At 71.3% G+C, this 114,396-nt stretch carries 102 protein-coding genes (1 of these 102 cut by a window edge); 39 read left to right on the top strand and 63 right to left on the bottom strand.

The annotated features are described in order from the left end of the window. Positions 1-109 precede the first annotated feature (109 nt). The 5 genes from AB0D18_RS10330 to AB0D18_RS10310 form a co-directional block, all read right to left on the bottom strand. Positions 110-1,525 (bottom strand): SidA/IucD/PvdA family monooxygenase, encoded by a 1,416-nt coding sequence (locus tag AB0D18_RS10330; protein WP_362415016.1) that lies wholly within the window; start codon positions 1,523-1,525, stop codon positions 110-112. A gap of 114 nt (positions 1,526-1,639) precedes the next feature. Further along, positions 1,640-3,559, bottom strand: coding sequence for an aminotransferase class V-fold PLP-dependent enzyme (locus AB0D18_RS10325; protein WP_362415014.1), 1,920 nt, complete (start codon positions 3,557-3,559; stop codon positions 1,640-1,642). Positions 3,560-3,872: 313 nt separating this feature from the next. Next, a complete protein-coding gene (gene pepN / locus AB0D18_RS10320; RefSeq protein WP_362415012.1) occupies positions 3,873-6,797 on the bottom strand; it encodes an aminopeptidase N in 2,925 nt (974 codons plus the stop codon). A 283-nt stretch (positions 6,798-7,080) separates the two neighbouring features. Then, a complete protein-coding gene (locus AB0D18_RS10315) occupies positions 7,081-7,464 on the bottom strand; it encodes a chorismate mutase (RefSeq protein WP_362415319.1) in 384 nt (127 codons plus the stop codon). A 20-nt stretch (positions 7,465-7,484) separates the two neighbouring features. Beyond that, the gene (locus AB0D18_RS10310; protein WP_362415010.1) at positions 7,485-8,363 is read right to left on the bottom strand and encodes an AraC family transcriptional regulator; all 879 of its coding nucleotides are present in this window, start codon (positions 8,361-8,363) and stop codon (positions 7,485-7,487) included. A gap of 248 nt (positions 8,364-8,611) precedes the next feature. Here AB0D18_RS10310 and AB0D18_RS10305 point away from each other — a divergent pair, with 248 nt between their 5' ends. Next, positions 8,612-10,402 (top strand): beta-galactosidase family protein, encoded by a 1,791-nt coding sequence (locus tag AB0D18_RS10305; protein WP_362415008.1) that lies wholly within the window; start codon positions 8,612-8,614, stop codon positions 10,400-10,402. 341 nt (positions 10,403-10,743) lie between these two features. Here the strand turns inward: AB0D18_RS10305 and AB0D18_RS10300 are convergent, their stop codons facing one another. Continuing rightward, positions 10,744-11,526 carry a serine protease gene (locus tag AB0D18_RS10300; protein ID WP_362415006.1) on the bottom strand — a complete coding sequence of 261 codons (783 nt, stop codon included), beginning with the start codon at positions 11,524-11,526 and terminating at the stop codon, positions 10,744-10,746. Between the two features lie 233 nt (positions 11,527-11,759). On the opposite strand from AB0D18_RS10300, the gene AB0D18_RS10295 reads away from it, so the two are divergent. Both AB0D18_RS10295 and AB0D18_RS10290 read left to right on the top strand, forming a co-directional pair. Continuing rightward, a complete protein-coding gene (locus AB0D18_RS10295; RefSeq protein WP_362415004.1) occupies positions 11,760-12,656 on the top strand; it encodes a hypothetical protein in 897 nt (298 codons plus the stop codon). Between the two features lie 113 nt (positions 12,657-12,769). After that, entirely contained in the window at positions 12,770-14,467 is a 1,698-nt protein-coding gene (locus tag AB0D18_RS10290) for an ankyrin repeat domain-containing protein (protein ID WP_362415003.1), read from the top strand. Positions 14,468-14,551: 84 nt separating this feature from the next. Here AB0D18_RS10290 and AB0D18_RS10285 read toward each other — a convergent pair whose 3' ends face one another. Then, entirely contained in the window at positions 14,552-14,989 is a 438-nt protein-coding gene (locus AB0D18_RS10285; protein WP_362415001.1) for a ribonuclease domain-containing protein, read from the bottom strand. A gap of 163 nt (positions 14,990-15,152) precedes the next feature. Next, positions 15,153-16,169, bottom strand: a complete 1,017-nt coding sequence (locus tag AB0D18_RS10280; RefSeq protein WP_362414999.1) for an aminoglycoside phosphotransferase family protein — start codon at positions 16,167-16,169, stop codon at positions 15,153-15,155. Between the two features lie 145 nt (positions 16,170-16,314). On the opposite strand from AB0D18_RS10280, the gene AB0D18_RS10275 reads away from it, so the two are divergent. Then, entirely contained in the window at positions 16,315-17,016 is a 702-nt protein-coding gene (locus tag AB0D18_RS10275) for a DUF6585 family protein (RefSeq protein WP_362414997.1), read from the top strand. 38 nt (positions 17,017-17,054) lie between these two features. Here AB0D18_RS10275 and AB0D18_RS10270 read toward each other — a convergent pair whose 3' ends face one another. Next, positions 17,055-17,258 carry a DUF397 domain-containing protein gene (locus AB0D18_RS10270; protein ID WP_362414995.1) on the bottom strand — a complete coding sequence of 68 codons (204 nt, stop codon included), beginning with the start codon at positions 17,256-17,258 and terminating at the stop codon, positions 17,055-17,057. Then, positions 17,255-18,082: a helix-turn-helix transcriptional regulator gene (locus AB0D18_RS10265; RefSeq protein ID WP_362414993.1), complete on the bottom strand. Its 828-nt coding sequence runs from the start codon at positions 18,080-18,082 to the stop codon at positions 17,255-17,257. Before AB0D18_RS10265 ends, AB0D18_RS10270 begins: the two co-directional genes overlap by 4 nt. Before the next feature lie 109 nt (positions 18,083-18,191). Here AB0D18_RS10265 and AB0D18_RS10260 point away from each other — a divergent pair, with 109 nt between their 5' ends. From AB0D18_RS10260 to AB0D18_RS10245, 4 genes are all read left to right on the top strand, one after another. Next, a complete protein-coding gene (locus tag AB0D18_RS10260; protein WP_362414991.1) occupies positions 18,192-18,395 on the top strand; it encodes a hypothetical protein in 204 nt (67 codons plus the stop codon). Further along, positions 18,395-18,679, top strand: coding sequence for a hypothetical protein (locus tag AB0D18_RS10255; RefSeq protein ID WP_362414989.1), 285 nt, complete (start codon positions 18,395-18,397; stop codon positions 18,677-18,679). The genes AB0D18_RS10260 and AB0D18_RS10255 overlap by 1 nt, the downstream gene beginning before the upstream one ends. A gap of 122 nt (positions 18,680-18,801) precedes the next feature. Then, positions 18,802-20,139 (top strand): serine hydrolase domain-containing protein, encoded by a 1,338-nt coding sequence (locus AB0D18_RS10250; RefSeq protein WP_362414988.1) that lies wholly within the window; start codon positions 18,802-18,804, stop codon positions 20,137-20,139. A 158-nt stretch (positions 20,140-20,297) separates the two neighbouring features. Then, positions 20,298-21,272 (top strand): SDR family NAD(P)-dependent oxidoreductase, encoded by a 975-nt coding sequence (locus tag AB0D18_RS10245; RefSeq protein WP_362414986.1) that lies wholly within the window; start codon positions 20,298-20,300, stop codon positions 21,270-21,272. 157 nt (positions 21,273-21,429) lie between these two features. Here the strand turns inward: AB0D18_RS10245 and AB0D18_RS10240 are convergent, their stop codons facing one another. Both AB0D18_RS10240 and AB0D18_RS10235 read right to left on the bottom strand, forming a co-directional pair. Next, complete coding sequence (locus AB0D18_RS10240) at positions 21,430-22,338, bottom strand: SDR family oxidoreductase (protein ID WP_362414984.1); 909 nt, start codon at positions 22,336-22,338, stop codon at positions 21,430-21,432. Between the two features lies 1 nt (position 22,339). Continuing rightward, positions 22,340-23,113, bottom strand: a complete 774-nt coding sequence (locus tag AB0D18_RS10235; protein WP_362414982.1) for an SDR family oxidoreductase — start codon at positions 23,111-23,113, stop codon at positions 22,340-22,342. 67 nt (positions 23,114-23,180) lie between these two features. On the opposite strand from AB0D18_RS10235, the gene AB0D18_RS10230 reads away from it, so the two are divergent. The 5 genes from AB0D18_RS10230 (at position 23,181) to AB0D18_RS10210 (ending at position 27,761) form a co-directional block, all read left to right on the top strand. Further along, positions 23,181-24,017, top strand: coding sequence for an enoyl-CoA hydratase family protein (locus AB0D18_RS10230; RefSeq protein ID WP_362414980.1), 837 nt, complete (start codon positions 23,181-23,183; stop codon positions 24,015-24,017). Then, entirely contained in the window at positions 24,014-24,868 is an 855-nt protein-coding gene (locus AB0D18_RS10225) for a CoA-transferase (RefSeq protein ID WP_362414978.1), read from the top strand. Before AB0D18_RS10230 ends, AB0D18_RS10225 begins: the two co-directional genes overlap by 4 nt. A 137-nt stretch (positions 24,869-25,005) precedes the next feature. Beyond that, on the top strand, positions 25,006-25,710 hold the full coding sequence (locus AB0D18_RS10220) for a CoA-transferase (RefSeq protein ID WP_362415317.1): 705 nt from the start codon (positions 25,006-25,008) through the stop codon (positions 25,708-25,710). Between the two features lie 20 nt (positions 25,711-25,730). Continuing rightward, positions 25,731-26,798: a nitronate monooxygenase gene (locus AB0D18_RS10215; protein ID WP_362415315.1), complete on the top strand. Its 1,068-nt coding sequence runs from the start codon at positions 25,731-25,733 to the stop codon at positions 26,796-26,798. Between the two features lie 30 nt (positions 26,799-26,828). Next, complete coding sequence (locus tag AB0D18_RS10210; RefSeq protein ID WP_362414977.1) at positions 26,829-27,761, top strand: tyrosine-protein phosphatase; 933 nt, start codon at positions 26,829-26,831, stop codon at positions 27,759-27,761. A 28-nt stretch (positions 27,762-27,789) separates the two neighbouring features. On the opposite strand, the gene AB0D18_RS10205 is transcribed toward AB0D18_RS10210, so the two are convergent. The 6 genes from AB0D18_RS10205 to AB0D18_RS10180 form a co-directional block, all read right to left on the bottom strand. Then, entirely contained in the window at positions 27,790-29,502 is a 1,713-nt protein-coding gene (locus AB0D18_RS10205) for a DEAD/DEAH box helicase (protein ID WP_362414975.1), read from the bottom strand. A 143-nt stretch (positions 29,503-29,645) separates the two neighbouring features. Further along, on the bottom strand, positions 29,646-29,849 hold the full coding sequence (locus AB0D18_RS10200; protein WP_003969786.1) for a cold-shock protein: 204 nt from the start codon (positions 29,847-29,849) through the stop codon (positions 29,646-29,648). A 242-nt stretch (positions 29,850-30,091) separates the two neighbouring features. After that, complete coding sequence (locus AB0D18_RS10195; RefSeq protein WP_362414973.1) at positions 30,092-31,249, bottom strand: acetyl-CoA C-acetyltransferase; 1,158 nt, start codon at positions 31,247-31,249, stop codon at positions 30,092-30,094. 33 nt (positions 31,250-31,282) lie between these two features. Beyond that, positions 31,283-31,903, bottom strand: coding sequence for a TetR/AcrR family transcriptional regulator (locus AB0D18_RS10190; protein ID WP_362414971.1), 621 nt, complete (start codon positions 31,901-31,903; stop codon positions 31,283-31,285). Between the two features lie 21 nt (positions 31,904-31,924). Then, a complete protein-coding gene (locus AB0D18_RS10185) occupies positions 31,925-32,710 on the bottom strand; it encodes an SDR family oxidoreductase (protein WP_362414969.1) in 786 nt (261 codons plus the stop codon). Next, entirely contained in the window at positions 32,707-33,846 is a 1,140-nt protein-coding gene (locus AB0D18_RS10180; RefSeq protein WP_362414967.1) for an acyl-CoA dehydrogenase family protein, read from the bottom strand. Before AB0D18_RS10180 ends, AB0D18_RS10185 begins: the two co-directional genes overlap by 4 nt. A 49-nt stretch (positions 33,847-33,895) precedes the next feature. Between AB0D18_RS10180 and AB0D18_RS10175 the strand changes: the two genes are divergently transcribed. The 5 genes from AB0D18_RS10175 to AB0D18_RS10155 all read left to right on the top strand — a co-directional run bounded on the left by AB0D18_RS10175 (position 33,896) and on the right by AB0D18_RS10155 (position 37,686). Further along, on the top strand, positions 33,896-34,807 hold the full coding sequence (locus AB0D18_RS10175) for an enoyl-CoA hydratase (RefSeq protein ID WP_362414965.1): 912 nt from the start codon (positions 33,896-33,898) through the stop codon (positions 34,805-34,807). Positions 34,808-34,812: 5 nt separating this feature from the next. Further along, positions 34,813-35,967: an acyl-CoA dehydrogenase family protein gene (locus AB0D18_RS10170; RefSeq protein WP_362414963.1), complete on the top strand. Its 1,155-nt coding sequence runs from the start codon at positions 34,813-34,815 to the stop codon at positions 35,965-35,967. Beyond that, a complete protein-coding gene (locus tag AB0D18_RS10165) occupies positions 35,967-36,911 on the top strand; it encodes an acyl-CoA dehydrogenase family protein (protein ID WP_362414961.1) in 945 nt (314 codons plus the stop codon). Before AB0D18_RS10170 ends, AB0D18_RS10165 begins: the two co-directional genes overlap by 1 nt. Before the next feature lie 70 nt (positions 36,912-36,981). Further along, a complete protein-coding gene (locus AB0D18_RS10160; RefSeq protein ID WP_362414959.1) occupies positions 36,982-37,356 on the top strand; it encodes a VOC family protein in 375 nt (124 codons plus the stop codon). Between the two features lie 99 nt (positions 37,357-37,455). Further along, positions 37,456-37,686 carry a hypothetical protein gene (locus AB0D18_RS10155; RefSeq protein ID WP_362414957.1) on the top strand — a complete coding sequence of 77 codons (231 nt, stop codon included), beginning with the start codon at positions 37,456-37,458 and terminating at the stop codon, positions 37,684-37,686. Between the two features lie 65 nt (positions 37,687-37,751). On the opposite strand, the gene AB0D18_RS10150 is transcribed toward AB0D18_RS10155, so the two are convergent. The 3 genes from AB0D18_RS10150 to AB0D18_RS10140 are packed head-to-tail and all read right to left on the bottom strand — an operon-like array spanning position 37,752 to position 40,210. After that, positions 37,752-38,342: a HutD family protein gene (locus AB0D18_RS10150; protein WP_362414955.1), complete on the bottom strand. Its 591-nt coding sequence runs from the start codon at positions 38,340-38,342 to the stop codon at positions 37,752-37,754. Beyond that, positions 38,339-39,055, bottom strand: coding sequence for a VWA domain-containing protein (locus AB0D18_RS10145; protein ID WP_362414953.1), 717 nt, complete (start codon positions 39,053-39,055; stop codon positions 38,339-38,341). The genes AB0D18_RS10150 and AB0D18_RS10145 overlap by 4 nt, the downstream gene beginning before the upstream one ends. Positions 39,056-39,097: 42 nt before the next feature. Next, complete coding sequence (locus tag AB0D18_RS10140) at positions 39,098-40,210, bottom strand: acyl-CoA dehydrogenase family protein (RefSeq protein WP_362414951.1); 1,113 nt, start codon at positions 40,208-40,210, stop codon at positions 39,098-39,100. A 537-nt stretch (positions 40,211-40,747) separates the two neighbouring features. Here AB0D18_RS10140 and AB0D18_RS10135 point away from each other — a divergent pair. Beyond that, positions 40,748-41,470: a glucose 1-dehydrogenase gene (locus tag AB0D18_RS10135; protein ID WP_362415313.1), complete on the top strand. Its 723-nt coding sequence runs from the start codon at positions 40,748-40,750 to the stop codon at positions 41,468-41,470. Positions 41,471-41,573: 103 nt separating this feature from the next. Here AB0D18_RS10135 and AB0D18_RS10130 read toward each other — a convergent pair whose 3' ends face one another. The 4 genes from AB0D18_RS10130 to AB0D18_RS10115 form a co-directional block, all read right to left on the bottom strand. Beyond that, on the bottom strand, positions 41,574-42,035 hold the full coding sequence (locus AB0D18_RS10130; protein WP_362414949.1) for a GNAT family N-acetyltransferase: 462 nt from the start codon (positions 42,033-42,035) through the stop codon (positions 41,574-41,576). A gap of 147 nt (positions 42,036-42,182) precedes the next feature. Beyond that, a complete protein-coding gene (locus tag AB0D18_RS10125; RefSeq protein WP_362414948.1) occupies positions 42,183-43,292 on the bottom strand; it encodes a hypothetical protein in 1,110 nt (369 codons plus the stop codon). A 17-nt stretch (positions 43,293-43,309) separates the two neighbouring features. After that, positions 43,310-43,549 carry a hypothetical protein gene (locus tag AB0D18_RS10120; protein ID WP_362414946.1) on the bottom strand — a complete coding sequence of 80 codons (240 nt, stop codon included), beginning with the start codon at positions 43,547-43,549 and terminating at the stop codon, positions 43,310-43,312. A 300-nt stretch (positions 43,550-43,849) separates the two neighbouring features. After that, on the bottom strand, positions 43,850-49,954 hold the full coding sequence (locus tag AB0D18_RS10115) for a TIR domain-containing protein (RefSeq protein WP_362414944.1): 6,105 nt from the start codon (positions 49,952-49,954) through the stop codon (positions 43,850-43,852). 156 nt (positions 49,955-50,110) lie between these two features. Between AB0D18_RS10115 and AB0D18_RS10110 the strand changes: the two genes are divergently transcribed. Beyond that, positions 50,111-51,274, top strand: coding sequence for an SLC13 family permease (locus AB0D18_RS10110; RefSeq protein WP_362415311.1), 1,164 nt, complete (start codon positions 50,111-50,113; stop codon positions 51,272-51,274). Between the two features lie 85 nt (positions 51,275-51,359). Here AB0D18_RS10110 and AB0D18_RS10105 read toward each other — a convergent pair whose 3' ends face one another. From AB0D18_RS10105 to AB0D18_RS10090, 4 genes are all read right to left on the bottom strand, one after another. Continuing rightward, positions 51,360-52,214, bottom strand: a complete 855-nt coding sequence (locus AB0D18_RS10105) for an inositol monophosphatase family protein (RefSeq protein WP_362414942.1) — start codon at positions 52,212-52,214, stop codon at positions 51,360-51,362. Further along, positions 52,204-52,866: a hypothetical protein gene (locus AB0D18_RS10100; RefSeq protein WP_362414940.1), complete on the bottom strand. Its 663-nt coding sequence runs from the start codon at positions 52,864-52,866 to the stop codon at positions 52,204-52,206. Before AB0D18_RS10100 ends, AB0D18_RS10105 begins: the two co-directional genes overlap by 11 nt. A gap of 25 nt (positions 52,867-52,891) precedes the next feature. Continuing rightward, entirely contained in the window at positions 52,892-53,842 is a 951-nt protein-coding gene (locus AB0D18_RS10095) for a hypothetical protein (protein ID WP_362414938.1), read from the bottom strand. Between the two features lie 164 nt (positions 53,843-54,006). Then, on the bottom strand, positions 54,007-54,537 hold the full coding sequence (locus tag AB0D18_RS10090; protein ID WP_362414936.1) for an N-acetyltransferase: 531 nt from the start codon (positions 54,535-54,537) through the stop codon (positions 54,007-54,009). Positions 54,538-54,766: 229 nt separating this feature from the next. On the opposite strand from AB0D18_RS10090, the gene AB0D18_RS10085 reads away from it, so the two are divergent. From AB0D18_RS10085 to AB0D18_RS10060, 6 genes are read left to right on the top strand one after another with little or no spacing between them, the layout of a single operon-like run. Next, a complete protein-coding gene (locus tag AB0D18_RS10085) occupies positions 54,767-55,699 on the top strand; it encodes an SCO2525 family SAM-dependent methyltransferase (protein ID WP_362414934.1) in 933 nt (310 codons plus the stop codon). Positions 55,700-55,736: 37 nt separating this feature from the next. Next, on the top strand, positions 55,737-57,584 hold the full coding sequence (locus tag AB0D18_RS10080) for an SCO2524 family protein (protein ID WP_362414932.1): 1,848 nt from the start codon (positions 55,737-55,739) through the stop codon (positions 57,582-57,584). 3 nt (positions 57,585-57,587) lie between these two features. After that, positions 57,588-58,505: an SCO2523 family variant P-loop protein gene (locus AB0D18_RS10075; RefSeq protein ID WP_362414930.1), complete on the top strand. Its 918-nt coding sequence runs from the start codon at positions 57,588-57,590 to the stop codon at positions 58,503-58,505. Next, positions 58,502-59,473, top strand: coding sequence for an SCO2522 family protein (locus AB0D18_RS10070; RefSeq protein ID WP_362415309.1), 972 nt, complete (start codon positions 58,502-58,504; stop codon positions 59,471-59,473). The genes AB0D18_RS10075 and AB0D18_RS10070 overlap by 4 nt, the downstream gene beginning before the upstream one ends. Next, positions 59,470-60,501, top strand: a complete 1,032-nt coding sequence (locus AB0D18_RS10065) for an SCO2521 family protein (protein WP_362414928.1) — start codon at positions 59,470-59,472, stop codon at positions 60,499-60,501. The genes AB0D18_RS10070 and AB0D18_RS10065 overlap by 4 nt, the downstream gene beginning before the upstream one ends. Before the next feature lie 10 nt (positions 60,502-60,511). Beyond that, the gene (locus AB0D18_RS10060) at positions 60,512-61,438 is read left to right on the top strand and encodes a hypothetical protein (RefSeq protein WP_362414926.1); all 927 of its coding nucleotides are present in this window, start codon (positions 60,512-60,514) and stop codon (positions 61,436-61,438) included. A gap of 214 nt (positions 61,439-61,652) precedes the next feature. Here the strand turns inward: AB0D18_RS10060 and AB0D18_RS10055 are convergent, their stop codons facing one another. The 3 genes from AB0D18_RS10055 to AB0D18_RS10045 form a co-directional block, all read right to left on the bottom strand. Then, on the bottom strand, positions 61,653-63,113 hold the full coding sequence (locus AB0D18_RS10055) for a glutamate synthase subunit beta (RefSeq protein ID WP_362414924.1): 1,461 nt from the start codon (positions 63,111-63,113) through the stop codon (positions 61,653-61,655). Then, positions 63,106-67,689 carry a glutamate synthase large subunit gene (gene gltB, locus AB0D18_RS10050; RefSeq protein ID WP_362414922.1) on the bottom strand — a complete coding sequence of 1,528 codons (4,584 nt, stop codon included), beginning with the start codon at positions 67,687-67,689 and terminating at the stop codon, positions 63,106-63,108. The genes AB0D18_RS10055 and gltB overlap by 8 nt, the downstream gene beginning before the upstream one ends. Positions 67,690-68,164: 475 nt before the next feature. Then, positions 68,165-68,893: a VIT1/CCC1 transporter family protein gene (locus AB0D18_RS10045; protein ID WP_362414920.1), complete on the bottom strand. Its 729-nt coding sequence runs from the start codon at positions 68,891-68,893 to the stop codon at positions 68,165-68,167. Between the two features lie 339 nt (positions 68,894-69,232). Between AB0D18_RS10045 and rbsK the strand changes: the two genes are divergently transcribed. Further along, complete coding sequence (rbsK, locus tag AB0D18_RS10040; protein WP_362414918.1) at positions 69,233-70,132, top strand: ribokinase; 900 nt, start codon at positions 69,233-69,235, stop codon at positions 70,130-70,132. 123 nt (positions 70,133-70,255) lie between these two features. Beyond that, on the top strand, positions 70,256-71,095 hold the full coding sequence (locus tag AB0D18_RS10035) for a CoA ester lyase (RefSeq protein WP_362414916.1): 840 nt from the start codon (positions 70,256-70,258) through the stop codon (positions 71,093-71,095). Positions 71,096-71,165: 70 nt separating this feature from the next. On the opposite strand, the gene lgt is transcribed toward AB0D18_RS10035, so the two are convergent. The 10 genes from lgt to hisI form a co-directional block, all read right to left on the bottom strand. Further along, positions 71,166-72,125, bottom strand: coding sequence for a prolipoprotein diacylglyceryl transferase (lgt, locus tag AB0D18_RS10030; protein WP_362414914.1), 960 nt, complete (start codon positions 72,123-72,125; stop codon positions 71,166-71,168). 246 nt (positions 72,126-72,371) lie between these two features. After that, entirely contained in the window at positions 72,372-73,187 is an 816-nt protein-coding gene (locus AB0D18_RS10025; protein ID WP_362414912.1) for a thioredoxin domain-containing protein, read from the bottom strand. Positions 73,188-73,330: 143 nt separating this feature from the next. After that, positions 73,331-74,152, bottom strand: a complete 822-nt coding sequence (gene trpA / locus AB0D18_RS10020; RefSeq protein WP_362414910.1) for a tryptophan synthase subunit alpha — start codon at positions 74,150-74,152, stop codon at positions 73,331-73,333. Then, positions 74,149-75,444, bottom strand: coding sequence for a tryptophan synthase subunit beta (trpB, locus tag AB0D18_RS10015; protein ID WP_362414908.1), 1,296 nt, complete (start codon positions 75,442-75,444; stop codon positions 74,149-74,151). The genes trpA and trpB overlap by 4 nt, the downstream gene beginning before the upstream one ends. Before the next feature lie 230 nt (positions 75,445-75,674). Beyond that, a complete protein-coding gene (gene trpC, locus AB0D18_RS10010; protein WP_362414907.1) occupies positions 75,675-76,484 on the bottom strand; it encodes an indole-3-glycerol phosphate synthase TrpC in 810 nt (269 codons plus the stop codon). A 116-nt stretch (positions 76,485-76,600) separates the two neighbouring features. Continuing rightward, entirely contained in the window at positions 76,601-77,071 is a 471-nt protein-coding gene (locus tag AB0D18_RS10005) for a DUF2752 domain-containing protein (protein ID WP_362414905.1), read from the bottom strand. Positions 77,072-77,421: 350 nt separating this feature from the next. Further along, positions 77,422-77,670, bottom strand: a complete 249-nt coding sequence (locus tag AB0D18_RS10000) for an HGxxPAAW family protein (RefSeq protein ID WP_362414903.1) — start codon at positions 77,668-77,670, stop codon at positions 77,422-77,424. Between the two features lie 88 nt (positions 77,671-77,758). Next, positions 77,759-78,415, bottom strand: a complete 657-nt coding sequence (locus tag AB0D18_RS09995) for a TIGR02234 family membrane protein (protein WP_362414902.1) — start codon at positions 78,413-78,415, stop codon at positions 77,759-77,761. A 7-nt stretch (positions 78,416-78,422) separates the two neighbouring features. After that, positions 78,423-79,925, bottom strand: coding sequence for an anthranilate synthase component I (locus AB0D18_RS09990; RefSeq protein ID WP_362414900.1), 1,503 nt, complete (start codon positions 79,923-79,925; stop codon positions 78,423-78,425). 11 nt (positions 79,926-79,936) lie between these two features. Then, positions 79,937-80,317, bottom strand: a complete 381-nt coding sequence (gene hisI / locus AB0D18_RS09985; protein WP_362414898.1) for a phosphoribosyl-AMP cyclohydrolase — start codon at positions 80,315-80,317, stop codon at positions 79,937-79,939. Between the two features lie 83 nt (positions 80,318-80,400). On the opposite strand from hisI, the gene AB0D18_RS09980 reads away from it, so the two are divergent. Next, the gene (locus tag AB0D18_RS09980; RefSeq protein ID WP_362414896.1) at positions 80,401-81,033 is read left to right on the top strand and encodes a TIGR03085 family metal-binding protein; all 633 of its coding nucleotides are present in this window, start codon (positions 80,401-80,403) and stop codon (positions 81,031-81,033) included. A gap of 237 nt (positions 81,034-81,270) precedes the next feature. Here AB0D18_RS09980 and AB0D18_RS09975 read toward each other — a convergent pair whose 3' ends face one another. The 11 genes from AB0D18_RS09975 to hisD all read right to left on the bottom strand — a co-directional run bounded on the left by AB0D18_RS09975 (position 81,271) and on the right by hisD (position 90,216). Beyond that, complete coding sequence (locus AB0D18_RS09975; RefSeq protein WP_362414894.1) at positions 81,271-82,584, bottom strand: MFS transporter; 1,314 nt, start codon at positions 82,582-82,584, stop codon at positions 81,271-81,273. Between the two features lie 14 nt (positions 82,585-82,598). After that, the gene (locus AB0D18_RS09970; protein ID WP_362414892.1) at positions 82,599-83,084 is read right to left on the bottom strand and encodes a helix-turn-helix domain-containing protein; all 486 of its coding nucleotides are present in this window, start codon (positions 83,082-83,084) and stop codon (positions 82,599-82,601) included. 108 nt (positions 83,085-83,192) lie between these two features. Further along, on the bottom strand, positions 83,193-84,404 hold the full coding sequence (locus tag AB0D18_RS09965) for a cytochrome P450 (protein WP_362414890.1): 1,212 nt from the start codon (positions 84,402-84,404) through the stop codon (positions 83,193-83,195). Positions 84,405-84,503: 99 nt separating this feature from the next. Then, positions 84,504-85,259, bottom strand: a complete 756-nt coding sequence (gene hisF, locus AB0D18_RS09960; RefSeq protein ID WP_362414889.1) for an imidazole glycerol phosphate synthase subunit HisF — start codon at positions 85,257-85,259, stop codon at positions 84,504-84,506. Beyond that, positions 85,256-85,654: a RidA family protein gene (locus AB0D18_RS09955; RefSeq protein ID WP_362414887.1), complete on the bottom strand. Its 399-nt coding sequence runs from the start codon at positions 85,652-85,654 to the stop codon at positions 85,256-85,258. Before AB0D18_RS09955 ends, hisF begins: the two co-directional genes overlap by 4 nt. Beyond that, positions 85,651-86,376, bottom strand: coding sequence for a bifunctional 1-(5-phosphoribosyl)-5-((5-phosphoribosylamino)methylideneamino)imidazole-4-carboxamide isomerase/phosphoribosylanthranilate isomerase PriA (gene priA, locus AB0D18_RS09950; RefSeq protein ID WP_362414885.1), 726 nt, complete (start codon positions 86,374-86,376; stop codon positions 85,651-85,653). The genes AB0D18_RS09955 and priA overlap by 4 nt, the downstream gene beginning before the upstream one ends. Next, positions 86,376-87,023 (bottom strand): imidazole glycerol phosphate synthase subunit HisH, encoded by a 648-nt coding sequence (gene hisH, locus AB0D18_RS09945; RefSeq protein WP_362415307.1) that lies wholly within the window; start codon positions 87,021-87,023, stop codon positions 86,376-86,378. Before hisH ends, priA begins: the two co-directional genes overlap by 1 nt. Beyond that, complete coding sequence (locus tag AB0D18_RS09940; RefSeq protein WP_362414883.1) at positions 87,014-87,181, bottom strand: hypothetical protein; 168 nt, start codon at positions 87,179-87,181, stop codon at positions 87,014-87,016. The genes hisH and AB0D18_RS09940 overlap by 10 nt, the downstream gene beginning before the upstream one ends. A 4-nt stretch (positions 87,182-87,185) precedes the next feature. After that, positions 87,186-87,779: an imidazoleglycerol-phosphate dehydratase HisB gene (gene hisB / locus AB0D18_RS09935; protein WP_362414881.1), complete on the bottom strand. Its 594-nt coding sequence runs from the start codon at positions 87,777-87,779 to the stop codon at positions 87,186-87,188. Next, a complete protein-coding gene (locus tag AB0D18_RS09930) occupies positions 87,776-88,897 on the bottom strand; it encodes a histidinol-phosphate transaminase (RefSeq protein WP_362414879.1) in 1,122 nt (373 codons plus the stop codon). Before AB0D18_RS09930 ends, hisB begins: the two co-directional genes overlap by 4 nt. Continuing rightward, positions 88,894-90,216 carry a histidinol dehydrogenase gene (hisD, locus tag AB0D18_RS09925; protein WP_362414877.1) on the bottom strand — a complete coding sequence of 441 codons (1,323 nt, stop codon included), beginning with the start codon at positions 90,214-90,216 and terminating at the stop codon, positions 88,894-88,896. Before hisD ends, AB0D18_RS09930 begins: the two co-directional genes overlap by 4 nt. A gap of 140 nt (positions 90,217-90,356) precedes the next feature. On the opposite strand from hisD, the gene AB0D18_RS09920 reads away from it, so the two are divergent. The 4 genes from AB0D18_RS09920 (at position 90,357) to ybaK (ending at position 94,662) form a co-directional block, all read left to right on the top strand. Further along, complete coding sequence (locus AB0D18_RS09920; protein WP_362414875.1) at positions 90,357-91,964, top strand: oxidoreductase; 1,608 nt, start codon at positions 90,357-90,359, stop codon at positions 91,962-91,964. A gap of 303 nt (positions 91,965-92,267) precedes the next feature. Next, positions 92,268-93,362 carry a hypothetical protein gene (locus AB0D18_RS09915; RefSeq protein WP_362414873.1) on the top strand — a complete coding sequence of 365 codons (1,095 nt, stop codon included), beginning with the start codon at positions 92,268-92,270 and terminating at the stop codon, positions 93,360-93,362. Positions 93,363-93,367: 5 nt separating this feature from the next. Beyond that, entirely contained in the window at positions 93,368-94,144 is a 777-nt protein-coding gene (locus AB0D18_RS09910) for an LON peptidase substrate-binding domain-containing protein (RefSeq protein ID WP_362414871.1), read from the top strand. A 17-nt stretch (positions 94,145-94,161) separates the two neighbouring features. Continuing rightward, positions 94,162-94,662 carry a Cys-tRNA(Pro) deacylase gene (gene ybaK / locus AB0D18_RS09905; RefSeq protein WP_362414869.1) on the top strand — a complete coding sequence of 167 codons (501 nt, stop codon included), beginning with the start codon at positions 94,162-94,164 and terminating at the stop codon, positions 94,660-94,662. A gap of 276 nt (positions 94,663-94,938) precedes the next feature. Here ybaK and AB0D18_RS09900 read toward each other — a convergent pair whose 3' ends face one another. The 4 genes from AB0D18_RS09900 to AB0D18_RS09885 form a co-directional block, all read right to left on the bottom strand. Next, a complete protein-coding gene (locus AB0D18_RS09900; protein ID WP_362414867.1) occupies positions 94,939-95,622 on the bottom strand; it encodes an ABC transporter permease in 684 nt (227 codons plus the stop codon). A gap of 117 nt (positions 95,623-95,739) precedes the next feature. Next, positions 95,740-96,546, bottom strand: coding sequence for an ABC transporter permease (locus tag AB0D18_RS09895; protein ID WP_362415305.1), 807 nt, complete (start codon positions 96,544-96,546; stop codon positions 95,740-95,742). Between the two features lie 20 nt (positions 96,547-96,566). Beyond that, positions 96,567-97,604 (bottom strand): ABC transporter ATP-binding protein, encoded by a 1,038-nt coding sequence (locus AB0D18_RS09890; protein ID WP_362415303.1) that lies wholly within the window; start codon positions 97,602-97,604, stop codon positions 96,567-96,569. A gap of 183 nt (positions 97,605-97,787) precedes the next feature. Beyond that, positions 97,788-99,098, bottom strand: a complete 1,311-nt coding sequence (locus AB0D18_RS09885; RefSeq protein WP_362414865.1) for an NYN domain-containing protein — start codon at positions 99,096-99,098, stop codon at positions 97,788-97,790. A 318-nt stretch (positions 99,099-99,416) separates the two neighbouring features. Here AB0D18_RS09885 and AB0D18_RS09880 point away from each other — a divergent pair, with 318 nt between their 5' ends. Next, complete coding sequence (locus tag AB0D18_RS09880) at positions 99,417-99,578, top strand: hypothetical protein (protein WP_362414863.1); 162 nt, start codon at positions 99,417-99,419, stop codon at positions 99,576-99,578. Positions 99,579-99,736: 158 nt separating this feature from the next. On the opposite strand, the gene dnaE is transcribed toward AB0D18_RS09880, so the two are convergent. Further along, entirely contained in the window at positions 99,737-103,273 is a 3,537-nt protein-coding gene (gene dnaE / locus AB0D18_RS09875; protein ID WP_362414861.1) for a DNA polymerase III subunit alpha, read from the bottom strand. A gap of 247 nt (positions 103,274-103,520) precedes the next feature. Here dnaE and AB0D18_RS09870 point away from each other — a divergent pair, with 247 nt between their 5' ends. The 4 genes from AB0D18_RS09870 (at position 103,521) to AB0D18_RS09855 (ending at position 108,284) form a co-directional block, all read left to right on the top strand. Beyond that, on the top strand, positions 103,521-104,846 hold the full coding sequence (locus tag AB0D18_RS09870) for a DUF2252 domain-containing protein (RefSeq protein ID WP_362414860.1): 1,326 nt from the start codon (positions 103,521-103,523) through the stop codon (positions 104,844-104,846). Positions 104,847-104,901: 55 nt separating this feature from the next. Beyond that, positions 104,902-105,594 carry a hypothetical protein gene (locus AB0D18_RS09865; protein WP_362414859.1) on the top strand — a complete coding sequence of 231 codons (693 nt, stop codon included), beginning with the start codon at positions 104,902-104,904 and terminating at the stop codon, positions 105,592-105,594. A 102-nt stretch (positions 105,595-105,696) separates the two neighbouring features. Further along, positions 105,697-106,509 (top strand): thioredoxin domain-containing protein, encoded by an 813-nt coding sequence (locus AB0D18_RS09860; protein ID WP_362414857.1) that lies wholly within the window; start codon positions 105,697-105,699, stop codon positions 106,507-106,509. A gap of 98 nt (positions 106,510-106,607) precedes the next feature. Next, positions 106,608-108,284 (top strand): alkaline phosphatase D family protein, encoded by a 1,677-nt coding sequence (locus AB0D18_RS09855; RefSeq protein WP_362414855.1) that lies wholly within the window; start codon positions 106,608-106,610, stop codon positions 108,282-108,284. Positions 108,285-108,352: 68 nt separating this feature from the next. Here the strand turns inward: AB0D18_RS09855 and AB0D18_RS09850 are convergent, their stop codons facing one another. Further along, positions 108,353-108,922, bottom strand: a complete 570-nt coding sequence (locus tag AB0D18_RS09850; protein WP_362414853.1) for a dienelactone hydrolase family protein — start codon at positions 108,920-108,922, stop codon at positions 108,353-108,355. Positions 108,923-108,960: 38 nt separating this feature from the next. Between AB0D18_RS09850 and AB0D18_RS09845 the strand changes: the two genes are divergently transcribed. Beyond that, a complete protein-coding gene (locus tag AB0D18_RS09845) occupies positions 108,961-110,118 on the top strand; it encodes a mechanosensitive ion channel domain-containing protein (protein ID WP_362414851.1) in 1,158 nt (385 codons plus the stop codon). Between the two features lie 296 nt (positions 110,119-110,414). On the opposite strand, the gene AB0D18_RS09840 is transcribed toward AB0D18_RS09845, so the two are convergent. From AB0D18_RS09840 to AB0D18_RS09825, 4 genes are all read right to left on the bottom strand, one after another. Continuing rightward, positions 110,415-111,638, bottom strand: coding sequence for a DUF418 domain-containing protein (locus tag AB0D18_RS09840; protein WP_362414849.1), 1,224 nt, complete (start codon positions 111,636-111,638; stop codon positions 110,415-110,417). 172 nt (positions 111,639-111,810) lie between these two features. Beyond that, complete coding sequence (locus AB0D18_RS09835) at positions 111,811-113,397, bottom strand: Na+/H+ antiporter (protein WP_362414847.1); 1,587 nt, start codon at positions 113,395-113,397, stop codon at positions 111,811-111,813. 286 nt (positions 113,398-113,683) lie between these two features. Next, positions 113,684-114,154 (bottom strand): GNAT family N-acetyltransferase, encoded by a 471-nt coding sequence (locus AB0D18_RS09830; protein ID WP_362414845.1) that lies wholly within the window; start codon positions 114,152-114,154, stop codon positions 113,684-113,686. Continuing rightward, on the bottom strand, positions 114,151-114,396 hold the 3' end of the coding sequence (locus tag AB0D18_RS09825) for an RluA family pseudouridine synthase (protein ID WP_362414843.1). The gene runs 696 nt beyond the window's last position; the window shows 246 of its 942 coding nt (coding positions 697-942); its start codon lies off the right edge, out of view; its stop codon occupies positions 114,151-114,153. The genes AB0D18_RS09830 and AB0D18_RS09825 overlap by 4 nt, the downstream gene beginning before the upstream one ends.

The following is a 114,396-nucleotide window of genomic DNA, read 5'->3' as shown; positions in this document are numbered from 1 at the left end:
CGTGGAGGGGGTGCGGCCCGTCGTCGTGTCGGCGGGTGCGGCCCGTTGCCGTGTCCGTACGTGCGGCCCGTCGTCGTGTGGGCAGGTGCGGCCCGTCGTCGGGTCCGTATCAGGCCTTCAGCTGGACGAGGCCTTCGCGCTGGTTGGGGAGTGTGGAGCGGGGCGGGGTGTGGAGGCCGAAGGTGGTGAAGGCGGTGCGGGCGGGGAGGGGGTAGGCGTCGGTGCCGGTGATGGAGTTGAGGATGACGGCGCTGCGCCAGGCGGCGAGGCCGAGGTCGGGGGCGCCGACGCCGTGGGTGTGGCGTTCGGCGTTCTGGACGTAGACGGAGCCCTGGACGACGGGGTCGAGGAGGAGGCGTTGCTGTTCGTCGATGCGGGGGCGCTGGGAGGAGTCGCGCTTCATGTACGGGTCGAGGGCGGCGAGGATGCGGTCGACGGAGCGTTCGCGGTAGCCGGTGGCGAGGACGACGGCGTCGGTGGTGAGGCGGGAGCGGGTGCCCTGCTGGGTGTGTTCGAGGTGGAGTTCGACCTTGGTGTTGGCGACGCGTCCTGCGGTGCGGACGTGGACTCCGGGGGTGATGGTGACGTCGGGCCAGCTGCCGTCGAGGGTGCGGCGGTAGAGCTCGTCGTGGATGGCGGCGATGGTGTCGGCGTCGATGCCTTTGTGCAACTGCCATTGGCGGGGCAGGAGTTCGTCGCGTACGCCTTCGGGGAGGGCGTGGAAGTAGCGGGTGTAGTCGGGGGTGAAGTGTTCCAGGCCGAGCTTGGAGTACTCCATGGGGGCGATGGCTTCGGTACGGGCGAGCCAGGTGAGCTTTTCGCGGCCGACGGGGCGAGCGCGCAGCAGGTCGAGGAAGACTTCGGCGCCGGACTGGCCGGATCCGATGACGGTGACGTGTTCGGCGGTGGTGAGGCTTGTGCGGTGGGTGAGGTAGTCGGCGGAGTGGAGGACGGGGACGGTGGGGGCTTCGGCGAGGGGTTTGAGGGGTTCGGGGATGTGGGGGGCGGTGCCGACGCCGAGGACGAGGTTGCGGGTGTAGGTGCGGCCGAGGGCTTCGGCTTCGCCGTCGGTGTCGAGTTGGGTGAAGTCGACTTCGAAGGCGATGCGTTCGGGGTTCCAGCGGACGGCGTCGACCTGGTGGCCGAAGTGGAGTCCGGTGAGGCGGTCGCTGACCCAGCGGCAGTACGCGTCGTACTCGGCGCGTTGGATGTGGAAGCGCTCGGCGAAGTAGAAGGGGAAGAGGCGTTCGCGGTCGCGGAGGTGGTTGAGGAAGGTCCAGGGGCTGGAGGGGTCGGCGAGGGTGACGAGGTCGGCGAGGAAGGGGACTTGGAGGGTGGCGCCTTCGATGAGGAGGCCGGGGTGCCAGTGGAAGGTGGGGCGCTGTTCGTAGAAGGCGGTCTTGAGGCCGCCGTGGATGCCGTCGGCGAGGGCGGCGAGGGAGAGGTTGAAGGGGCCGATGCCGATGCCGACGAGGTCGTGGGGGTCGGTGGGGGCGGGGGGCTGGGGTGGGTGGTCGGCGGTCATCGGCGAGGTGCCCTTCGGGGGGTGGGGTGGGTTGTTGCCGTTTCCCGGGCTGCGCCCGGACCCGGCACGGCTGGCGCCGGTGGGGGCTGGTGGTCGGGCTGCGCCCGCGCTTCCTCAATCGCCGGACGGGGTGATGAGTTGGTCCAGCAGGGCTTTGAGGTCGGCCGGGGTGGTGTGAGGGTTGAGGAGGGTCGCTTTCCACCAGAGGTGGCCTGATGCGTGGGTACGGCCGAGGACGGCGCGGCCTTCGGCGAGGAGGCGGCGGCGGGCCTCCGCGGTCTCGTGGTCGCTGGCGCCGGTGCGGCGAAAGAGCACGGTGCTGAGCGTGGGACGGTCGTAAAGCTCCAGGTCGGGGTGGGTTTCGACGAGGTCGGCCAGCTGCTGGGCGGCGGCCAGCGTGCGGTCGATCAGGTCGGCGAGTCCGTCGCGGCCCAGGGACTTGAGGGTGACGGCGATCTTCAGGACGTCGGGGCGGCGGCTGGTGCGCAAGGAGCGGCCGAGGAGGTCGGGGAGGCCTGCGTCGGTGTCGTCGTCGGCGTTGAGGTAGTCGGCCTGGTGGGCGAGGGGGGCGAGGGCGGTGGCGTCGCGGACGGCGAGGAGCCCGGCTGCGACGGGCTGCCAGCCGAGTTTGTGCAGATCGAGGGTGACCGTGTGGGCGCGGTCGAGGCCGTGCAGGAGGTGGCGGTGGGTGCGGCTGAAGAGGAGGGGTCCGCCGTAGGCGGCGTCGATGTGGAGGTCGGCGCCGTGCTGGTCGCAGAGGTCGGCGATCTCGGGGATCGGGTCGATCTGCCCGGTGTCGGTGGTGCCGGCGGTGGCGGCGACGAGGGTGGCGCGGGGCCGAGAGCCCGGGGAAGGGGGGCGGAGGCGGGTGAGGGCTTCGTCGAGTGCGGCGAGGTCGAGGGTGCCGGCGGGGGCGGGTACGACGACGGGTTCGGGGAGCCCGAGGAGCCAGGCGGCGCGGCTGAGTGAGTGGTGGGCATTGGCACCGACGACGAGCTGCAGGGGACCGCGGCCGGCGTGCTTCTCGCGGGCGAGGAGGAGGGCGAGCTGGTTGGACTCGGTGCCGCCGGTGGTGATGAGGGCGTCGGGGTGGGGGGCGTGGGGGTGGGTCTCGGCGGGTTCGGCCGCGCCCGGGGGGACGTCGGTAGCAAGGCGTGCAGGGCTCGGGTGGGCCTCGGTGGCGGGGTCGGCCGCGCCTGGATGGCCTCCGGCGGCGGAGTGTGTCGGGTCCCCCTGGACCTCGGCGGCAAGGCACGCGGTGCCCGGGTAGACCTCGGCGGCGATGGTGCGGGTGAGGGTCTCTTCGAGGGCGGAGGCGGCGGGGGCCTGGTCCCAGGAGTCCATGGAGGGGTTGAGCGCGGACGCGGCAAGGTCGGCCGCTACGGCGACGGCGAGGGGCGGGCAGTGCAGGTGGGCTGCGCAGTGGGGGTGAGCGGGGTCCGCGGCGCCTGCGGCGAGGGCGTGCACGAGGGTGCGGAGGGCTTCGTGGGGGCCTGTGCCGGTGGTGGGGAGGAGTGGACCGGCGGCGCCACGGAGGTGTTCGGCGGTGGCACGGGGCCCGCCGGCGGGGAGAGGCCCGGAGCGGGCGGCGGCGCCGGTGGTGAGGGCCGTGAGGACGGTGCTCAGGAGGGGCCGAAGAGCCTCAGGGCCGGCTTCGCCGCCGGAGAGGGGTGGGAGGGGGTGGTGAGTGGGGGTGCTCGGGGTGGAGCTTGCGCCGGGGATGTGGGCGGGGCTTGGGGCGGGCCCCGCAGCGGTGTACGAAGCGGGGCCCGCGCCGGTGCCGTGGGCGGGCCCCGTGCCGGTCACGTCGGCGAGCTCCGCCCCATGGACCTGCGCAGGCCTCGCGCCAAGGGCGACCCCAGCGGCATCCTCCGGCGCAGTGGGAGCGTCGGAGGACTCGGATTCTGCCGCCTGTGCCGGGGGGAGGGCGGAGCCCGCGTCGAGGGTGGGTTCCGTACCCGGGGCCGTGCGGGAGTGGGCATCGGGGTGGGGTGCGCCGGGGCCGGTTCTGGTGGCGGGCTGCGGCGTGCTCATGCGGGGTCCTTCGGTGTGTGTGCTTGAGGCAGACACACCAGCCTGTACGGGGATCGGGTCGAGTGTCCGGAGAGGACAACGATCTCAACTCGAAAGTGGTACTGCCGTACGGGGAAGGAGAGTTGAACTGGTATATGCGGAGGGGCGGGGGCGGGTCCCGTTGCGCGAGTCCGGGTCCGGGGCCGGGTTGGGGATTTTCGGACCCGTGCAGCGGGTCCCGCCCTCAGTCGGGAAGGGGCGGGCGGGCGGGGGCTGTGCCGCCGGCGGTCCGGGTGTCGAGCGCGCTCCGTCGGCCGTCAGCCGAGGAGGGGGCTCACGCTCCGCCCCGTACCGTCAATGCCCTCCGCAGGTCGTCCAGCTGATCGACCAGCTTTCGGCGCAGTGCCGGGGTGAGGTCCGTGTCGTGGAGGTGGGTCTCGCCCAGGGCGAGGGCTTCCGGTGACACGGCGTGGACGGGGAAGGCGTAGCGTCCGGCTGCTTCGGCGATGGCCGGGCCGCGGCGGGTGGCGAGGGCGGTCGCTGCCGGGTAGTACTCGGCGACGTACTCCTTGAGAAGGTCGGCCTGTTCGGGCTGCCAGAAGCCCTGGGCGGTGGCGGCGAACAGGTAGTTGGAGAGGTCGTCGGAGGAGAAGAGCTGCGCCCAGGCGGCGGCTTTGGCCTCGGTCGTGGGGAGGGCGGCGCGGCAGCGGGCGGCGCCTTCCTGGCCGGTGGCGCTCGGGTCTTTGCCGAGTGCGGCGGCGATGGCTGCTTCGTCGGTGGCGCCGAGTACGGCGAGGCGGTGCAGGATGCTCCAGCGGAGTTCGGGGTCGAGGAGGGGGCCGCCGGGGACGCTGTCGGAGTCGTACCAGTCCTGGATGCTGTCGGGCTGGGTGGCGGCGTTGATGAAGTGGCGTACGGCGGTGAGGCGCAGGCCGGGGTTGTTGCCGTCCTCGGTGCGGCGGATCAGGTCGCGGCAGAGGCTGGTGAGGGTGGCGAGGGCGGTGGGGCGTTCGGTGAGGGTGAGGTAGCGGTCGGCGATCTGGCCTGCGGCGAAGGCGAGGACGCCCTGGACGACGGTGAGGTCGGTTTCGTACGGGAGGTGGGCGCGGGCGGCGTCGAGGTAGGCGGTGGGCGGGAGTTGGCCGTCGCGGACCATGTCGCGGGCGGCGTTCCAGATCACGGCGCGGGTGAGGGGGTCGGGGATGCCGGAGAGGGCGCGCAGGGCGGTGTCCCAGGAGACGGGGTCGAGGCGGACCTTGGCGTAGGTCTGGTCGCCGTCGTTGAGGACGAGGAGGGCGGGGCGGCGGCCGGGGCGGGTGATCCTGCTGGGGGCCGTGCCGGGGGCTGCGTCGGGGGCCGTGCCAGGAGCGGTGCCGGGGGCCGTGCCGGGAGCTGCGTCGGGGGCCGTGCCAGGAGCGGTGCCGGGGGCCGTGCCGGAGGCTGTGCCGGGAGCTGCGTCGGGGGCCGTGCCAGGAGCGGTGCCGGGAGACGTGCCGGGAGACGTGCCGGAGGCCGTGCCGGGAGACGTGCCGGAGGCCGTGCCGGGAGACGTGCCGGAGGCCGTGCCGGGAGACGTGCCGGAGGCCGTGCCGGGAGCTGCGTCGGGGGCCGGGCCGGAGGCTGCGTCGGGGGCCGGGCCGGAGGCTGCGTCGGGAGCCGTGCCAGGGGCTGTGCCGGGAGCCGTGCCAAGGGCTGTGCCGGGAGCCGTGCCGAGGGCCGTGCCAGGGGCTGTGCCGAGGGCCGGGCCGGGAGCCCTGTCCGCTGCCGGTACGTCCGCTTCGAAGCGTTCCCTGAGCACCAGCGCGTCCGGGTCGACCAGGTCCTGGTCGTATGCGCCGACCGTGATGCGGTGCGGGCGGGTGCCGGTGCGGGTGATGTCGAGGGTCCAGCCGGCGTCCGTGTCGGTGAGCGTCGGGGTGAGGGTGTCGACGCCTGTCGTGCGGAGCCAGGACTGGGCCCATGCGTGGACGTCGCGGTCGGTGGCCGAGGCGAGGTTGTCGATGAAGTCGGCGAGGGTCGCGTTGGCGAACTTGTGGCGGGCGAAGTGGGTGTTGATGCCGGCCAGGAAGTCCTTCTCGCCCATCCAGGCGACGAGTTGGCGCAGCGCGGAGGCGCCCTTGGCGTAGGAGATGCCGTCGAAGTTGAGGAGGGCGGATGCGGTGTCGGGGACGGCTTCGGGGTCGGGGGCGACGGGGTGTGTGGAGGGGCGCTGGTCTGCGTCGTAGCCCCAGCCCTTGCGGGAGACGGCGAAGCCGGTCCAGGTGTCGGTGAAGCGGGTGGCTTCGGCCAGGGTCTGGTAGCCCATGTATTCGGCGAAGGACTCGTTCAGCCAGATGTCGTCCCACCACTGGAGGGTGACGAGGTCGCCGAACCACATGTGCGCCATCTCGTGCGCGATCGTCACGCCGCGCGACTGGCGCTCGGTGTCGGTGACGGCGGATCGGAAGACGTACTCGTCGCGGAGGGTGACGAGGCCGGGGTTCTCCATGGCGCCCGCGTTGAACTCGGGGACGAAGGCCTGGTCGTACGAGTCGAACGGGTAGGGCTCGTCGAACTTCTCGTGGTAGCGGTCGAAGCAGGCCTTGGTGATGCCGAGGAGTTCGTCGGCGTCCGCGTCGAGGTGGGGGGCCAGGGAGCGGCGGCAGTGGATGCCGAAGGGCAGGCTTGCGTGGTGTGTGGTGACGGAGTGCCAGGGTCCTGCGGCGACGGCGACGAGGTTGGTGGAGATCCGGGGAGTCGGGGCGAGGGTCCACTTTCCGGCGCCCTGGTGGGTGGCGATGCTGTTGCCGAGGACGGTCCAGCCGGCGGGGGCGGTGACGGTCATCTCGACGACGGCTTTGAGGTCGGGCTGGTCGAAGGTGGCGAAGACGCGCTGGGTGTCGTCGAGGAAGAGCTGGGTGTAGAGGTACGTTTCGCCGTCGGCGGGGTCGGTGAAGCGGTGCATGCCTTCGCCGGTGCGCGAGTAGTGCATGGCGGCGTCGATACGGAGCTCGTGCTCGCCCGGGGTGAGGCCGCTGAGGGGGAACCGGTTCTCGGTGAGGGCGGCCGGGTCGAGGGGATGTCCGTCGAGGGTGACGGAGCGCAGGGTGGCGGGCTTGAGTTCGAGGAAGGTGTCGCCTGCCGTGTGCGCCGTGAAGCGGATGACGGTACGGGAGTCGAAGGTGTCGTCGCCGCGGTCCAGGTCGAGGTCGATCGTGTAGTGCTGTACGTCGATGAGTCGGGCTCGGGTCTGCGCTTCGTCGCGCGTCAGTACGGACATGGGGACATGCTGCCTGAGCGGCGGGGCAGACGCGGGGGCGGGGCCGGGGCGGGGCCGTGCGGTCGCGGAGGGGTTGCGCTCCGCGGAGGAGCCGCCCCCTTGCCCACCCTTCCCCAAGCTCTCGGCTTCGCTCGAGCAGGGGAGACCCCACTGCCCCCGGGGGCGGCCCCGCTGCCCAAGAGGGCTAGGGGGTGAGGGGCAGGCTTTTAGGGGCGCGGGGCTGTATTGATTTGCGGCTCCGCCGCGTGGGCGCGATCAGCCACGACGCACCCGCACGATGTCCTCAGCCGCGCCCGTCGGGTCGGTCCGGCTCTGCCGCCGGCTGGTCCGCGATCTTTTCATGGTGGCGGATGACTTCCGCGATGATGAAGGTGAGGAGCTTTTCCGCGAAGGCCGGGTCCAGTTTGGCGCTTGACGCGAGGGCGCGGAGTCGTTCGATCTGGCGGGATTCGCGGGCCGGGTCGGCGGGTGGCAGCTGGTGTTCGGCCTTGAGGTGGCCCACTTGCATGGTGCATTTGAAGCGTTCGGCGAGCATGTGGACGACTGCTGCGTCGATGTTGTCGATGCTGTCGCGGAGCCGGCCGAGTTCGGCACGTACGGCCGGGTCCACGTCAGTGGGTGCGGCGGGGGTGGCGGGGTCGTTGGGGCCCGTGGAGCTGGTGGTCATGGTCAGCGAGCTTACGACGGTCACGTGGGGATCGTCGGCGGGTGTTCGGGATCCGGGATCTGGTTGCTCCAGCCGCCGGGGACGGTGCGTCCCTGTTGCTCGCGGAAGCGGACGGGGGCCGTCCCGACGCGGCGGGTGAAGAGGCGGGAGAAGTAGGCGGGGTCGTCGTAGCCGACGCGGCGGGCGACGGCGGCGACGGGGAGTTCGGTGGCGGCGAGGAGTTCCTTGGCGCGGCCGAGGCGGATGCCGAGGAGGTAGTCCTTGGGGCTGCAGCCGGCTCCGCGGCGTACGGCGGTGCGCAGTTCGGCGGGGGTCATGCCGTGCCGGGAGGCGTGTTCGGCGACGGACAGCGGCTGGAACGCGTCGCGGGCGAGGGCCTGGAGGACGGGGTCGCCGTCGGCGCCGAGGTCGGCGCGGGCGCGGCGCAGGGCGACGAGGAGTTCGTGGACGGCGGCGCCGGTCTCCACTTCGAGGAGGGGGTTGCCGCGGCGTGCGGCGCGCGCGATGCGGCCGACGGCCGCGCGGGCGCCGGCGGTGTCGGCGAGGGGGACGACGGGGCGGTCCGGTTCTATGTAGCCGAGTTCGGTGTAGGTGGTGGTGGCGGGGCCTGTGAAGTCGACGAAGCTTTCGTCCCAGCCGGTTTCCGGGTCGGGTCCGTAGTGGTGCGGGACGCCGGGGGTGACCCAGAGGAGGGCGGGTGCGGTGACGGTGGTGCGGCGGCCGTCGGCGCCCCGGTACCAGCCGGAGCCCGAGTGGATGACGATGGCGACGTGGTGGTCGAGGGTGCGGGGGCCGACGGTGGGCAGTGCGCCGTGCTGGAGGCCGACTCCGAGGCAGACCAGGCCCAATTTGTGGTGGGTGGGGCTGGGGGTGAAGTAGCGCATCCAGGTGTGGTACATCCGCTTGCCTCGTCATCCGTTCGTCCCGCACGGCCGCCGTACGGGCGTTCCGTACGGGAGTACCGCACGGCGTTCCGTGTGGGCGTACCGCACGGGGTCCGTACGGGCGTACCGCACGGTGTTCCGTACGGGCGCACCGCACGGTCGTGCCCAACCGTCCAACTTCCGTTGATCTTTGTCCATGGACCGGTCCGCCCGCCAGGGGCGAGGGTGAGCCACTGTTGACGTACCGAGGATGGGCGGGGACCGTGGCTGACTTCACGGTGGGTGGGACGGACTTTCTGCTGGACGGGCGGCCGGTGCGGCTGCTGTCCGGTGCGCTGCACTACTTCCGGGTGCACGAGGAGCAGTGGGGGCACCGGCTGTCGATGCTGCGGGCGATGGGTCTCAACTGTGTGGAGACGTACGTCCCGTGGAACCTCCACGAGCCGGCGCCGGGGCGGTTCGACGACGTGGAGGCGCTGGGCCGGTTTCTGGACGCGGCGCAGGAGGCCGGGCTGTGGGCGATCGTCCGGCCGGGCCCGTACATCTGCGCCGAGTGGGAGAACGGTGGGCTGCCGCACTGGCTGACCGGCCCGCTGGGCACGCGCGTGCGCACGCGCGACGGTGCGTATCTGGGGCAGGTGGAGCGGTGGTTCCGGCGGCTGTTGCCGCAGGTGGTGCAGCGGCAGGTGACACGGGGCGGGCCCGTGCTGATGGTGCAGGTGGAGAACGAGTACGGGAGTTACGGCTCCGACCAGGTCTATCTGAGCCGTCTGGCGGGTTTCCTGCGTGAGGTGGGCGTGAACGTGCCGCTCTTCACGTCGGACGGGCCCGAGGACCACATGCTGACGGGCGGTTCGGTGCCGGGGGTGCTGGCGACGGTGAACTTCGGTTCCGGTGCGCGGGCGGCCTTCGACGTGCTGCGGGCGCACCAGCCGTCGGGGCCGTTGATGTGCATGGAGTTCTGGTGCGGGTGGTTCGACCACTGGGGTGCCGAGAAGGTCGTACGGGATGCGCGGGACGCGGCGGCGGCGCTGGCCGAGATCCTGGAGTCCGGGGGGTCGGTGAACCTCTACATGGCGCACGGCGGTACGAACTTCGCGGGCTGGGCGGGTGCGAACCGGGCCGGTGAGCTGCACGGCGGTGAGCTGCAGCCGACGGTGACTTCGTACGACTACGGCGCGCCGGTGGACGAGTTCGGACGGCCGACGGAGAAGTTCTGGCGCTTCCGGGAGGTTCTTGAGCAGTACGCGGAGGGTCCGCTTCCGGAGGTGCCGGAGCCTCCGGCGGCGCTCGCTTCTCCTGTACGGGTGGACTTCACGGGGTGGGCGCCGCTGGGCGAGGTGGTCGACGCGCTCGGCGGGGAGGAGACGGAGCGTGGGATTCCGGCGACGTTCGAGGAGCTGGGGGTGGGCCGTGGGCTGGTCCGCTACCGGGTGGACGTACCGGGGCCGCGCAGGCCGTACCCGCTGGGCGTGCGCGGGCTGCGGGACCGGGCGGTGGTGTACGTCGACGGGGCGCGGGCGGGAGTGCTGACGGCCGAGGACGCGTACCTGGCGGAGCCGGTGGCGGGGCCCGCTGCGGTGGAGCTGTGGGTGGAGTCGCTGGGCCGGGTCAACTACGGGCCGCGGGTCGGAGAGTCGAAGGGGCTGACCGGGGGCGTCCTGCACGAGCGGCAGTACCTGCACGGGGTGCGTTCGCGGGGCCTCGGCCTGGAGGCGTTCGACGACGCGGGGGCGGTACGGAAGGTGCCGGTGCGGGCGGCGGTGGGGGGTGCGGCGGGGCTGTACACGGGCGAGTTCGCCGTCCCCGCCTCGGGCGCAGGTGACGCGGAGCTCGAACTCCCGGGCTGGACGAGGGGGTTCGTGTGGATCAACGGCTTCTGCCTGGGCCGGTACTGGCCGGGGGCGGGACCGCAGGGGGCGCTGTATGTGCCGGGGGCGGTGCTCAGGGAGGGGGCCAACGAGGTGTGGGTGTTGGAGGTGGAGGGAAGCGCGGAGGACTTGACGGGCAGGCTCGGCCCGTCCGGGGGCATCTTCAGCCCGTCCGGCGTCTGAGGACGCGCGGCGCAGCCGTGCACCGGGCCGCACGGGGCGCGGTGGCGGAGCGCGTGCGGTCGCGAGGGGGCGTGCTCTGCGTGGGGCCGCCCCCTTGCCCACCCTTCCCCAAGCTCTCGGCTTCGCTCGAGCAGGGGAGACCCCACTGCCCCCGGGGGGCGGCCCCGCTGCCCAAGGAGACGGCGGTATCGCGCAAGGAGGGCTAACGGGGTAAGGGGCAGGCTTTTAGGGGCGCGGGGAACTGCGCGACCAGCCACGACGCACCCGCACAATGCCCCCAGCCCGCGGACGCGCACACGCACACGCCCGCGAGCCCTCCCCGCCCCTAACCCCCGGCAGGGCTAAATTCCCGCCGCCGCCTTCTCAATGTCCGCCGCAAAGGTGGACACCTCGGTGTAGACACCGGGGAAGTTCGGACGCGCACACCCGCTGCCCCAGCTCACGACGCCGACCTGGACCCACGCACCCGCGTTGTCCTTGCGGAACATCGGGCCGCCCGAGTCGCCCTGGCAGGTGTCTGTGCCACCCGCCGGGAGCCCCGCGCAGAGTTCTTCGCCCGCGATGAGGTCGCCGTACGCCTTGGTGCAGGTGGCGTCGTCGACGAACGGCACGTTGGCCTTGAGGAGATAGCGCTGCTGGCTGCCGCCCTCCTTGTCGGCGCCCCAGCCGGCGATGGTGAAGTCGCCGGAGTTGAGGCTCGCGTCGGTGGCGAGCTTCAGGGTGGGCTGGTCGATGGGCTTGGCGAGCTTGATGAGCGCCCAGTCCTTGCCGCGGCCGTTGTAGCCGGGGGCCTGGAGGACCTTGGTCGAGTTGACCTTGATCGCGTCGGGGCTCTCCAGGTCGACCACTCCGCCGGTGGCGGTGATCGAGGTGTTGTCGCCCGAGCCGTCCACACAGTGGGCGGCGGTGAGGACTATGTCCTTGGCGAGGAGGGATCCGCCGCAGCCCATGGAGAGACGGACCATGAACGGGAACTCGCCCTGGGCGGCGCGCGTTCCTCCTACGACGGGCTGAGTGCCGGCGGCGGTGCTCGCGGAGGCCCCGGCGGGCTGGAGGCTGACGGCGGCGAGTGCGACGGCGCCGACAACTGCACATCTTTTGACGGCACTGAGTACGTTGTTCACGGGTGTGCCTTTCGTGGGGGGTTGCAACGACGCGCGTTGATGAATCGCTGTGGGGTGGGCGCGGGCACTGACGCACTCTGTGCGACGGTGGCATGCGCCGGTCAACGCGCTGTTGGATTATGTGGAGTTGATCGACCGGCCGACAAGGGTTGCCTTTCGGCCACTGGCCGAGGGGGTACGAGAAGCCGTGAGAGAGCCCAAAAAGGTATGAGAGAACACGAGAGGGCAGACACGTGGGCATCGGCAGCGAAGTCGAGCACGGCTTTCCCCACCTGGGCACGGTGCGCTCGGCACTGACCGCGCTGTACCGGCGGATCGGCGAGGACGGGGTGCGGTCGTACGCACCGAGCGTCTTCCCGGTCGACGTGGCGTTCTCGGACGACGAGGATCCGCATCTGGGCGCGCAGTACGTGGCCCGCGCCCTCGTCTCCCATCTGCATCTGCCCAACGCCCGGATGATCGTCAGTTACCGGGAGATGGAGCACGCGGCGGGCGTCGAACTGGCTGCGGGACCCGAGTACTTCATCGAGCTGAACGAGCGGTTCCGTAGCCACCGCAAGGACATCGGCGCCGCCCTGGCACACGAGATCACCCATGTCCTGCTGCACCGTCTCGACCTCTCCTTCCCGGGCACCGGCGACAACGAGATCCTCACCGACACGGTGACGACGTACCTCGGTGCGGGCTGGCTGCTGCTCGACGCGTACCGGCAGGACGGGGCGTCGAGCCAGAAGCTGGGCTACCTCACGCCGGAGGAGTTCGGGTACGTGCTGGCCAAGCGGGCGATGGCGTTCGACGAGGACCCCGCCCCCTGGTTCACCAGTGCCGAGGCGTACACGGCGTACACGAAGGGCATGGCGCAGGCCCGCCGGGACGCCCAGCAGCCCCCGCTCGCGGCGGCGGGCCGGCTCGCCAGGCACCGCTATGTGAAGGACCGGCGGCAGGCCCAGGACCACGGCGCGACCGGGAAGCCGGGACCTCTCGCCCCGTACGCCTTCGAGGGCGAACCGGGCGCGCTGCGCGTCTCGTTCCCGTGCCCGACGTGCCACCAGCGCCTGCGGGTGCCGGTGCGCGGCGAGCTGCGGGCACGCTGCGGGCTGTGCCGCACCGTGCTGGACTGCGACACCTGAGCGCCCGGCCGGTCGCACCCGGCCCCGGCAGGTCTCGTACGCCTCACCCGCCCGCCTGGCCCGCGTAGCCCCTGACCTGCGGCAATGGTGGGTGGGGCGCGTAGGGTCGAAGGATGGAAGACAAGCCGACAGCGGGCCTGCGGGACCTGTTCGAGGCTGTGCACGGTGACGAGGACGACGCTGTTGTACGGCTGCTCCGGGCGGGTGCCCCGGCCGAGGCCACCGACGAGGACGGGACGACCGTCCTCTATGAGGCGGCGGTGAACGACCGCCGCGGCATGGTGCGGCTGCTGCTCGCCGCGGGTGCGGACCCGGACCGGCCGAGCGGCCCTTCGGGCGGGGACCTGCCGCTGTGCGCGGCGGCGGTGGGCGGTCACGCCGAGGTCGTAGGGGCCCTGCTCGCGGCGGGGGCGCGGCCGGACCTGCGCGAGGACTTCGGGTTCACGGCGCTGGCGTGGGCGGCGGGCCGCGGTCACGCCGCGACCGCCGAGGTGCTGCTGGCGCACGGCGCCGATCCGGACCTGCCGGGTCCGCGCGGTGAGCCGCCGCTGGTACTGGCGGCGCGGCGCGGTTCGCCCGCGACGGTACGGGTGCTGCTGCGGCACCGTGCGGCGGCGCGGGAGGCCGCCCTGGAGGAGGCGCGGTGGTGGCTTGAAAACGACGTGGAGCACACGCTGCGCGAGGGGCTGAAACAGACGTACGGAGCGCGGGACGGGGACGAGTTCGTGACCCGTGAGGTGGAGGAGGAGGGCGGTACGACAGTGGTGGTCGAGCTGCTGCGGGGCGGCCGACCGGTGGCGGGTGATGAGCAGCAGACGGGGCATGCGGCCGTGGTCACGCGCCTGGAGTGCGTACTCGGCATCGAAACGCCTCTTGAGGTGCTCGCGGAACGGGCGGTGCGGTCGGGGTCGCCGGAGGGCAACGACTGGCGCGAGTCGGTGGCCGCGCTGTGGCAGCGGGCGGACACGGGGACGCTGCGGGCGGTGTCACGGTGGTGCGCGGAAACCTCTTCGTCCCTGCACCAAACCTTCGCAGCGGATGTCCTGGCCAGGGCGGTACCGGCGGCGCAGGCGGTGCCGTTGCTGCGGGAGTTGGCGGCGCGGCCGGGCCCCTCTCACCTGACGCGGGCAGCGATACGGGCGCTGGGCCGTCATGCGGACCCGTCGGGGCTGCCGGAGGTGCTGCGGCACGTGACGCATGGGGATGCGGGGGTGCGGGAGCGGGTGGCGCGGGTGCTGGGACAGCTGGGGCTCTACGGGGAGCCGTCCGTGGCGGCGTTGATCGAGCTGGCCCGGGACGCGGAGCTCGGGGTCCGGCGGGAGGCGGTGGTCGCGTTGGCACGCGCGGGGGTCGATACGGCAGAGGTCCGGGAAACGCTGGCCGAGCAGGTCGGAGCGGGGTCGCCTGGGAGCGAGGGGGATCGCCCCGCTGCCCAAGGTGACGGCGGTATCGCGCACGAGAGCTCGGAGGCTCACGAGGGCTCGGGGGCTCACGAAGGCTCGGGGGCCGAGGGGCAGGCATTTAGGGGCGCGGGGAACTGCGCGACCAGCCACCACACACCCGCACCATGCCCCACCCCCTCCGCTCCCTCCGCCCTCCCCGCCCTCTCCCCCACCGACCCCGCCTACGCCGAGGCCGCCCGCGGCCTGGCCGTACGCCAGGACCCCCGGGCCGCCGCAGCACTACTGCGGGTCCTCGCCGACGGCGGCCCGGACAGCGCCGGCCGCGCCACAGCCGTAGCCTCACTCGACTACGTACGCGACGAAGCGGTCAGGCGTCGCCTGGAGTGGACGTCACCGCGGATCCGGTGAAGTCCAACCCTCCCAAAACCCCCGAATCCCGCGCCCGGCTGGGACCGGGGCGGGGACGGGCGGGGACGGGCGGGGACGGGCTGGTCAGCAGCCGTACTTGACCAGGTCGAACGACTCGTAGTGGTCGGCGGTGTAGTAGTCCTCCTGCGCCTTGTCACCCGTCACGATGCGCTTGGCACCGCGGGTGGGCGAGCCCGGCGTGATGACGGTGTACTCGTGGTAGTACCCGCTGGTCCGGCTCGGCAGGACCGCTTCGCGGTTCTGGAAGACGGTCCCGTCCTGCTTGTACGGGAAGGGGCCGCCCTTCTCGATGAGCGTCAGGGTGTCGTGCGCCTGGGACGGCAGCTTGGAGTAGCAGATGTCCCCGACTGCGTTGATGCCGAAGGGAGTTGAGGCGACGGGCGCCGAGATGGCCACGCCGACCGGAGCCGGGGCGGCCGCGGTGGCGACGCCACCTGCGAGGAGAGCGGACGTGAGGGCAAAGGCACCGCCGATTACGGCGATTCGTGGGGGGATTCGCATGCCTTCATTGATGCGCGTAGAACGTGCCGGGGTCAACGCCAACTGCCTGGAATTCCCCGGACGTTCACTTCGTGCGCGCCGGGCGGGGATCAGTCGTAGGAGATCTCCACGCGCGCACTCGGCTCCACGCTCCCGGCCCCGCGTCCTGTCACGCCCGTCGGCGCTACAGCGGCGGTTCCGCGAACAGCTCGCGCAGCCAGCGCGCCGCGTCCGTCCCCTCGCCCGGCCCCGTGCCCGCCCCGGGGAACAGCCGTCCCCACGAACCCGCCCGCGATACGGCACCGAGCCGGCAGGCCAGGCTCACCGCGCGCCGGAGTTCGGCGGCGCTGTGTCCTTCGCCGGTCCACGGCTCCAGGTAGGCGTCCCGAAGCCGGGGCAGCAGGTCAGGACCGTAACGGCGGCGAGCGGCGCGGGCGTTGACGAGGAGGCTGGAGAAGGGGTGCCCGACCACGGCGTCGCCCCAGTCGAAGAAGGCGTAGCGGCCAGGGTGGGCGGCGCCGGGAGCGAAGATCTGCGCCTCGTGGAGGTCGGAGTGGTCGAGGGAGTCGGGCATGCCGAAGCTCTCCAACTCCGCGCACCAGTCGGCGACTTGTCCCGTTCTGGCGAGCAGCGCGGCCCGTTCCTGCGCGTCCAGGGCGGTGCACCGGGTCACCATCCGCTCGTACGTCTTCGCCAGTACGGCGGACCGCACGCTCGGCACGCCGATGGCCTCGGCCTTGTCGGCGTACGGGATCAGGGCCCGCTGCATGGTCGCGTACTGGCGCAGGGGCTCCTCCCAGGCGTGGGGATCGGGGGCGCCCGGGGCATTGAGGACGTCGGCGAAGACGGTGCCGCCGTCGGGCCAGAGGGACCAGCCGCGCTCGGCGTCGACGGCGTACGGGTGCAGGACGTGCTCGGGCACCCAGCGGGCGAGGGCGTCTCCAAGGGCCGCCTCGAAGGCGGAGGCGGGCGGATTCGCCTTGAACCAGGCCCCGGCTCCGTCCTCCAGCGGGAACCGGACCAGGACGGACCAGGGCCGGACCCGTACGGTTCTGCCCTGGTCCTTCGCCTCCCGGAGCCCGGCGTTCCGGAGGGCCTGTGCGGCCCAGCCGAGGGCCCGCAGCCGCCAGTCGGGGTCGTCCCACGGGGTGCGGGTCCCGGCGTAATCGCCCAGGTCAAGGGCGGGAGAGAGGTCGTTCATGGGGCCATCTCACCACCGGGGCGGGGCCGGCATCCAGTCGATATCCGCCGAATCAACACCAACCCCACGGGAGCTGAATTATCTTGCCGTGTACATGAGCTGGAGGCACACCTGGACCTCCACCGCCCCAGGGGGAACCGACCACATGGCAAAGAGGCCCGATCTCACCGAACCGCCGACCGCTTCCGTCGCCGCCCTCGCCGCGCAGGGGGGTCTGGGGCAGTGGTCGGGCTGGACGTACGTCCCGTACGGGGGCCTGAGGTACAGGAAGTGGAAGGACTGCCGCCTCTACCTCTACGCGGGCGGGGTCGTCATCAGCGACACCCGGGCCGGCTTCGAGATCACGCGCGGGTGGGCGGACACCCGCGTCCTGGTGTACCGCCGCTCGCTGAACGGCGGCCTGACGCATTCCTGTCACACCCTCATCGACCCGGCGGGCGTGGGGGTCAGCATAGGCCCAGGCGACCGCACCTTCCGCGGGGGCGACAAACAGATGCACGGCATCACCGAGGCGCTGAACGGGCCCCCGTTCCTCTACCCGGGCGACTGGGGCGATTACATCCAGGAAGGCATCACGAAGACGCAGCTCCCGTCCGTCCTGGCGCGGATCGAACGTGGCGAGAGCGTGCGGTTCGGGGCGTACTCGGTGGACCGGCACGGCGTGACGGGCAGGAAGCGCACAGCCGCCTGGACGGAGATCGCCCACTACGAGACGGACGAGGCCAGGCTTCATCTCAACAACGCGAGGAATCGCTCGGTCGGCGACGCCGCGAACACGTACGACATCACCAACCTCAACGTCTTCCTTAACGTGGTGCAGCGGCTCAAGCGCGGGCTCGCGCAGTAGACCGCCGCCCTCGCGGGTGCGGGGCGGCGGTCTGGTGCTCAACGAGCTTGGAAGTCGCCCGACTTGATGCCGGTGATGAAGGTGGAGAAGGCGTGGGTGGTCAGGCCCAGGGTCGGGCCGTCGAGGGCCTTGGAGTCGCGGACCGGAACCACGCCGTGCGAGGCGGCGAGGTTGGCGGCGACCTCGATGCAGGCACCCCCGTTGCTGCTGTAGGAGGACTTGAAGAACTGCGGTTCGGTCACGGTGCGCCCTTTCGGAATTTTTGGATCATGGCCACGGATTCCGCTTGGGAAAGCGCTTCAGCCTGAAGCTGATGGTAGGCCGTGAGCATGGGCACCACGAACGTACTTTCCCTTTCGAGATGGCCCCGTTGGGCGGATTCGGTGTAGAGGATCGTCTTGCGGTCCGCGAGCGTGACGAGGTGGACCGGCAGGTCAAAGGCCCGCCGCTCACCCAAGGCGTACGGGGCCACTTGCAGCACGGTGGTGGGCAGTTCGGCAAAGGCGAGAAGCCGTTCCAACTGGGCGGCCATGACTCGCGGTCCGCCCACCGGGCGCCAGAAGCAACTCTCGTCCAGTACTGCGTGAATGAAGGGCGGGGGCGTCCGTTCCAGGGACGCCTGCCGCTCGGCGAGCAGGGTCAGCCGCTCGTCCGCCTGCTGTTCCGTGATCGCTCCCCGCCGTACCGCGCCGCTGGTGATGGCTGCCGCGTAGTCCGGGGTCTGGAGCAGGCCGGGCATGATGCCCAGCTCGAAGAGCCTGATCTCCGCCGCCTTCACCTCCAGCACGACGTACTCGGGAAACCCCTCCAACAGTGAGGTGTTCCGTACGGACTGCCCTCGACGCTCGAACTGGTCGCCCGTACCCAGCGCCCTGTCGGCACTACGCGAAAAGCGGGGAGTTGGGGATCGTCGCCCAGTTTCCACGGCCGAGATGTGCGTCCCCGAGTAGCCCATGTGCGCACCGAGCTCGTCCTGCGTCCAGCCCCGTTCGTCCCGCAAGATGCGCAAACGTTCGCCATAGGCTGCGATTGGCGAGCTTCCCGGTTCCAACTCTTTACGGTTCAACGGCGTTCACCCAACTCCCCGTGCAGGATGTGCAAGTTGAAGACGCGTCAAGCCTAAGTCACGCTGACTCCCCTTGGTAGTGGAATCGCTACGGAGAGGAGTTACCTGCATGAGCAGTACCGCACGAGCATGGCTCGCAGCGTTGACGGCGGAGTTCGGCGCGGAAGGGACCCTGCACGTCCCCCACGAGACCGTCACCTCCGGCCCGGACCCCGCCCCTGGCGACGACGGCGAACAGACAAGCCCAATCGACGAGTTGCGCGCCCGCGTCACCGAGTACAACGCACGCCGCCGCATGTTCGAGGACCTCTGATGGCCGGGCGCAGCGTGATGCGGTTCGTCCCGTACGGAATCCTCCAAGACCCCTTGGCCGAGCCTGAGTACGAAGCCGAGTGCGTGTCGGGCGACGAGGCCGACTGCAGTGCGCGCTCCGGCCGGTATCCGGAGCCGGAGCCGGTCGAGACCTGGCAGCTGGACCACACCCGCGCGACCGGCCACCGACGATTCCGCCGCGCGTTCCACGACTACGCACTGACATCCCCGCCCGACGGCTCGGCGTGCTCCGTGGTCCCGTCGGCCTTGCGCGGGACAGGCTGAAACCTGACAAACGTCATCTCTTCCTGTGCACAAGGTCGTTCCGAGGGCGTACGGCCGGCCGGTGTGGTGCGCAGAGGATGGAGGCATCCACCACGCACACCTGACGAGACGGGGATCCGCCCATGTCCCACACCCATTCGAACCCTCGCCGCGACCGCCGGAGAGCGCGCCTGGCCGTCGTGGCATCGGCGGCACTGTTGTCGCTCGCGGTCGGTGCGCTTCCGGCCAGGGCCGTCGCCCCGTTATCGGCCTCCGCCGCCGCATCTGCCGCATCCGCCACGTCCGCCACCTCCCGCCTCGACCGGAAGGCGCTGCGCGCTTCCCTTGAGGCGTTCCACCGGGCGGGGATGTACGGGGCGTACTCGTCCGTCAGGGACGGCTCCGAACGGTGGCGCGGCGCGGCCGGCGTCGCCGACATCGGCACCGGACGGCCGATGAGCCCGGACTACGAGCACCGGATCGGCAGCATCACCAAGACCTTCACCTCGGTGGCCGTCCTCCAACAGGTCGCCAAGGGGCGAGTCGACCTGGACGCCCCGATCGGCGACTACCTTCCGGAGCTGGTGCCGGACGAGCGGGGCCGGAAGGTGACGGTGCGGATGCTGCTCAACCACACGAGCGGCATCGCGGACTACATCCTGCCCGCCTTTCCCAAGCTGGTGACGAACCCTCAGCAAGCCTTGGACGAGGGGCGGTTCCGCAAGCTGGCCCCCGAGGAGCTGGTCGGTCTCGGGCTGGCCGCCAAGCCGCCCGTGCCGCGCGGCACGTACTCGTACTCCAACACCAACTACCTCATCGCCGGGCTGCTGTTGAAGAAGGTCACGGGCCAGGACCCGGAGGAGTACATCACCCGGAACGTCATCCGGAAGGCCGGACTGCGGCATACGTACTTCCCGCGCTCCGCCCGCATTTCGGGGCCGCACGCCAAGATGTACGAGTCGTTCTACGGAGCCGTCGAACCGGCGCGCGACTACAGCGTCTACGACATGTCCTGGGCCGGGACCGCCGGTGCTCTGGTCTCCACCATGAACGACCTCAACGACTTCTACCGCCGGCTCCTGGGCGGGAAGCTGCTCGGCGCGGCGGAGCTGCGGGAGATGAAGACGACGGTTCCCGCGCACGAGCCGGATCCGGGGCAGGAGGTGGGCCTGCGGTACGGCCTCGGTCTGTTCACCCTGAAGATGCCCAGCGGCGGCTGGTTCTGGGGCCACAACGGCGCCGTGTTCGGGGCGGAGACCTGGGCGTTGTCCACGGAGGACGGGCGCCGCCAGGTCGCGCTCGGCTTCAACCTGACGAAGTACGAGAGGTTCGGCGAGGACGGCAAACCGCTGCCGGACCCGATCGGCGCCGCACTGATCGGACACCTGGACGGAGCCCTGAGCGGCACCCCCGCCGAGCGGGCCCCCGGCGCACCTCCTGTGCCTCAGCGTCTGCTCGCCCCCGAGCAGCTGCGGCGCTAGGGGCCGCGCGGTCCTTGCAGGATGCGGCTGTCCGGCGGGGTTGTCGGTGATCCGTGGGCGATGTGTCGGTGCGTACTGCGACCGTGGGCGTCGAGCCACCCTGCGGAGCAACCATCTCGCCGAGCAGTCGCCTTCCAGCGCAAGGGAACCCCGCCGCCATGCCGTCCGCCACGTCCTCCGCCCCCTCCCCCTCCTCCCCCTGGGACGTCCAGCGCCTGCCTCGTGCCGACGGCCGGGTCTTCCTCGTCACCGGCGGCAACGCGGGCATCGGGTACTTCGTCGCCGAGCAGCTGTCGGCTACCGGGGCCACTGTCGTACTGGGCAGCAGAAGTCCCGCGAAGGCGGCAGCCGCCGAGTCCTCGATCCGCTCACGCGTACCCGGTGCGCGGGTGCGGACCGTACGGCTGGACCTCGCCGACCTCTCCTCGCTCGGAGCATCGGTGGACTCCCTGAAAGTGGAGCTGCGGGTGGAGCTGGGGGTGGAGTGCCTCGACGCGGTGGTCCTCAACGCCGGCGTCGCGCTCGACGACCCGCCGCGCGAGGAGACCGGGGACGGTCACGAGCTCATGTTCGGCACGAACCACCTCGGGCACTTCGTACTGACCCAGCGGCTGATGCCTCTGCTGTCGGCCGCACCGGCGGCCCGCGTCGTGACCATGGGCAGCTTCGCGGCGAAATCCGAACGGCTCGACCTGGACGATCTCCAGTCCCGGCAGGACTACCGGCCCAAGCGCACCTACGGCCGCTCCAAGCTGGCCCAGATGTACTTCGGTCTCGAACTCGACCGCCGTCTGCGCGCCGCCGACAGCACGGTGTCGAGCGTGGTGGCCCATCCAGGCGGCGCCCTGGACTCGCTCACTCCGTCACGGCCGCCGGTCCATGTACGTACCGCCGGCGCACGGCTCCGCGGGGCACCGGCCGCCGTCCTCGTCCAGGGCAAGCACGCCGGCGCGTGGCCCGCGGTGCGGGCAGTGCTCGATCCGGACGTACGCGGAGGGCAGCTGTGGGGCCCCCGAGCCTTCGGCCTGCGCGGCAAGCCCCACCCCGAACCGATCTGGCCCCACCTCGCCGACACCGATGTCGCGAAGCGACTGTGGGCCGCAAGCTGCGCACTCAGCCCTTCCGGCGTGTGAGGACGCGCGGCGGACGCAGTCCGTGCACGGGGCACAGCCCCGAACCCCAGCCCCCACCGGCATCAGCCGTACCCGCCCCAGCCGAGGCCCCGGGTCCGGGTCCGAACCCGGATCGGGGCCGGGCCCGGGGCGGGCCCCGATAAGCGCCCCGCCCCACCTACCCCGCCCCGTAAACCGCCCCCGGCACCCCCGCCTCCCCCAGCAACTTCCCCACCACCTCCCCCACCTCCCCCGGCGTCCACCGCGCCCCCTTGTCCGCCGTCGGGCCCGGTCGCCAGCCCTCCATCACCGTGATCCGTCCCGCCTCCGCCTCGAAGACCCGCCCGGTCACCCCGGCCGAATCCTCCGAGCCCAGCCACACCACCAGCGGTGACACGTTCTCGGGGGCCATCGCGTCCCACGCGCCCTCCCCCGGCGCCGCCATAGTCTCCGCGAACGTCTCCTCCGTCATACGGGTCCGCGCAGCCGGGGCGAGCGCGTTGACCTGGACCCCGTAGCGCCCCATCTCCGCCGCCGCGACCAGCGTCAGCCCGACGATTCCCGCCTTCGCCGCCGCATAGTTCCCCTGCCCCACGCTCCCCAACAGCCCTGCTCCGGAGCTGGTGTTGACGACCCGCGCCACCGCCCGCCGCCCCGCCTTGGCCTCCGCCCGCCACCACTGCGCCGCATGCTTCAGCGGCAGGAAGTGGCCCTTGAGGTGGACGCGCACGACGGCGTCCCAGTCGTCCTCGTCCAGGTTGACCAGCATCCGGTCGCGCAGGAATCCGGCGTTGTTGACCAAGGTGTCGATCCGGCCGAAGGAGTCCACGGCTGCCGCCACCAGCGACGCCGCCCCCGCACTCGTCGCGATGTCGCCGCCGTGCGCGACGGCTTCCCCGCCCCGCGCACGTATCTCCGCCACGACCTCCTCGGCGGGCCCGCTCGACCCGCCCGCCCCGTCGGCCCGGACCCCCAGGTCGTTCACGACCAGCCGCGCGCCCTCCGCCGCGAAGGCCAGCGCGTGCGCACGCCCCAGCCCCCGCCCGGCGCCCGTCACGACCACCACACGACCGTCAGCGATACCCATGTCAGTTCTCCTCGGAAGACTTGTTGACCGTTGCCGCGTCCAGAAAGGCGGGGCGCTCGCCGCCCCCGTGCACCAGCAGCGACGCGCCGTTCACGTACGCCGCCCGCTCCGAGGCGAGGAAGACCGCCGCGTTCCCGACGTCCGACGGCTCGGCCAGCCGGCCCGCCGGAACCGTCCGGGCGACCGCCGCGAGCCCCTCCTCGTCGCCGTAGTGCAGGTGCGACAGCTCGGTCCGCACCATCCCCAGGACCAGCGTGTTCACCCGCACCTCGGGCGCCCACTCCACCGCCATCGACCGCGCGAGGTTCTCCAGTCCGGCCTTCGCCGCCCCGTACGCGGCCGTGCCGGGCGACGGGCGCGTGCCGCTCACGCTGCCGATCATCACGACCGACCCGCGCACCGCCCGCAGGTACTCGTACGCGGCAATCGAAGCCGTCATCGGGGCGATCAGATTCAGCTCGACGATCCGCGCGTGCCGCTGCGTCCCGCCCTCCCCCAGCAACCGGTACGGCGTCCCGCCCGCGTTGTTGACCAGCACATCCAGCCGGCCGTACGTCTCCACCACACCCGCGAAGAAGTCCGCGACCTCATGCGCCGACCGCAGGTCCAACGGCCTGAACTCGGCCCGCCTGCCCGCCACTTCGACCGGCTTCTCCGGCGGTCTGCGCGCGCAGACCACGACCTCCGCCCCCGCCTCCAGGAAGGCCCGCGCGATGCCCGCGCCGACCCCCCGGGTGCCACCTGTGACGACGGCAACCCTCCCGTCCAGTTCCATTCGCTGCTACCTTCCTGACTCAACACGCACCTAACAAATGTTTGGTGGAAAGGTAGCTGATCCACTCATGGGTGTCTCCACCTCCCGCCCCGGCCCGTCCGGTTCCGACCGGGGCATCGTCGTCGTCACCGTCGACTTCCCGCCGGTCAACGCGCTGCCGGTGCAGGGCTGGTACGACCTGGCCGACGCGGTCCGCGCCGCCGGACGCGACCCGGACGTACGCTGCGTCGTCCTCGCCGCCCCGCCCGGAAGCCGCGGCTTCAACGCGGGCGTCGACATCAAGGAGATGCAGCGCGAGCACGCGAACGGCGGCGGTCACCAGGCCCTGATCGGTGCCAACAGCGGCTGCGCGGAGGCCTTCGCCGCCGTGTACGAGTGCGAGGTCCCGGTCGTCGCGGCCGTCGAGGGTTTCTGCCTCGGGGGCGGCATCGGTCTCGTCGGCAACGCCGACGCCATCGTTGCCTCCGACGACGCCACCTTCGGCCTGCCCGAGCTGGACCGGGGTGCGCTCGGCGCCGCCACCCACCTCTCCCGGCTGGTGCCGCAGCACCTTATGCGCGCCCTGTACTACACCTCGCGCACCGCCACCGCGCAGGAACTGCACCACCACGGCTCGGTCTGGAAGGTCGTCCCGCGGCATCAACTCCGGGACGAGGCACTCGGGTTGGCAGGTGAGATAGCCCTCAAGGACGGCTATCTGATCCGCCTCGCGAAGGCGGCCATCAACGGCATCGACCCCGTGGACGTACGCCGCAGCTACCGCTTCGAGCAGGGCTTCACCTTCGAGGCCAACCTCAGCGGCACCGCCGACCGCGTCCGCGACTCCTTCGGCAAAGGCAGCACCGCCGGCGACGACAGCAAGGACAGCAAGGACAGCAAGGACAGCAAGGAGACCCAGAAGTGACCGACAAGACGATGACCCCCGAAGGGGTCGTCTCCCGTCTGCGCAGCGGCATGACCCTCGGCATCGGCGGCTGGGGTTCGCGCCGCAAGCCGATGGCCCTGGTGCGCGCCATCCTGCGCAGCGACCTCACCGACCTCACCGTCGTCTCGTACGGCGGCCCCGACGTCGGCCTCCTCGCCGCGTCGGGGAGGATCCGCAAGCTGGTCACCGCCTTCGTGACGCTCGACACCATCGCCCTGGAGCCGCACTTCCGCACCGCCCGCCAGGAGGGCGCGTTCGAGCTGACCGAGGTCGACGAGGCGATGTTCATGTGGGGGCTGCACGCCGCCGCGAACCGGCTGCCGTTCCTGCCCGTGCGGGCCGGCATCGGCTCCGACGTCATGCGGGTCAACCCCGCGCTGCGTACGGTCACTTCACCGTACGAGGACGGCGAGACCTTCGTCGCCATGCCCGCCCTGCGGCTCGACGCCGCCCTGGTCCACATGAACCGCGCGGACCGCCTCGGCAACGGCCAGTACCTCGGCCCCGACCCGTACTTCGACGACCTCTTCTGCGAGGCCGCCGACGAGGCGTACGTCTCCTGCGAACGGATCGTGGACACCGCCGAGTTGACGAAGGAGGCACCCGTGCAGTCCCTCCTCCTCAAACGGACCTCCGTCACCGGCGTCGTCGAGACCCCCAACGGGGCGCACTTCACCACCTGCACCCCCGACTACGGGCGCGACGAGGCCTTCCAGAAGGCGTACGCGGCCACCCCCTGGCCCGAGTTCTCGGCCCGCTTCCTCGAAGGCGGCGACGAGTCGGCGTACCAGAGAGCAGTCCAGACCTGGCACGAGGAGCAGCAGAAGTGAGCGCCACGAACGGCACCCCCGCAACCACCCCGAACGGCACCCCCGCGACCACCGCGGCCGGCACCCCCGTAACCACCACGACCGGCACCCCCGCACCCCGGCAGCAGACGTCCGCCTCCCGCGCCGAGTACTGCGTCATCGCCTGCGCCGAGGCCTGGCGCGGCAACGGCGAGATCCTGGCCAGCCCCATGGGTCTGATCCCCGGCATCGGCGCCCGCCTCGCCAAGCGCACCTTCTCCCCCGACCTGCTCCTCACCGACGGCGAGGCCCTGATCGTCGGCCTCGACGGGACGCCCGAGGGCTGGCTGCCGTACCGCCTGCACCTCACGTTGGCGACAGGCGGGAAGCGGCACGTGATGATGGGCGCCAGCCAGATCGACCGGTTCGGCAACCAGAACATCTCCTGCATCGGCGACTGGCAGCAGCCCGCCCGCCAGCTCCTCGGCGTGCGCGGCGCGCCCGTCAACTCCCTGAACCATCCGACGAGTTACTGGATTCCGAAGCACTCGACCCGGGTCTTCGTCGACAAGGTCGACATGATCTGCGGCGTCGGTTACGACAGTGCGCGGGCGGCCGGTCCTGCCGCGACGCGCTACCACCGACTGCCCCGCGTGGTCAGCGACCTCGGCGTCTTCGACTTCGAGACGCCAGGCCACTCGATGCGGCTGGCGTCGCTGCACCCCGGCGTCACCGTGGACGAGGTCCGCGCTGCCACCGGCTTCGCGCTGACGGTTCCCCCCGAAGTCCCCTGCACCCGCGAGCCGACCGCCGAGGAACTGCGCCTGATCCGCGAGGTCATCGATCCGAAGAACACCCGCGACCGCGAGGTGAGGCCGGCATGACCGAACAACCGGCGCCCGTCCTGGAGACCGCGCTCACTCGCCTCGTCGGCGTCCGCCACCCCCTCGTCCAGACCGGCATGGGCTGGGTGGCGGGGCCCCGCCTCGTCTCCGCGACGGCCAACGCGGGCGCGCTCGGCATCCTCGCCTCCGCGACGATGACCGTCGAGCAGCTGCGGCAGGCCGTCCGCGAGGTCAAGTCCCGTACGGGGGCGCCCTTCGGCGTGAACCTGCGGGCGGATGCGGGGGACGCCCGCGACCGCGTACGGATCATCATCGACGAGGGTGTGAAGGTGGCCTCGTTCGCGCTCGCGCCGTCCCGCGAGCTGATCGCCGAACTGAAGGACGCGGGTGTCGTCGTCGTCCCTTCCGTCGGCGCCCGCAGGCACGCGGAGAAGGTCGCCGCGTGGGGTGCGGACGCGGTGATCGTGCAGGGCGGCGAGGGCGGCGGCCACACCGGCGACGTGGCAACCACCGTGCTGCTTCCGCAAGTGGTGGACGCGGTCGACATCCCCGTCGTCGCGGCGGGCGGCTTCCACGACGGGCGTGGTCTGGTCGCCGCGCTCGCCCACGGCGCGGCGGGCATCGCCATGGGCACCCGTTTCCTGCTCACCTCCGACTCGACGGTGCCCGACGCCGTCAAGGCGAAGTACCTGGCGGCGACGGTCAAGGACATCACCGTCACCACCGCCGTCGACGGCCTCCCGCACCGGATGCTCCGCTCGGAACTGGTCGAGGCCCTGGAGCGGTCCGGCCGTACGAGAGCGCTGGCGCAGGCGGTCGTCAGGGCGGCCGGGTTCAAGAAGATCTCCGGACTGACTTGGTCGCAAATGGTCCGCGACGGGCTCGCCATGAAGCACGGCAAGAGTTTGTCCTGGAGTCAGGTGCTGTTGGCCGCCAACACCCCCATGTTGCTGAAGGCTTCGATGGTCGACGGCCGCACCGATCTCGGCGTCATGGCATCGGGGCAGGTCGCAGGGGTGATCGACGACCTGCCGAGCTGTGCGGATCTAGTGGCACGTGTCATGGCCGAAGCAGACACCACCCTCACCCAGCTGCACGCGCTCCACGCCCTGCCGACACCAGGGTGATCTCCCTCTCCCCTCACAGGAGTTGACCGGATGAGCCGCAACCGAGTACGGCTGGCCACAGGCGCGGTCGTGTCCGCGCTCGCCCTGGGCACACTGCCCGCGACGGCCCTCGCCCAGACCCCCGCACCCAGCACCTCGCACTCCCACCACCACCGCAGCAGCACCAGCCCCCTCCGCCAGATACCCCTCCAGGGCGCGGTCAACGTCCGCGACGTCGGCGGCTACCGCACCTACGGCGGCGACACCGTCCGCCACGGACTCGTCTACCGCGCGGACGCCCTCGGCAGGCTCACCGACCCGGACCTGCTGACCCTCGCGGGCCTGCGGCTGGGCAAGGTGATCGACTACCGGGTGCCGATCGAGATCCAGTACGACGGCCAGGACCGCCTCCCGCCCGGCCTCACCGCCACCGCGCGCCCCGTCAACGACAGTGGTCTGTACGGGCAGATGATGGCGGCGATCGCCACCAGGGACCCGGTGAAGCAGGAGGAGGCGCTCGGCGGCAGCAAGGGCTCGGACCTGATGAAGCGGGTCTACCGGACGCTGATCTCCGACCCGGCGAACACCGCGCAGTTCGCCGCCACCTTCCGCGACATCGCGAACAGCTCGTCCAGGAGCGCGGTCCTCTTCCACTGCACGTCGGGCAAGGACCGTGCGGGCTGGACGACTTACGTGCTGCTGCGCGCGCTCGGCGTCCCGGAGGCGACGGCCCGCCGCGACTACCTCGCCTCGAACGCCATCCGGGCGGCGGCCGACCAGAAGGTCCGCGACGGCCTCAAGCAGGCGGGCCTGATGCAGAACCCGGACCTGCTGATCCCCCTCCAGGAAGTCCGCGACGCCTACCTGGACACCGCTCTCGCGGAGGTCGAGGCGCGCTACGGCAGCCTGTACGGGTACTTGCAAAAGGGACTGGGCCTGGACCTCCGCACGTTGGCGAAGCTCCAGACCCAGCTGGTCGGCTGACGAACCGTCAGCCCACTGGTTCATACCTTCAGGCGGCGCGGCGGCCGCCCTGGCCGCCGCCCTGCCGCCGCTGCGACTGGCCCTGTCCTGCACCGGCGCGGGACTGCCCGCCGCCCGTACGGGACTGGCCGCCACCGGTTCGGGCCTGGCCCGTACCGCGCGACTGGCCCTGACCGCCACCGGCGCCGGCGCCGGATCCGGCACGTGCCGGACGGGACGGACGCCCGCCCGTCGCCGCAGCGCCACCGGCCGGAGCGCCGCCGCCGCTGCCGCCACGACGGCCGCGGGTGCGGCTGCGCCCGTCCGAGGAGGACGAGGAGGAGGACGGACGGCGCTTCGCGGGCTGCTGCTGCACCGGCACCGGCACCTCGACGACCACGGCGACACCGGACGGCTCGCGCGCACCCGTGATGCTCGCCAGCTCCTCGTCGGTGGACTTGATCCGGGCGGTGCGCGGCGCGATGCCCGCGTCGCTCATCAGCCGGGTCATCTCGCGCTTCTCCTCGGGGAGGACGAGCGTGACGACGGAACCGGACTCACCGGCACGGGCGGTACGGCCGCCGCGGTGCAGGTAGTCCTTGTGGTCGGTCGGCGGGTCGACGTTCACGACGAGGTCGAGGTCGTCGACGTGGATGCCTCGGGCCGCCACGTTGGTCGCCACGAGCGCGGTGACCTTGCCGTTCTTGAACTGCTCAAGGGTCCGGTTGCGCTGCGGCTGGGAACGCCCGCCGTGCAGCGCGGCCGCGTACACACCGGCGGCCAGGAGCCGCTTCGCGAAGCGGTCGGCAGCGCGCTTGGTGTCCACGAACATGATCACGCGGCCCTCGCGGGCGGCGATCCGTGCGGCGACGGCCTTCTTCTCGGTCTCGTCCATGACGTAGAGCACGTGGTGCTCCATCGTCGTGACGGCGCCGGCGGACGGGTCCACCGAGTGCACGACCGGGTCGGTCAGGAACATCTTGACGAGCTTGTCGATGTTCTTGTCCAGCGTCGCCGAGAACAGCATCCGCTGCCCGTCCGGCTCGACCTGCTTGAGCAGCGCGACGACCTGCGGCATGAAGCCCATGTCGGCCATCTGGTCGGCCTCGTCGAGCACCGTGATCGCGACCTGGTCGAGGCGGGCGTCGCCGCGCTCGATGAGGTCCTTCAGGCGTCCCGGCGTGGCGACGAGTACTTCCGCACCCCGGCGCAGTGCGTTGGCCTGCTTGCTGAGCGACATGCCGCCGACGACCGTGGTCAGCCGCAGGTTGACGGCGGTCGCGTACGGCGTCAGCGCGTCCGTGACCTGCTGCGCCAGTTCACGCGTCGGTACGAGGACGAGAGCGAGCGGTGCGTGCGGCTCGGAGCGTCGTCCTGCCGTACGGGCCAGCAGCGCCAGGCCGAAGGCCAGCGTCTTGCCGGAGCCCGTACGACCGCGGCCCAGGATGTCCCGGCCCGCGAGAGAGTTCGGCAGCGTCGCGCCCTGGATCGGGAACGGCTCCGTCACCCCCTGCGAGGCGAGGGTCTTCAGGAGTGCGGCAGGCATGTCCAGCGCTTCGAAAGCCTCGACCGACGGCAGCGCGGGGGTGAGGGACTCCGGCAGTGCGAATTCACCCTGGAGCGGCGTGGACCGGCGGGCAGGGCCCTTTCCGGAGTTCTTCGTCGAAGCCTTGCCGCGGCCCCTGGACGGGGCGGCACTCGACGGTCGGTTGCGCGCCGGACGGCCGGTGCGCTCGGAGGAGGATCGTTCGAAACGGGTCATGCAGGAATTGCCTTCTTTCTGGGGACAGCCTGGAACGGCCGCGGTGCGGCCCGCGCACGGGGCGGGTCCTTGCGAACACAACAACAAGCCGGGACCCGCACCTTCACGGTGCGGGCCCCGGCTAGAGGTTCGCGTCCGGGCGATTAGGCCGGGACGATGTTCTCCGCCTGCGGGCCCTTCTGGCCCTGCGTGACGTCGAAGGAAACCTTCTGGCCCTCCTGGAGCTCGCGGAAGCCCGAGGTGGCGATGTTGGAGTAGTGGGCGAAGACGTCGGCGCCGCCGCCGTCCTGCTCAATGAAGCCGAAGCCCTTTTCCGAGTTGAACCACTTCACGGTGCCAGTAGCCATTTTAAATCTCCTAAAACAGGGGCAGAGCCGGAAATTCGCACTTTACGAATTCCTCGTCGCCGCAATGACCCCATCCGGAGAGCCGGAAACCGGCAATGACCGGAAAAACAAATGTGCACCTGTCGAAGCGTTCTCGTCAGGCGCACATAAAGTTCATGGGTACCAAAACTGCAACTCGCCTACCGTAGCACGCCCCCGCGGGAGGCGCGCGGGGGAACTTGCCAAGTCAGGCGCCACTTGGGTTACACCCGCTCGATGATCGTCACGTTGGCCTGTCCGCCGCCTTCGCACATCGTCTGGAGGCCGTACCGCCCGCCCGTGCGCTCCAGCTCGTGCAGCAGCGTCGTCATCAGTCTGACGCCGGTCGCGCCCAGCGGGTGGCCGAGGGCGATCGCCCCTCCGTTCACATTCACCCGTTCCGGGTCCGCGCCCGTCTCCTTCAGCCACGCCAGGGCCACCGGTGCGAACGCCTCGTTGATCTCGACCAGGTCGATGTCCCGGATCGACATCCCGGTCTTCTTCAGCGCGTACGCCGTCGCGGGGATCGGCGCCGACAGCATGCGGATGGGGTCCTCGCCCCGTACCGACAGGTGGTGGATGCGGGCGCGCGGGGTCAGCCCGTGCTCCCGTACGGCCCGCTCGGAGGCGATCAGCATCGCCGCCGCGCCGTCGGAGACCTGCGAGGAGCACGCGGCGGTGATCGTGCCGCCCTCCATCACCGGCTCCAGTTGCGCCATCTTCTCCAGCGAGGTGTCCCGGCGCGGGCCCTCGTCGACCGTGACGTCCCCGTAGGCCACCGTCTCCCGCGCGAAGCGGCCCTCGTCGATCGCCCGCAGCGCCCGCCGGTGCGAGCGGAGTGCGAACTCCTCCATGTCTCGGCGCGAGATCCCCCACTTCTCGGCGATGAGCTGCGCGCCGTGGAACTGGTTGACCGGCGCGTCGCCGTACCGGGCGCGCCAGCCCTCCGAGCCCGCGTACGGGCCGGCCGTGAGCCCCAGCGGTTCCGCCGCCTGCCGCGAGGCGAAGGCGATCGGTATCTGCGTCATGTTCTGGGTGCCGCCCGCGACGACCAGGTCCTGGGTGCCGGAGAGGACTCCCTGCGCGGCGAAGTGGACCGCCTGCTGCGAGGAGCCGCACTGGCGGTCGATGGTCACGCCGGGCACCTCCTCCGGGAGGCCGGCCGCCAGCCAGGACGTGCGCGCGATGTCACCGGCCTGCGGGCCGACCGTGTCCAGGCAGCCGAAGACGACGTCCTCGACGGCGGAGGGGTCGACGCCTGAGCGCTCCACCAGGGCCTTCAGGACGTGCGCGCCGAGGTCGGCGGGGTGGACGGCGCCGAGAGCGCCCTTCCGCCGGCCGACCGGGGTGCGTACCGCTTCGACGATGTAGGCCTCGGCCATGACGACTCCATTCGCAAGGGACTCAAGTGGGGTTCACTCGGTGCGTACGGCGATTCCGTCCAGCACCATCGACAGGTACTGGCGGGCGATCTCCTCGGGGCTGTGCTGACCGCCGGGCCGGTACCAGGACGCCGCCACCCACACCGTGTCGCGCACGAAGCGGTACGTGAGGCGGATGTCGAGCTCGTCCCGGAAGATTCCGTCGGCCACGCCGCGCTCCAGCGTTCCCAGCCAGGCCTTCTCGAACTTGGTCTGCGAGTCGGCGAGGTAGTGGAAGCGGGGCTGCGCGGACAGGTGCCTGGACTCCTTCTGGTAGATGGCGACGGCGGCGCGGTGCCGGTCGATCTCCCGGAAGGACTCGGTGACGAGGGCCTCGATGGTCTCCCTGGGGCCGAGCGAGGAGGCGAGCACGGTGTCGTACCCCTCCCAGAGCTCGGTCAGGAAGGTCGAGAGGATCTCGTCGAGCATCGATTCCTTGGAATCGAAGTGGTAGTAGAGGCTGCCGGCGAGCATCCCCGCCGCGTCGGCGATCTTGCGGACGGTGGTCGCGTTGTAACCCTGCGCGGCGAACACCTCGGCTGCGGTGTCGAGGAGTTCGCGGCGGCGCTGGGGGGACGCGGTCACCTGGGGCTTCTTCTGCGAATGGGTAGGCACCCGCTCATTGTGGTCGAGTGCTCACGCATGCTGGCTGCTGACCGAGACCGTCTCCCCCGTCATGTAGGAGGAGTAGCCGCTGGCCAGGAAGACGATGACGTTGGCGACCTCCCACGGCTCGGCGTACCGGCCGAAGGCCTCCTTCCCGGTGAGCTCGCGGAGCAGCTCGGGCGTCGTCACCTTCACCAGGTGCGGGTGCATGGCCAGGCTGGGGGCCACGGCGTTGATACGTACGCCGAACCCGGCCGCCTCGATCGCCGCGCACCGGGTGAGCGCCATGACGCCCGCCTTCGCGGCGGCGTAGTGGGCCTGTCCTGCCTGGGCGCGCCAGCCGACGACGGAGGCGTTGTTGACGATTACGCCGCCTCCGCCGGCCTCCTTCATGGCGCGCAGGGCGGCCCTGGTGCACCGGAACGTGCCGTTCAGGGTGACGTCCAGGACTTTCGACCACTGGTCGTCGGTCATGTCGACGAGGTCGGCGGTGCCGCCGAGCCCGGCGTTGTTGACGACGAGGTCGAGGCCGCCGTGGATCTCGGCGGCCCGCGCGAAGAGCGCTTGGACCTGGGTCTCGTCGGTGACGTCGCACGGCAGGGAGGTGACCCGGTCGGCCCCGAACTCCTCGGCGAGTGCCTGCTCCGACTCCTTCAGCCGCCGTGCGTGCGCGTCGCCGATGACGATCCGGGCGCCCTCCTCCAGGAAGCGGCGCGCGGTGGCTCCGCCGATCCCGGCCCCGGCTGCGGCCGTGATGACGGCGCTGCGGCCGTCGAGGAGCCCGTGGCCCTTCACGTATGCGGGTGCTGTGCTCACGCCCGTACCTCCTTGGGAAGTCCGAGCACGCGCTCGGCGATGATGTTGCGCTGGATCTCGTCCGAGCCGGCGTAGATGGTGTCGGCGCGGGAGAAGAGGAACAGCCGCTGCCAGTCGTCGAGTTCGTACGGCGCCGATGCGGCGAGCAGCGAGGCCGCGCCGCGTATCTCCATGGCGAGCTCGCCGAGGCCGCGGTGCCAGGTCGCCCAGTACGTCTTGGCCACCGAGGGCTCGACGTCGCCGCGCCGGAAGTGGGCGTGCATCGCCGCGAGTCCCGTCCAGGCCCGTACGAGGCCGTCCCGTACGCCGGTTTCAGCGAGGGCGCCGTTGTGCCGGGCCACCTCCACCAGTGACTCCCACTCGCGCCGGAAGCCGACCTGCTGGCCGAGCGTGGACACGCCGCGCTCGAAGCCCAGCGTCGCCATCGCGATGCGCCAGCCGTCCCCTGCCTCCCCCACGACGTGACAGGCGGCGGTGCGGGCGTCGTCGAAGAAGACCTCGTTGAATTCGGACGTCCCGGTCAGCTGGACGATCGGCCGGACCTCGACGCCCGGCTGGTCCATGGGGACCAGGAGGTAGGAGAGTCCCGCGTGCCGGCGCGAACCAGGTTCGCTGCGGGCGACGACGAAGCACCACTGCGACTCGTGGGCGAGGGAGGTCCAGATCTTCTGTCCGTTGACGGTCCACTCGCCGTCCGTCAGTGCGGCGCGGGTACGGACGCCCGCGAGGTCCGAGCCCGCGTCCGGTTCGCTGTAGCCCTGGCACCACAGCTCCTCGACCGCCACGATCGGTGGCAGGAAGCGGGCCTTCTGTTCCTCGGTGCCGTACGCGATGAGGGTCGGGCCGAGGAGCTGTTCGCCGATGTGGTTGACGCGGGCGGGGGCGTCCGCGAGGGCGTACTCCTCGTGGAAGGCGATCTGCTCCGCCACGCTCGCGCCCCGGCCGCCGTACTCCTTGGGCCAGCCGATGCAGGTCCAGCCGTGTGCGGCCATGTGCCGCTCCCAGGCGAGGCGCTCGGCGAATGCCTCGTGCTCCCGGCCGGGGCCGCCCCGGCCCTTCAACCCGGCGAATTCGCCGCCGAGTTGATCCCGTAGCCAGTTCCGGATCCCGGTGCGGAACTCCTCGACGCTGCTCATGGCCGTACGTTAACCTACCAAACACTTGTTAGGGAAGGATGGTTCCACCATGACAGCCGAGACGCCCGAGACGCCCGGCACACCCGGCACGTCCGACACCTCCAGCTCCTCCCCTGCGCCCGCCGCCGAACCCGTTCTGTACGAACGCCGGGGCCCGGTCGCGTACGTCACCCTCAACCGGCCCCGCTACCGCAACGCCCAGAACTCCGCGATGACGTACGCCCTCGACGCCGCCTTCTACCGGGCGTCGGAGGACAACGAGGTCAAGGTGGTCGTCCTGGCCGGTGCGGGCGAGCACTTCTGCGCCGGGCACGACATCGGCACCCCCGAGCGCGACGCCCACCTGCCCTTCGCCCGCAGGGCGGGCCTGTGGTGGGACCACTCGGACAAGGCGGGGGCGGAGAGCAGGTTCGCCCGCGAGTCCGAGGTGTACCTGGGGATGTGCAGGCGCTGGCGCGAACTGCCGAAGCCGGTCGTGGCGTCCGTCCAGGGGGCGTGCGTGGCGGGCGGGCTGATGCTGGCGTGGGTCTGCGATCTGATCGTGGCGTCCGACGACGCGTTCTTCGCCGATCCCGTCGTACGGATGGGGATCCCGGGCGTCGAGTACTTCGCGCACCCGTGGGTGATGCCGCCGCGCATCGCGAAGGAGTTCCTGTTCACCGGCGACCGGATGACCGCGCGCCGGGCGTACGAGGTCGGCATGGTCAACAGGGTCGTGGAGCGGGCCGAACTGGCTGACCGGACACATGAGTTGGCGGAGCGGATCGCCGAGATGCCCCGCCTCGGTCTGGCCCTCACCAAGCGCGCCGTCAACCAGGCCGAGGACCTCCAGGGTCTGCACACCGGCATGGACTCCGTCTTCGGCCTGCACCACCTCGCGCACGCGCACAACGCGGAGACGGCGAAGGACCCACTGGGCGGCATGGACGTGGCGGCCATGAAGAAGAAGGCGGGCAACTGACCACCATGGACCTGGACTTCAGCGACCGGCAGGACGCCTTCCGCGCCGAGGCACGGGAGTGGCTCGCGGGCCACGTCCCGGCCGCGGCGCTCCCCTCCCTGGAAACCGAGGAGGGTTTCGCCGCCCACCGCGAGTGGGAGGCCCGCCTCGCCGCCGACCGCTGGTCGGTCGTGTCGTGGCCCGAGGAGTACGGCGGCCGGGGCGCGGACATCTTCGAGTGGCTGATCTTCGAGGAGGAGTACTTCGCGGCGGGCGCACCCGGCCGGGTCTCGCAGAACGGCATCAACCTCCTCGCCCCGACCCTCTTCGACCACGCGACGGCCGAGCAGCGGGCGCGGGTGCTGCCGTCGATGGCCACGGGCGAGGTCGTCTGGGCGCAGGCGTGGTCCGAGCCCGAGTCGGGTTCCGACCTCGCGTCGCTGCGCTCGACCGCCGTACGTACGGAAGGGGGTTGGCTGCTCTCGGGCCAGAAGACGTGGTCGTCGCGGGCCGCCTTCGCCGACCGGGCCTTCGGGATCTTCCGCAGCGACCCGGACGCGGACAGGCCGCACCGGGGGCTGACGTATCTGATGTTCGACCTGCGTGCGCCCGGGGTCACCGTCCGTCCCATCGGGCGGCTCGACGGCAAGCCGGCCTTCGCGGAGCTGTTCCTCGACGAGGTCTTCGTGCCCGACGAGGACGTCATCGGCGAGGTCGGCCAGGGCTGGCGGATCGCCATGTCGACCACCGGCAACGAGCGGGGGCTGATGCTCCGCTCCCCCGGCCGTTTCCTGGCCGCCGCCGACCGGCTGGCCGCCGACTGGCGCACGCACGCGCGCCCCGATGACATGACAGACACGGCGATGCGCGACCGGGTCGCGGACGCGCTGATCGGGGCGCGCGCCTACCAGCTCTTCACCTGGGGAGCCGCCTCGCGTTTCGCCGCCGGGGAGACCATCGGCGCCGAGTCCAGCCTGAACAAGGTCTTCTGGTCCGAGTACGACATCGCCCTGCACGAGACGGCTCTCGAACTCCTCGGCGCCGACGGCGAGTTGGCGGACAGTGAGTGGGCGCAGGGGTATGTCTTCTCGCTCGCGGGGCCGATCTACGCCGGTACGAACGAGATCCAGCGCGACATCATCGCCGAGCGCCTGCTCGACCTCCCGAAGGGCCGCCGCTGATGCGCTTCCTGCAGAGCCGCGAGCAGCAGGACTTCGCCCGCTCGCTCGACGCGATGCTGACCGCGGCCGACACCCCGGCGGCCGTACGGGCCTGGGAGGCCGGCGACCACGGCCCGGGCCGCGAGCTGTGGGCGCGGATCGCCCAGGCGGGCGTCTTCGCCCTGGCCGTCCCGGAGCCGTACGAAGGGATGGGCGTGCTCCCGGTCGAACTCGCGCTGGCCTTCCGGGAGTTGGGGAAGCATGCCGTGCCAGGACCGTACGTGGAGACGGCTGCGGCGGCGGTGCTGCTCGCGGGTTGTGGGGCCCTTGCCAAGGAGTGGCTGCCGCGGATCGCGGCGGGCGAGGCGATGGTGACGCTGGCGGAGGGCGGTGGGTACGCGCTGGACGCGGACGCCGCCGACGCCGTGTTCGTACTGTCGCCGGAGCCCGCTCTCGCCCCGCCGGGCGGGGAGTTGCACGTCTCGGCGGACACGGCGCGGCGGCTGTACCGTCCGGCGGCCGGCCGGCCGGCCTCCGTGACGCCCGAAGCGAGAGCCGCCGCACGGGACTTCGCCTGCTTCCTGACCGCCGCGCAGGCGCTCGGCGTCGGTGACGCGCTGCTTGCGCAGACGGTCTCGTACGTGAAGCAGCGCACCCAGTTCGGGATGCCGATCGGCGCCTTCCAGGCGGTGAAGCACCGGCTGGCGGACACCCTGGTCGGGCTCGAATTCGCCCGGCCGCTGCTGTACGGGGCGGCGCTGAGCATGGCCCCTGCCGACATCGCGGCGGCGAAGGTGAGCGCGGGCGAGGCGGCATACGCGGCGGCCCGCACCGCGCTCCAGCTGCACGGGGCGGTCGGCTACACCCAGGAGCTGGACCTCTCGCTGTGGCTGCGCAAGGCACGGCCACTGCGGGACGCGTGGGGGACACCGGCGCGGTGCAGGGGGCGGGTGCTGGAGGGGTAGCGGCCCGCGCTGCGCGAACCAGCGGCCCGCACTTCGCGAACCCCTGTCCTCGGCACCCTATCCTCGGCGCATGATCGCCAGACTGCAGTGCACCGTTCTCGACTGCCCCAACCCACTCGAACTCGCGCATTTCTACGCGGCGTTGACGGGCGGGGCGGTCAACCGTCCGGACCCGCAGTGGTCCGTGGACGACGACTGGTCGACCGTCCACACCCCGGACGGCCAGGTCCTCGCCTTCCAGCGCGCCACGGACTTCCGTCCGCCGCACTGGCCGGACCCACAGTCCCCGCAGCAGTTCCACCTGGACCTGGCGGTCCCGGATCTGGCCGCCGCGCACGCGGAGGTGGTGGCGCTGGGGGCGGAGGTTCTGGACCATGCGCCCGGCCGTGGGTTCCATGTGTACGCGGATCCGGCGGGACACTCGTTCTGCCTGGTCGGGCACTAGGACCTGTCCTAGTCGGGCACCCGCAGGACACTGGTTCGGGCACGGAGGGCGTGACCGTTCGGGCCGTCGCGCGTTGGGCAGGGTATGAAGAAACGAAGCATGGCTGCTGTCGCCTCTCTCGCCGCCGGTTTTGTCGCCGCCCTGGTCTCCCCCGCCCCGGGTGCGCACGCTGCCGAGCCCACCGACCGGCTCGCCTCGCTGCCGGTCTCGGGCGAGCTGCTCGAAGAGGTGGCGGGCTCCTCGGCGCAGACCGTCACCCAGACCGCCGCGAGTGCGGCACGGACCGCGGCGGGCGCCGCACAGACGGGGACGGCCGCGGCCGGGAAGTAGTCCGTATCTGCCACTGCGCCCCCGCACCCAGGACCTCGGGTGCGGGGGCGCAGCCATGTGCGGGCTCAGCCGTGCCGCACCGTGATGACCGCCGCGCGGCCGTCCGTGTGCCCGCCCGTGTGCCCGCCCGTGTGCAGGGCACCCGGGTCCTCGGTGCACACCACCGCGTCGTACGGGCCGAGGGTGAGGCCCGCTCCGGGCAGCGCCACCGGGGCGTCCAGCGCCACGACGACCACCGTGGAACCGTGCGGAGGGACCGTCACCGGCCCGAACCGCCCGTGTACGACCTCCACGTGCGCCGTGGTGTCCGTGCCCCTGCGGTACATGACGTTGAGGTTGGCCACCGGGCCTTCGAGGAGGCGGCAGTCGGTGGGGACGTCGCCGGGGAAGTGCTGGGGGACGTGGCGCGCGTCGACGAGGCGGGGTGCGGTGCCGTTCAGGGTGAGGGCCATCCCCTTGCCCTCGACCATCGTCAGGATGCGGTCGACGCCGGGGAACTCGGAGAACGGGCCGTTGGTGGCGACCTCGGCGAGGCTGATGCGCCACTCGAAGCCGGCTGCCGACGCACCCGCGGGGAAGCCGGTGATCTCGCGGGTGATGCCGCCGCCGTTCTTCCAGGGGACGGCGGTGCGGTCGGCGGCGCGCAGGACCCTCATCCGAGTACTCCCTGCGCGCGGGCCTCCGTCAGCCAGGCCGGGAACTCTCCTACGAGCTGGTCGTAGAGGTCCGCGTCGGGCATGCCGGACGGGTTCTCGCCCGCGTGGAAGTAGCCCGCGTTGTCGACCAACCTCTTTGCGGGAACGGCGAGTTCGTCGAGTCTGCGGAGGAAGTCGAACTGGCTGCTGCGGGTGTTGCCGAAGCCCACGAACTGCCAGAAGAGCGGGAGCCCGGCGGCCTTGCAGACGTACCGTTCGGCGGCGAGCTTGTTGATCGGCCCGCCGTCCGTCTGGAAGATCACCAGGGCGGGGTCGGTGGAGCCGCTGTCCAGGTAGTGGTCGATGACCGCGTCCATGGCCAGGTGGTAGCTGGTCTTCCCCATGTGGCCGAGGCCCGCGGCGATCTCCTCGACGCGGCCCCGGTGGTTGGCCAGGCCGATGTCGGTGACCGCGTCGACCTCCGTGGAGAAGAAGACGACCGGGACGGTGCCGTCGTCGTCGAAGTGGGCCGCCAGGCCGAGCACGCGGTCGGCGAGAGCCTGCACACTGCCGTCCTTGTAGTACGGCTTCATCGAGCCCGAGTAGTCGACGACGAGGTAGACCGCCGCGCGCTGCCCGTCCAGCCGGTGCTTGCGCAGGCTGACTCCGGCGCTCTTGTAGAGGCTGACGAGCGCGGGGGCGGTCTCCTCCACCTTGCGGAGGTCGATGGGCATGCGCGGACCCGCTTTCCGTACGTACGTTTCGGGCTGCCGAGGTTACGCGATCACGGTGGGGCGGTGCGCGGCGTCGAAGCCCAGGAGCTTGGCCAGGCGGCGGCGGTGGGTGGTGGGCGAGCCGAGGAAGTGGGCGGTGCCGTGGGCCCGTTTGAAGTAGTCGTGGGCCGGGTGTTCCCAGGTGATGCCGATGCCGCCGTGCAGCTGGATCATCTCGCCCGCGACCTTTTCGTATGCCTCGGAGCACGCGGCTTTGGCGGCGGCGGCCGGTTCGGCGGCGGCTCCCGCGTCGGCGGCGGCGAGGGCGAGGGAGCGGGCCTCCTCGACGAGGACGTACAGGTCGGCGAGGCGGTGCTTGACCGCCTGGAAGGAACCGATGGGGCGGCCGAACTGGACGCGGTCCTTGGCGTACTGGACGGTGATCTCCAGCGCGCGGGCCGCCGCACCGACCTGCTCGGCGGCGAGCGCGGTGCAGGCCAGGTCGCGGACCCGGGCGAGGATGCGGGCACCCTCGGTGGACAGGAGGCGGGCGGGGGCCCGGTCCAGGGTGATACGGGAGAGCGGGCGGGTGCGGTCCATGGCGGGGAGCGGGGTGAACTCCCCCGCGCCCGGCCGGAGTTCGAAGAGCGCGAGACCGGCTGCGGTGCGGGCGAACGCGAGAAGGACATCCGGGGGCTCCGCCGCGGGGACGTACTCCTTGGTGCCCGTCAGCAGCCAGTCGTCGCTGGTCCCGGGCTCCTCCGCGCTGGTGGTGAGGTCGGCGGCCTCCCAGCCTCCGCGGCCGCCGTCGCCCTCCCCGGACGCTTCCGCCCAGGCGAGGGCGGCGACGGAGGTGCCGTCGGCGAGGGGCGGCAGGAGGCGGGCGCAGGCTTCTTCGTTGTCACAGGCGAGGAGTGCTTCCGTGGCGAGGACCGCCGAGCCCAGGTAGGGGACGGGGCTCAGGACGCGGCCCAGTTCCTCCATGACGACGTGGACCTCGGTGCGGCCGGGGCAGCCCAGGCCGCCGTACTCCTCGGGGACCGTGAGGGCGGCGATGCCGATGTCGCGGGTGAGGGGGGCCCAGGCGGCGGGGCCCTCGTGCCGGGCGAGGACGGACCGGACGGCCGCCCGCAGCTCTTCCTGCTCGGCGCTGGGGTTCAGGGTGTGCGCGTTCATGCGATCGGGAGCCCTCCTGCGTGCCTGCTTGACGGGTGAGCGTGGCCGGTCTCCCCTCACAGGTGTTCACCATGGCCACCTCAACGCCCACCCTTGCCGACCCGCACCGCACAGTCGAGGGGCTCGACATGCGGACCGCGAGGAGTGCCTTCTGCACGGGGTAGCCGTCGTCACCGCGCCGGCGCTCGAACCGGCCGGCCGGTCGGCATGGCCGTTGGTGTACCTTCGGCGGGCTTATGGGCGGGTCGTGCGGTGACCCTTGCCCGGGGGACGTGCGGGTTGAGTGTGGCTGGTCGCGCAGTTCCCCGCGCCCCTAGGGCCTGTCCGGCGGACCGACCCATAGGGGTGAGCCCTGCCGGGGGTCGGGTGAGAATGTGCGGGTGGTGTGGCTGGTCGCGCCCGCGCGGCGGAGCCGCATAGTCAACACAGCCTCGCGGTCCAGAGGGGCACGGAACCGCAGCAGGCGTGCAGGGAGACCATCCGGCAGTGGGGCGAGACCGTGCATCCCCACTTCAAGGCTGTGGAGGGCAAGTGAGCATCACGCTGGAGGGGAAAGTCGTCGTCGTCACCGGGGCCGGTCGCGGCCAGGGCGCCGCCGAGGCCCGGCTGTTCGCCGAGGCCGGAGCGCGGGTGGTCGTCACGGACATCAGGGAGGAGGAGGGCCGCGAGGTCGTCAAGTCCCTTGACGGGAAGGGGCTGTTCGTACGGCACGACGTGGCGGACGCGGCGAGCTGGGCGGAGGTGACGGCGGCCGCGCGGGAGGCATTCGGCCGGATCGACGCCCTGGTCAACAATGCCGCCCTGTGGCGGACCGCGTCCGTCGAGGAGGAGACGCAGGAGAACTTCGAGGCCCTGATCCGGGTCAATCTCCTCGGCCCCTTCCTCGGCATCCAGGCGGTACTGCCCGCACTCAAAGAGGCGGGCGGCGGGTCGATCGTCAACGTGTCGTCGACGGCGGGGCTGGTCGGCATCCCCGGCCACGCGGCGTACGGATCGACGAAGTTCGGCCTGCGCGGGCTGACCCGCTCGTCCGCGCTGGACCTGGCGAAGTACGGGGTCAGGGTCAACTCCGTACATCCGGGCGCGATCGACACCCCGATGATCGCGGCCACGGCCGGCCGGGACTGGTCACATCTGCCGCTGGGGCGGATGGGGCGCCCGGAGGAGGTCGGCGAGCTGGTGCGGTTCCTGGTGTCGGACGCGTCGTCGTACATCACGGGCACGGAGTTCACCGTCGACGGCGGATCCACGGCCGGATGACGCGGATCCACGGCCGGGACGCGGGCCGCGACGGCCGGGACGCGGACCGACGGCCGGGCGGCGGGGGCCCATCGGCCTGACGGCGGCATCCGGCCCGCTCGCCTCACCTCATCGGGTACCGGCTGATCGACCGGCACAGCACCAGCCGGTGCCCGCCGGGGCCCGAGTAGTCCGCCACGTCGGCCTCCACGACGAAGTCGAGGGAGCGGAAGAGCCCGACAGCCGCACGGTTGCCGGGCTCCACACTCCCCCGGATCTCGCTCACACCGCTCCGCTCGGCCAGCCGTACCGCCTCGGACAGCAGCCTGCGGCCGTGGCCGCACCCCTGGAAACGCTTGCCGACTACCAGACTGAGGAGCCAACTCTCCCAGGAGCGGGCCGCGTTGGCGATCAGTACGTATCCGGCGAGGCCATCGCTCTCGTCGCCGCCTTCGAGCACCAGCAGTCCGCCGCCGTGCACGTCGAGGAGCTGGCGCAGTACGGGATACCCGTAAGCCTCGCTGCCGTAGGCCGCGCAGTCCAGCGCGACCAGCCGCGGGAGGTCACACTCCGTAGCGGCACGCACTTCGGCCGATTCGGTGTACTCCGGTAAAAAACACTCCCTCTGAGGCCACATTCCGTCCTCGATCCCCTCGTCCCCCGGCGACTGCGCACGAACCTTGTCACTGGGTGTACTCGTCGAGGGGTGTTCTGTCCAGCACCGGCGTCGGGGTCAGGGCGCCGACTGCTCCTGGAACGCGGGGAGTTCGAAGATGCGCTGCTTCGCCTCGTCGTTCATCAACTCGACCAGTGGCAGCACCAGTTCCCACAGGTCGTGCCGGCCGACCTCGCGGGCGAGCGCGTCGAGTTCCGGGGCCGCGAGGGCGCCCGCCGCGTCGGCGACCACCTTGCGGGAGTCGTCGGGGAGCACCTCCACCAGGGGCAGGAACTCGCCCCACAGGCCGGTCGCGACCACGGCGCGCACGACCTGGGCGAGGACTTCGGGCGAGCGCAGCGAGGGCAGGCCCGCGACGGCCCGGCGTTCCTTCTCGTCGAGGAGGGCGACCAGCGGCAGCAGGGACTCCCAGAGGTCCTTCTCGGCGGTGGCCCGCACCAGGGAGTCCAGGGCCTCGGGCGGCTGGGCGGCGGCCAACTGGGCTATACGGGTGCGCTGTTCACCGGTGACCATGCCCGCGACGGTGAGGGCTTCGGGCCACAGGCCGCTCGCCGAGGCGGAGGCGATGACCTTGGCGAGGCGCTCCTCGCCCATCAACTCGATGATCTGGCCGAGGCGTTCGGGGCGGTCGACGACGACTCCGGTACGCAGGACCAGGCTGTCGGAGATCTGCGGCAGGATGCGTTCCAGGGCGGAGTCGCGGATGTCGCCGACGAAGCGGCCCATGGTGAGGTGGTCGCCTCGTTCGGCGAGGGCGACGGCGATACGGACGAGGAGGTTCTCGTCGAGGCTGTCGACGATGCCGGCGATGCGGCGCGGGTCCAGGTGCGGGCAGGACTCGGCGGTGAAGGGGACCGGCAGCTTCTCGATGATGTCGGCGGCCCGGTGGGGTTCGAGGCGGCCCGCGACGGCGGCGGCCAGGCGGGGGCCGAGCGCCTTCTGGGAGAGGGCGGCGGCGACGCCGGCGGGGACGAGCTTGGTGGCCTTGGCGATGCGGTCGAGCATCTCGGGCTGGCCGTCGAAGAGGGCGGCCGCGGTCTGCTCGCGCAGCTTTCGTACGTCGGCGGAGGGCAGGGCGTACAGGAAGGCGAGGCGGTCGGGATCCTCGCCCAGGCCCAGGAGGGCGGCGATCTTCTGGGCCTCGGCCCGGTTGCGGAGCTTGTCCATGGCGTCGGAACTCCGTCCTATGCGAAGAGGATGCGGCGCACCGGGCCGCGGGCGAGGGCGGGGACGAGCCCCAGGGCTTCTTCGGCGGCTTCACCGAGGCCGGAGGCGCGGTGTGCGTGTTCGGCCTTCAACGCGTCGGCGAGGAAGGAGAGTTGAGCTTCCGTCAGTGCTGTGGTGATGCCTTCCGGCGGCGGGCTGCCGAGTTCGGACGTGAGACGGGCGAGGGCTTCTTTCGCTCCGTTGGCTTCGTTGCTCAAGGCGGACCTCCCATTGGCTACGGCTCAGTAGCGAGCGTGGGACGGTATTGACTTTTAGTCAATAGTTCGTGCGCCACGTCAACGATCCGCCCGGCAGCGGGGCTTGACCCCAAGTCCGCTTCAGGTCGGAGGGTGGCGTTCATGAAGCCGATACGCGTCAACCGCCCCGCACTCACCCTGCTGATCGTGCTGCTCGGTGGATGCTCCGCCCCGTACCCGAGCCGCTCGACACCGAACCGCTCAACACCGAACCGCTCAACACCGAACCGCTCAACACCGAACCGCTGAGCACCGAGCCCCTCACCGCCCCTGCTGCAGCTCCTCTCCCAGCGGCAGCCGGTGCACCCCCGGCAGGAACTCGTCGAGCTCTCCGGGGGTGAACCGGGTCATGCCGACCGCGTGCCAGAACTCGCCGTCCACGTCTCCTTCGCTCTTGTACCCGCCGCCCGGAGTGAGCGCCGCCCACGCGTCCGGCACGCCGACCAGGATGGCCCGCAGGGTGACGGAGCCGTCGGGCCGCAGGTTCCACAGCCGGACCGTGCCGTCCTCGCCGCCGCTGGCCATCGTCGTACCGTCCGGGGAGAACTCGACCGACAGCACGCGGCCGGTGTGCCCGGCCAGGTCGGCGAGGAGCTCCCCGGTGCCGGCGTCCCAGAGCAGGATGCGGCGGTCGTCGCCGGCCGCCGCGACGAGGGGGCGGGTGGGGTGGGCGGCCACCGTCCAGAACCGGCCGCCGAGCCCTTCGAGCCGGTGGACGACTGCCCCGTCCCGCCAGATCAGGGCGGTGCCGTCCCAGCCCGCGCTGACCAGCCATTCGCCCCGGTCCCCCGACCCGAAGGCGACCCCGTACACCCGGTCCGTGTGCCCGGCCAGGTCGGCGAGGAGCTCGCCGGTGGTGCCGTCGCAGATCCGTACGTGGCTGTCGTCGCAGCCGGTGGCGAGGAGGGAGCTGCCGGGGCGGAAGGCGATGGAGCGGACCCGGCCCCGGTGCTGGTCGAGGTGGGAGACGTGGGCGCCGGTGGAGCGGTACCAGAGGCGTACGGAGTCGTCGTCGTTGGCAGTGGCCAGCAGGACGCCGTCGCTGCTGAAGGCGACCGCCCAGATGTGTTCGGTCTCCGCGTCGAACTCGCGGAGGTACTCGCCGCCCGCCGGGTTCCACAGGTAGATGTCGCCGTCGTTGCTCGCGGTGGCGAGCACGGCTTCGGCGGGGCTGAACGCGGCGGACACCAACCGGTCGCCGCGGCCGGTGAGTTCGTGGCTGCGCTGCCCGGTGCGGGTGTCCCACAGCCGTACGACGCCGTCGTTGCCGGTGGCGGCGAGCTGGCCGCCGTCCGCGCTGAAGGCGACCCCGGCGACCCGGCGGCCGTGCCCGCGCAGGATGCGTTTGCCCTGTCCCGTCGCGGCGTCCCAGATGCGGGCGCCGCCGTCGTTGCCGACGGTGAGGAGCTGGCTGTCGCCGGGGCGGAACGCGCACGCCCAGGCGGCGCCCCGGTGCTCGGCGGGCTGGCGGGGGCGCAGGGTGACGGTGTGGCCGCCGCTGCGGCGGTCGGTGACCGTCCACACGCGGACGGCGCCGTCGCTGTCGCAGGCGGCGAGGAGTTTGCCGTCGTCGCCGAAGAGGACCTGGTAGACGGCGCCGGTGAAGCTTTCCAGGGTTCCGGCGGGGGTGCCGACGACGGGGTCCCACAGGCGAATGCGGCCCTCGGTGTCGCCGCTGGCGAGGAGGGTTCCCGAGGGGTGGAAGTCGAGGGTGTAGACGCGTCCGGCGTGGCCGGTGAGTTCGTGCAGGAGGCGGACGTCGCAGGAGGACCAGATGCGGACCGTGCCATGGCCGCCCGCGTCCTCGGCGCCCATGTCGGCGGTGGCGAAGATGCTGCCGTCCGGGCTGAACCGGGCCCGGTAGACGGCCCCGTGGTGTCCCGGGGCCTCGTGGAGGCAGCGGCCGGTGGACAGGTCCCAGACGCGGACGCGGGCGCCCGCGTCGCCGGTGACCAGGAGCCGGCCGTCCGGGCTGAAGACGGTGGTGTAGACGGGTGCGGTGTGCCCCGGCAGCCGGTGCACGGGCTGCCCGGTGGCGGTGTCCCAGACGGTGACCAGGCCCTCCCGGTCGCCGGTGGCGAGGCGGCCGCCCTCCGTGTCGAGGGAGACGGGCCACACCCCGTCGGGGTGGACTTCGAGGCGGTGCCTGCAGCGCCCGGAGACGGGGTCCCACAGGCGTACGGTGCCGTCGGCGCCGCCCGTCGCGATGGTGTCGGGGCGGAACTTCACCGCGTACACCCGGCCGACGTGTCCCTGGAGGGTGCGCAGGGCGAGGCCGTTGTCGGTGCCGCACAGCAGGACGCCGCCGTCCTCGCTGCCGACGGCGAGGAGTTCGCCGTCGGGGCTGTACGCGATGGGCTCGGGGAGTCTGCTCGTGCGCATGTCGAAGCCGTACGGGACGCCCACCGCTGACGGCCGGAAGCCGGCCTCCACCGGCATGCCGGGGGCGACGGCGGCGCGCCGCAGTTCGGGGGCGGTGCGCACGGCGTCGTCCATCCGGACGTCGATGAGGGCGGCGCGCGGCCAGCTGCTGCCGGTCAGCCGGGCGCCTTCGAGGCGGGCCCTGGTGAGGCGGGCGCGGGAGAGGTCGGCGCGGGTGAGGTTGGCTTCCGTGAGGTCGGCGCGGTCGAGGCGGGCGCCGACGAGGGTCGCGTCGGTGAGGTCGGCGTGGGAGAGGTTGGCGCCGACGAGGGTGGCGTCGGTGAGGTCGGCGCCACTCAGGTCGACGCCGGAGAAGTCGCGGTGCGAGAGGTCCTCACCGGCGAGGCGGGCGCCGCGCAGGTCGGCGTGCGAGGGCACCTTGAGGCGGTTGCTGATGCGTACGGCGTTGGCGCGGGCGGCGTCGGAGCCGCCGTGGCCCGGGGTGTTGAGGACGTTGCGGACCCAGCCGACGCACTTCTCGTGGTCGGCGAGGTCGCAGAGGAACTCCACGGACAGCTGGCTGAGCAGTCCTGCGGAGAGCAGCCCGTACTGTCCGCGGCCGAGCTGGGCGGCGGCCTCGCGGGCGACGAGCCACTCCACGACGGAGCCGTGGATGAACTGGAACACCCCGTCGTCGGAACGTACGAGCAGGGTGCCCGCGCCGACGGCCTGGGCCGACTCCTGGACGGTCATCGGGGACGCGGTGAGCCCGGTGAGGGTATGGGCGGACAGGTCGGTGAGTTCGTCGAGCCGCAGGGCGGTGCGCCCGGACTCCCAGAGCCGCAGCGCGAGTGCGGTGACGGCCTTCCACAGGGCGTCGATGTTCAGTCCGGGCGGGGCGCCGGGGCCGCCCTGGCCGCGTACTTCCTCGTAGCTCAGCCAGGCCGTGAACACGTCCTCGTAGAGCCGGGCGGGGCTGAGGGCGCGGCCCGCTCCGGCGACGGTGCGCAGCTGGTCGGCGGAGAGGTCGGCGACGAAGGACAGCAGGCGGGGGTTGCGGCACAGGGCGAGGAGGTCGGGGATGCCCTGGAGGAGGTGGAAGCGCTGCTCGGCGACGTGGGCGTCGGCGTAGGTGTGGGTCAGGTAGGCGTGGATCTGCTGCGGGGTGAACCCCTCGACGGACAGCACTTTGCGCTGCGGGAGGAGGCCGACCTGCTCGCCGAGTGCGGTGAGGACCTGCTGCTGGTTCTTGAAGTGCTGGGTGCGGCTGCTCACCACGATCTTGGTGTTGCCCACGCAGGCATCGATGAGGACCTTGAGGTGGTCGGCGGCGCTGTCGTAGCTGACCCGGTTGACGAGTTCGTCGAAGCCGTCGAACAGGAGGACCACGCGGCCCTGGGCGAGCATGTAGCGCAGGGCGCGCAGGTCGATGGTGTCGACGTGGTGGCTCGCCAGGTGGGCGGCGACCAGGCCTTCCAGGGACTGGGCCCGGTCGAGGGTGTTGAGCGGGATCAACAGCGGGATCAGGTGCGGGAGTTGCTCGGGGATGCGGCGGGCGAGCTCGCGCAGGGCGAAGGTCTTGCCGTGGCCGAAGTCGCCGAGGAGGAGCACGAAGCGGCCGTGGTCGTCGTCGAGGAGTTCCAGGAGGGCTTCGAGGAGTCCGTCGCGTTCGGCGGCGCCCTGGCCGTCGCGGCGGGAGGTGTCGCGGTAGCGCTGCGGGAGGTACAGGTCGGGGGCGTACTGCCCGGCGGCGTGCAGGGCGGCGGTCTGGGCGGCGACGTGTCCGCGCAGGTCGAGCAGCCCCTGGAACTGGAGGAAGCTGCGCACCCGCACGCGCACCCCGTGCCGGGCGGCCCGCTCGCGCAGCCCCCGGTCGGGGGCGTCGCCCGCGTAGACGATGACCGCTTCGGCGTCCGTGTCGGTGGAGTGCACCTGCGCGGCGAACCGGTCGAGGTCCTCCTCGGTGGGTGTGCCGGGGTGCACGGCAATGCGCTGCTGGCGTACGACGCCGTCCTCCTGCCAGGTGGCCAGTATCTGCGCCATGTCGTCGGGCGAGCGGCGGACGGCGTCGCGCAGGCTGACGCCCTCGCGGCGGACCCGGCAGATCTCCTTGACACGCTCCGCGAGGGAGTCGGCGGGATCGGCGGGGGGATCGGGCTGCGGAGGTACGTCGGCGAAGGCGAGGTCCGGCAGGTCGGGGACGGGGAAGACGCGGGAGGTGCGGTGCCAGTCGGCCCGGTACTGCTCGGGGTCGGCGGCGGGGCGGTCCGTCCAGCGTTCGGCGCCGTCCGCGGTGACGCGCAGCAGTTGGAAGCGGGCGGGTGCGGCGGCGCCGAAGAGCTGGAGGGCGCCGGGGCCCTGGTGTCCGGCGGGATCCTTGCGGGGGGAGAACCCCGGGCGGGGGCGGCCGTCGGCGGAGCGGGCATCGGCCGGGGAGGCGGAGCCGGGGCGCGGGGGCGGAGCCGTCCCGAGGGACGCCTCCCCCAGGCACGCATCCCCCGGGCGCACCGCACTCGCGCGGCCTGATTCCGAGCGGCCTGACTCGGAGCAACCTGATGCGGAGCGCCCTGATGCGGAGCGACCTGATCCCGGGCGGCCCGCTTCGGAGCGGCCCGCCGACTCCAGCTGCGCGTGGCTCGGCCGTCCGATGTCCGTGCGCGGCCCGCCCGTCGGCCCGTGCAGCAGCAGGTTCAGGCGGGGTGCGGCGAGCCGGGCGAAGGTGTCCGCGTCGCGCAGGGCGCCCGGTCCGCCCGGCGCGTCGCCGGGCCGGTGCGCGGGGGTGAGCGGATGCCGCAGCGCGCCGATGCGGAGCCAGCCCTCCTCCTCGTACCGACGCAGGGACTCGGCGAACCAGGCGGCCTGGTCGCGGCCGATCAGCCCGTACTGCTCCTCCGGGCGGTGGCTGAAAGCGATCGACGAGTTGAACCCGGCGACGACGGTGTGCAGTTCCGGCACCGGGAACAGGGTCCACGGCTGGTCGCTGTCGAAGACGGTGTCCAGGCCTTGGTAGAAGCTGCGGAACAGCCGGGTGTAGTGCCGCCACTTCGGCCAGTACGGGGGCTGCGGGGCGACCTCGTCGGCCTCGCAGGTGTGGAAGTAGCCCAGGCAGGCGGCCTGGCTGACGTCCTGCCCGCCGGGCACGATCACGACGCGCTGCGGCGGCAGTTCCAGCTGGGAGCGGAGCGCGGTGAGGAAGCTCAGCGCCTGGTCGCACTCGCGGGGGCTGCCCGATGCGGTGAGGTCGCCGGTGACCACGAGGAGGTCGGGGTCGGGGGCGCCCGCGTCGCGGAGTTCGATGAGGTCGCCGCGGATCTCCCGGGCGAGGGTGTCCGGTTCGCGGCCCCGCCCGAAGTCGGGCCCGGCCAGGTGCAGGACGCTGACCTCGCCCTGGCCGCCGCTGCCGCCGCCGGACAGGGGGTACGCGGGTGCCCGGACCGGACGGCGCCGGCCCGCCCAGCCGGGGCCGCCGAGCCTGCCGGGTCCGGCGGGCCCGGGGGCGTCGGGCAGGGCGGAGGGCCGGTGCGCGCCGCCGGGGAAGCCGGGCCTGCGCAGTGGCCTGGCGTTGCCCTCCAGGGCCTGTTCGATACGGGTGAGGAGCAGGGAGCGGGCGGTCTGCGGGTCGGCGACACCCACCAGGTCGACGTAGGTGAGCGTGGCGAGCAGCCCCTCGATGGGGGTGTCCTCCACGCGTACGGTCAGCAGCCTGCGTTCCGGCGCCTGCGGCGAGGCGCGCAGGGCGGCCTGCCACTCCATGCGACCGTAGGTGGAGCGGGCGTAGTGGCGGGACAGGACGGCGATGACGGCGGCGGACTCGCTGACGCCCCGGTCCATGAAGTCGATGAAGTTCGTGCCCGCGACGAAGTCCCAGGCCTGCACGACCGTCCGGTACCCGGCGTCCTCCAGCGTCCACGCTATCCAGGACGCCCACTGTTCGTCGGCCGGTGAGTAACTGATGAAGAAGTCCAACTCGCTTGACCCGTTGCCGAGTTCACCGTTGGTCGCCATGTGCCTCATGGTAAAGCGCCGTACCAAGGAACGCCCCCTGGTAAAGCGCCGTACCACGGAAGGCGTCATGGTGAAGCACCGCACAAAGGAATTAATGTGTCGCGCGTGCCCCTCCTCAGCCGTCCCCTCCACAGCCTCCTCGGGCGCCTTCACCCGCTGGACTGGGTGGCCTTCGGACTGCTCGCGCTCGGGCTGCTCGCGGTGGCGACGGGGCTGCTGCCGACCGGTCCCGCCGGGGACGTCCTGGCACGCATCGGGCCGCTCCTCGCGTTCCTCGCAACGGTGATCGTGCTCGGGGAACTGACCGGGAAGGCGGGCGTCTTCGACGTCGTCGCGTCGTGGGTGGCCCGCACGGCACGGGGCAACTACCCGGCCCTCTTCGGTCTGTGCGTCGCCTTCGCGTCCGTCACCACCATCGCCCTGAACCTCGACACCACGGCGGTCCTGCTGACCCCGGTGATGCTGGCCCTCTCCGCCCGGGTGGGCATCGCTGCGCTGCCGATGGCGATGACGACGGTGTGGCTCGCGAACACCGCCAGCCTCCTGCTCCCCGCCAGCAACCTCACCAATCTCCTGGCCGCCGACCGCATCGCGCTCTCCGCCTCCGGTCTGGCCGCCGCCCTGTGGGCCGCGCAGCTCGCGTCGATCGCCGTGACGATGGCCTGCCTGTGGGGCTTCTACTGGCGGCGCGGCAGACGCGGCGCGGACCGGTACACGCCGCCGACGACTCCGGTCCCGGCGGACCCGGTGCTGTTCCGGGTGAGCGCGGCGGCCTGCGGCGGGTTCCTGCTGGCCATCCTGGTGGCGGACGTGCCGCTGTGGGCGGCGTCGGGCGCCGCCGCACTGGTCGTCGTCGTGGTGTTCGCGGTCCGCCGCCGGGCCGAGCTGAAGTGGTCACTGGTCCCGTGGCGGCTGCTGGTGCTCGTCCCCGGCATGTTCCTGGTCGTGGAGACCGTGAACAGCAATGGTCTGCACACCCTGCTCGCCTCCGCCCTCGGCTCCGACGACGGCCTCCTCGGCATGCTGCGCTCGGCGGGCGTCGGAGCGGGCGTCTCGAACGTACTGAACAACCTTCCCGCGTACGTGGCGGGCGAGGCGGCCGTCCCGGACGGCAACCACCACCAGCTCCTGGCCCTCCTCGTGGGCGTCAACGTCGGCCCGGTGGTCACCCCCTGGGCATCCCTCGCCACCCTGCTGTGGTTCGAACGGTGCCGCTGGCACGGTACGAAGATCGCGATCGGCCGCTTCCTCGGCACGGGTCTTGTGCTCGCGGTGTCGGGCACCCTCGCCGCGACGCTGGCGCTGGCGGCGACCACCTGATCACCACCAGAACCTGATCACCGCCACGGCCTGATCCCCGCCGCGGCCTGATCCCCGCCATGGCCCGATCACCGCCACGGCCCGCTCACCCGGTGGCCCTCGCCACTTCCTCCAGTACGTACTCCAGGGTCCGGCCCCGCCCCGCCACGAAGCTCCGCCCGCTGCCGGGACCGCTGAACCCGGGCCGGAACGGCCCCCCTTCGAGCGTCCGCAGCTCGGCGCCCGCCTCGGCGGCGAGCAGTGCCCCGGCGGGCAGGTCGACACCCTCGGCCCGGTAGCCGACGAACGCATCGATGGCCCCCCTGGCGAGCAGGCTCCACCCCACGAGCGGCGCCCACAGCTGCAGGACCCGGCGGCAGCGCTGCTCCAGGGTGGCGCGCAGGGCGGCGGCGACGGGGTCGGCGCGCGGCACTTCGTACCCCTGGGTCCAGGCGACGACGGGTCCGGCGGCGGGCGGTACGGGGGCGGGTCCCGGCAACGGTCCGCCGGGGCCGTGCGCGCCCTGCCCGGCGACGGCGTACCAGGTCTGGCGGCTGACCGGCTCGTGGACGACGCCGACGACGGGGCGTTCGCCGAGGCAGAGGCCGACGCCGACGACGTACACGCAGAGCCCGATCGCGACGTTGTTGCTGCCGTCCAAGGGGTCGACCAGCCAGGTCCGCCGACCCTCCCCGGTCAGCTCCCCCGCCTCCTCGGACAGGATCCGGTCGCCGGGGAAGTGCTGCCGCAGCCGCCCGAGCACGATCTCCTCGGACGCCAGGTCGAGGTCGGTCACGACGTCCCCCGCCGCGCCTTTCCCGGTGACGGTGCGCACCTGCCCGTACCGGTCGCGCAGCAGGTCACCGGCCTCCTCGACGGCTGCGGCTGCCACCTTCCGCTCGTACGAGAAGGCAAGCCGGCCGTCCCGCGTGTCCTGGTCGCACAAGGCTTCATCGTGCATGGTCCATCCTCCCGAGCGCCGCGCTGACGTTCCGGACGGTCTGCCGCGTGCTGCACAGCCGGCGCGCCGTGCGGCCGGCCCTGCCGTCCAGCGGGCCGAGCGACAGGTCGGTGCACCCCGGCCGGGCGAGGCCGAGGACCAGGGTGGCCGCGGGGCGGGCGGGCAGCACCTCGGTGGCGTGGAACTCCCCGGCGGGCAGGGTGTAGCTCTCGCCGCCCGAACTGACGCTGCGGGGGCCGGGTTCGCTGCGCACGAGCACGGGGGTGGGGCGGATCTCGTCGGTCCCGTCGGGTGCGCTGTGCACCTCGAAGACGCGGTGGGTGGGGCGGCCCGCACCGTACTCCGTGCGGACGAGGAGGTTGGCGACCTGCCCGTACAGGACGTGGCTGCGCAGGTCCCAGCTGTGGGCGTGCATCTGCGGCGTGCCGGGCTCGGGGGCGACGCCCGGCTCGAAGAGGTGGACGCAGACGCCGCGGGCGCCGTCCCGTACCAGTGGCAGGCAGAGAAAGCCGAGCGGATGCCGGATGGCGGCCAACTCCCTTTCCCCCGAGGCTATTTCGGCGAGCGAGGCACGCGCCCGGTCGTGCAGGAGGGTGGGATGCGCCCGGTCCAGTGCCTCTTCGAGTTCGTCGTAGTCCAAGACGTGGTCCATGGGTACGCGCCCCGAGGGGGGCACCTCACCTCCGGTAGGGGTCCTCCGCGTGCAGGGCCTTGACGATGATCTCGCCGATGTCGCTGTCGGTGAACGCGCGCGGCAGCGGCAGCCGCACCTGTTCGAAGAGCTCGCGTACTTCGTCGACGGTGGGCTCGGGGCCCACCGGGGGGGCGAGCCGCAGATCGAGCTCCCTGGCCTGCTCGCGGCTCTGGTGGAGCTCGGTGACGTAGTAGTCGTAGAGCGGCTGCCCGCGTCTGATCAGCAGGTTCGTCCGCGAGGTGTCGTCCTGTGTGATCACCAGGCAGGTCTCGGACAGATCGAAGCGCAGGGTGGAGACGACCGAGGACAGATGGACGGCGATCTCCAGGGTGGCGAGCTGCTGGCGGTAGCAGCACGCGGCGAGGACTGTGGCGTACGCCTCCTTGCGCACCCGGTCCTTGGTCCACAGGGCGGCGACGGCGGTGTCGCGCTGCCCGGCGAACATCTGCCGGAAGCGGGCGTAGGCGGTGCAGGCCTGTTCGTCGTCCGGATTGACGATGTCGATCTTGATGGTGAGCTGGGAGCGCTGCACCTTGGCGGCGGCGACGCACTGGGGAAGGGTGACCGCGCGCAGATACGTACCCGTGCCGCCCTTGAAGTACCAGAGGTGGGTGTGGAGACGGGCGTCCCGCAGGGCGTCGCCGACCTGGCTGCCGATCAGCGAACTCACCATGGCCTGGTCCTCCAGGGCACGGCGTGTACCGGCCAGCGCCTCCTGGATGGAGGCGGGTTGACGGACCCGCTCGACAATGGAGCCGATGGCGAGGGCGCCGAGAACGAGGAGGGTCGCACCGGAGACGACATCGCCGGTGAGGACGTCGCCGAAGATGTCGAGCAGACCGATGGTGAGCGCGATGGCGGCCGCGACGACGACATCGACGTTCCTCATGACCCAGGTGACGGCCCGTTCGAGCCGTCCTGCGGGCGCTGTCATGCAGACCCCTCCCCGTTCCCCCGTGGCTACTTGATCGTAGGGAAGGGGGCGGGTGGCCGCCAGGGTGCACGCACGGCATTCGGGGGCACGGCCGCGGCCGGGGGACGGCTCCTCGGTGGAGAGCCCCCGTCCGGCTCAGCGGGGGGGGCGGGGCGCGGTCCGGCTCAGCGGGGGCGGGGTTCCGCGTGCCGGACCGTGCCCAGTGGGCACCGCATGAGGAGCCGGTGCTCTCCCGGCCCCAGGTAGTCCGCGTGGAACTCGCCGGGGGCGAAGCCGAGGGAGCGGTAGAGGGCGATGGCCGCGCGGTTGCCCGGTTCGACGCTCAGCCAGACCTCCGCGACGCCGTCCTCGGCAGCCATCCGCAGCGCCTCGGCGAGCAGGGCCCGACCCACGCCGCGGCTGCGGTGCCCGGCCGAGACACCGAGGCCGAACACCCAACTCGTCTTGCTGTCGTACGTGTTGACCGTCAGCGAGTAACCGGCGAGCCGGCCATCCCCCGCGTCCTGGGCGTCGACCACCAGCAGCCTCCCCTGGTGGGCGTCAAAGAGCTGACGCAGCATGAAGTACGGGTACGCGTGCCTCCCGAAGACCTCCTGGTCCAGCGCGAAGAGCCCCGGCAGGTCGTCTTCCGTGACCGCGCGGACGTCGGTGGATTCCCCGTACTTCGCGAAATTCCCTTCCGGGTGATCTCGCATTTCGCCCCCCGTTTCCTGGAACTGCCCTCAAGTGCACGGAAGATTGCGCAATCTCTCTATGGGTGTACCGATCGCGTCTCGATCTGTCCAGTGACAACCGTCCGATGATCGGACCCTCCGCATGCGTACCGAACTGCCTGCCGAACTGCGTGCCGAACAACGATCATCCGTGCCCTTCGGGAAACGCAGATGGGCTGACGCGAGACCTCACGAACGCTACGATGGATAGATGGCTGACACATCCGCGCGAACCGCGGGGAGCGAAGTGATCCCTTCCGGATTTTCTGATTCCCGAGTCAAGGTCTCCGGCAGAAATGAGGAGGCCCCATGGAATCGCTTTGATCCGGATTGTTATGCAGCCATGCACTATGCGGAACTCTACGAGGGCGACCGGCAGATCCTGGAGATCGTCCGGAAGTTCTTCGCGCTGTATCTGACGCCGGACACCTCACTCCGTGGAATCGACGTCGGCACCGGAGCCAATCTGTACCCGGCACTCACCCAGCTCCCCTGGTGCCGCAGCATCACCCTCTACGAACACTCCACCAGCAACACCGTCTGGCTCGGCGAGCAGGTCCAGAAGCACGCGCCCATGTGGGACCGGTTCTGGGAGGTCCTCTCGGACGGACCGGACGGAAAGCCCTACCGCGACGCGAAGAACACCGAGGACCGGACCCGGCTGCGGGACACCGCCACGGTCCTGCCGGGCAACCTGTTCGACCTGCCGGACCTCCCGCCGGAGTCCAAGTGGGACCTGGGCACCATGATGTTCGTCGCCGAGTCGCTCTCCTCCGAGTACCGGGAGTTCGACAACGCCGTCGGCGCGTTCACCGGCGCGCTGCACCCGGGCTCCCCGTTCGCCGTGGCGCTGATGCGCCACTCCACGGGTTACCGGGTCGGCAAGCAGCACTTCCCCGCCTACTCGGTCGGCGAGGGCGAGGTGTACAAGGCCTTCGAGCATCGCGTCGACCCCGGCACCTTCCGCATGCACTCGATCTGTCTCCCGAAGCCCGCGACGGACGAGGGCGGTGCGGACGGCGGCGCGGCGGACAGCGACGTGACCCTCCCTGTCAGTGCGGCGGACGGCGGTGCGGCCCTCGAGGGCGACGGCTCCGAGGACGTGTTCAAGGGCATGATCCTGGTCTGCGGACACACCCGGTAGCCACAGCCACGTCATCGGAAATCAGGGGGCACGGGGGATGCGGATCGAACCGCGGCAGCAGCTTCTGGAAATCTGGCAGGCACTTGCCCGCAGCTCATTCCCCAAAGGCACCTGGGAATGGGGCCAGTGGGGTACGAAGAGCAGCGTCGCGGATGCCGAGCGACTGTTGTGCCTGCTGTATCCGGCGACCGAGATCCCCGCATTCCGGCTCGACACTCCCGACGAGACGGCCGACGACGTACTGGACGTACTGAAATCCCTCGGCGGGCGGCTCGACATTCCGCAGCGACTCCTTTCCATCCTCGCCGAATTCACCCGCGTTCATACGGCGGAGGACGGCACTCCGAAATTCTCGGGCGGCTACTACTTCAACCCCGTCGACTCCGACACCAAACTGACCGACGAACAGCGCGAATTGGGTGTGGTCGACTCCTATTCGATGGCCGTGACACTTTCCCTGGCGACCCTCGGATTCCTCAAGGTGTTCCTCAGGTCGCCTCGTCGCCAGGAAATCATGGACCTGGCGAAGGAATTGGAGACGAAGACGCAGAAGCGCCTCACCGCCGCCATGATCAGCCTGCTGCGCAGCTTCAGCGTCAACACCTTCGACATCGAGTCCCCGCGCGGCCAGAACCTGCTCGCCCTGGTCAACCAGGACCACGCCCCCACCCGGGTGGTGGTCCAGAACCTCCAGCGACGGCTGAAGCCGCTGCGGTCCTCGATCGGCGACTCCTTCGTCCTGGGGGTCGACGTACGGAAGGAACTGGCCAACGAGAACCTGATGTTCGAGTGCGGCTGGTCCTGGGGGCTGGTCGACGGGGCCCCCGAGGTCCCCACCAGGGCGACGGCCGGGAAGCAGTACGAAGGGGTCGCCGCCGACGTTCCGTATCTCTACTTCACAGTGGTCGCCCTCGACGGCATCGCCGACCTGTTCTCCGAGCGCACGCTCACGCTGGGCCTGCTGGACGAGGAGCAGCAGCGGCTCTCCGAGGCGCTCCGGATGCGCTGGGAGATCACCCAGCAGTACTGGTCGACGATCGCCAGGTTCGGGGAGGGCGGGAGCTGGCCGCTGGAGGACATCCCGTGGCCCGCGACGGGCCCGCAGACCGAGTCCGAGTACTACTCGCTCTCGGTGGCCGCCATCCTCGTCCAGGATCTGGTGCGCCGCCGCGCCACCGACGACGACCTGACCCGGACCGTGGCGGTCATGGAGGAGCTGGCGGTACGGGGCAGGATCACCCGGCGGATGACGCCCGGCGACCCGGCGGTGGCCCTGCACAACCCGGGGGTGCGGCTGCCGCTGCTGGGGACGGAAAAACTGGGGCCGCCCCTCGAATGGCGAATGTCGGACTTCTCCGCGCAGCTTTTCAAACGAACCGTTCAGCTTGCGACATTCTCGAAGAACATCGATGCCTACGACCGGCTGATCCGGCTCGCGGAAAGCCTTCTCGAACACCTGTGGCGGCGCCGGGTCTCCGGCGGCCGCGGCACCCGGCTCTGGGACAACATCCGGGCGGTCTATCCGCACTCCCCCGACACCTCCGCACAACCGGTGTCCTGGAGCATGACGGAACGGATGGCGGAGAGCATGGTCGCCGCCACTCACCTCTATGAGCAACCACCCATCAGAAGCCGGGAGTTGAGCAATTTCGCCACGGCTCTGCTCATCGAGGCGGGGCATCTGTTCGGCGCGGAGCTGATGCATGCAAAAGGCGAGGAGGACTCCAGACGGGAACTCGCCCTGAAAGCCGTGGACATCTCCCTGCGACGCGCCAGAAGAGTGGTCGCCGAGCAGCCGGGCACCGCCTGCGCACTGGCGATGGAAGCCCTGGGCGCCCTCGACTCGCTGACGCGCGCACGCGACGCCGGCGCCAAGGGGGGCTGAGCCGTGCTCGTCTTCGCCGCGTCCGACAAGGGCGGCACCGGCCGCTCCGTCACCAGCGCCAACCTGGCCTACCGGCGGGCCCTGCGCGGGGACGACGTCTGCTATCTGGACTTCGACTTCGGCTCCCCGACCGCCGCCGCCGTCTTCGACGTCCCCGACGTCCTGCGCGGCGCCGCGTCCGGCGGTCTGCACAGCTATCTGCGGGGCGCGGTCGCGGAGCCGCTGCGCATCGACGTGTGGGACCGCTCCGAGCACGACTCGCTGCGCTACGCCCCGGCCGGTGCGGGCCGCCTGGTGCTGGTGCCCGGCGACCTGAGCGGCGGCGAGTTCGTCACCGGCAAGGAGGCCGTGAACCGGTGCACGAAGCTCTTCGCCCGGCTCGACGAGGAGTTCGACCTGGTCCTGGTGGATCTCAGCGCGGGCCGGTCCTTCGCGCTGGACATGGCGCTGGAGAGCACGGTCCGCCCCGAACTGCGCGGCACGCCCTGCCGCTGGCTGGTCTTCCACCGGTGGACCCGGCAGCACATCCTCGCCGCCGCCGGGCTGGTGTACGGCGCACGCGGGGTGCTCGCCAACGGGGCCGCGCTGGGACACGACCCCGACCGGCTGCGCGCCGCGCTGCGCTTCGTACGGGCGGTGGTCCCGGACCCCGACTCCCCCGCCGTCAAGTACGCCCGCCCGCCCCAGTCGGTGTGGATGCACGCGGTCAACCGCCGGCTGAACACGCTCGCCGCGGAGAACCAGCTCGGTCACGGCAGGGTGCTGGGGAGCATCCCCGAGGAGCCCGTCCTGAAGCTCCAGGAGCAGTTGATCACCGACGAGGACGTACTGGAGACCCAGGTGGCGAACCCGGAGACCCGCAACGCCCTGGAGCAGCTGGCCCGTCGGCTGGTCGACGACGCGGCCTGGGAGGAGTTCTGATGGAGTCCGTGTTCCGCGAGGAGACCGCGGACCCCCGTACCGAGTCCCTGCCGCTGTCCCATCTCTCCCTGGAACTGGGCCACTTGTACATGGAGGACTTCGCGGCGGGCCCGGAAAGGCTGCGCGCGCACTTCGAGGAGGTACGGCCGTGGGCGGAGGCGGCCCGCGCCGCCGCGGTCCGCACCCACGGCCGCCGGGCCCGGGTCTCCACCTGTTTCCTCGTCGACGACTACTTCAGCCGCCATGCCTCCCCCGAGCGGCTGCTGCCGATGCTGTGCGAGCAGGCCGAAGCCGCGGGCGTACGGATCGACTACCTGGTCCGCGAATCGGGCTGCGCGCGGGCCGGGGAGCGGGAACCGGCCCGCGCCGTGGAGGGGCGGCTCGTGGAGTCGCCGCCGCCCGGCAGCGACGGGTCCCGCCCGCCCGCCCGTGAGGTCGGCTGGCTGAGCAACGGCCAGCGCGGCCCCTCGGGGCACGACGGCGAAGCGGCCGAGGCGATGCGCGGCGCGCTGCCCGCCTGGGCGCCGCCCTCGGAGACCGGGGCCCGGCAGCACTCGGTGTTCCTGGACGTGGAGCTGTGGAGCGAGGAGGAGAAGGGCGAGAGGCTGTGGTCCTGTCCGTTCCTGGCCGGGGTGTGGCAGTTGCTGCGGCTGGGGATGCTGCGGCACGACGGGGCGGCGGTGCTGCGCGCCGAGGACTTCGGCGGCTCCTTCCCCGCCGACTGGGAGGCGCTCCCCCCGCTGCTGCGGCTCACCCCCCGGGCCCACCCCTTCGCCGCGTACCGCACCTTCTCCGTACTGCCCACCCGCTTCCTGCCCGTCGAGCACGCGGTACGGGTGCTGCTGGGCCAGGTGCACATCGAGGCGCAGGTCCGCGCACAGGTGGAGAAGCGAGCCGGGGGCGAGGGCCTGGTCCTGCCGCCGGAACTGCCCGACCGGGCGCACTACGCGTTCACCCTGGAGCCGTGACAGACGTGACGCGCACCGAAGAGGAGAAGGAAACGAGCGCCGAGGAGGTCGTCTTCTGCGGTGAGGTGCGCACCGCCCTTCTCCAGACGTCGCTGCCGCTGTCCCCGGACGCGTCCGCCCGCCTGCTGGGTCTGCGCCCCGACGAACCGGTGCGGGTGTCCGAGCGGCCCAACGCGTACGCCGTCTCCCCGGACCTGCTGACCGGCGTGGACTGCCAACTGCCCGCCTCGTCCGGCTCCCGGGTGCGCGGCGTGGGTACGGTCCGGGCCCACGCCGCACTCACCGGCGGGCGCGTCATCCAGGCCAACGCCCGTTTCCAGTACGTCACTTCGTCGTCCGGGCGGCTGCCCTGGAGCCACTACCTGGTGCGCCCCGGCGTGGTGGAGCGGCTGGGCCGCGCGACGGCCGAGGACCTCACCGCCGGATTCCTGACCGCCCCCGCCGGGGAGCCCGGCGTGCTGGACCCGGGCGCCATGGCGGAGCGCCTGCTGGAACGCGTACGGGAGCATCCGCTGCTGGACGGACAGCTGCCACTGAAGTCGCGGCGGACCCGGCTGCGCTGGGCGGTGCGCCAGGCGCCGCCGGGGGCCGCCCCGTCGGTGCACTTCACGATCGCCGACCAGGAGACGCGGACCCTGCTCTTGCTGCTGCCCGACCCGCCGGACCCCGAAGCGGTGGCCACCGTACCGGTCTTCTGTGAGGAACTCGCCCTGCACGACTGGCTGTTGACCACGGTGATACGGGTGGTGGAGCGCAGCGTGCTCGGCTCGCTGCCGGGTCCGGCGTCGGCGGAGCGGCTCGGTCCCGCCGTCAGCCAGCTGCTGCACCTGTGGATGCCGGGGGCCCGCAGCGGACGGGAACTGCCGGAGCTCTGGAACGGTCTGGAACGACAACCGGGCTTCACTCGCCAGTGGCAGACCCTCGTCCAGCGCATCCGCGACCAACTGGCCCTCCAGGCACTGTCGTTGCCGGGTGCCGCACCGCCGCTACCGCGCACCGTATCGTCCGCACGCCGCGCACCCACATAGGGGAGCTGAAATGAACGACGGAATACCACCCCTCCTGCAGAAGGCCATCGTCACCGTACTGGCCGGCGGCATCGCCTACGGGCTGACCTCCCTGGTCGGCGGCAAAGGCCCGGACAACGACCTGTGGAAGCTGACCCTGTCGGTGTTCATCGGCGGGGCGACCTTCATGCTCCAGTACCTGCACCAGGTGGAGAAGCAGCTGCGGAGTGCGGAGAAGCGCTTCGACAAGCACGCCCTGGAGGTCAAGGACACCGTCGGGCGGGGCATCGAGCGGGTCAACGACTCGGCCAGGCTGCTGCAGATGCTGGAGGACTCCTCGCTGCCGACGGACCAGGTCAAGGAGCTGGTGACGCAGGCGGCGCAGTTCCTCACCAGCACCCCGGAGATCGTGCACGCCTTCGCCCAGTCCGAGGTCACCCGGCTCGCCAAGCTGGTGCACGACCTGCGGTCCGGGGTGGCCAGGTATCCCGGCGAGGACCACGACTGGCTGCTGACCCTGACCCGCAGCGCCACCAGGACCATCGACGCCACCAGCACCTCGATCGACCAGGCGTTCTGGGGCACGGAGCTGGGCAAGAGCTATCTGCGCGCCCAGCAGGAGGCCATCAACGTGCCACGTCGCGTGGTGGTGCGGCGGCTGTTCATCGTGGGCGACGACCAGAGCCCCGACGACCCGGTCGTCATCGGGTTGCGCACCCATCAGAGCGCGCTGGGGATCGACGTACGGGTGGTGTCGATGACGGACCTGGACCCCAAGACCAAGCTGGAGCCCAAGTACAACTTCATCGTCTTCGACGACGCGGTGAGCTACGAGATGTCCCTGGCGGTGGGCGAGCAGCCCGAGCCGGAGATCGAGACGACGCTGATCACGCTGCTCCCCGAGGAGGTCCGCCAGCGCAAGCAGCGCTTCGAGACGCTCTGGAACCAGGGGACCTGAGCAATCCGGTCCTTCGCTCCCTGCGCTCCCGATCCAGGTCCCGGACGCGCCGCCCGGACGCGCCGCGGCGCCCGCCCCTTGTCCGGTCGGGGACGAGGTGGGGCGGGCGCCGCGTTCAGTTCCGCACGACGCTGGGCGGGACGAATGTGGGGTTTGTGCTCAGGACACCGTACGCCAGGTCGTACCGGCGGCGCACGGTCGGGGCATCACCGGATCAGACGGTCAGCGCACGGTCCGTCGGCTTCACCGGGGCCGGCAGCGCGCTGACCCCGGTGAGGTAGCGGTCGACGCCCCGGGCCGCCGAGCGGCCCTCGGCGATCGCCCAGACGATCAGGGACTGGCCGCGGCCCGCGTCGCCCGCCACGAAGACGCCGTCGACGTTGGTCGCGTAGTCGCCGTCGCGGGCGATGTTGCCGCGCTCGTCCAGGTCCAGGCCGAACTGCTGGACGAGGCCGTTGGCCTGGTCGGTGCCCGTGAAGCCCATGGCGAGGGTGACCAGCTGGGCGGGGATGACGCGCTCGGTGCCGGCCTTCTGCTCCAGCTTGCCGTCCTTGAACTCCACCTCGATGAGGTGCAGCGACTGGACGTTGCCTTCCTCGTCGCCCTCGAAGTGGGTGGTGGAGACGGAGTAGACCCGCTCGCCGCCCTCCTCGTGCGCGGAGGTGACCTTGTACAGCATGGGGAAGGTCGGCCAGGGCTGGCCCGGGTTACGGTCCTCGCCCGGCTTGGGCATGATCTCCAGCTGGGTGACGGAGGCCGCGCCCTGGCGGTGGGCGGTGCCCACGCAGTCCGCTCCGGTGTCGCCGCCGCCGATGACCACGACGTGCTTGCCCTCGGCGGTGATGGGGGCCACCGTCAGGTCGCCCTCCTGCACCTTGTTGGCGAGGGGCAGGTACTCCATCGCGAAGTGGATGCCGTTCAGCGAGCGGCCCGGGACCGGGAGGTCGCGGGAGACGGTCGCGCCCGCTGCCACGACCACCGCGTCGTACCGGCGGCGCAGCTTCGCGGCGTCGACGTCGCGCCCGATCTCCACCTCCGTACGGAACTTGGTGCCCTCGGCCCGCATCTGCTCGATGCGCCGGTTGATGTGCGACTTCTCCATCTTGAACTCGGGGATGCCGTAGCGCAGCAGCCCGCCGATGCGGTCGGCGCGCTCGTACACGGCGACCGTGTGGCCGGCCCGGGTGAGCTGCTGGGCGGCGGCCAGTCCTGCCGGGCCCGAGCCGATGACGGCCACGGTCTTGCCTGACAGGCGCTCGGGCGGCTGCGGGGTGACGTCGCCGCTGTCCCAGGCCTTGTCGATGATGGTGACTTCGACGTTCTTGATGGTGACGGCGGGCTGGTTGATGCCCAGCACGCACGCCGACTCGCAGGGAGCCGGGCAGAGGCGGCCGGTGAACTCGGGGAAGTTGTTCGTGGCGTGCAGGCGCTCGGAGGCGGCCCGCCAGTCCTCGCGGTACGCGTAGTCGTTCCACTCGGGGATCAGGTTCCCCAGCGGGCAGCCGTTGTGGCAGAACGGGATGCCGCAGTCCATGCAGCGGCCGGCCTGCTTGCTGATGATCGGGAGGAGGGACTTGGGAACGTAGACCTCGTTCCAGTCCTTCACACGGTCCTCGACCGGGCGGGTCTTCGCGACTTCGCGTCCGGTGGTCAGAAAGCCCTTGGGGTCAGCCATTGGTCGCCGCCTCCATCATCTTCTCGGTGGTCTCCTGCTCGGAGAGCCCGGCTGTCTCAGCGGCGGCCTTGGCGGCGAGCACTGCCTTGTAGGTGGACGGGATGATCTTGCTGAAGCGGGCGGCGGCGGCGGGCCAGTCGGCCAACAGCTTCGCCGCGACGGTCGATCCGGTCTCCTCCTGGTGGCGGCGCACGACGTCGTGCAGCCACTGCTGGTCGGAGGTGGACGGCGTCTCGATCGCGTCCAGGTTGCCGGCGTTGACGCATGTCCGGTCGAGGTCGATGACGTACGCGACGCCACCGGACATGCCGGCCGCGAAGTTGCGTCCCGTCTCGCCGAGGACGACGGCGTGGCCGCCGGTCATGTACTCGCAGCCGTGGTCGCCCACGCCTTCGGAGACGACAGTGGCGCCGGAGTTGCGGACGCAGAAGCGTTCGCCGGTGCGGCCGCGGAGGTACAGCTCGCCGCCGGTGGCGCCGTAGCCGATGGTGTTGCCCGCGATCGTGGAGTACTCGGCGAGGTGGTCGGCGCCCCGGTCGGGGCGGACGATCACGCGGCCGCCGGAGAGGCCCTTGCCGACGTAGTCGTTGGCGTCGCCCTCCAGGCGCAGGGTGACACCGCTCGGGACGAACGCGCCGAAGGACTGGCCCGCGGAGCCGGTGAAGGTGATGTCGATGGTGTCGTCGGGCAGTCCTGCGCCGCCGAACTTCTTCGTCACCTCGTGGCCGAGCATCGTACCGACGGTGCGGTTGATGTTGCGGATGGCGATCTGCGCGCGGACCGGCTGGGCGGCTTCGGCGCTGTCCGCGCCCAGGGCGTCGGCGGCCAGCTTGATCAGCTGGTTGTCGAGCGCCTTCTCCAGGGCGTGGTCCTGGACCGTGACCTGGTGGCGGACCGCGCCCTCGGGCAGCTCGGGCACGTGGAAGAGGGGCGCCAGGTTCAGGCCCTGGGCCTTCCAGTGGGTGACCGCCCGCTCGGTGTCGAGGAGTTCGGCGTGGCCGACGGCCTCTTCGAGAGTACGGAAGCCCAGCTCGGCCAGGATCTCCCGGACTTCCTCCGCGATGAACTGGAAGAAGTTGACGATGTGCTCGGCCTTGCCGGAGAACCGGTCCCGCAACACCGGGTTCTGGGTGGCGATGCCGACCGGGCAGGTGTCCAGGTGGCAGACGCGCATCATGACGCAGCCGGAGACGACGAGCGGCGCAGTCGCGAAACCGAACTCCTCGGCGCCCAGCAGCGCGGCGATGACGACGTCGCGGCCGGTCTTCAGCTGGCCGTCGGTCTGCACGACGATGCGGTCGCGCAGGCCGTTGAGCAGCAGGGTCTGCTGGGTCTCGGCGAGGCCGAGCTCCCAGGGGCCGCCCGCGTGCTTCAGCGACGTGAGGGGCGAAGCACCCGTACCGCCGTCGTGGCCCGAGATCAGGACGACGTCCGCGTGTGCCTTGGAGACACCTGCGGCGACCGTACCGACGCCGACCTCGGAGACCAGCTTCACGTGGATGCGGGCCGCCGGGTTGGCGTTCTTGAGGTCGTGGATCAGCTGAGCCAGGTCCTCGATGGAGTAGATGTCGTGGTGCGGCGGCGGGGAGATGAGGCCCACGCCCGGCGTCGAGTGACGCGTCTTGGCGACCCACGGGTACACCTTGTGGCCTGGCAGCTGCCCGCCCTCGCCGGGCTTCGCGCCCTGCGCCATCTTGATCTGGATGTCGTCCGCGTTGACCAGGTATTCGCTGGTCACACCGAAGCGGCCGGAGGCGACCTGCTTGATGGAGGAGCGGCGCGCCGGGTCGTACAGCCGGTCGGAGTCCTCGCCGCCCTCACCGGTGTTGGACTTGCCGCCCAGCTGGTTCATGGCGATGGCGAGGGTTTCGTGCGCCTCCTGGGAGATGGAGCCGTACGACATGGCGCCGGTGGAGAAGCGCTTGACGATCTCGGACGCGGGCTCGACCTCGTCGATCGGGATCGTCTGGCGGCCACTGCTGAAGCCGAAGAGGCCGCGCAGTGTCATCAGCCGCTCGGACTGCTCGTTCACGCGGGCCGTGTACTTCTTGAAGATGTCGTAGCGGCGGCTCCGCGTAGCGTGCTGGAGGCGGAAGACCGTCTCCGGGTCGAACAGGTGCGGCTCGCCCTCACGGCGCCACTGGTACTCGCCGCCGATCTCCAGACGGCGGTGCGAGGCGGCGATGCCGGAGGCCGGGTAGGCCTTGGCGTGCCGGGCGGCGACCTCCTTGGCGACGACGTCGAGTCCCGCGCCGCCGATCTTGGTCGCCGTACCGTTGAAGTACGTGGCGACGAAGGCCTCGTCGAGGCCGACGGCCTCGAAGACCTGGGCGCCGCGGTACGAGGCGACGGTGGAGATGCCCATCTTCGACATGACCTTCAGGACGCCCTTGCCGAGGGCGTAGATCAGGTTCCTGATGGCCTGCTCGGCGTCGTCCGTCTCCATGAAGGTCCCGGCGCGGACCAGGTCCTCGACCGATTCCATCGCGAGGTACGGGTTGACGGCCGCGGCTCCGTAACCGATGAGCAGCGCGACGTGGTGCACCTCGCGGACGTCACCGGCCTCGACCAGCAGGCCCACCTGGGTGCGCTGCTTGGTGCGGATGAGGTGGTGGTGCACGGCGGAGGTGAGCAGCAGCGAGGGGATCGGCGCGTGCTCGGCGTCGGAGTGCCGGTCGGAGAGCACGATCAGGCGGGCGCCGGCCTCTATGGCGGCGTCGACCTCGGTGCAGATCTCCTCGATACGGGCGGCCAGGGCCTCGCCGCCCCCGCCGACCCGGTAGAGACCGGACAGCGTCGCGGCCTTCATTCCGGGCATGTCGCCGTCGGCGTTGATGTGGATGAGCTTGGCCAGCTCGTCGTTGTCGATCACCGGGAAGGGCAGTGTGACGCTCCGGCACGACGCGGCGGTCGGCTCCAGGAGGTTGCCCTGCGGGCCGAGCGAGGAGCGCAGGGAGGTGACCAGCTCCTCCCTGATCGCGTCCAGCGGCGGGTTCGTGACCTGCGCGAACAGCTGGGTGAAGTAGTCGAAGAGCAGCCGGGGGCGCTCGGAGAGCGCCGCGATCGGCGAGTCCGTGCCCATGGAACCGAGCGGCTCGCCACCGGTGCGCGCCATCGGCGCGAGGATGACGCGCAGCTCTTCCTCGGTGTAGCCGAAGGTCTGCTGGCGACGGGTGACGGAGGCGTGCGTGTGCACGATGTGCTCGCGCTCGGGGAGATCCTCCAGCTCGATCTCGCCGGTCTCCAGCCACTGCTCGTACGGGTTCTCGGCGGCGAGCGAGGCCTTGATCTCGTCGTCCTCGACGATACGGCGCTCGGCGGTGTCGACGAGGAACATCTTGCCGGGCTGCAGGCGGCCCTTGCGGACGACCTTCGCGGGGTCGATGTCCAGGACGCCGACCTCGGAGGAGAGGACCACGAGGCCGTCGTCGGTGACCCAGTAGCGGCCGGGGCGCAGACCGTTGCGGTCGAGTACGGCGCCGACCTGGGTGCCGTCCGTGAAGGTGACGCAGGCCGGGCCGTCCCAGGGCTCCATCTGGGTGGCATGGTACTGGTAGAAGGCCCGTCGGGCCGGGTCCATGGATTCGTGGTTCTCCCACGCCTCCGGGACCATCATCAGCACGGAGTGCGGCAGCGAGCGGCCGCCCAGGTGCAGGAGTTCGAGCACCTCGTCGAAGGACGCCGAGTCGGAGGCGTCCGGCGTACAGACGGGGAAGATCCGGTCCAGCTTCTCGGCGCCGAAGAGCTCGCTGGCGAGCTGCGACTCGCGCGCCTTCATCCAGTTCCGGTTGCCCTTGACCGTGTTGATCTCGCCGTTGTGCGCGACGAAACGGTACGGGTGGGCCAGCGGCCAGGACGGGAAGGTGTTGGTCGAGAACCGGGAGTGGACAAGCGCGACGGTCGTGGCGCAGCGGCGGTCCGAGAGATCCGGGAAGAACGGCTCCAGCTGCCCGGTGGTCAGCATGCCCTTGTAGACGAGGGTGCGCGCGGAGAGCGACGGGAAGTAGACACCGGCCTCACGCTCGGCACGCTTGCGCAGGACGAAGGCCTTGCGGTCCAGTGCGATGCCTTCGTTCTCACCGTCCTCAAGGCTGTGCTTGCCTGAAACGAAAAGCTGCCGGAAGGTCGGCATGGTGGCGCGCGCACCGTTGCCCAACAGGGCGGGAGTGACGGGGACTTCACGCCATCCGAGGACGGTGAGCCCCTCTTCGCCCGCGATCGTCTCAATGTCCGAGACGGCCTCGGCGGCTGCCGCGTCGTCGGCGGGCAGGAAGGCGATGCCGACCGCGTACGCACCGGCTGCCGGGAGCTCGAAGTCCGTGACCTCGCGGAGGAAGGCGTCCGGGACCTGGAGCAGGATTCCGGCGCCGTCGCCGGAGTCGGGCTCGGAGCCGGTGGCACCGCGGTGTTCGAGGTTCCGCAGCACGGTCAGCGCCTGCTCGACCAGCTCATGGGAGGCCACACCGGTGAGCGTGGCTACAAAGCCGACGCCGCATGCGTCGTGCTCATTGCGGGGGTCGTACAGCCCCTGCGGGGCAGGGCGACCGTCCATGGGCGACCAGGCGTGGGTACGCATCGGCACTCCCGTCGTCGTCGTGGCATAGGCAAATACCGAGGGACGACACTGGCCCTCCGCGAAATTTCGTGCAGGTTACATGATGGCTGGCTTCTCGCGAAGTGGATAGCTCATTCCATCATGCGGACATCGCGCGCAGTGATTGAACACGGCGCGGTGGATGTGGTGCCGAGGTGGGCAGACCGCCACCTGCGGGACCGTAGCGAAGCAAGCATCATTGCCTGCGGCGCTTACGGCTCATGCCCGGTGGTCAACTGGACGAAACCGATGAGTAACGGCTACTTATGCGCCACCTTGCATATAGCCACATCCTAAGCGGAGTGTCCCTGATCCGCGCCGGGGCGTACGTCACACTCCCGACACGTCCGCGTCGACTCGCAGAAACCCCTGGCGGGACCGCTTTCGCGACCCACCAGGGGTTCCTCACGTACAAACCTCACAAATGGCGTGTTCGGTACACACCGGACGAACGAAGCTAGACCGCCGCCCCGAAGAGCGCCCCGAGCCCGTACGTCACCGCGGCCGCGGCCCCGCCGAGTCCGAGCTGCCGCAGCCCGCTGAACCACCACGAGCGCGCGGTCACCCGGGACACGACCGCTCCGCACGCGAAGAGCCCGAAGAGTGCGAGCAGTACGGCGGGCAGCAGCGAGGTCGCACCCAGCAGGTACGGCAGCACGGGCAGCAGCGCCCCGAGCGCGAACGCGCCGAACGACGAGACGGCGGCGACGAGCGGCGAGGGAAGGTCGTCGGGATCGATCCCCAGCTCCTCCCGCGCGTGGATCTCCAGCGCCTGCTCGGGATCGCGCGACAGCTGCTCGGCGACCTGTCGCGCGAGGTGCGCCTCCACCCCGCGCGACTCGTACAGCGCCGCCAGTTCTTCCATCTCGTCTTGTGGGTGCTTCCTCAACTCCCGCCGCTCGATGTCGAGTTCGGCCTGCACGAGCTCACGCTGCGAGGCCACGGAGGTGTACTCCCCTGCCGCCATCGAGAACGCACCGGCGGCCAGTCCCGCCAATCCCGTGATCACGATGGTCTGCTGCGAGACCGCCCCGCCCGCGACACCGGTCATCAGCGCCAGGTTGGACACCAGCCCGTCCATCGCCCCGAAAACGGCCGGACGCAGCCAACCGCCGTTCACATCACGGTGGGTGTGGTTGTCGCGGTGCGCCACGTGCAGTGTGGCTTCGGTCTCGATGATGGCCATGCCGGATTCCCCGTACCCCTCTGTGCATCCTGCGGCCGGGGAACGCCCCGACGAGATCGAAACTACGCACGATTCGAAGCTGGCGCTAGCAAGGAAGGCCGTACTTACCTGGTACGGAGGGGTGTTGACCCGAAGCTTCAAAGGCAAGCCTTTCCTCACTTGACGGCGGGCCCGGCCATGGCGAGCGGCGTTCCGCCACGACCGGTTGCCGCGCCCGCGGCAGTCGACCGGGTGACACGTGGAGCGTGGCCGAGCCGCTACCGGGCGCGGGTGTGCGGAGATTTCCCCATGGATCCGATGACACGACCGGCGGCTGCCCACCGAGAGGCCCTGAGACAGATGACACCCACACCCAGCATCGTCGTCCTCGGCAGCACCAACATGGATCTCGTCGCGTACGTCGCCAAGGCCCCGGCCGGCGGCGAGACCGTCACCGGCCGGGAGTTCCGTACCGTGCCCGGCGGCAAGGGCGCCAACCAGGCCGTGGCAGCCGTACGCGCCGGGGGCGAGGTGACGATGATCGGCGCGGTGGGCAACGACGACTTCGGCACCCGCATCCGCAGCGCCCTCGAACACTCCGGCATCGACACCGACTCCCTGCGCACCGCCGAAGGCCCCTCCGGCACCGCTCACATCGTCGTGGACGACAACGGCGGCAACTCCATCGTCGTCATCCCCGGCGCCAACGGCCTCGTCACCGAGCTCGCCCCCGGCGACGAGGCCGTCATCACGAGCGCGTACGCCCTCCTCCTCCAGCTCGAACTCCCCCTGTCCGCCGTCACCGCCGCCGCTCAAGCGGCCCGCCGGCACGGCGTACGTACGATCCTGACCCCCGCCCCGGCAGCGGCCATGCCGCCCGGACTCCTCGCCGCCACCGACCTGTTGGTGCCCAACGAGCACGAGGCCGCCGCCCTCACCGGGCTCCACGACCCGCTGCTCGCCGCCCGCGCCCTCCTCGACGACGTACCGGAGGTGGTGGTCACGCTGGGCGCGGCGGGCAGCGCGTACGTCAGCCGGGGCGCCCCCGATCCGGTCTTCGTACCGGCCGTCCCCGCCGAGCCGGTCCTCGACACGACCGGCGCAGGGGACACCTTCGTGGGCGCGCTCGCCGTCGCGCTCGGCGAGGGGAAGCCGATGCCGGAGGCCATGCGGTGGGCGTCGGCCGCCGCGGCCCTGTCCGTCCAGCGCCACGGCGCATCGACCTCGATGCCGTACCGCCAGGAGATCGACGCCCTGTGACCCCACCGGCGACGTGACGGCCGAACCCCCGTACGCCGCCCTCGACACCCTCCCCGAGGTCCCCGAACTCGGCCGCTCCCCCGCCGAGATCACCTCCCTGCGCGAGACCGGAGCCACCCGCTGATGACCACGCCCACCCCGTACGCCCCCGTCGCTCCCCTCACCTGGCTGTACGTTCCCGGAGACCGACCGGAGCGAGTCGCGGGTGCCCTCGTCTCCGGGGCCGACGTCGTCATCATCGATCTGGAGGACTCGGTCGCCCCCGACCGCAAGGAGTACGCCCGCGCCGCCACCGCGGACTTCCTCTCCGACGTGCCGCCGGTCCCCGTGCACGTACGCCTCAACCCCCTCGCCTCGCCCCTCTCCCATGCCGACCTGCACGCCCTCGCTCCCTGCCCCGGCCTCTCCGGGCTCCGTCTCCCCAAGGTCTCCGACTCGGCCGAGGTCCGCCGGATCGCCAACCAGACACCCCAGACCCCCCTCTACGCCCTCCTGGAATCCGCCCTCGCCATCGAGCACGCCCACCACATCGCCACCGCCCACCCCTGCCTCGCGGGGATCGCGCTCGGCGAGGTCGACCTCCAGGCCGACCTGGGCGTACGGGACGAGGCAGGGCTGGCGTGGGCGCGCAGCCGGGTGGTGGTCGCGGCGCGGGCGGCGGGCCTCGCGCCGCCCGCCCAGTCCGTGCACACCGACGTCACCGACCTCGAAGGGCTCGCCGCGTCCTGCGCCCTCGGCCGCACCCTCGGCTTCTTCGGACGTACGGCGCTCCACCCGCGCCAGCTCCCGGTCATCCAGCGGATGTACCTCCCCACTGCCGAGGAGATCGAGGAGGCCGAACAGATCCTGAAGACCGCCGCCGACCACGAGGGCGCGCACACCCTCCCCGACGGGCGGTTCGTGGACGCGGCGGTGGTGGCGGCGGCACAGCGGACGCTGGAGGTCGCCAGGCGGGACTTCTGACCCCGGACACGACAGGGCCGCCGGAGCCGTACTGGCCCCGGCGGCCCTGTCACCGCTTGCTTCTTGCCGCCTACTTGTCCTTCGCGTCCTCGGGCTTGGCTCCTTCGAGCTTCGCGTCCTTCTTGGCCTTGGTCAGGAGCGCACCGCCCTCGGCCTTGTCCGCCTCACCGGAGGCATCCGCATCCGCATCCGCGACGGCCTCCGCCGCGGTCTGCGCACCTTCGCGGTCCGGCTCCACGATCTCCTCGCGGCCGGGACGCAGTCGCGCCGACAGCACGAGGTAGACCACGGCCAGGATGAAGCCGAAGATCGCCGTCCACACGTTGAGCCGCAGACCCAGGATGTGGTGGGCGTCGTCGACGCGCAGGTACTCGACCCAGCCGCGGCCGACGCAGTACAGGGCGACGTACAGCCCGAAGACCCGGCCGTGACCGAGCTTGAAGCGACGGTCGGCCCACACGATGACGGCGGCGACGCCGAGGCACCACAGCGACTCGTAGAGGAAGGTCGGGTGGTAGAGACCCGACTCCTCCCCCTTCGTGATCTTGAGCGCCCAGGGGAGGTCGGTGGCCCGGCCGTACAGCTCCTGGTTGAACCAGTTGCCCCAGCGGCCGATGGCCTGCGCGATGACGAGGGCGGGGGCCATGGCGTCGGCCCAGGCCGGGAGCGGGATGCCGCGACGGCGGCAGCCGATCCAGGCGCCGACCGCGCCGAGGGCGACGGCGCCCCAGATGCCGAGGCCGCCTTCCCAGATCTTGAAGGCGTCGACCCAGTTCTTGCCTTCGGAGAAGTAGAGCTGGTAGTCGGTGATGACGTGGTAGAGCCGTCCGCCGACGAGGCCGAACGGCACTGCCCAGACGGCGATGTCCGCGACCGTTCCCGGCTTGCCGCCGCGGGCGATCCAGCGCTTGTTGCCGTACCAGACGGCCACGAAGACGCCGATGATGATGCAGAGCGCGTAGCCGCGCAGCGGGAGGGGTCCGAGATGGATCTCACCGGCCGCCGGGCTGGGAATATAGGCAAGGTTCATGGCGGAGTCGACGCTACCTTGCCGGGCAGGCGGCACGGCAACCCACCCTGCAACGTATCCGTAACGGGGGGCGAGGGGGTGGGGGCGGGCGAGGGGGCGGGGGCGGGGGCGGGGGCGGGTACATCGTGCGGGTGCGTCGTGGCTGGTCGCGCCCGCGCGGCGGAGCCGCATATCAACACAGCCCCGCGCCCCTAAATGCCTGCCCCTTACCCCCCTAGCCTCCTTGGGCAGCGGGGCCGTCCCCCCTCACCCCTTCGTCCCCGCCCGCTTCCCCTTGTTCGCCGCATCCACCCACTTCACCAAATTCGCCGGCGAGATCTGCTCACTCCCCTTCTGCGGGAAGATCGATTCTCCGTTCAGCAGCACCGTCGGCGTCGCCTTGTACTTCGACTTGTCGAAGTCCTCCTGCACCTTGGTGACCCACCCCGCATGCGTCCCCTTCTCCACGCACGCGTCGAACGGCGCACCCCGCAGCCCCGGCACCTTGCCCGCCAGTTCCAGCAGGCGGCTCTTCTTGCCGAAGGCGTCGTCCGTCTCCTGCGGCTGGTTGCGGAAGAGCACGTCGTGGTAGGCGTGGAACTTCCCCGCGTCCTGCGCGCAGCCCAGCGCGTTCGCCGCGTACTTCGAGCCGTTGCCCTGCATGCCGTTGTCGATGAACGACACCAGGTGGTACTCGGCGCGGACCTTGCCTTCCTTCTCCAGCTTGTTGACCGTGTCACGCATGCTGTTCTCGAACATGCCGCAGGCCGGACAGCGCAGGTCCTCGTACACGGTGAGGACCGACGGCGCGTCCTTCATGCCGACCGGAATGACCACGTTCCCCTTACCGGTCGTCCCTGCCGGGTCCTTGACCGGGCCGCCGGCGCTGGAGGCCTTGTCGCCCTTGCCGTCGCCGCTGTTCGCAGCGACCACACCGGCGATGGCGGCCAGGCCGAGGACACCGACCACCGCCGATGCGACGATCAGCACCCGCCGTCGTTTGTCGCGCGACTTCTGTGCTTCGCGCTCCTGGATGAGCCGCTCGCGGGCGGTTCGCTTGCTTTCACTGTTCTTGTCACTCACACCCGCAGCAACGAACCGGGGCGGCACCGATGTGCCGCCCCGACCCCGAATCCACTCAAATGGACTACGGAACCTTAAAGTTACGCGTCCGACAGACGGACGTCAGTCACCGCACACGGACGCCAGTTCCGCGCACGCGGACGTCAGTTCCGCCGCACGCCCGCCGCCAGCTCCGCCGCCAGCTCGCGCACCGCACGCAGCCCGGCCGCTGTGTCCCCGGCGTTCTCGGCGTCCAGCATCCGCTGGACGAACGCCGACCCGACGATGACCCCGTCCGCGAAGACCGCAACTTCCTTGGCCTGTACGGCGTTCGAGACGCCCAGCCCGACGCACACCGGCAGCTCGGTCGTCGCCTTCGTCCGCCGTACGAGATCCGCCGCCTGCTCGCCGACCGCCTCGCGCGTCCCCGTCACACCCATCAGCGAAGCCGCGTAGACGAAGCCCGAACCTGCGGCCGTGATGGTCGCCAGACGCTCGTCCTTGCTGCTCGGCGCGACCACGAACACCGTGGCCAGGCCGTGCTTCTCGGCGTGCTCGCGCCACAGCGCGGACTCCTGGACCGGAAGGTCGGGAAGGATGCAGCCCGCACCGCCCGCCGCCGCCAGCTCTGCGGTGAACCGCTCGACGCCGTACCGGTCGATGGGGTTCCAGTACGTCATGACCAGCACCGGCACCCCGGTCGCCGCGTGCGCCTCGCGCACCGTGCGCATCACATCGGCGATCTTGACGCCACCGCGCAGTGCGATGTCGTCGGCGGTCTGGATGACCGGGCCGTCCAACACCGGGTCGCTGTGCGGCAGTCCGACCTCGACGACGTCCGCGCCGCCCGCGACGACGGCCTTGACCGCCTCGATGCCCCCGTCCACGGTCGGGAACCCGGCCGGGAGGTAGGCGATCAGCGCGGCCCGGTCCTCGGCCTTCGCGGCGGCGAGGGTGTCGCTCAACAGCTGTACGTTCCCGCTCACTTGGCGTCCCCCGTGATCTCCGCGACCGCTGCCGCACCCTGAAGGCCCGTCGCCGCGACGGCGGCGTCCGTGCCGTACAGCCCGAAGTAACGGGCTGCCGTGTCCATGTCCTTGTCGCCGCGCCCGGACAGGTTGACCAGGATCAGAGCGTCCTTGCCCAGCTCCTTGCCGAGTTCCAGCGCGCCCGCGAGCGCGTGCGCGCTCTCGATGGCCGGAATGATGCCCTCCGTACGCGACAGGAGGCGCAGTGCCTGCATCGCCGCGTCGTCCGTCACCGCCCGGTACTCACCGCGGCCGATGTCCTTGAGGTACGAGTGCTCCGGGCCGATGCCCGGGTAGTCGAGGCCCGCCGAGATCGAGTACGGCTCGGTGATCTGGCCTTCCTCGTCCTGGAGGACGTACGAGCGCGAACCGTGCAGGATGCCCGGCTCGCCCGCGCTCAGCGTCGCCGCGTGCTCGCCGGTCTCGATGCCGTGCCCGGCGGGCTCGCAGCCCACCAGGCGTACACCGGCGTCCGGGATGAAGGCGTGGAAAAGGCCGATGGCGTTGGAGCCGCCGCCGACGCAGGCCACGGCCGCGTCCGGGAGGCGTCCGGTGCGCTCCAGGATCTGCCGGCGCGCCTCCACGCCGATCACCCGGTGGAAGTCGCGGACCATGGCGGGGAAGGGGTGCGGGCCTGCGACCGTACCGAAGAGGTAGTGGGTGCGGTCGACATTGGCGACCCAGTCGCGGAACGCCTCGTTGATGGCGTCCTTGAGGGTGCGGGAGCCCGACTTCACGGCGATGACCTCGGCGCCGAGCATCCGCATCCGGGCAACGTTCAGCGCCTGGCGCTCGGTGTCGATCTCGCCCATGTAGATGGTGCAGTCGAGGCCGAAGAGCGCGCAGGCGGTGGCGGTGGCGACGCCGTGCTGGCCGGCGCCGGTCTCGGCGATGACCCGGGTCTTGCCCATGCGCTTGGTGAGCAGGGCCTGGCCGAGCACGTTGTTGATCTTGTGCGAGCCGGTGTGGTTGAGGTCCTCGCGCTTGAGGAACATCCGGGCGCCGCCCGCGTGTTCGGCGAAGCGCGGCACCTCGGTGAGGGAGCTGGGGCGGCCCGTGTAGTTGACCATCAGGTCGTCGAGCTCGGCGGCGAAGGCGGGGTCGGCCTTGGCCTTGTCGTACTCGACGGCGACCTCGTCCACCGCGGCGACCAGCGCCTCGGGGATGAACTTGCCGCCGAACTCACCGAAGTATCCCTCGGTGGTGGGGACTTGACCCTGGGGGTCGGGAAAGAAGAACTCGCTGGGCATGCGGAAACTCCTCGTAGAGCCACGTACCTACGTGTGGCGAGGGGGAAAGGTGTCACTGGTGAAACGCCGGAATCCGACGTTCAGCGACGCCATCGCATGCCGTTGATCTGGCCGGGCTCCGAACCGATGTGGTACCGCACCCGCCGGCCCCGCACCCGTCGCGCAGGCGCACGGCAGCCGCGAGGGCGGCAGCCGCGGGCGAGACGGGCGTGAGGGCTCATGGCGGAGGGTCAGCCCCGTCCGTGGCGCAGTGCCGGGTGGGCGCCCGCGGCGACCAGGTCCGAGACGGCGGACTTCGGGTCGCGGCCGGTCACCAGGGACTCGCCGACCAGGACCGCGTCGGCGCCCGCGTTGGCGTACGCGATCAGGTCGTGCGGGCCGCGCACACCGGACTCGGCGATCTTGACGATGTGGTCCGGGATCTCCGGGGCGACGCGCTCGAAGACACCGCGGTCGACCTTGAGGGTCTTCAGGTCGCGGGCGTTCACACCGATGATCTTCGCTCCGGCGGCGACGGCCCGGTCCACCTCGTCCTCGTCGTGCACCTCGACCAGCGGGGTGAGACCGATGGACTCGGCGCGTTCGATGAGGGAGACCAGCGCGTCCTGCTCCAGGGCCGCGACGATCAGGAGCACCAGGTCGGCGCCGTACGCACGGGCCTCCCAGAGCTGGTAGGCGGTGACGATGAAATCCTTGCGCAGCACCGGGATGTCGACCTTGGCCCGAACGGCTTCCAGGTCGGCCAGCGAACCGCCGAAGCGGCGCTCCTCGGTGAGCACGGAGATGACGGCTGCGCCGCCCGCCTCGTAGTCGGCGGCGAGGGCCGCCGGGTCGGCGATGGCCGCGAGCGCGCCCTTGGAGGGGCTGGAGCGCTTGACCTCGCAGATGACCTTGACGCTGTCGCCGCGCAGGGCTGCGACACCGTCCTTGGCGGCGGGCGCCTTGGCAGCCCGCTCCTTGAGCTCCTCCAGGCTGACACGTGCCTGCCGCTCCGCGAGGTCGGCGCGGACGCCTTCGATGATCTCGTCGAGCACACTCACGCGAGCTGCCCCCTTCCGGGACGGTGGTGGAGGGCCAGGTTCGGCCACTGGTGATGTTATCCGTACCGGGCCGAAGAGGCCGCATCCGGTGGGCGTCTGTCCCACTACCTGGGCATTTACGGAGCGAGCGCGGATCCGAACGGGAGGTTGCGGACCACGCTGAAGACGGCGAGAAGTCCTCCCAGGGCCCACCACTGGGCGGTGCTCAGCGCGAACCTCATGGGCCTTCCCCGTACCGCCCGGGTGATCCACACCACCATCAGCACGGCGAAGGCGGCGTACCCGAGGACGGCCATCGCATTGGCACCGAGCGCGGTCGGCAGGTCGCCGTGCGCGACCGCGTGCGCGCTGCGCAGGCCGCCGCAGCCAGGACAGAGGATGCCGGTCATGGCGAGGAGCGGGCAGAGGGGGTAGTGGCCTGGCTGGTTGGGATCGACCGAGCCGACGTACGCGAAGGCGGCCACGACGGCGGCGAGGGTGCCCACGGGCGCCGCCAGGCGGCGCACCAGGGACCGCTGCGGCGGCCCTGGGGGCCCGATGACGTGCTGCGAGGGGGCTGGCGAAGGGGCCGGCGAGGAGGCGTCCACGCGCCGATTGTCCCCGCTGGGGGCGCGGAGTGCACGCCCCGGCATGCGAGAGGGCGCAGCCCGTGCCGGGCTGCGCCTCGCGTCGCACCGTCGGGTGCGGGTTCCTGCGGGTCCTGCTGAAGCGGCGGGTGTACTAGGGCCTGTCCGGCGGATCTTGCCGCGGTCGCGTGCCCTGGCACGCACGCCCCCAAGGTCTTAAGGACCAGGGGGGACCCCCTCTGCGTTGTCGTCAATCGACGACGCTCCGCGTCGCCTCAATCCTCCGCCTTGCAGCTGCACGCACCATGCCCCGCTCAGCGGTAGTGAAAGGGCAAGGTCACTCCCATGCGGCCTGATCCGCCGGACAGGCCCTAGAGCTGCGCGCGGGCCGCCGCGACACGGGCCTCGGTGAGGGCCGGGGACTCCTTCGGCATGCCCATGCCGGCGATGCGCATGGCCAGGCCGATGATGCCGCCGACCAGCGCGATGCCGATGCCGATCCAGAAGCCGACCGAGTTGGCCATCACCATGTACGCACTGGAGATGCAGATACCGATGAAGGCGATCACGACGCCGGTCCAGGCGGCCGGGGTGTGTCCGTGGTGTCCGCGGCTGGGCATGGAGTGCTCCTAGGTGACTTTGTGCTCTTCAGCTTCCGAGATGCTCGGGCCCATTGTTCCCCACCGTGGCACCGGGCGTGACTTCGGGTCACCCTTCGCGGGTGGGGTCCTCGCCGCGGTCCAGGGCCTTCCACAGTTCCTCGGGGCGCTCCGGGTCCACCGCCCTGCGGGCCTGCGCGCGGGTGCGCGGCCCGCCCTCGCGCTCGTACCGCCCGCCCATGCCCGGCCACTTGCCGCCGAACCGCAGGGCGAGGAGCCCGGCGACGAGGATCAGCAGGGCGCCCGAAGCGGTGACGTAGGGCCAGGCCGTTCGAGTGAGTCCGGTGACCGTGGCGGCGACGTCGCCGGAGAGTTTCGCGGCCTGCGCGTCGAGCGCGGCGTGGTCGCCCGCCCCGAACAGGGACGCCGCGACGGCTCCCGCGCCGCTCAGGGCGAGCAGTGCGGAGACCAGGACACGGCCGGCCCTGCGGACGGCGAAGACCGCGACCAGGGCGGCCAGGGCGACGATCGCGAGGGCGGCGGGGGCGCCGGTGATGGCCTGCCCGTCCGCGTCGAGGGTCTTCGTGCCGATGCCCGCGACCGTGGCCACGCCCGACGTCCAGATCTGCCCGGAGGAGATCAGGACGACGGTGGCGCCGACGGCGCCGAGCAGCAGGGCGGCGGCGAGGCTGCGCCTGCCGCCGCCACCTGCTGCGGTCGGGGCGGGCTCGTCGGGGGTCTGGGGTGTGGGGGGTACGGCGCTCACACCCCCACTATCCCTCACGCCCTCCGGCGCCCCCCAGGCGGTTGGCGGTGTGTACGGCGCGCAGTACCGCGGCGGCCTTGTTGCGGCACTCGGTGTCCTCGGCGACGGGGTCCGAGTCGGCGACGACACCCGCTCCGGCCTGCACGTACGCCGTGCCGTCCCGCAGCAGCGCGGTACGGATGGCGATGGCGGTGTCGGAGTCCCCGGCGAAGTCGAGGTAGCCGACGCAGCCGCCGTAGAGCCCGCGCCTGGTCGGCTCCAACTCCTCGATGATCTGCATCGCGCGCGGCTTGGGCGCCCCGGACAGGGTGCCGGCCGGGAAGCAGGCGGTCAGGACGTCGAAGGCGGTGCGGCCCTCGGCGACCTGCCCGGTCACCGTCGACACGATGTGCATGACGTGCGAGTACTTCTCGACCGACATGAAGTCGACGACCTCGACGGATCCCGGCTCGCAGACCCGCCCGAGGTCGTTGCGGCCCAGGTCGACGAGCATCAGGTGCTCGGCGCGCTCCTTGGGGTCGGCCATCAGCTCGTCGGCGAGCTGCTGGTCCTCCTGCGGGGTGACGCCGCGGTGCCTGGTCCCGGCGATGGGGTGCACCATGGCGCGCCCGTCCTCGACCTTGACGAGGGCTTCCGGACTGGAGCCGACCACGTCGAACCCGTCGAAGCGGAACAGGTACATGTACGGGGACGGATTCGTCGCCCGCAGCACCCGGTAGACGTCCAACGCGCTTGCGCTGCAAGGGGTTTCGAAGCGCTGGGACGGTACGACCTGGAAGGCCTCGCCGGCCCTGATGCGCTCCTTGATGTCCTCGACGGCGGCCTGGTACTCCTGCCCGCCCCACTGCTCGGTGTAGAGCGGCACCTCGGACGGGGGCAGGACGGCGGGCGCGGTCGGCACGGCGCGCGAGAGGTCGGCCTCCATCGCGTCGAGCCGGGCGACGGCGTCCGCGTACGCCTCGTCCACACCGGTGTCGAGGTCGTTGTGATTGATCGCGTTGGCGATCAGCAGGACGGTGCCGTACCGGTGGTCGAGTACGGCGAGGTCCGAGGTCAGCAGCATGGTCAGCTCGGGCAGCCGGAGGTCGTCGCTGCCGTGCTCGCCGATCTTCTCCAGCCGCCGCACGATGTCGTACCCGAGGTAGCCGACCATGCCGCCGGTGAAGGGCGGCAGGTCCCCGGCCAGGTCGCGCGGGGTGTGCAGCTCCTCCACTGTGGCCCGCAGCGCGTCGAGCGGATCACCCGTGGTCGGTACGCCGACGGGGGGCGTGCCGATCCAGTGGGCGCGGCCGTCGCGGGCGGTGAGGGTGGCGGCGCTGCGGACGCCGACGAAGGAGTAGCGGGACCAGGAGCGGCCGTTCTCGGCGGACTCCAGGAGGAAGGTCCCGGGGCGCTCGGCGGCGAGCTTGCGGTAGAGCCCGACGGGGGTGTCGCCGTCCGCCAGGAGCCGGCGACTGACGGGAATGACACGGCGGTCGGCCGCCAGCTTGCGGAAGGTCTCCAGATCCATGGCCGCTGACCCTACTTTCCGTCGGTGAGGGGAAGGACGTCGGCGTCGAAGCAGGTCCGCTCGCCGGTGTGGCACGCGGCCCCGGTCTGGTCGACCTTCACCAGGATCGTGTCGCCGTCGCAGTCCAGCGCCACGCTCTTCACCTCCTGCACGTGCCCGGAGGTGTCCCCCTTCACCCAGTACTCGCCGCGGCTGCGCGACCAGTAGGTGCAACGCCCGGTGGTCAGCGTCCGGTGCAGGGCCTCGTCGTCCATCCAGCCGAGCATGAGCACCTCGCCGGTGTCGTACTGCTGGGCGATCGCGGGGACCAGTCCGTCCGGGGTCCGCTTGAGGCGGGCGGCGACGGCGGGATCGAGAGGGCTCTGGGGTACCGGGGGTACGGGCGTACTCATGGTGCAATTGTGCCGCTTCCCGCGCGGTCCGTGGCCGGTCGTCCACTGTGCGGACGCCCCTCCTCGGCCGTACGCTGGCCGGCATGTCGACCCATGCCAAGCGCGAACGCCTTCTCCTCGCCGACCTGTTGGAGGCCGCGGGCCCCGACGCCCCGACCCTGTGCGACAGCTGGAAGACCCGGGACCTCGCGGCCCACGTCGTGGTGCGCGAGCGCCGCTCGGACGCGGCGGCGGGACTCGTGGTGCCCGCCCTGCGGAGCCGGCTGGAGCGGGTCCAGTCGGAGTTCGCCTCGAAGCCGTACGAGGAACTGGTCCAGCTCATCCGCACCGGCCCGCCACGGCGCTCGCTGTACGCCCTGAAGCAGGTGGACGAGGCGGCGAACACGGTGGAGTTCTACGTCCACGCGGAGGACGTGCGCCGCGCCCAGCAGGAGTGGACGCCGCGCGAACTCGACCCGGTGTTCGCGGACGCGCTGTGGGCGCGCCTGGAGAAGATGTCCCGCGTCCTGGGCCGCAAGTCCCCGGTCGGGCTGGTGCTGCGCCGCCCGGACGGGCAGACGGCGGTGGCCCACCGCGGCAAGCCGGTGGTAACGGTCACCGGCGAACCCGGCGAACTCACCCTCTTCCTCTTCGGGCGGCAGGGGTCGGCGAGGGTGGAGGTGGAGGGCGAGAAGGAAGCGGTGACTCGGCTCCACGAAGCGAAACTGGGGCTGTAACCCAGCACGTGCGGCGCTTGAGGACGGGCGGCGGAGCGAGTGCGGTCCTGAGGGGTGGGGCTCTGCGTGGGGCCGCCCCCTTGCCCACCCGTCCCGCCCCCGGGGGGCGGCCCCGCTGCCCAAGGAGGCTAGGGAAGCTAGCGGGTTAAGGGGCAATCTTTTAGGGGCGCGGGGAACTGCGCGACCAGCCACGACGCACCCGCACGACGCCACGCCGCCCAGGGCGCCGGCAGCCGCCTACTCCGCCGCCACCGGCAGCTCCGCCCCCCGGACCTCCCCGTACGTCACCCCCACCAGCGCCGCCGTCATGCACAGCACCCCGCACCCCACGAACACCGGCGCGACGCCCCACACCCCGACCGCCAGGCCCACCACCGGGTAGGCCAGGGGAGCAATTCCCAGGCTGACCAGGGAGGTCAGCGACGAGACCCGTCCCAGGTAGGCCGGTGCGGTGGCCGTCTGCACCAGCCCCGCCGTCAGCCCTCCGCTCATCGCCACGAGGGCCCCCATCGGCGCCGCCACCAGCACCGCCCAGACAAGCTCCGGCACCGTTCCCAGGGCGCAGACCAGTACCGATCCGCCGGTCAGCGCCAGCAGCCGTACCCGGCCCGCGTGCGGCACTCGTCCCAGGACCGTGAGCAGCAGTGCGCTGCCCGCCGCCCCTGCGCTGAAGGCGCCGACGATCCAGGTGATTCCCGTCGCGCCCCAGCCTCGCTCGGAGGAGAGCAGGACGACGCCGACGTTGATGAGGGGGATGCCGCCCAGCTCGAAGAGGATGTTGGAGAGGATGAGCGGTCCGACGAGCCGGTGCCGCCGGACGTAGCCGAGCCCGTCCGCCAGGTCCCGCCAGATGGAACGGGGTTGCTCCGGCTCGACGGCCTCACCCACACCCGCACCCACACCCGGCCCCGGCTCCGGCAACGGCGCGATCCGTACCGCCACCAGCAGCACCAGCGACACCGCGAACAGCCCGCCCGCCACCGCGAACGCCGCCGCCGGGCCGCCGAGGCCCATCGCCAGACCGGCGATCGGTGCCCCGACGATGCCGCCGAACCTGTTCGTCAGGGCCTTCATGCCCTGCACCCGTACCAGTTGGCCGGGGGCCGTGATGCGCGGCGGCAGCGCGCCCACCGCGGGCAGGAACAGCGCGTCGACCGCCCCGAAGACCAGCGCCACCAGCACCAGCAGCCACACGGCGGGGCCGGTCAGCATGAGGGCCGCCGCGATGCCGATGATCACCACGCAGCGCACCGCGTCCGAGCCGATGACGATCCGGCGCGGGCCGAAGCGGTCGGCGATCACTCCCCCGCCCAGCATCAGCAGCGCCCGGGGCACCGCGCCCGCCGCCAGGATCAGGCCCACCTCGGCCGGGCGGCCTGCCTGGGCCGCCGCCCAGCCGAGCGCCAGGAAGTAGAGGCTGTCGCCGACCAGCGAGGCGGCGTACGCGCCGAGCCAGCGCAGGACGTTGCCGTCCCGGTGGGCGGGTCTGCCCACGGGCCGGGGCCGGGGCCCGGCCCCGGCATCCGCCGGATCCACACGTGATTCAGTCATCGCTGCAAGCCCTCTCAGGGACGGAACGGGAAGCCGAAGATCTGGACGGAGACCTGCTCTCGCCCCTCCGTGTCACCGGCCGCCTCGGCGGCCAGCCCGCGTTCCCGGTAGGAGTCGATCAACTCGCGTATCTCTTCGGAAAGTTGCCGGAACTCCGTCGCGGTGAGCCGGGGCACGTACTCCCGGTTGAAGGCCGCGTCCCCCCAGTCCTTGCCCCAGCCGGCACCGTGGCCGCACTCGACCCGCCACCAGCGCTCCCGGGCGTCCTTGCTCTCCCCGGGGGCCTCCACGATGAAGCCGTGCGCGGCCATCTTCCGCAGGTGGTAACTGACCAGCGAGACGGCCTCGTCGACCTCGTCGGCCAGGTGCGAGGCCGTGGCGGCACCCCCCGTGAACAGGGCGCGGTAGAGGTCGATGCGCAGGGGGTGGGTGAAGACCTTGAGGGCGTCGAGGTCAGTGGTGCGCCGGGGTTCGGGTGGGTGTTCGGATTCCGGTGCCATGTCCGCACAGTAAAGAAGGAAAGGAAAGTTGCGCAATATTCTTTGCGCAACCTTTCCCCGCACAACTCGCCCTGGAAGTAAGGGATTTGGGGCCCTCTGCCCGGTCAGCTACCAGCGCACGGGCAGCTCGCGCACTCCCCTGATCAGCAGCCCCGGGATCCAGGGGCCGGCGTCCGGCGACCCCTCGGCCGCGAGGTCCGGGAGGCGTTCCAGCAGCGTACGGAGCGCGATGCGGCCCTCCAGCCGGGCCAGCGGCGCACCCAGGCAGTAGTGGATCCCGTGCCCGAAGGCGATGTGTCCGCGGGCGTCCCGCCGGATGTCGAACCGGGCGCTCTCGTCGAAGCGCGTGCCGTCGCGGTCGGCGTCGGCCATGACGATCACCACCGAGGAACCCGCCGGGATGTGCGCGCCGCCGAACTCGACGTCCTCACGGGCGATCCGCGGGGTCGAGCCTTCCACGGGGCCGTCGAAGCGCAGGATCTCCTCCACCGCGCTGTCGAGCAGCCCGTCCAGATCGCCGCGGAGCAGGGCGAGTTGGTCGGGGTGGTTGAAGAGGGCCCGCAGCCCGTTGCCGATCAGGTTCACCGTCGTCTCGTGCCCGGCGACGATCAACAGGAAGGCCATGGAGAGGAGTTCGTCCTCGCTGAGCCGGTCGCCCGCCTCGTCGGCGGTGTGGATCATCGCACTGAGCAGATCCTCGCCCGGGGCCTTGCGCTTGGCCTGGATGAGCCCGGTCAGGTACGGCATGGCGGCGCCGTACGCGGCCACCTCCGCCTCCGGACTCGTGGGCGAGACCACCTCGTTGGACCAGCCGCGGAAGGAGTCCCGGTCCAGGTCGGGCACCCCGAGCAGGTCGCAGATGACGGTCATCGGGAGCGGGAAGGCGAGCGCGTCGATCACGTCGGCGGTGTGTGCGCCGTCCGCCTCCATCGCGTCGATCAGGGCGTCGGTGACCTGCTGTACGCGCGGCGCCAGGGCCTCTATCCGGCGTGGCGTGAATTCACGGGCCACGAGTCGGCGCAGCCGGGTGTGGTCCGGCGGATCGCTCAGCAGGACGTGGGAGTTGCCGGGACCGTAGGCGTACGCGGGAAGCTGCGGCGCGAGGTGTCCGTACGTACGCCAGTCACGGCTGAACCGGGGGTCGACGTACGCGGCGCGGCACTCCTCGTGCCCGACAACGATCCACAGGTCCTCGCCCTCCGGGGTCAGCACCCGGTGCACGGGGCCCTGTTCACGGAGTCCGGCGTAGACGGGGTAGGGGTTGGCGACGAAGTCGGGGCTGAGTTTCAGGAGTTCGACCGGTGGCCTGGGTGATGACATGACTGTTCCCCCTCGATTGGACTTTCCGAGGGGGAACGCTAGCCTCAGGCGATCTTCAACCACAGCCAGTTTCGCGACAGTTGCGCGAAAGAACCACGTTCAGCGCACCGGGTGGCCGGCCGCCCCGAGCGCCGACTTGACCTCGGAGATCCGCAGGTCGCCGAAGTGGAAGACGGAGGCCGCGAGTACGGCGTTCGCTCCCGCGTCGACGGCGGGGGCGAAGTGTTCCAGCCGGCCAGCGCCGCCGCTCGCGATGACCGGGACCGTGACGTGCTTGCGTACGGCCGCGATCATCTCGGTGTCGTAGCCGTCCTTGGTGCCGTCGGCGTCCATCGAGTTGAGCAGGATCTCGCCCGCGCCGAGCTCGGCGGCCCGGTGCGCCCACTCGACGGCGTCGATGCCGGCGGAGCGCCGGCCGCCGTGCGTGGTGACCTCGAAGGAGCCTGTGGGGGTGCGGCGGGCGTCGACCGACAGGACGAGGACCTGACGGCCGAAGCGTTCGGCGATCTCGCGGATGAGGTCGGGGCGTTCGATGGCGGCCGTGTTCACGCCCACCTTGTCGGCCCCGGCGCGCAGCAGCTTGTCGACGTCGTCGGCGGTGCGGACGCCGCCGCCGACGGTGAGCGGGATGAAGACCTGCTCGGCGGTGCGGCGCACCACGTCGTAGGTGGTCTCGCGGTTCCCGGAGGAGGCGGTGATGTCGAGGAAGGTCAGCTCGTCGGCGCCCTCGGCGTCGTACAGCTTGGCCATCTCGACGGGGTCGCCCGCGTCGCGCAGGTTCTGGAAGTTGACGCCCTTGACGACGCGCCCGTCTGTGACGTCCAGGCAGGGGATGACACGTACGGCGAGGGTCACTTCGAAGCCCCCCGGTACGCCTCGACCTCGACCTCGACGACCAGCGACGGGTCGACGAAGCCGGAGACGATCAGCATGGACGCGACCGGGCGGACGGCGTCGAAGAGCTCCTTGTGGGCGCGGCCCACCTCGTCGACGTCGCGGGCGTGCGTGAGGTACATCCGGGTGCGGACGATGTCGGAGCGCGTCAGGCCGAGCTCCTTGAGGGCCTTCTCGGCGACGCCGAAGGCGGTCACCGTCTGCTCGTACGGCGTCCCGGCGTCGATGACGCCGTCCACGACGGACGTGCAACCGGCAACCAGGACAAGGCCGCCCGGGAGCTCCACGGCGCGCGAGTAGCCGAACTGCTCCTCCCACGGGGCACCGGTCGCCACCCGTCGTACGGACTCACTCATCGGGAGACCGCCTCCAGCGCCTCTTCCAGGGTGAAGGCCTTCGCGTACAGCGCCTTGCCGACGATCGCGCCTTCCACGCCGTCCGGCACCAGCGACGCGAGGGCGCGCAGGTCGTCGAGCGAGGAGACGCCGCCGGAGGCGACGACGGGCTTGTCGGTGGCGGCGCAGACGTCTCTCAGGAGCTCCAGGTTGGGGCCCTGGAGGGTGCCGTCCTTGGCGATGTCGGTGACGACGTACCGGGTGCAGCCCTCGGAGTCGAGGCGGGCCAGGGTCTCGTACAGGTCGCCGCCGTCGCGGGTCCAGCCACGGCCGCGCAGCGTGGTGCCGCGCACGTCCAGGCCTACCGCGATCTTGTCGCCGTACTGGGAGATGACCTTGGCGACCCACTCGGGGGTCTCCAGTGCGGCGGTGCCGAGGTTGACCCGCTTGCAGCCGGTGGCGAGGGCCGCCTCCAGGGAGGCGTCGTCGCGGATGCCGCCCGACAGTTCGACCTTGATGTCCATCGCGGCGGCGACCTCGGCGATCAGCTTCCGGTTGTCGCCGGTGCCGAACGCGGCGTCCAGGTCGACCAGGTGCAGCCACTCGGCGCCCGACTTCTGCCAGGCGAGAGCCGCCTGCAGCGGGGAGCCGTAGGAGGTCTCGGAGCCGGACTCACCGTGCACGAGACGGACGGCCTGGCCGTCGCGCACGTCCACGGCGGGAAGCAGTTCAAGCTTGTGCATCAGAGGGTTCCGATCCAGTTGGTGAGCAGCTGGGCTCCGGCGTCGCCGGACTTCTCGGGGTGGAACTGGGTCGCCATGAGCGCCCCGTTCTCGACGGCCGCCACGAAGGGCTCGCCGTGCGTGGCCCAGCTGACGCGCGGGGCGCGGATGGCGGGGTTGGTGACTTCGAGCGACCAGTCGTGGACCGCGTAGGAGTGTACGAAGTAGAAGCGCTCCTCGGCGGACAGACCCGCGAACAGCTGCGAGCCCTCGGCCGCCGCGACGGTGTTCCAGCCCATGTGCGGGACGACGTCGGCCTTGAGCGGTGCGACCTCGCCCGGCCACTCGTCGAGCCCCTCGGACTCGACGCCGTGCTCGATGCCGCGCTCGAAGAGGATCTGCATGCCGACGCAGATGCCCATCACCGGGCGCCCGCCGGAGAGCCGGCGGCCCACGATCCAGTCGCCGCGCGCCTCGCGCAGCCCCTTCATACAGGCGGAGAACGCGCCGACGCCGGGCACAAGCAGCCCGTCCGCGTTCATCGCGGTGTCGTAGTCACGCGTGATCTCGACGTCCGCGCCGACCCGGGCCAGCGCCCGCTCGGCGGACCGGACATTGCCGAAGCCGTAGTCGAAGACGACAACTTTCTTCACGTTGGTCATTCCCAGAGTCCCTGAATACGCATGACGCCCGCGGCGAGACACATCACCGCGGCGATACCGAGCAGCACGATGACGCCCTTGGGCATCTTCTGCTTCGAGAAGGAGATCACGCCGCCGAGCAGGAACAGCCCGACGACGATGAGGATGGTGTTGAGGCCGTTCATGGGGTTACAGGGCGCCCTTGGTCGACGGGAGGATGCCGGCCGCGCGCGGGTCGCGCTCGGCGGCGTAGCGCAGTGCCCGCGCCAGGGCCTTGAACTGGCACTCCACGATGTGGTGCGCGTTGCGCCCGTACGGCACGTGGATGTGCAGGGCGATCTGCGCCTGCGCGACGAAGGACTCGAAGATGTGCCGGGTCATCGTCGTGTCGTACGCACCGATCATCGGCGCCATGTTCTCCGGCTCGGTGTGCACGAGGTACGGGCGCCCCGAGAGGTCCACGGTGACCTGGGCGAGGGACTCGTCGAGCGGCACGGTGCAGTTGCCGAAGCGGTAGATGCCGACCTTGTCGCCGAGCGCCTGCTTGAAGGCGGCGCCGAGCGCGAGGGCGGTGTCCTCGATGGTGTGGTGGGTGTCGATGTGCAGGTCGCCGTCCGTCTTGACCGTGAGGTCGAAGAGGCCGTGGCGGCCGAGCTGGTCGAGCATGTGGTCGTAGAAGCCCACGCCCGTCGCGACGTCGACCTTGCCGGTGCCGTCGAGGTCGATCTCGACGACGACGGAGGTCTCCTTGGTGGTGCGTTCGACGCGTCCGACGCGGCTCATGTGCTCTGCTCCTTCTTGCCCGCTTCAAATGAAATCGTGCGTACCGCTTCCAGGAACGCGTCGTTCTCGTCGGGGGTGCCGGCCGTGACCCGCAGCCAGCCGGGTACGCCGTTGTCCCGGACCAGGACACCCCGGTCGAGGATCTGCTGCCAGACCGCGTGCGCGTCGGCGAAGTGCCCGAACTGCACGAAGTTGGCGTCCGAGTCGGTGACCTCGTAGCCGAGGGCGCGCAGCTCGGCGACCAGGCGGTCGCGCTCGGCCTTGAGCTGCTCCACGTACCCGAGCAGCGTATCGGTGTGCTCCAGCGCGGCGAGCGCGGTGGCCTGGGTGATCGAGGACAGGTGGTACGGCAGCCGCACCAGCTGTACGGCGTCGACCACGGCCGGGTCGGCGGCGAGGTAGCCCAGGCGCAGTCCCGCCGCGCCGAACGCCTTCGACATGGTGCGGGAGAGCACCAGGTTCGGGCGGCCCTCGATCAGCGGGAGGAGGGACGCCCGGTGGCTGAACTCGCCGTACGCCTCGTCGACGACGACGAGCGAGGGCCTGGCGGCCTGCGCGGCTTCGTACAGCGCGAGGACGGTGTCGGCCTCGACGGCGGTGCCGGTGGGGTTGTTGGGGGACGTGATGAAGACGACCTCTGGCCGGTTCTCGGCGATCGCCTTCTTCGCGGCCTCGACGTCGATGGTGAAGTCGTCGTGCCGCGGCCCGGAGATCCAGCCCGTGCCCGTACCGCGCGAGATGAGCGCGTGCATGGAGTACGACGGCTCGAAGCCGATGGCGGTGCGGCCGGGGCCGCCGAAGGTCTGCAGGAGCTGCTGGAGGATCTCGTTGGAGCCGTTGGCGGCCCAGAGGTGCCGGACGGAGACCTCGTGGCCCGCGGTCCTGGTCAGGTACTTCGCCAGCTCGGTACGGAGCTCGATCGCGTCCCGGTCGGGGTAGCGGTTGAGGTCGCGCGCGGCCTCGCGGACGCGCTCGGTGATCCTCTCGACCAGGGCCTCGGGCAGCGGATACGGGTTCTCGTTGGTGTTCAGCCGTACGGGAACGTCCAACTGGGGTGCGCCGTAAGGGGACTTGCCGCGCAGCTCGTCGCGAATGGGAAGGTCGTCGATGTGCGTCATGCCTTCGGGACCTTCCAGCCGAACCTTGCCTTGATCGCCGCGCCGTGCGCCGGCAGATCCTCCGCCTCCGCGAGTGTCACCACGTGGTGCGCGACGTCCGCGAGGGCCTCGCGCGAGTAGTCCACGACGTGGATGCCGCGCAGGAAGGACTGGACGGACAGGCCCGAGGAGTGGCAGGCGCAGCCGCCGGTCGGCAGGACGTGGTTGGAGCCCGCGCAGTAGTCGCCCAGCGACACCGGGGCGTACGCGCCGACGAAGATCGCGCCCGCGTTGCGGACCCGGTCGGCGACGGCGGCGGCATCGCGGGTCTGGACCTCCAGGTGCTCCGCCCCGTACGCGTCGACCACCTTGAGGCCGTCCTCCAGGGAGTCCACCAGGACGAGCGCGGACTGCCGCCCGGCGAGCGCCGGAGCGATCCGGTCCGTCTTGTGCTTGCTGGCGTCCACCTGCGGGACGAGCTCCCGCTCGACGGCGTCGGCGAGTGCGGCGGAGTCGGTGACCAGGACGGCGGCGGCGAGCGGGTCGTGCTCGGCCTGGGAGATCAGGTCGGCGGCGACGTGCACCGGGTCGGCGGAGCTGTCGGCGAGAACGGCGATCTCGGTCGGGCCCGCCTCGGTGTCGATGCCGATGCGGCCGGTGAAGTAGCGCTTGGCGGCGGCGACCCAGATGTTGCCGGGTCCTGTCACCATGTTCGCGGGCGGGCAGGACTCGGTGCCGTACGCGAACATCGCGACGGCCTGGGCGCCTCCGGCGGCGTACACCTCGTCGATGCCCAGGAGTGCGCAGGCGGCGAGGATCGTCGGGTGCGGAAGGCCGCCGAAGTCGGCCTGCGGCGGGGAGGACAGCGCGATCGACTCGACGCCCGCCTCCTGTGCCGGGACCACGTTCATGATCACGGACGACGGATAGACGGACAGGCCGCCGGGCGCGTAGAGACCGACCCGGTCGACCGGCACCCACTTCTCGGTGACCGTGCCGCCGGGCACGACCTCGGTGGTGTGGGTGGTACGGCGCTGCTCGCGGTGGACCAGCCTGGCCCGCCGGATTGATTCCTCCAGGGCGGCCCTGACCTCGGGGTCGAGCTTCTCCAGCGCGTCGGCGATGGCCTGGGCGGGAACCCGGACCTCGCGCAGCTCGACGCCGTCGAACCTCTCCGCGTAGTCGATCAGCGCCGCGTCGCCACGATGATGCACGTCCTCGCAGATCGGCCGCACCTTCTCCAGGGCGGCGGTCACGTCGAAGTCGGCTCGGGGCAGCAGGTCGCGCAGGGCCGCACCCTCGGAGAGGGCACCGCCGCGCAGATCGATTCGTGAGATCACAGGACCAATTCTCGCAGACCGCTTCCGGCCAGCGGTCTCCCGTATCACCGACTGATACAGGCCACAGTGGTCCCGCGTGTCACTGGTGACCACTAGCGTTCAGTCCCTCACGCACAGGATCGAAGGGGAGGGCGGCGCGAGTGACCGAGGCGCAGCAGGATCCGGAGGCGCCCGACTGGCTCAGCGCGGCGGAGCTGGGCATGTGGCAGGCCTACCGCAACGGCAGCACCTACGACCTGCGGGTGCACGAACCGCTGGGCGACGACCCGATGACCGGCCGCCCCTGGGGCCCCGAGCGCAGCGTCCGGGCCAGGGTGGTGGCGCTGCTGCTGCTCAGCGGGCCGGACGCGCGGCCGGGGCGGGTGGCGGCGCTCAAGCTGTCCGGACTGCAGATCACCGGCGTGCTCGACCTGTCCGGCGGGACCGTCGCCCCGTACGTCGAGATGAACGGCTGCCGCTTCGAGAGCGAGGTCCTGCTGCCCGAGTGCCGGTTCAACACGCTGCGCCTCGTCGGCTGCTCGATCCCCCGGCTCGAAGCGGCCCGGCTGCACACCGAGGGCGATCTGCACCTCCCCCGCTGCCGGATCGCGGGCGGCATGCGCCTCACCGACGCCCAGATCGGCACCGACCTCCTGATCAACCAGATCGTGGTGCACCGGGACCGGCGCGGCCGGTCCATCGCGGCGGACGGGCTCTCGGTGGCGCAGGACCTGCAGGCCGAGCTGATCGAGACGCGCGGCGAGATCAGCCTGCGGGGCGCGAAGATCGGCGTGTCACTCAGCCTGCGCGGCAGCCGCCTCAGCAACCCGTACGGGCGCCGCGCGCTGAACGCCCCGCAGCTGACCGTCGAGCGGTCGCTGTACCTGACCCCGGCGGGCCTGTCCTCGCAGTCGTACGGCAACGCCACGCCTCCGTACGGGCTGGGCCAGGGCATGGGGAACACGCCCGCCAGGGGCGTGCGCATGCAGCGCTTCGAGTGCCAGGGCGGGCTGCGGCTCGACGACGGGCGGTTCGGCGACGCGGTCGACCTCCAGGACGCACGCTTCACGATGGAGAACGACCAGGAGCTGTCGCTGCGCCGCATCCAGACCCCCGAGCTGCGCTTCCTCGGCGACCGCCCGGACCGCGGGAAGGTGGTGCTGTCCGGCGCGAAGATCATCACCCTGGTCGACAAGTCGACGAGCTGGCCCGGTCCAGGCGGTCTCTCGATGGGCGGGTTCGTGTACGAGAACCTGGTTCCGCTCGGTCATTTCCCGCTCGCCCGGCGGCTGGAGTGGGTGACGGCGGCCACGCCCGAGTACGCCCCGGAACCGTACGAGCGGCTGGCTGCCGTCAAGCGCAACAGCGGCGAGGACTCCGAGGCCCGCGAGGTGCTGCTCGCCAAGCAGCGGCGCAGACGGGAGACGCTGCCGCTGGCCGGAAAGGTGTGGGGCGTCGTCCAGGACTGGACGGTGGCGTACGGCTACCGGCCGGGGCGGGCGGCGCTGTGGATGGCGGTGCTGTGGGCGGCGGGAGCACTGGCCTTCGCCCGCTACGACCCCGAGCCCATCAAGCCGGACGAACACCCGCAGTGGAGCGCACCGCTGTTCGCCCTCGACCTCCTGGTCCCGGTGATCAACCTCGGCCAGGACGGCTACTGGCGGCTGGAGGGCGGCTGGCAGTGGGCGGCCGCCGGTCTGATCCTGCTGGGCTGGATCCTCGCCACGACGGTGGCGGCGGGGGCTTCGCGGCTGCTGCGGCGGGGATGAGGTGGCCGAGGTGGCGTTGAGGTGGCCGAGGTGGCGTTGAGGTGGCCGAGGTGGCGTTGAGGTTGTTGAGGCGGGGACGGGGTCGTTGAAGCGGGGACGGGGTTGCCGAGGTGGGGACGACGGGCTGGGCAGTACATTCACCGCCCCCGCCCACCAAGCCCACACGCCCTCCCCGTCCGCCCCCTCTCCACCCGCTTTCTTTACCGTCCCTTGACCGGGGTCGGTACAACCTTCCTGCCGCTACCAAAGCTTCACAGCCCGCCCCTGGCACGCCGCTCACCTGCGGATTTCAATAGTTGAACCATGTCATTCCTTCGTGCGCTGCTGAGCTCCGCCCGCCCGGCCCGCCGCTCTCCCGAGCCCGGCTCCCGGCTGCCGACGGACGACGATCTGCTGCTCGACGCCCCCGACGAGCGGATCGCTCCGGCGCTCGTCGCCGCCGCCCAGGGCACGTACGCACCGGCCTCGGCACTGCTCGCCGCGACCCGCGAGCGGGCCGAGTGGGAGAACCGCGACCGGTACACGCTCCGGCTTGCCGCGTTCGCGCACCACCGCCAGGACTGGCTCACCGACTGGCTGCTGGCCGCCCCAGGCGACCCGGACGCCCTGCTGGTCAAGGCGGAGCTGGAGGTGAGCAGGGCGCTGGAGTCGCCGTTCCCCGCCGACCGGCTGCGCCCGGCGGGGCCGCTGATCGACGCCGCCGCCGCGGGCGCCCCGTGCGACCCGGTGCCGTGGCGGATCGCACTGGACCACGCCCGCGGGACGCTGGCCGCGCACGACACGTTCGAGGCGCTGTGGGGGCAGGCCGTGCGGCGCTCCTCGCACCACTACGGCTGCCATGTGGCGGCCCTGAAGTACCTGGCCGCACAGGGTTCGACCCACCGCGAGTGCTTCGACTTCGCGGAGCAGGCCGCCGAGGACGCGCTGCCGGGCTCGCTGATCCAGGCGCTGCCGGTCCGCGCGGCCTTCGCGCTGCTGCCGGGCGGGGCGGCGTGGACACCCCCGGCCGTGCAGTCGACGCCTTCGGCCGTGCAGCTGACCGCCCGGATCGACAGGGCCGCCGATCTGGCGATCGCCCTGTCCGCCGAGTACGAACCGGGCGACCCGTGGGCGGCCGAGGTGCGCAATCTCCTCGCGTACGTGCTGGTCAGCAGGGAGCGGTGGACCGAGGCCCTGGAGCAGTTCCAGCTGATCGGCCCGTACGCGACGTCCTTCCCGTGGGCGTCGCCGGCCGTGGACACACCGGCCGGGGACCCGCTCTGCCGCTTCCTCGAACTGCGGGACGCGGCCCAGTCCAGGGCGGCCTCCCGGGCGGCGCCCGAAGCGGGCCGTACGAAGCCGGTGGGGGCCCGTCGGTGGACTCCCGGCCGGAGCAGGTCCGACGGCCATTACGCTTGACCGCTGTGACCACCGCTCGCCTGCCGCTCTTTCCGCTGAACTCGGTACTGTTCCCGGGCCTCGTGCTGCCGCTGAACGTGTTCGAGGAGCGTTATCGCGCCATGATGCGCGACCTGCTCAAGTCCCCCTCCGGGGACGGCGGCGCCGACGAGGACTCCGACGACGACGAGCCGCGCCGGTTCGCCGTCGTCGCGATCCGTGACGGCCGTGAGGTCGCCCGCACCGCCACGGGCATGCCCGACGACCCGGCGGCGGTGACCGAGCAGGGACCCGCGGCGGGCTTCGGCGCGGACCCGATCCAGGCGTTCCACCGGGTGGGCTGCGTCGCGGACGCGGCGACGATCCGCGAGCGCGAGGACGGCAGCTTCGAGGTCCTCGCCACCGGTACGAAGCGGGTGAAGCTCCTCTCCGTGGACGCGAGCGGCCCCTACCTGGTGGCCGAGCTCGAAGAACTCGACGAGGAGCCGGGCGAGGAGGCGGGAGCCCTCGCCGAGGGCGTCCTGCGCGCCTTCCGTACGTACCAGAAGCGCCTCGCCGGCGCCCGCGAGGCGACCCTCACCACGGCCGCCGACCTCCCCGACGAGCCCTCCGTCGTCTCCTACCTGGTCGCGGCGGCGACGATGCTCGACACACCGACCCGCCAGCGGCTCCTGCAGGCCCCGGACACGGCCACCCGCCTCCGCGAGGAACTGACCATCCTCCGCACGGAGTCGGCGCTCATCCGCCACCTCCCGTCCGTCCCGGCGGAAGCCCTCACCCGTACGCCCACCTGCCCCAACTGACCTCAGGGACCGTTACGTTGGCGAAGAAGAAGCAGTCCGCAGCGGCGGGCGGCACCCCGGCGACCGTGGCCCTGACGGCGGCGGGCACGGCCTACACCCTGCACGCGTACGCGCACGACCCGGCGGCGGCGTCGTACGGCGAGGAGGCGGCGGAGGCGCTCGGCGTCACCCCGGACCGGGTCTTCAAGACCCTCGTCGCCGACGTCGACGGCACGCTCACGGTGGCGGTGGTCCCGGTGGCGGGCTCCCTCGACCTCAAGGCCCTCGCCTCGGCGGTCGGCGGCAAGCGCGCGACGATGGCGGACCCGGCGGCGGCGGAACGGACGACGGGGTACGTCCGGGGCGGCATCTCCCCCCTGGGCCAGCGCAAGAAGCTCCGCACCGTGCTGGACGCCTCCGCCTCGTCCCACCCCACCATCTGCATCTCGGCGGGCCGCCGCGGCCTGGAGGTCGAACTGGCCCCCGCGGACCTGGCGACGCTCACCGCCGCGGTCCTCGCCCCGATCGGGCGTGCGTAGGGTCTCGACGGACCCGGCCCCCTCCACTAGCTTCCACGGTCCGACCGTGAGGCGAGGGGTGACGCGATGTCCAAGAAGACCCGCAAACGGAAGTGGCGCATCAAAAAACACAAAGCAAACCATGGCCGCCGCCCGGCCTGAACGAGTGGGCTAGGGGGTAAGGGGCAATCTTTTAGGGGCGCGGGGCTGTGTTGATATGCGGCTCCGCCGCGTGGGCGCGCCCAGCCACGACGCGCCCGCACGAAGACCACCGGCCCCCACACCCCCGGCCTCCCCCTACTGGGGCCCGGGGCCAGGCCCCGGCTCAGACCCCGCGCCCGGCGCCCCGTAATACGCCCCCCACTCAAACTCCGGCTCCGGATCCCGCACCCCCCACACCGCCGTAAGCCCCAAATGCACCAGCACCGCCACGAACGGCCACGCCAGCAGTGCCCCCTTCGCCTCCAGCTTCAGCGGGGCGTCGAAGACCACGCCCACCCCCACGGCCTTCGCATGGGCCACCACGTCCGCCGTCGGCCCGAACCAGCCGCCGGCCAGCAGGCCCAGCAGCGCCCCCAGGAACGGACCCAGCGCCAGCGCGATCACCAGCGGAATCCCGCCCCGCCGGTAGAACCAGAAGGCGAGGGCCGCGCTGAGGAAACCGAAGCCGACGGACAGCAGGACAAACGTTCCGTCAGCGCCCGCCGCCTCCTCGCCCTCGGTGTCCTTGAGGAAGACCGCCTTGTCGGTCGAGACGAGCGGAACCTTCGGCGCCAGCCACACCCACAGCAGCCCCAACAGCAGCCCGGCCACCACTGTCACCCCCAGCACGACCAGGGCCCGCAGGACGTCCGTCCCGAGATCGGGTTCGTCCGGCCCGGCGGAGTGGGCAGAGGAGCCGGACCCGCCGTCGTACGCCGCGGGCGTCTGCCAGGGGTCGTGGGGCGAGGGCTGGTGAGGCGGTGTCAGAGGAGCGGTCACTCCGACATCGTGCCAGGCCCCGCCGAGCCCCGCCTCACCGGTCACCTGCCCCGCGGGCGGCCGCCACACCTCCGCAGGCCCCGCGGGCAGCCGGGCCCCGGAGCACGGAACGGTCCCTCAGCGCACCGCCGCCCGCCGGTACGCCCACGTGGCCACGGCGAGCGAGACGACGCCCACCCCCGCGCACACCCCCAGGTCGAGCCCGACCGCCGCCCAGTCCGGATGCGCGTCGAAGGTCCGGGCGAACGCCTCCACCCCGTACGTCGACGGCAGCAGGTCCCTCGCGTACGAGATGACCGCCGGCATCCGCTCCGCCGGCAGCACCCCGAGCAGCAGCGCCGCCGACATGCCCAACTGGCCGAGCAGCGTGGCCAGTTCGGGTCGCGGGGCGAGCAGCCCCAGGGCTGCACCGAGCCCGGACAGGGCAGCTCCCGCGAGCGGGATCACCGCCACCAGCACCCACACGTTCCCCATCGGCAGCCCGAAGAGCGCACAGCCGACGCCCGCCGTGACGAGCGTCCCCGGCACGGTGAAGGACGCGTACGCGGCGGCCGCGCCCAGCACCACCGACGCGGGCGGCACCGGCAGCGTCGCGTAGTGGTCGAGCCCGCCGCTCGCCCGCAGCTGCCCGAAGTACTGGGCCAGCAGGTTCAGCGCGACGAACGCCACGACCAGCACGCTCGACCCGGCGACCACGGCCCGCGCCTCGCCTCCGCCGTCCACGACTCCGCGCATCAGGATCATGATCCCGACGGACTGGAAGGTCGCGACGAAGAGCAGCGGAATGCGCGCCACCCTGGCCCGCGAGAGCTGCGCCCGGTACACGGCGGCAAGCGAGGGCAGGAAGCGCGCGGAGGGCGCGAGCTCCGCCGCTCCTGCGGCCACCGCCGTACGGGCGCCGGCGGCCGGCACGGCGGCCCCCACTGCCTCGATCGACCCAGCACTCACGCCTTGACCAGCCCTTCCGTACGCCCGCCGCCGAGCGCGAGGTACACGTCCTCCAGGCTCGGGGTGGCCAGCGTGAAGTCGTCGAGGGCGGCGAAGGCCGCGCCTCCCGTGACCGCGGCGACCGCGGCCCGTGCCTCGTCCGGCGCCAGCCTGAGCACCCACCGGCGCCCGGACACCTGCACCCGGTCCCCGGATCCGTCCCCCGGGCCGCCGCCAAAGCCGTCAAAGCCGCCGACGCGGCCGCCGAGCCCGCGCAGCGCGGCCACCTCGGGCACGTCGAGCGGCGCCCGCTCCCGCCACACCAGTTCGAGGCGCACCTCGTCGGCGACCTGCGCCTTGAGTCCGGCCGGGGTGTCGCAGGCGATGACGCGCCCGCGCTCCAGGACGGCGACCCGGTCGAGGACGGTCTCCGCCTCGATGACGTTGTGGGTGACCAGCAGGACGGTCGCACCGCGTTCGGCCCGGCGCCGGTCGACCGCCGACCAGACCGCGCGCCTGGCGACCGGGTCCATGCCGGTGGTGGGCTCGTCGAGGACCAGTACCGGCCGTTCCCCGACCAGTACGGTCGCGAAGCACGCCAGCCGCCGCTGCCCGCCGGACAGCTTCTTCAGGGGCTTGCCCGCGATCGGGGTCAGTCCGAGTTCTTCGAGTACGTCGTCCCGCTCGGCCCGCGCCTGCTTCAGGGGCAGTCCGCGCAGCCGCCCGGTCGTCTCCACGGCCAGCGACACGGTCAGCTCGTCGAGAGCACTGCTCTCCTGCCCGAGGTAGGCGAGGAGGCGGGAGGCCCGCTCCGGGTGGCGTACGAGGTCGTGGCCGAGGACGTCGACGCTGCCCGCGTCGGGCCGCATCAGGCCGGTCAGCTGCCGTACGAGGGTGGTCTTGCCCGCACCGTTGGGGCCGAGGAGGCCGAAGATCTCGCCGCGCCGCACGGTGAGCGAGATGCCGTCGCTGGCCCGGACCTCCGGGACGGCGGGCGCGCCGCGCCGGGCGCGGGCCGCGGGGTACACCTTGACCAGCCCGTCGACCGCACACACGACAGCCCTGTCGTGCGGTTCCCGACCCGTGTCCGTGGTGTCCGCTGTGCCCGTACTCACGAGCCACGAGCCTACGTGGTCCCCGGCCCTCCGAAAGCCGCCGGGGTCCACGCCCGCAGTGCCGCGCCGAGCCGCACGCCGAGCCCTGCCCCGGGCCGTGCACCACCCCTGTGCGGACGGGTCCTAGTCCGCCACCGCCGCGTGTTCGGCCGCCGCCCGTACGTCGATCTCGCGCCAGAAGCCCGCCCGGATCGCGTACCGGTCGTGCTCGTCGATCTGGTCGTCCTTGTGCGCGAGGAGGCCGAACCTGGCCGCGTACCGCAGCAGCTCGCCGTCGATGCGGTGCGGGATGCGCGGGTACATCGTGGACAGCTTCTGGGTGTGGACGGGCTCCGGGAGGCGTTCCATCCAGCGGCGGGCGAAGACCTGGCCCACCTCGAAGGGGTCGCCGCCGACCGTGGTGATGTCCTCCTCGCGGTCCGCCCAGCGCTGCTCGGCGCTGGTGAGCTGGGCGAGGGTGGGCAGCGACGCGGTCTCCGGGGGTTCGCCCAGGGCCGCGGTGCTGCCCGGACGCTCCACCCAGCCCTTGTCGGACGACCAGCGCAGGGTCGCGCTGCCGGCCGGGGGGTGCGGGGCGTGCGGCGGGTGCTGGGCGGCCTGGGTGCCGGGGCCGCGCAGCCCGGCCAGGTCCTTCGGGGTGGGAACGCCCTTGGCCGCTGCGGCGGCCCGGCCCTCCGTGCCGTTGGGGGCGGGGGCCTGCGGGGCGGCGGTGCCGTTGCGGGCGGCTTCGGGCCGCTGGGCCTCGGCGCGGGCCTGCGCCTCAAGGCGGGCCTGTGCCTCCGCCTGGGCGGCGAGCGCGGACTCGGGCAGGGGCGCGGAGAGGATGGCGGCGATCTCGGGGCGCGGCACCGGCGGCGGGGCGCACACGCCGCCGTACTCCTTGGCCCGTACCGCCCGGGTGATCCACGCCCGGTCCAGGACGCGGCGCTCGTCGGCCTCCGCGACCAGGTCCTCGGACTGGTTGTAGTCGCCGTCGGCGGCCTGCACCGCCCAGAGGTGGACGGCGACGCCGTGCTCCTTGGCGGACATCAGTCCGGGCAGCAGATCGCCGTCGCCGGTGACGAGCACAATGTCGGAGCAGGCGCGATTTCTGGCCAGCTCGGTGAGTTCCGCGTGCATGGCCGCATCCACGCCCTTCTGCGCCCAGCGGCCGTCGCTGCGGGTCAGGGCTCCCAGCCGTACGGTCACCCGGGGCATGACGCGCAGCCGCCGGTGTTCCGGCTGCGGTACGCGGTCGGGGGCGCCGTCGAACCAGTAGATCCGCAGCAGTGGCTGTTCCGTATCGGCCACGGCCCGTTCGCGCAGACCCTGGATGAGGGCGGCATGGTCGACGGTGATGCGCGAGCGGGCCGGCTCCCCGGCCAGCAGGCTCGCGGCGGCGCCCAGCAGATAGCCGGCGTCCACCAGGACGACGCAACGATCCACGCGTTCCACCCTCTTTCAGGAACCTCGGAAATTGTTCGAAGCTGAGTTCTTCGAAAGCTGAGTTCTTCGAAAAGCGGGGAAGAACTCGAAAACAAAGGACAAGGGCCAAGAGGCATACGGGTTTCTATCGAGTCTGCCCGACCTCGCGGGGCTTAACGGCCGGAACTCGATCATCGGCGTGGCGAAGGGTGAAGTTCGCGCGGAAGTTGTGCTCGATTACTCCGCACGGCGTCCGGTTACGTACAGCAATGATCCAAAATGCGCGTTCTGTCCTGCCGTGTGAGTCTGGTCCCGGCCCTGGCACCTAGACCTTTCAGGAGGCATCCCATGGCCAAGAACAAGAACAGCCGCAAGCAGCCCACTCAGCAGGACAAGGCTTCGCAGCAGTCGGAGAAGGACAGTTCCTTCGAGGCGCCTGCCCAGCCCCCCGCGCAGGGCAGCCCGGCCGACGTGGCCCGTAAGCATCAGCGTCGCTTCGGCCACAACTAAGCAGCACTGAGCACCACTGGCACCACTGGTTTCACAGGTTCCACTGGTTTCACAGGTTCCACTGGCTCCACATAAGTGAGGCGCGCCCCCGTGCACAGGGGCGCGCCTTTCTTTATGTCCCGTACGGTCAGCCCGCCAGGTCTTTACGTCTCCTGCGGTCAGCCCGCCAGACAGCTCGGCCCGAGCAATACCTTCAGGTCGCCGAAGAGGGCCGGGTCGGCCGTCACCCGGTGCCGGTCGAGCCGCAGCACGGTCGTCTTGCGCGCGCCGAGCAGTTTGATCCGCACCTCGGTGTTGCCGCGGTGGTGCTGGAGGATCTCGCCGAGCTTGGTGATCATCGGCGGGGTGACCTTGACGGTGGGGATGGTCAGCACGACCGGGGCGTTCGTCCCCGCGTTCGACAGGTCGGGGACCTGGAGTTCCATGGCGACCAGCCGCGGCACGTCCTCGCGCTTGTCCAGGCGGCCCTTGACGAAGACGACCGTGTCCTCGACGAGCTGTGTCGACACCAGTTGGTACGTCGCCGGGAAGAACATGCACTCGATGGAGCCCGCCAGGTCCTCGACCGTGGCGATCGCCCATGCGTTGCCCTGCTTGGTCATCTTCCGCTGGAGGCCGGAAATGATACCGCCGACCGTGATGACCGCGCCGTCCGAGTGCTCGCCGCCCATGAGCTGGGCGATCGCCGCGTCCGCCTTGTCGGACAGCACGTGCTCCAGGCCGAAGAGCGGGTGGTCGGAGACGTACAGGCCGAGCATTTCGCGCTCCTGCGCGAGCAGGTACGACTTCTCCCACTCGATGTCGGAGAACTCCACGTCGAGTCCGAAGCCGGGCTCCTCGCTGTCCTCCTCGCCGCCGCCGAAGAGGTCGAACTGCCCCTCGGCCTCCTTGCGCTTGACCTGCACCACGTTGTCGATCATCGGCTCGTGGTGCGCGACGAGGCCCTTGCGGGTGTGTCCCAGCTCGTCGAACGCGCCCGCCTTGATCAGTGACTCGACCGTCCGCTTGTTGCAGACGACGGCCTCGACCTTGTCGAGGAAGTCGGGGAAGGAGGAGTACTTCCCCTTCGCCTTGCGCATCCGGATGATCGAGTCGACGACGTTCTGCCCGACGTTGCGGACGGCGGTCAGGCCGAAGAGGATCACGTCGTCGCCCTGGGCGGCGAAGTTCGACTCCGACTCGTTGACGTTGGGCGGCAGCACCTTGATGCCCATGCGGCGGCACTCGTTGAGGTAGACGGCCGACTTGTCCTTGTCGTCCTTCACCGAGGTGAGCAGGGCCGCCATGTACTCGGCGGGGTAGTTCGCCTTGAGGTAGGCGGTCCAGTACGTGACCAGGCCGTACGCGGAGGAGTGCGCCTTGTTGAAGGCGTATCCGGCGAACGGCACCAGCACGTCCCAGAGCGCCTGGATGGCCTGGTCGCTGTAACCGTTCTTCTTCGCGCCCTCCTGGAAGAGGACGAAGTTCTTCGCCAGTTCCTCGGGCTTCTTCTTGCCCATCACACGGCGCAGGATGTCGGCCTCGCCGAGGGAGTACCCGGCGATGATCTGGGCGGCCTTCTGCACCTGCTCCTGGTACACGATGAGGCCGTAGGTGAGGCCGAGCGTCTCCTTCAGGGGCTCTTCGAGCTCCGGGTGGATCGGCGTGATCTCCTGGCGGTTGTTCTTGCGCTCCGCGTAGTTGGTGTGCGAGTTCATGCCCATCGGGCCCGGCCGGTAAAGGGCCGAGACAGCAGAAATGTCCTCGAAGTTGTCGGGCTGCATCTGGCGGAGCAGCGAGCGCATGGGGCCGCCGTCGAACTGGAAGACGCCGAGCGTGTCACCGCGGCAGAGCAGTTCGAAGGTCTTCGCGTCGTCCAGCGGCAGGGAGAGCATCTCCAGGTCGATGCCCTTGTTGGCCCGGACCATCTTGACGGCGTCGTCCATGATGGTCAGGTTGCGCAGGCCCAGGAAGTCCATCTTGAGCAGGCCGAGCGACTCGCACTGCGGGTAGTCCCACTGCGTGATGGTGACGCCGTCGGTGTGCCGCGTCCACAGCGGGGCGTGGTCGACGATCGGCTCGCTGGACATGATGACGCCGGCCGCGTGCACGCCCATCTGGCGGACCAGGCCCTCGACGCCCTTGGCGGTGTCGATGACCTTCTTCACGTCCGGCTCGTTCTCGTACATCCCCCGGATCTCGCCCGCCTCGCTGTAGCGCGGGTGCTTGGGGTCGGTGATGCCGGAGAGGTCGATGCCCTTCCCGAGGACGTCGGCGGGCATCGCCTTGGTGAGCCGGTCGCCCATCGCGTACGGATAGCCGAGCACGCGGGCGGAGTCCTTGATCGCGTTCTTCGCCTTGATCTTTCCGTAGGTGCCGATCATGGCGACCTTGTCCGAGCCGTACTTCTCGGTCACGTACCTGATCACTTCGACGCGCCTGCGCTCGTCGAAGTCGATGTCGACGTCGGGCATGGAGATGCGCTCGGGGTTGAGGAAGCGCTCGAAGATCAGACCGTGCGTGATCGGGTCGAGGTCGGTGATGCCCATGGCGTACGCGACGATCGAACCGGCTGCCGAGCCGCGTCCCGGGCCCACCGCGATGCCCTGCTTCTTGGCCCACATGATGAAGTCGGCGACGACCAGGAAGTACCCGGGGAAGCCCATCGAGATGATGGTGTCCATCTCGTACTCGGCCTGCTTCTGCCGGTCCTCGGGGACACCGCCCGGGTAGCGGCGGGCCATGCCGACCCGGACCTCCTCCTGGAACCAGGTGATCTCCGTGAAGCCTTCCGGGATGTCGAACTTCGGCATCAGGTCACGCTTCTCGAACATCCCGGTGGTGTCGATCTGCTCGGCGACCAGGAAGGTGTTGGCGCAGCCCTCCTGCCAGGCGTCCGACGAGTCGATGGCGTACATCTCCTCGGTCGACTTCAGGTAGTAGCCGGTGCCGTCGAAGCGGAAGCGGTCCGGGTCGGAGAGGTTCTTGCCGGTCTGGATGCAGAGCAGGGCGTCGTGCGCCGTCGCCTCGTGCGCGTACGTGTAGTGCGAGTCGTTGGTGACCAGCGGCGGGATGCCCAGCTTCTTGCCGATCTCCAGCAGCCCGTCGCGGACCCGGCGCTCGATCTCGATGCCGTGGTCCATCAGCTCCAGGAAGTACTTGCCCTCGCCGAAGATGTCCTTGTAGTCGGAGGCCGCCTGCACGGCCTCGTCGAACTGGCCGAGCCGCAGCCGGGTCTGGACCTCGCCGGACGGGCACCCGGTGGAGGCGATCAGACCGTCGGACCACTTGGCGATGGTCTCCTTGTCCATCCGCGGCCACTTCGTCAGCCAGCCCTCGGCGTACGCGTCCGAGGACAGCCGGAAGAGGTTGTGCAGGCCGGTGCTGTTCGACGCCCAGATCGTCTTGTGCGTGTAGCCGCCCGAACCCGAGACGTCGTCGCGCTTCTGGTGCGGCTGGCCCCACTTGATCTTCCGCTTGTTGCGCCGGGACTCCGGGGCGACGTACGCCTCGATGCCGATGATCGGTGTGACGCCCGCCTTCTGCGCCGTGTGGAAGAAGTCGTACGCCCCGTGCAGATTGCCGTGGTCGGACATCGCGATGTGCGACATCCCCATCTGGTTGGCCGCGTCGAACATGTCCTTCAGCCGCGCGGCACCGTCCAGCAGCGAGTACTGGGTGTGTACATGGAGGTGCGTAAAGGGCGGCTTGGTCACGGCGGGGGCCTCCGGGTGCGGGTCGGTGACAGGGGTGTGGGCAGGGATGTGAACAGGGGTGTCGAGCGGTGGGTCGGGCAGGCAGGAAGTCTACTTCTCGGCACTGACAAACCCGGGGTGCGCGAGACTGCCGGACGCCGGGGCACTCAGGGGTACGGTCGTGCGTTGAACGGGGCAGCAGACCTGTCCCCCGATGTCCCCATTCCCCCCGTACGCGCACGTACGTCATGCACCAGGAGGCCCGGCGATGCCGGTTCCGCAGACAGATGCCGCCCAGCGCGGCGAGCAGATCCTCGCCGTCTTCGAAGGCGCCTTCGGCCAGCTCCTTGCCGCCGACCCGGCCGCCTTCCGGGTCAAGTTCCGGAAGATGGCCGCCTCCGCGTTCGCCTTCTACCGGGGCACCGCCTGCCTGTTCTACGCCGACCAGGAACGCGAGCAGAACACCGGCCCGTACCTGGACGAGCGGACCTCCCGGGTGTGGATCCACGGCGACCTGCACGCGGAGAACTTCGGCACGTACATGGACGCCGAAGGCCGCCTGATCTTCAACGTCAACGACTTCGACGAGGCCTACGTCGGCCCCTTCACCTGGGACCTCAAGCGCTTCGCCGCCTCCATCGCCCTCCTCGGCTACCAGAAGGCGCTCGGCGACGACCAGATCGGCGACCTGGTGGGGGTGTACGCGGCCGCCTACCGCGAGCGCATCCACCAGCTCGCCACCGGCGCCAAGAACGACGAGGTGCCGCCCTTCACCCTGGACACCGCGCAGGGCCCGCTCCTGGACGCGCTGCGCGACGCCCGTGCGCTGACCCGGTTCGGCCTGCTCGACTCGATGACCGAGATCCGCGACTTCGAGCGGCGCTTCGCCGCGGGCGGCGGCTCCATCGACCTCGACGCCGCCACCCGGTACAAGGTCCTGGCCGCCTTCGACGGCTACCTGGAGACGCTGCCCGAGTCGTCCCTGACCCGCCCCGACTCCTACCGCGTGAAGGACGTCGTCGGGCGCCGCGGCATCGGCATCGGCTCGGCGGGCCTGCCCTCGTACAACATCCTCCTGGAGGGCAACAGCGACGCCCTGGAGAACGACGTGATCATCTACATGAAGCAGGGCCAGACCCCCGCGGTCTCCCGGCACATCACCGACGCCGCCGTCCGCGACTACTTCCAGCACGAGGGCCACCGCACGGTCATCTCGCAGCGCGCCCTCCAGGCGAACGCCGACCCGTGGCTGGGCTGGACCGAGCTGGACGGGCAGGGCCAGCTCGTCGCCGAGGTGTCGCCGTACGCGGTGGACCTGAACTGGTCGGACATCGACGAGCCCGACGAGATCGCCGCCGTCGTCGCCGACCTGGGCCGGGCCACGGCCACCATGCACTCGGCGGCCGACGACGAGAGCGGGCACTCCCTGGTGCCGTTCTCCACGGAGCGGGCCATCGACGCGGCGATCGCCGCCGACGAGGACGGCTTCGCCGGCCTGCTGGTCGACTTCGCGCACAGCTACGGGGCGCGGGCCCGCCAGGACCACCAGATCTTCGTGGACCTGTTCCGCAACGGTCGCATCACGGGTCTGTAGCCCTTTCCGCATCCTTAGAGGGCCCTTATCCGGGCCCGTGGCACACTCACTCACGATGGGCATATCCAGGACTCCGCTGAGAACCTTGCGGGCAGCACTCTTCACGGCACTCGTCGTGACGCTGTCCGTGGGTTCGCACGTGCTGCTGTCCGGAGCCCCGCTGCCCCCGCTCACGGTCGCCGTCCTCGGTGCCGCCGTGTTCGGCCTGGCGTACGCACTGGCCGGGCGGGAGCGCGGCTTCGCGCCGATCGCCGCCCTGCTCGTACCACTGGAACTGGCGGCGGACACCCTCTTCACCACCGGACAGCACGTCTGTTACGGGCCCTCCGGCGGGCCCGTCGCCGGTGCGTTGCGCTCCTTCGGGCTCGACGTGCTCTGCGGCGGGACGCCGGTCGGCGCCCCCTTCGTCCACACCGGAGCGAAGGAACGCCTCTGGGTCCTGCTCGCCTCCCCCGACCCCGCGCTGCCCTGGCTGCTGCTCGGGGCGCACCTGGCGATCGGGCTGCTGGCCGCCCTGTGGCTCCGGTGCGGCGAGGCGGCCCTGGCGGGCCTGCTCCGTACGACCGCCGTGGGTGCCTTCCGGCCGCTGCTGCTCGCGGTCGCCTCCGTGGCGGGTGTTTTCCCGGTACGGGGCCCCGGGCGCGCCGCGCCGTGCCGCGACGCCGCCGAGGTGTTGCGCAACCGGCTGCTGGTGCACTCGGTGGGCCTGCGCGGGCCGCCCGCCGCCGGGCTCGTCCTCGCCGCCTGAGCCCCGCCGCGTACCCGCGTACACATCCGCGCGGCGTACGTACGTCCGCCGGGCCGGGCAGTCCCCACACGGCAGTTCAGCACCCACGGAGTTGGAACGATCATGAGCGCACGCAACAACCAGGCGAACAAGCAGGCGGCCCGCGAGCGGCTGAAGGCCGAGCGCGAGCGGCAGGCCAAGAAGGACAGGACCAAGCGGCAGCTCATCGTCGCCGGGTCGGTCGTGGCCGTCCTCGCGATAGCCGGCGGTGTCGGTTACGCCGTCATCCAGGCCAACAAGCCGAAGGCCTGGGAGGCGGCCAAGGAAGCCTCCGTCACCAAGCCCGCCCACACCACCGGCACCGACGGCACCACCGTCGTCATCGGCAAGGCCGGCGCGAAGAAGACCCTCGAACTGTACGAGGACCCGCGCTGCCCGAGCTGTGCCGGCTTCGAGCAGGCGAACGGCGAGCAGATCAAGAAGGACGTCGACGCCGGCAAGTACAAGATCCAGTACGTCGGCGCCACCTTCATCGACAACATGGCGGGCGGCGAGGGCTCCAAGAACGCGACGAGCGCGCTGGGCGCCGCGCTGAACGTGAGCCCGGAGGCGTTCCTCACGTACAAGGGCGCGCTGTACTCGCAGGCCAACCACCCCGAGGAGACCGTCGACAAGTTCGCCGACGACAACTACCTCATCAAGGTCGCCGACCAGATCCCGGCCCTCAAGGGCAACAAGAAGTTCCAGGACGCGGTCAAGGCCGGCACCTACGACGCGTGGGCGCTGAAGATGTCGGCGAAGTTCGACAGCAGCGGCGTCAAGGCCACCCCGAGCCTGAAGATGGACGGCAAGGCGGTCGTCAAGGAGGGCACCGACAGCGCCCCCGTCGCCCCGGGGGACTTCAAGACGGCGCTCGACAAGGCCCTGAAGGGCTGACGCTTCCTCAGAAGGACCTGAACGCCTGGTCAACGGGTGGGTGAACATTTACACGTTCACCCACCCGGGTCGCCTACCGATCAGTAATGTGATCGGCCGTGACCAGTCAATTCACTTCTGCCACGGGTGTCCCCAGTGCCACACGGACCCCGTCCCGCCGCACGGCTCTGAAAGCCGCTGCCGCCACCGTCGCCGTTCCCGCCCTCATAGGCACGGCGGCCCTCCCCGCCGCAGCGGCGACCTCCGCCGCCCCCGCCTTCCTGCACGGCGTGGCCTCCGGCGACCCGCTGCCCGACGGCATCCTGCTCTGGACCCGTATCACCCCGCTCCCCGAGGCCGTACCCGGTTCCGGCGCCGGCCCGGACACCGCGGTCGGCTGGGAGGTGGCGGAGGACAAGGACTTCGGCCGCGTCGTCGCTCGGGGGACGACGACCGCGACCGCCGCCACCGACCACACCGTCAAGGTCGATGTAAGGGGCTTGCGCCCGGAGACCGCCTATTACTTCCGCTTCTCCTGCGGCGATACGTTCTCCCCGGCCGCCCGCACCCGCACCACCCCCGCCGCCGACTCCGCCACCGCCGGGGTCCGCTTCGGCGTGGTGTCCTGCGCCAACTGGGAGTCCGGCTACTTCTCCCCCTACCGCCACCTCGCGGCCCGCGCCGACCTGGACGCGGTCCTGCACCTCGGCGACTACGTCTACGAGTACGCGTCGGGCGGCTACCCCGAGGCCAAGTACGTCGTACGGCAGCACGAGCCGAAGCACGAGATCGTCTCGCTCGCCGACTACCGCACCCGGCACGGCAAGTACAAGACGGACCCTGACCTCCAGGCCCTGCACCACAGACACCCGGTGGTCGCGATCTGGGACGACCACGAGTTCGCCAACGACGCCTGGTCCGGCGGCGCCGAGAACCACACCCCGGGCGCCGAGGGCGACTGGGCGGCCCGCACGGCAGCCGCGAAGCAGGCCTACTTCGAGTGGATGCCGGTCCGCGCCTCCGTCGCCGGCACCGTCTACCGCCGTCTGCGCTGGGGCAAGCTGGCCGATCTGCACCTCCTTGACCTGCGCTCCTTCCGCTCGCAGCAGGCGGCGGTCGGCAGCGGCAAGGTCGACGCCCCGGAGCGTACGATCACCGGCCGCGCCCAGCTGGACTGGCTGAAGTCCGGACTGGCCGCATCCGACGCCGCCTGGAAGCTCGTCGGTACGTCCGTGATGATCTCGCCGGTCGCCTTCGGGTCCCTGCCCGCGCACCTCCTGGAGCCGATCGCCGAGCTCGTCGGCCTGCCCAAGGAGGGTCTCGCGGTCAACACCGACCAGTGGGACGGCTACACGGACGACCGCAAGGAACTCATCGGGCACCTGCAGGACCGAGGTATTGGCAACACGGTCTTCCTCACCGGCGACATCCACATGTCGTGGGCCAACGACGTGCCGGTGAAGGCCGCGACGTACCCGTCGTCGGGCTCCGCCGGAGTCGAGTTCGTCGTCACGTCGGTGACCTCGGACAACCTCGACGACATCCTGCACGTCGCCCCGCAGACCGTCTCGCTGGTCGCGGCGACCGCCGTCAAGGCCGCCAACCGCCATGTGAAGTACGTGGACATGGACTCGCACGGCTACGGCGTCCTGGACGTCACCGCCGAGCACTCGCAGATGGACTACTACGCGGTCTCCGACAAGACCCGCCAGGACGCCACCAGTGCGTGGCGCAGGTCCTACCGGACCCGGTCGGGCACGCAGCGGGTGGAGCGGGTGTACCAGCCCGTGCGTTGACCCCGTTGACCCCGTTGCCCCCGTTGCCCCCGGGGCGGGGCCGCCGCGAGGCGGCCCCGCCTTCCCGCCTACAGCGTCGCCAGAAACCCCAGCGCGACCTTCCAGGTCTGCTCGGCGGCGGCCTGGTCGAAGTCCGGCAGCTCCGGGTCCGTGAAGAGGTGCCCGGCGCCCGGGTAGCGGTAGATCTCCACGTCCGCGCCGGCCCGCCGCATCTGGAGGTACCAGGCGTTCAGCCAGTCGCCCGACTCGAACGGATCCGGGTCGGCGATGTGCAGCTGCACGGGCAGCTCGTCGGCCGTCGCGTCCTCGGCGAGGTCCGAGGTGCCGTGCAGAAGCAGCAGGCCACGGGCCTTCTCGTCGCCGAACGCGAGGTTCTGCGCGACCGCCCCGCCCCAGGAGAACCCCGCGTACACGAGGCCCTTGTCGGAGTGCGGGGCCGCGGCCACCACGGCCCGCCGCAGCAGCTCCTCACGGCCGATCCGGTCCAGGAGGGCCTGACCCTCCTCGGCGGTGCCGGCCGTTTGACCCTCGTACAGGTCGGGCACGTGCACCTGGTGCCCGGCGGCACGCAACCGTTCGGCGGCAGCATGCACGGCCGGGCGCAGACCGTAGACGGAGTGGAAAAGAATGATGTCCATTCCGCAATCCTGCCAGCCAGCGCCGGAGTCGCGAAGTCATGGAGAACGTACTGCGCCCGTTGATCGTGCTGGGCGGCTCGGTCGTGCTCACGCTGTTCCTGGGCTGGGTCGTCGACCTCGTCCTGCGCCGCGCCGACGCCCGCCACCACGAGACCCCGCTGTGGGGGCTGCTGCGCCGCTGCCGGCCACCCCTGATGGTCGTCCTGCTCACCGCGCTGCTGCGGGGGGCGTACGACCAGACCAACCTCAAGCTCGTCGAGGACCACCAGGCGGGCATCGGACAGGTCCTGTCCCTCGTCCTGATCGCCGCGACGGCGTGGCTGATCGTGCGGGTCGCCTCCACGGTCTTCGAGTCGTCGTACGCGCGTTATGCCTCCCAGCAGTCCCGGGACGCCGCCCGGGTGCGCCGGGTACGCACCCAGGTCACGCTCATCATGCGGATCGTGACGGCGGTCGTCGGCGTGGTCGCGGTGGCCGCCATGCTCATGACCTTCCCCAACATGCAGGCCATCGGGAAGTCGATGCTGGCGTCGGCGGGAATCATCGGCATCGTCGCCGGTGTCGCCGCCCAGTCGACGCTCGGCAATCTCTTCGCGGGCTTCCAGATCGCGTTCGGCGACATGGTCCGCATAGGTGACACGGTGGTCGTGGACGGCGAGTGGGGTGTGGTCGAGGAGGTCACCCTCACCTTCCTCGCCGTACGCACCTGGGACGAGCGCCGGATCACCATGCCCGTCTCCTACTTCACCAGCAAGCCCTTCGAGAACTGGTCGCGCGGCGGCGCACAGATGACCGGCACGGTCTTCCTCCAGCTCGACCACAGCGCCCCGCTGCCCCTGATGCGCGAGCACCTCCAGGAAATCCTCGCCCGGACCCCCTCCTGGGACGGCCGCGACTGGAGCCTGGCCCTCACCGGCACCACCCCGAACACGATCGAGGTGCGGATCGTGGTCACCGCGAAGGACGCGGACGACATCTGGGCGGTACGGTGCACGGTCCGCGAGCAGATGATCGCCTGGCTCTGCGAAAAGCACCCGTACTCGCTCCCCCGGGTCGCCACCGCGGACGCCGTCCTCGCCCCGGACGGCCAGTGGCCCGACCTCCACCGGTCGAACGGCCGCCCGCCCCGCGCGTCCGAACTCCACACCAACAACGCCACCATCCGCACCGCCGACCCCGACACAGGCCGCGGCTAACCCGCGCACCCCGGCGAGCCCTCTTGGGCAGCGGGGCACTGTGCGGGTACGTCGTGGCTGATCGCGCAGTTCCCCGCGCCCCCAAATGCCTGCCCCTCAGCCCCGAGCCCCCGCGGGCGGCTGACGCCGCCGACCCCTAGCCTCCTTGGGCAGCGGGGCCGCCCCCCGGGGGCAGTGGGGTCTCCCCTGCTCGAGCGAAGCCGAGAGCTTGGGGAAGGGTGGGCAAGGGGGCGGCCCCCACGCGGAGCCCCCTTCCGCGACCGCCCGCCCCCGACGCCGCCCCACACCGACACCCGCTACCGCCCCAACACCCACCCCTGCACCCCCTCCAACGGACCCTTCCGAAACCTCCGCAGCCACAAGGACGCCCCCACCATCAACCCCCCACTCACCGCGGCCCACAGCCCCATGACCCACCAAGGCCCGCCCCCGGCGAACCGCTCCGCAAGTCCCAGCCCGAACCCGTACGCCACCACCACACACACCACGTTCTGCAGCACGTAGCAGGACAGCGCGGTCCGCCCCACCGCCGAGAGGCCGGTCACCAGGACCCCGTCCCCCCGCACCCGGTCAAGGACCACCCCCACCAGCCCCATGTACCCCACCGCCAGCACGGGTGCGGCCACGTACCGCTCGATCAGCAAGAAGTCCGCTCCACCCACCCCCGCCGCCACCGTCAGCGGCACACCGACCCCAAGCCCCCACCGCGCCATCCGCCCCCGGATCTCCCGCCCGGCCGCGTCCGCCCCGAACGCCCCCGCCCGGAACAGCCGTACGCCCAGCAGGAAGAGGAGCACCAGCAGCGAGAAGGTCAGCACCGGCTCCAGCCGCAGCACGATCGCGTGCTGCAGCCGGAAGGCGATCTGCTCCAGATACCCGCCGTCGGCGTAGAGGCGTACGACCTCCGCGTCGACCGGCTCACCGGAACCGGAACTGGAACCGGAACTGGAACCGGAACCGTCCCCCGTGGTGGCCAGGACCACCGTCAGCAGCCCCATCCCCACCACATGTAGGCTGCCCGCCACCCACATCACCACCCGCCGGAACCTCTCCGTCCGAGTCAGCGTCCAGGCCACCACCAGCGCCGTCACCGCGTACCCCATCAGCACGTCCCACGCGAAGACGAAGACGAAGTGCACGGTCCCCTCGGCGAAGAGGAACAGCGCCCGCCACTTGTACCGCCCCGGCCACCGCTCCCCGCGCCGCTGCGCCGATCCGTACTGGATGGCCAGTCCGACCCCGAACAGCACCGTCAGCATCGACAGGAACTTGCCGTCCGCGAACAGCCGGAAGATCCCCTCCGCCGCTCCGCCGAAGGTCCCGTCGGTGAGCGGGGAATCCATCCCGCCCTGGAGGATGCCCCACTCGGAGCCGGGAGAGGTGAAGATCCACACGTTGGTCATGAGGGTGCCGAGGATCGCGGCCCCGCGCAGTACGTCGAGCAGCGGCAGCCGCCCGCCGCCCGTCCGCACCACCCCCGCGGCAGTCCCCGCGGCGCTCCCCGTAGCGATCTTGGTCATGCTCAACTCCCCTGGCGACTCAGGCCCTTGGCGACTCGGGCCCTTCAGGCCCCGGCCCTGCCTTCTCATCGTCACCGGGTGATCACCGCCGCACGTCATGAGCGGTGACGAGTCCCCACTGCACCCTTCGATGCACCCGCCCCCGGCCGCGACCGGCACCAGGGGCGGAGTCTCACCTCAGACTGCGTACATCCAGCTGGTAGAGCACCCGGTCCACGACCTCCGGGTCCACCCCCGGCTCGTTGCGCGCGGCGAGCACCTCGTGCCGGGCGGCCGACATCATCTCCCGCTGGATCCGGGCCGCCGCCTTCACCCGGACGGCCCGCGTCGCGTACGCCTCGCGACGTTCCTCGTCGACGATGTCGGGGCTGATCCTGGCGCCGATGTCGAAGGCTCCGCGCAGCAGCCGCTCGGTGAGCTCGTCGGGGAGTTCCTCGACCTCCCCGATCTCCTTCAGCCGCCGCTTCGCCGCCTTCGCGGCCCGTACCGCCAGGGCGTGCTCCAGGTCGCGCTCGGCGTCCGTGTCCGCCCGTACGCCCAGCTTGCGCACCAGCCAGGGCAGCGTGAGCCCCTGGAACACCAGCGTCGTCATGATCACGCAGAAGGCGACGAAGAGGATTTCGTCCCTCGCCGGAAACGGCTCCCCCGACTCCGTCTTGAGCGGGATCGCGAGCACCAGCGCCACCGACGCCACCCCGCGCATTCCGGCCCACCACATGACGACGGTCTCCCGCCAGCTCATCGGAATGTCCTCGTCCACGTCGCGCAGCTTGTGCAGCCGCTTCGCGAGCCAGGTCGCGGGCAGCAGCCACAGCAGCCGTACGCCGACGACCACGACCACCACCAGCGCGCCCCAGCCGAGCATCTCGCCGAACCGCCCGTCCGCCAGGCCGAAGACGGAGTGCAGCTCCAGGCCGATCAGGCCGAAGGCGACCCCGGTGACCAGGGTGTCCACGATCTGCCAGAAGGTCTGCCCGGCGAGCCGCCCCTGCACGTCGTCGGCGTCGACGGCGTGCGAGGCGAGGTAGAGCGCCGCCGTGAGCACGGCCAGCACGCCCGACCCCAGGAACTCCTCCGCCAGTACGTAGCTGACGAACGGCACCAGCAGCGTCAACCCGATCTGCAGCGTCGCGTCGCCGAGATAGCCCATCAGCTTGTTGCTGATCCAGCCGAGGCCGCCGCCCACCAGGACGGCGACCACGGCGGACAGCACCAGCTCGCCCATCGCGGCGGGCCAGGAGAAGGTTCCGCTGACGGCCGCGCCGATGGCCACGTGGTAGAGCACGATCGCGGTGACGTCGTTGAAGAGCCCTTCGCCCTCCAGGATCGACACCAGGCGCCGGGGCAGTCCGAGCGAGCCCGCGACGGCGGTCGCGGCGACCGGGTCCGGCGGCGCGACGAGCGCCCCGAGCGCGACGGCTGCGGCGATGGGCAGTCCGGGCACGACGGCATTGGCGACGGCGGCGACGGCCGCCGTCGTCACGAAGACGAGCGCCACGGCCAGCAGCAGGATCGGCCGGAAGTTGGCGGTGAACTGCCGCCAGGAGGTCCGCTGCACGGCCGCGTACAGCAGCGGCGGCAGCACCAGCGGAAGGATGAACTCCGGCGGGATGTCCGGATTCGGTACGAACGGGATGAGCGCCAGCACCACCCCGGCCAGCGTCATCAGCACCGGCGCGGGCAGCCCCAGCCGCTCCCCCAGCGGCACGGAGACCACCGCCCCGAGCAACAGCACGAACAGCAGCGCCAATTGATCCACGGGATGCCCTCCGGGCAGTTCGAAGCAGTGATTCATACGATGATCAAGGCTTCAAGCGTGCCACGAAGGGCGGCAAAACGTCGCAGAAGGGTCCGCAGGCGGCCGTACGCACACCGCGTCCGACCAGATCCGGGGCAGCACGGCCACCGCGCCCGGCCAGATCCACGGCAGTCCTGGCGCCGCACCCGGTCAGACCCGGGGGCCGTACTGGCGCCGCACCCGGCCAGACCCGGGGCCGTACTGGCGCCGCACCCGGTCAGACCCGCGGCAGTGCCGACCGGCCCGGTCAGATCTCCCGGCGCATCGCCCGGTGGTCGATGTCCGCGTCCAGGAACACCGGCCCGTACGCCACGTACCCCAGCCGCTCGTAGAAACTCAGGGCGTGCGTCTGCGCGTGCAGGTCGATCGCGGTCAGACCGCGCGTCCGCGCCGCGTCCTCGATGCCGCGCACCAGCGCCGCCCCGATGCCGAGCCCACGCGCCGCCCCGCTCACGGCGAGCCGCCCGAGCGAACCGACCTCCGGTCCCGCACCCGTCTTCCCGGCCGCGTCGGCGCCGTACAGCAGCCGTCCGGTGCCGAGCGGCGTGCCGTCCCCGGCGACCGCCAGGACGTGCACCGCACTCGTGTCGTACGTGTCGTACTCCAGTTCGGCGGGCACTTCCTGCTCGACGACGAAGACCTCCTTGCGCACCGAGAAGCACGCGTCGATGTCCTCGGGCCCCGCCGCCACCCGCACCGTGTACGAGGAGGCGGTCACTCGCTCTCCGCGCGGATCACGTCCAGGGCGTGCTGGAGGTCGTCCGGGTAGGGGCTCTCGAACTCGACCCAGTCGCCGCTGCCCGGGTGCGTGAAGCCCAGCCGCATGGCGTGCAGCCACTGCCGGGTCAGGCCCAGACGCTTCGCGATGGTCGGGTCCGCGCCGTAGGTCGTGTCGCCGACGCAGGGGTGGCGGTGGGCGGACATGTGCACGCGGATCTGGTGCGTACGCCCCGTCTCCAG

The sequence above is a fragment of the Streptomyces sp. NPDC048442 genome (assembly GCF_040651475.1).
Lineage (GTDB): Bacteria > Actinomycetota > Actinomycetes > Streptomycetales > Streptomycetaceae > Streptomyces.
This window is presented reverse-complemented; position numbering and strand designations above follow the sequence as displayed.

What these genes read in the sequence shown, in the direction of transcription:
- priA (WP_362414885.1), bottom strand. Translation starts at nt 86,376, where the DNA reads ATGCACAAGCTTGAACTGCTTCCCGCCGTGGACGTGCGCGACGGCCAG.
- pepN (WP_362415012.1), bottom strand. Translation starts at nt 6,797, where the DNA reads ATGTCCGTACTGACGCGCGACGAAGCGCAGACCCGAGCCCGACTCATC.
- AB0D18_RS10105 (WP_362414942.1), bottom strand. Translation starts at nt 52,214, where the DNA reads ATGCACGATGAAGCCTTGTGCGACCAGGACACGCGGGACGGCCGGCTT.
- AB0D18_RS10240 (WP_362414984.1), bottom strand. Translation starts at nt 22,338, where the DNA reads ATGGGTATCGCTGACGGTCGTGTGGTGGTCGTGACGGGCGCCGGGCGG.
- hisI (WP_362414898.1), bottom strand. Translation starts at nt 80,317, where the DNA reads ATGAGTACGCCCGTACCCCCGGTACCCCAGAGCCCTCTCGATCCCGCC.
- AB0D18_RS10150 (WP_362414955.1), bottom strand. Translation starts at nt 38,342, where the DNA reads ATGAGGGTCCTGCGCGCCGCCGACCGCACCGCCGTCCCCTGGAAGAAC.
- AB0D18_RS09990 (WP_362414900.1), bottom strand. Translation starts at nt 79,925, where the DNA reads ATGGATCTGGAGACCTTCCGCAAGCTGGCGGCCGACCGCCGTGTCATT.
- AB0D18_RS09865 (WP_362414859.1), top strand. Translation starts at nt 104,902, where the DNA reads ATGGGCATATCCAGGACTCCGCTGAGAACCTTGCGGGCAGCACTCTTC.
- AB0D18_RS09915 (WP_362414873.1), top strand. Translation starts at nt 92,268, where the DNA reads ATGTCATTCCTTCGTGCGCTGCTGAGCTCCGCCCGCCCGGCCCGCCGC.
- AB0D18_RS10175 (WP_362414965.1), top strand. Translation starts at nt 33,896, where the DNA reads ATGACAGCCGAGACGCCCGAGACGCCCGGCACACCCGGCACGTCCGAC.
- AB0D18_RS10195 (WP_362414973.1), bottom strand. Translation starts at nt 31,249, where the DNA reads ATGGCCGAGGCCTACATCGTCGAAGCGGTACGCACCCCGGTCGGCCGG.
- AB0D18_RS09870 (WP_362414860.1), top strand. Translation starts at nt 103,521, where the DNA reads ATGCCGGTTCCGCAGACAGATGCCGCCCAGCGCGGCGAGCAGATCCTC.
- AB0D18_RS10170 (WP_362414963.1), top strand. Translation starts at nt 34,813, where the DNA reads ATGGACCTGGACTTCAGCGACCGGCAGGACGCCTTCCGCGCCGAGGCA.
- AB0D18_RS10180 (WP_362414967.1), bottom strand. Translation starts at nt 33,846, where the DNA reads ATGAGCAGCGTCGAGGAGTTCCGCACCGGGATCCGGAACTGGCTACGG.
- AB0D18_RS10275 (WP_362414997.1), top strand. Translation starts at nt 16,315, where the DNA reads ATGGCAAAGAGGCCCGATCTCACCGAACCGCCGACCGCTTCCGTCGCC.
- AB0D18_RS10095 (WP_362414938.1), bottom strand. Translation starts at nt 53,842, where the DNA reads ATGACAGCGCCCGCAGGACGGCTCGAACGGGCCGTCACCTGGGTCATG.
- trpB (WP_362414908.1), bottom strand. Translation starts at nt 75,444, where the DNA reads ATGCCCAGCGAGTTCTTCTTTCCCGACCCCCAGGGTCAAGTCCCCACC.
- AB0D18_RS10155 (WP_362414957.1), top strand. Translation starts at nt 37,456, where the DNA reads ATGGCTGCTGTCGCCTCTCTCGCCGCCGGTTTTGTCGCCGCCCTGGTC.
- gltB (WP_362414922.1), bottom strand. Translation starts at nt 67,689, where the DNA reads ATGCGTACCCACGCCTGGTCGCCCATGGACGGTCGCCCTGCCCCGCAG.
- AB0D18_RS10165 (WP_362414961.1), top strand. Translation starts at nt 35,967, where the DNA reads ATGCGCTTCCTGCAGAGCCGCGAGCAGCAGGACTTCGCCCGCTCGCTC.
- AB0D18_RS09880 (WP_362414863.1), top strand. Translation starts at nt 99,417, where the DNA reads ATGGCCAAGAACAAGAACAGCCGCAAGCAGCCCACTCAGCAGGACAAG.
- AB0D18_RS10000 (WP_362414903.1), bottom strand. Translation starts at nt 77,670, where the DNA reads ATGCCCAGCCGCGGACACCACGGACACACCCCGGCCGCCTGGACCGGC.
- lgt (WP_362414914.1), bottom strand. Translation starts at nt 72,125, where the DNA reads ATGAACCTTGCCTATATTCCCAGCCCGGCGGCCGGTGAGATCCATCTC.
- AB0D18_RS09965 (WP_362414890.1), bottom strand. Translation starts at nt 84,404, where the DNA reads ATGTCATCACCCAGGCCACCGGTCGAACTCCTGAAACTCAGCCCCGAC.
- AB0D18_RS09975 (WP_362414894.1), bottom strand. Translation starts at nt 82,584, where the DNA reads ATGACTGAATCACGTGTGGATCCGGCGGATGCCGGGGCCGGGCCCCGG.
- AB0D18_RS09955 (WP_362414887.1), bottom strand. Translation starts at nt 85,654, where the DNA reads ATGAGTGAGTCCGTACGACGGGTGGCGACCGGTGCCCCGTGGGAGGAG.
- AB0D18_RS10210 (WP_362414977.1), top strand. Translation starts at nt 26,829, where the DNA reads ATGAGCCGCAACCGAGTACGGCTGGCCACAGGCGCGGTCGTGTCCGCG.
- AB0D18_RS10250 (WP_362414988.1), top strand. Translation starts at nt 18,802, where the DNA reads ATGTCCCACACCCATTCGAACCCTCGCCGCGACCGCCGGAGAGCGCGC.
- AB0D18_RS10280 (WP_362414999.1), bottom strand. Translation starts at nt 16,169, where the DNA reads ATGAACGACCTCTCTCCCGCCCTTGACCTGGGCGATTACGCCGGGACC.
- AB0D18_RS09930 (WP_362414879.1), bottom strand. Translation starts at nt 88,897, where the DNA reads ATGACGCACATCGACGACCTTCCCATTCGCGACGAGCTGCGCGGCAAG.
- AB0D18_RS10200 (WP_003969786.1), bottom strand. Translation starts at nt 29,849, where the DNA reads ATGGCTACTGGCACCGTGAAGTGGTTCAACTCGGAAAAGGGCTTCGGC.
- AB0D18_RS10310 (WP_362415010.1), bottom strand. Translation starts at nt 8,363, where the DNA reads ATGTACCACACCTGGATGCGCTACTTCACCCCCAGCCCCACCCACCAC.
- AB0D18_RS09970 (WP_362414892.1), bottom strand. Translation starts at nt 83,084, where the DNA reads ATGGCACCGGAATCCGAACACCCACCCGAACCCCGGCGCACCACTGAC.
- AB0D18_RS10235 (WP_362414982.1), bottom strand. Translation starts at nt 23,113, where the DNA reads ATGGAACTGGACGGGAGGGTTGCCGTCGTCACAGGTGGCACCCGGGGG.
- AB0D18_RS10100 (WP_362414940.1), bottom strand. Translation starts at nt 52,866, where the DNA reads ATGGACCACGTCTTGGACTACGACGAACTCGAAGAGGCACTGGACCGG.
- AB0D18_RS10085 (WP_362414934.1), top strand. Translation starts at nt 54,767, where the DNA reads ATGGCTGACACATCCGCGCGAACCGCGGGGAGCGAAGTGATCCCTTCC.
- AB0D18_RS10230 (WP_362414980.1), top strand. Translation starts at nt 23,181, where the DNA reads ATGGGTGTCTCCACCTCCCGCCCCGGCCCGTCCGGTTCCGACCGGGGC.
- AB0D18_RS10260 (WP_362414991.1), top strand. Translation starts at nt 18,192, where the DNA reads ATGAGCAGTACCGCACGAGCATGGCTCGCAGCGTTGACGGCGGAGTTC.
- AB0D18_RS09850 (WP_362414853.1), bottom strand. Translation starts at nt 108,922, where the DNA reads ATGGACATCATTCTTTTCCACTCCGTCTACGGTCTGCGCCCGGCCGTG.
- AB0D18_RS10205 (WP_362414975.1), bottom strand. Translation starts at nt 29,502, where the DNA reads ATGACCCGTTTCGAACGATCCTCCTCCGAGCGCACCGGCCGTCCGGCG.
- AB0D18_RS10140 (WP_362414951.1), bottom strand. Translation starts at nt 40,210, where the DNA reads ATGAACGCGCACACCCTGAACCCCAGCGCCGAGCAGGAAGAGCTGCGG.
- AB0D18_RS09860 (WP_362414857.1), top strand. Translation starts at nt 105,697, where the DNA reads ATGAGCGCACGCAACAACCAGGCGAACAAGCAGGCGGCCCGCGAGCGG.
- AB0D18_RS10145 (WP_362414953.1), bottom strand. Translation starts at nt 39,055, where the DNA reads ATGCCCATCGACCTCCGCAAGGTGGAGGAGACCGCCCCCGCGCTCGTC.
- AB0D18_RS09980 (WP_362414896.1), top strand. Translation starts at nt 80,401, where the DNA reads ATGTCGACCCATGCCAAGCGCGAACGCCTTCTCCTCGCCGACCTGTTG.
- AB0D18_RS10325 (WP_362415014.1), bottom strand. Translation starts at nt 3,559, where the DNA reads ATGAGCACGCCGCAGCCCGCCACCAGAACCGGCCCCGGCGCACCCCAC.
- AB0D18_RS10090 (WP_362414936.1), bottom strand. Translation starts at nt 54,537, where the DNA reads ATGCGAGATCACCCGGAAGGGAATTTCGCGAAGTACGGGGAATCCACC.
- AB0D18_RS10080 (WP_362414932.1), top strand. Translation starts at nt 55,737, where the DNA reads ATGCGGATCGAACCGCGGCAGCAGCTTCTGGAAATCTGGCAGGCACTT.
- AB0D18_RS10045 (WP_362414920.1), bottom strand. Translation starts at nt 68,893, where the DNA reads ATGGCCATCATCGAGACCGAAGCCACACTGCACGTGGCGCACCGCGAC.
- AB0D18_RS10245 (WP_362414986.1), top strand. Translation starts at nt 20,298, where the DNA reads ATGCCGTCCGCCACGTCCTCCGCCCCCTCCCCCTCCTCCCCCTGGGAC.
- AB0D18_RS10115 (WP_362414944.1), bottom strand. Translation starts at nt 49,954, where the DNA reads ATGGCGACCAACGGTGAACTCGGCAACGGGTCAAGCGAGTTGGACTTC.
- hisB (WP_362414881.1), bottom strand. Translation starts at nt 87,779, where the DNA reads ATGAGCCGCGTCGGACGCGTCGAACGCACCACCAAGGAGACCTCCGTC.
- AB0D18_RS09840 (WP_362414849.1), bottom strand. Translation starts at nt 111,638, where the DNA reads ATGACCAAGATCGCTACGGGGAGCGCCGCGGGGACTGCCGCGGGGGTG.
- AB0D18_RS09940 (WP_362414883.1), bottom strand. Translation starts at nt 87,181, where the DNA reads ATGAACGGCCTCAACACCATCCTCATCGTCGTCGGGCTGTTCCTGCTC.
- AB0D18_RS10125 (WP_362414948.1), bottom strand. Translation starts at nt 43,292, where the DNA reads ATGGACAAGCTCCGCAACCGGGCCGAGGCCCAGAAGATCGCCGCCCTC.
- AB0D18_RS10060 (WP_362414926.1), top strand. Translation starts at nt 60,512, where the DNA reads ATGAACGACGGAATACCACCCCTCCTGCAGAAGGCCATCGTCACCGTA.
- rbsK (WP_362414918.1), top strand. Translation starts at nt 69,233, where the DNA reads ATGACACCCACACCCAGCATCGTCGTCCTCGGCAGCACCAACATGGAT.
- AB0D18_RS10035 (WP_362414916.1), top strand. Translation starts at nt 70,256, where the DNA reads ATGACCACGCCCACCCCGTACGCCCCCGTCGCTCCCCTCACCTGGCTG.
- AB0D18_RS10255 (WP_362414989.1), top strand. Translation starts at nt 18,395, where the DNA reads ATGGCCGGGCGCAGCGTGATGCGGTTCGTCCCGTACGGAATCCTCCAA.
- AB0D18_RS10290 (WP_362415003.1), top strand. Translation starts at nt 12,770, where the DNA reads ATGGAAGACAAGCCGACAGCGGGCCTGCGGGACCTGTTCGAGGCTGTG.
- AB0D18_RS10315 (WP_362415319.1), bottom strand. Translation starts at nt 7,464, where the DNA reads ATGACCACCAGCTCCACGGGCCCCAACGACCCCGCCACCCCCGCCGCA.
- AB0D18_RS10330 (WP_362415016.1), bottom strand. Translation starts at nt 1,525, where the DNA reads ATGACCGCCGACCACCCACCCCAGCCCCCCGCCCCCACCGACCCCCAC.
- AB0D18_RS09845 (WP_362414851.1), top strand. Translation starts at nt 108,961, where the DNA reads ATGGAGAACGTACTGCGCCCGTTGATCGTGCTGGGCGGCTCGGTCGTG.
- AB0D18_RS10160 (WP_362414959.1), top strand. Translation starts at nt 36,982, where the DNA reads ATGATCGCCAGACTGCAGTGCACCGTTCTCGACTGCCCCAACCCACTC.
- AB0D18_RS10055 (WP_362414924.1), bottom strand. Translation starts at nt 63,113, where the DNA reads ATGGCTGACCCCAAGGGCTTTCTGACCACCGGACGCGAAGTCGCGAAG.
- AB0D18_RS10285 (WP_362415001.1), bottom strand. Translation starts at nt 14,989, where the DNA reads ATGCGAATCCCCCCACGAATCGCCGTAATCGGCGGTGCCTTTGCCCTC.